Below are 115343 nucleotides of genomic sequence, written 5' to 3'. Positions count from 1 at the left end.
TGCGCGCCGCCGTGCTGGGAGCCAATGACGGGATCGTCTCGACCGCGAGCCTGGTCGTCGGGGTGGCGTCGGCCGCCGCGCCGAATTCGCAGGTTCTGGTCGCCGGCATAGCCGGGCTGGTGGCGGGCGCCATGTCGATGGCGGCCGGCGAGTATGTCTCGGTCAGCTCCCAGTCGGACACCGAGAATACCGACCTCGCCCGCGAACGCGAGGAACGGCGAGCTCACCCGCGGATAATTCAGCTAAGAAGTTGTCCGGTTCCCGTATCAGAGATGAGGACTTTTGCCTCGCGCGATCATCATGTGGTGGTTCTGATGATGCATGCCACGCCCCATGAGCCCGAAGAATCCGAGGCCGCGCAGTTTGGCGGCATCCTTCGCCGGCGGCCACACGGTCAGGGATGCGCCACCGTCGATGTCAGAAGCCTCGAAACGCCAACCGTCGACCCCGTTCATCGCCGCCGCATGGGCCTTCACCATCCGGCGCACCGAATCCTGAACGGCTCCCGAACCTGTGACCAGGAAGCGGGTTCCGCCCGCGACCGGCTCGCTCTTCACATCGGCGGCCAAAGTAACCGCGTTCATGTCGACGAGATGCGCACGCAGGGCGTCGATGTCCACTTTGGACCAGTCTGTATCGGAATCAGCCTCCAGGATGGCTACGATCTCCTGGATCGCCGCGAACGCGCCTTGGCCCGGCTCCGTCGGGACCGAAGCACCGGCGGCTTGCCCACTCATCATCTGCATATGCATTTTGTGGTCCATTCCGCCGGTCTGGGCTTGCTGGGCACAGGCCGCGGAAGGAATCAAGCAGGCGGCGAGTGCGAGGGCGCGTATCATGGCAATTGCTCCATTGGACAGGCATGCTTGCCACAGCCTCAAGCAACGCTACATGATAGAAATCATGTCGCTCCCGCTTATTGCCCTGCTCGACCATTTGGAAGGCCGCGATATCGAGTTCGTGGCGGGAGCACCGGTGTTTCATCTGGGTGATCCCGTCCGGTTTATCCACGTTGTGCGTTCAGGTGTTGTTCATCTGGTCAGGCATCAAGACAACGGGACGGCGCTGATCCTTCAACGCGCGGGTCCAAATTCCATCTTGGCCGAAGCCTCGTTGTATTCAGCCTCTTACCATTGCGCGGCCCAGGCGGAAGTTGCTGCCGTGACCTGGGCCATTCCACGCGGCGGCCTGCTCACCCGGATCGAAGAGGACACGGAGTTGGCGATCGCTTGGGCGCGCCATCTGGCACACGAAGTTCAGCAGGCGCGACTGCAGTCGGAGATCTTGTGCCTCAAGACAGTCGCGGCCCGCCTCGACGCGTGGGTTTCCTGGCATGGGAGCCTTCCCGCCAGAGGACACTGGTCAACGCTGGCCCGTGAAGTAGGTGTCAGTCCCGAGGCGCTTTATCGCGAAATCGCCTGGCGCCGAAAGCGTGACACGATTTGATTTCTGCAGCCGTCGCTGGGTTCGCGCTGCAGGTGTACGGCGGCAGCCGATCGTAAGTTTTGGAAGAGACGGACGTGTCTATCCATCGCCGGGGCAAAGGTCTCAAGCCCGTGATCTGCCGCTCTGTCGGGCGTCTCCGCGCTCTTCGAACGGCGCCCATACGCCGTCAGGCCCACCCCAACCTTCGCGACTTTGTGGCCTTCAAATATTTGGTCGCGCGCTGCTCGAAGAAGTTAGCGCGCGCGACCAGTTCTCGGCGTCGATCACACGGTCGTAGATCGATTACTGCTCCTTCTTGAACAAATCCTGGAAGATCAGCTGGCCCCAAGTGCTGGCGCGTGCGTGCACCAGCGCGCCACCCTCGCTGAGCTTTCCCAGCTTGACGGGTGCGAACCCGAGTTGTTTGGCCAAGGCCGCCACGGGAGCGATCGCGTCCTCGTCGTCGCTCGACAGAAAGACCACCCGGTGGCCGCCCTCGACGATCGGATCGGCAGCCAGGGTGGCCGCAATCAGGTGATTGAAACCTTTCACGAACTTGGCGCCGGTGAACGACTCCGCAACGAAGGCGGAGGACGGGAGGCCGTCCAGCTCTTCAGGGACAGGAAACGCGTTCATCGCGTCGATGACCGTCTTGCCTTTCCAGCTCGGCAGGGCTTTCGCAACCTCGCGATGGTCCCCGAAAGGGACCGCCAAAATGATTGTGTCGGCCTCGAGTGCTTCCCGCAGCGACTTGGCGACGACCCTGGGGCCAATCGCCCGAGCCTGCGGCGCCAACGCCTCGGGCGGCCGGCGGCTCGCGACGGCCACGTCGATGTTTTTACGGGCGAAGGCGTGGGCGAGGGCCTGGCCTATCTTACCGAATCCTACAATCGCGTAGTTCATAATGCTTCTCCGATCCGTGTTGGTTTTGTTTGCCCAGCCTTCAACGGCGCTGGGTTATCCGTTCCGCTGTGTGGCGACCTTTGCGTGGTCGTTCCACCATGGACATGATAGTTCCCGCCGGTCAGCCGCTTCCCGCGACCCGGCGCGATTTCAGATGGCCGAGAAGCCGCCGTCGACAGACAACTCCACCCCATTCACGAAACTCGAATCGTCTGAAGCAAGAAACAGCGCGACCGCCGCAATTTCTTCAGGACGCCCCATCTTTCCCCGCGGGATCAGGGATTCGAACATCTGCTTCGCCTCCTCTGTGAGAACTTGGTCCTGCATCGGTGTGGCGATCGGCCCTGGGTGCAGCACGTTCACCCGGATATTCCTGCCCTTGAGTTCGTTGAGCCACCCGCGTGCGAATGCGAGCAACGTCGCCTTGCTCGCCGCATACACGCTGTAACCTGGAAAACCCTTGATCGAAGCGACTGACCCGGTCATGAAGATCGATCCGCCATCGTTGAACAGCGGCAACGCCTTCTGTACCGTAAACAGCGTGCCGCGCGCATTCAGGTTGAAGGCCGCATCGAAGTGCTGCTCGGTAATCTCGCCCAGTGGGACGGCTTCGCCCGTGCCAGCGCTCGCGTACAGGATGTCGATCTTGCCCTTTTCCCGCTTGACTGTATCGAACAGGCGGTCGAGGTCGTCGAGATTGGACGCGTCGCCGCGAACGCCGGTTACGTTCCGGCCGATCAGCTTGACGGCCTCGTCCAGTGCCTCCTGTCTCCGGCCCGTGATGAAAACATAGGCGCCTTCTTCAACGAACCGCCTGGCGCTCTCCAGCGCCATGCCGCTCGATCCACCCGTGATGACTGCAACCTTACCGTCTAGCTTTCCCATGACTTTTCCCTTCAGGCTCTGCCTTTGGTCGTTCGGGAAGAACCCCGAGAGCCAGGAAATAAGTCTGCCGGGGTCAGGCTTTGAGTGCGGAAATGCGCACATCGGTGGTGCAAAATCGATCCGGCTGGACGACGGACGCCAGCCGCGACGATCGGCGTCCGCCGTTCGGGATTGGACCGTGCTTGTCGGCATGGGCTATGATGACCGCCCGGCGCCACCCACATACGAGATGTTGTTCGATGTGATGGACACGGGCTTTGGAAGGCGCACCTCGCGGTGCGGGATTGCACCATGATCGACTGGGATGACATTCGCTACTTTCTTGCCGTCGCACGCGGAGGCTCGGTGCGGGCTGCTGCCGCGCACCTCGGGGTGAATCATTCAACCGTGCTGCGACGCATCGCCCAGCTCGAGGAACGTCTTGGCGCGCACATGTTCGAAAAGCTGCCTTCGGGCTACCGCCTGACGGCTGCGGGCGAGGAGGTCCTTGAGCTCGCGAACCAGATGGAAGCGTCGTCGCACCAGCTGGAGACGCGCGTCTTCGGGCGCGACCAGAGCGTGCGCGGGCTTCTGCGGGTGACACTGGCACCGACCCTTGCGACACACCTGCTCATGCCGGACTTCGCCGATTTCGCGCTTCTGCATCCGGACATCGAGATGGAAATCTTGTCGTCCGGCGAGCTGGCAAATCTGACCAATCGAGAGGCCGACGTGGCGATCCGCGTCGTCTACGACCGCAAAACCCTGCCGCTCAATCTTCACGGCCTGAAGGGACCGGACCTGTTCGGCGGCGTCTACATGTCCCGGGATCGACTAGCCGCATGGCGTGCGGGCGCGCCTGATCCCATCCGGTGGATCGTCATAAGCATTCATGGAATTCCGGATTGGGCCAGCGAGATTCGCACCACGGGGGTTCCGTTCAGGACCACGGACGGCGAGGCGCAGATCGTTGCCGTACGGCAAGGGCTCGGGATCACGACACTGTCGTGCTTCGTCGGAGATGCCGATCCCCTACTGGTGAGGGTGCCGGGCACCGACCTGCACATGTACGGAACGCTCTGGCTTCTCACGCAGGGTGAGACACGCAAGACGAAGCGCGTGCGGCTCTTCACCGAGTTCATATCCCGCAGGCTCGCCGCGTACGCTCCGCTTCTCGCGGGGCTGTCTGTATCGCGCGACTGATGAGCAGCAGGTAACCGATGACGCTGTCTCGAGCGTACCGCTGTATCAACTACGAAGCCGATGTAAATCTCGCGACGGACCCTGGTTGTAGACAGCCTCGTGACGGTCTTTTTTTGGGAACTGCCGGTACGGCTCGGTCGGCGGCCGTCAGAAAGAAATCGACCGATTGATACCGATAGTCGCTGAAACCGAGCAAATCGTGGAAAGCTTCCACAGTCGTGGAAACACTGGACTCGCGGTCGCGACGTCCAGTCCGAGCACAGCGCGCTCCCGCAAGCGGCATTCGACATGCCGAGAAGGCCTCGGCACTGCTCAGCAAGCAGTTGCATAAGACGACGCGACCAATGTCCCGTCTATCAGGATTTGGGGTTGGCTTGCCGCCAGGCCTCGTACTCCCCGCGGGCATCGTCATGCAGCGGATAGTAGCGCTGCAACGGCGCGCCCTCCATGAGCTTCATTCGCGAGAACTCCTCCCAATCGTGATGCTTCTTCGATTCTTCGATGACCTTCGTGGCCATTGCGACGGGAAGCACCACCACCCCGTCGTCGTCGGCGACGATAATGTCACCGGGGACCACCGTTACACCGCCGCAGGCAATTGGAACGTTGACCGCGTTCGGATAGATGCTGGTTTGCACATGGTAGTTGGGCGTCCAGCCGCGCAGCCATAGGGGCAGGTCGAGCTTTTCAACATTGGGCCGGTCGCGCATGCACCCGTCGATGACGATGCCCGCGCCGCCTCTGCCCTTGAAATACGTCGACATCATATCGCCGAAGACGCCCGAACTCATATCGCCGCGCGCGTCCACCACGACCACATCGCCTTCCTGCGCGTGATACAGCACGTGCCGATGCAGTTGCGTCTCGGGATCGGCATATTCTCCCTCGCTGAACAGGTCCGGCCGCTGCGGCAAGAACTGCAGCGTCAGCGCCGGCCCGACGATCGACTTCCCATGGTTCTGCGCCACCGGACCGACCATGTGGGGATTGCGGAAGCCCATGTGGCCAAGCGTGCCGGCAACCGTCGCGGCGCCGATCTCTCTTAGCGCGTCGATCAAATCTTTCGGCGGCCGCGTGATGTCGGGTGTATGCGTCATTATCGGACTCCGGTTGAAAGGGAACTACCAGTTCGTGACGGAACCGTCGCGGCGTCTCAGGTGAGGCGCTTCCCAGAAACGCAAGCTCTCCGCCTGGATCGCAGCTTCGTTGACCTCGACGCCGAGCCCTGGCAGATCGCGCACCGGATAATCGGGGCCGTCGAGCCGTGGTTGCACGGGGAAGAAGTCGGAATTGTCAAAGCCCAGCTTTCTTTCGGGCTCCCTGGTCTCGAGCCACGCGAAGTTGGGTACCGCGCAGGCGAGATGCACGGTCGCGGCCGTGCACACTGGACCAAGCGGATTGTGCGGCATCAGGTCCACGTAATGCGCCTCGCTCCAGCCAGCGACTTTCATCGCCTCGGTGAGCCCGCCGACATTGCAAACATCGAGCCGGTTGAACTGATGAATGCCACGCTCGATGTAGGGCAGGAACTGCCACTTGCTGGCAAATTCCTCGCCGATGGCAAAGGGGATCTCAGTCATCGTACGCAGGGACTCGTAGGCCTCCGGTGTCTCGTCGCGTATCGGCTCCTCGAGGAAATCGAGCACGCCGCGGCGGAGTTTGTTGCAGAAGCTCGCCGCCTCTGCCACCGATAGTCGGTGATGATAATCGATGCCGAGGACGACGTCGTCGCCGAGCGCCTCGCGCGCCCTGTTTAGCATTCTCGCGGTAGCGCCGATCGACTCGCGCGGCTCGAAGACGTCCCTGCTGCTTTGCCCGACGGGGAAGAAGCGGATCGCCTGCCAACCCTGTGCGCACAGTTCGCGGGCGCGTTCGATGGCGGCATCGCCCTCGGCCTCGTCTCCGGTCGAGGCGAACGTGGGGATGCGGTCGCGCTGCTTTCCACCCAGCAGTTCGTAGACCGGCACTCCCAGCGCCTTGCCCTTGATGTCGTGAAGGGCGATGTCGATAGCGGAAATCGCCGCCTGCAGAACCCGCCCGCCTTCGAAGTACTGGCTGCGATAGACCTCCTGCCAGATCCGCCCGATCTGCATGGGGTCGCGGCCGATGAGAAACTCGCGATAATGCTCGATCGCGCCGACCACGGCCCTCTCGCGGCCGCTCAAGCCGCTCTCGCCCCAGCCGAAGATGCCGTGGTCGGTCTCGACCTTGACCAGCATCTGGTTGCGCGTTCCTACCCATACTGGATAGGGCTTGATATCGGTAATCTTGAGCTTCGTAGTCATTAGCGTCCACGTTCCAAACGCATCCACCCTGTTTCAGGAGGCCTCCAGAGCCATTTCAGTTTCGCCGTCGAACAGGTGCATCCGCTCCTGGTCGAACTCGAGCCAGATCTGCTCATCAGGTTTGACGGCGATGTTGGGGGACACGCTGATGTTGACGATGGCGCCGGAGAGGAACGCCTGCACGAAGGTGACATCTCCGGTTGGTTCCACCGTATAGGCCTTGGCCGGAATGGCACCGGTGACCGCGCTCTTGTGCAGCTTGATCGTCGAGTGGCGCGCACCGAGCACGACCTTCCGGGTGGTCGCTTTCTGGACCTTGCGCGCGTTGAGTTGCGACAGCTCGAGGCTCCAGCCTTCCGCGCTCGTCAGAACGGTGCAGCCGTTTGCCGTCGATGCCTCCAGCGGAATAAGGCTCATCGCCGGGCTGCCTATGAAGCTCGCGACGAACATGTTGACGGGATGGGCGAAAACTTGCGCCGGCGAATCGTATTGCTGCAGATAGCCGCCGTTCATCACGGCCATCCTGTCCGCCATGGTCACGGCCTCGAGCTGGTCGTGCGTCACATAGATGATGGTCGCCTTGAGGTCCTGATGGAACCGTTTGATTTCGGACCGCATCTGCACCCGCAGCTTTGCGTCGAGATTGGAGAGCGGTTCGTCCATCAAGAATACCGCCGGATCTCGAACGAGAGCGCGGCCCAGGGCCACGCGCTGCTGTTGCCCGCCCGAAAGTTCGCGTGGCTTGCGCTCGAGCAGCTGCGTCATGTCGAGCACTCGCGCCGCTTCCCTGACCTTCTTGTCGATCTCGTCCCTGGGCAGTTTGCGCATCTGCAGCGGGAACGCCAGATTCTTGTAAACCGATTTCTGCGGATAGAGAGCGTAGTTCTGGAACACCATCGCGATGTCACGGTCCTTGGGGTCGAGGTCGTTGACCACCCGGTCCCCGATGACGATGTCGCCCGATGTGATCGGGATCAGCCCCGCGACGAGATTGAGCGTGGTTGTCTTTCCGCAGCCTGAAGGGCCGACGAGCGCAACGAATTCGCCGTCATTGACCGTCAGCGAGACGTCGTTGACAGCTTTGAAACTGCCATAGGTCTTGACGAGATCTTTGAGGACCACGTGGGCCATCGGCAACTCCCTAGTGCTTGACCGCGCCTTCTGTAAGGGCGCGTACGAAGTATCGTTGCAGGACAAGGAACAGCACCACGACGGGTACGCTCATCATAAAGCTGGCCGCCATCAGGCCCGGAAAGTCCGTCGTATTTTCCGAGAAGAAACGCTGGATGCCGACCGGCAGGGTCAACTGGTCGTTTTTGGAAAGGAAGGTGTAGGCGTAGATGTACTCGTTCCATGCGCCGATGAAGGAATAGATCGCGGTGGCGATGATCCCCGGCGTCGAAAGCGGCATCACGATCAGGATGAAGGCCTGGAACCGCGTTGCCCCATCGATGCGCGCCGCCTGCTCGAGCTGAACCGGGATGTTGTCATAGAAGCCCTTGAGCAGCCAGATCGCCAGCGGCAGGCCGAAGGTGAGATAGGTGAGAATGAGCGAGCCATGCGTGTTCACCAGCCCGATCGCGCGCATCAGGATGAAGAGCGGCACGAGAAAGATCACCGCCGGGAACATGTTACGCAGCAGCACGGCGAAGAACAGGAAGTTCCGGCCCGGGAAACTGAAGCGCGAAAACGCGTAGGCGGCGGGAACAGCTACGATCACCGAAAGGATTGTCGTGACCGTCGACACGAAAAGGCTGTTCCAGAAGAAGCGGAGGAAGTCCTGGCCGACGCTGTTTTGCGGATCGAGCAACTGCTCGTAGCTGGCAAGGGTAGGCTGGTCAGGCCACCATTGCGGCGGGAATTGCATCGCCGCGAACCCGGACTTGATCGAGGTGATCAGCATCCAGATCATCGGCAATGCGGTGTAAAGCAGCATGAACACGAGGAAGATGCGCCCCGCCCACCGCCATCCGTCGACGCGCATGCTGTGACGGGTCTGGCCTCGAGGGGCTGTCTCGACAGTCATGCTCATGCGCTCCCCTCTTTCCGGTCGTTGCCGGCTAGCGCACGGACGTAGAAGTACCCCAGCACCATCAGCATGAGGAACAGGAGCACCGAATAGGCCGATGCGACGCCCCAGCGCTGCCGGCCGAAGGCGAGCTCATAAATGTGCGTGATCCAGATATGCGAAGCGTTCGATGGCCCGCCGCCGGTCATGATCCAGGGGATGATGAACGAATTGAAGTTGGCGACTGCGAGCAGCAGGATGGTCACCGTCGAGACGTTGCGCAAGTGCGGGAAGGTGACGTGCCAGAAGCGCTGCCATGCATTGGCCCCGTCGACTTCGGCGGCGCGCAGCAACTGGTCGGGGACGGTCTGCAGGCCGGCCATCATCATGATCATGGCGAACGGAAACTCGCGCCAGATATTGACGACGATCAGCGAGGGCAGCACCGTGCTGACATTGTCGATGAAGTTCGGGGGTCGGTCCGCAAATCCGAGGCCGACCAATACCGCGCCAATGATCCCGAAATCCGAATGATAGATCCACTTCCAGATATAGGAAGCGGCAACTGCGCTGATGACCCAAGGGATGATCAGGATAGCGCGCAGGATACCCCGGCCGATAAAGTCGCGGTGGAGCGCCAGCGCGGCGCCAAACCCCAGGACGAAGGAAATGAATGTCGAACCCAGTGTCCAGACCAGCGTGTTCCAGGTGACTTTCCAGAACACCTCGCTGGTGAGGATGGCCGTGTAATTGTCGAAGCCGATGAAGCTCTTGTCGCGGAGCTGCAGGCCAGGCGGAGTCTTGAAGAACGACAGCTCGATCGTGTAGTAGATCGGATAGGCGATGACGATGAGCATCACTGCGATCGCAGGGAGCACGTACGCATAGTCCGCGCGATGCTCCCATATCTTCCGCAGAACCCCGGATCTGCCGGGTTGCAATCTTCGGCGAACCTCGGCCTTGCCGGTCACGATCGTCACTGTGGCGTGCCCTTGTTCTTCGGAACGAACCGGCTGCACGATCGGCGCAGCCGGTCAGGTCGCAGGTCAGGCTCGGACTAGAGTCCGCCCATCAGGTCTTTCACCTTCTTGGCCGCGTCGTCCGCTGCCTGATCGACCGTCATCGCGCCGGTCAGAGCATTCTGCAGCATGTCCGGGACAATGATGTTCATGATCTCGGGGGACTGCGGCAGCGCGGGGAACGGGATGCCGTATGGCAGCATCGATGTCGTGACATCGAGGAACTTGATGTTGTCCAGACGTTCCTTCATCCATTTGGTCTTGAAGCCATTAAGGTTGCCCGGGTTCGAGCCGGCGTAAGCCATCTTCAACGACCATTCCGGGCTGGACCACATGCAGATGATAGCCTTTGCAGCCGGCTCGTCCACCTTGCCGCCCTCGACATATTCGGGCTTCAGGATGTGGATGTTCGAACCGCCGAACACGACCGCGCGCTTGCCGTCGGGGCCGGTCGGAATCAGGCCGTAGCGCATGTTGTCGATAACGGTCTGCGCCTTGTCCTTGTCGGTGCCCGTCGCTTTCTTTTGCAGGTCGAGCATGACGTTGTAGTCGGACGGGTGCGAGATCATCATGCCGAGCTGGCCGGCGACGAACAGAGGCTGGTTATCGGCCTGCTGGTTGGTGAGCGCCGAAACCGGAACCGACTTGTCGCGAACATACATGTCGTACGAGGCCTGCAGCGCCGCCTTGCTCTGCGGGCTGTCGAGTTCGACCTCGCCGTAGGTCGGGTTCGCGGTGGCTTCGTCGAAGACGCCGCCGCCATAGGCCCATAGCTGCGGCATGAAGCGGTACGGCGTGTTGCCGGCATTCTTGCGAGCCACGAGGCCGTAGCCGGCAATGCCGAGCTTGTCGTGGATCTGCTTGGAATACTTGACGACGTCGTCCCAGGTTGCCGGCGCCTTGTCCGGATCGAGCCCCGCACGCTTGAAGATGTCGGCATTCCAGATGAACGCCATCGTCTCGTTGTTGGTCGGAATGCCGTAGGTCACACCCTCCCAGGTCACGGCCTTCATGGCGCCGGGCCAGAAATCCTCGGTTGAATAGCCCACATCCTCGGGCTTGAGCGGCTGCAGATAGCCCTTCGAGGCGAACTCGGTGCCGCCCAGGATTTGCAGCCGGACAGCCATCGGCGCGGCATTGCCCAAGAGTGCCGTGCGGAACTTGTCGAGAAGGTCGTTGTAGGTGAGGGCTTGATCCTCGAGCTGGATGTTCGGATAGGTCTTGCGGAAGGTCTCGAAGAAATCCTTGTAGTATTGGCGCAGGAGGTCGGGATCGCCCTCGAACACCCCCTGATACCAGAAAGTGAGTCGCCCCTTGTAGTCGAGCGGGGTGACTTTGGCACAATCGGCCGCCGTGTCGAAATCCTGTGTGCCCGCGATGGAGCGCACATATTCCGGCGACCACTTGCTCAGGTCGACCGGCGGCGCACCCAGCGCTGATGTAGACATCAGCGAGGCCGTCAAAACTCCAACGACAGTGCCGCGCAGGACCGCACTGCCGAGCGTAATCCTCGTCATAGGTATCCTCCTGGTTCTCCCATGCCGCTCCGCGCCGAGGCAAAGCGGTCCTTGTTTGGTCGACCGCGGGGATGCTTCTCGGTCTATGTACCCGTTCGACCACTTAGTACGTTTTCAGATCGTGAATTGCCTGTCAACGCACCAGATCGTACATTGTCTGCGAATGCCGTGTATGATATCGGAGAAAATGTGTATAATCTTGGGGAGCCGGCGTTGGCCGAAACAAGCGATTTCAAAGCAGAGCCACCCTTGGGGATTGACCCTATCGGTGCCTCCAGCGAGGGCGCCTCGCTTTATGAACTGATCAGGGAAGACATCATTGAGGGACGGCTCGCTGCCAACGAGCGCCTTGTGGTCACCGATCTCGCCCGGCGTCACGGCACCTCGACCAATCCCGTGCGCGAGGCGCTGCAGTTGTTGCGCGGCGAGGGCTTTGTCACCTTTGTCGCCAACCGTGGGGCGCGCGTCCGACCCATAGATCAGGATTTTGTCCGGGATATCTATGAGATCGGTGTTCTGATCGAGCCAGCCCTAACGCGATGGTTTGTGAATATGGCTACCAGCGAGGACATCGCCGAACTCGAACGTATCCAGGGCCTGATCGAAGAGAACAACTTCGCCGACACATTCAGGCATAGTGAACTGGACACCGCCTTCCACACCGTGATGTACCAGCGCCATTATAACCGTCATGCCGCCGAGCTTTGGTGGAAGCATCGCGAAGTGCTGCGAGCCGTGAGCCGGCGTTTCAATTTCACGCTCGCGCGGCGGGCCGCCATCATGCGTGAGCACCGCGAACTCATCGCGCATATAAAGGCGGGAAATGCCGACGAGGCAGGCGAACTCATTTCCCGCCATGTCGAGGGTTCCGGCCGGCACGTTCTTGAACAGATGCGTGCGCGCAACGCCGCTCGGGCCGGATAGAATGTCCGGTCCAGAACCTCGTGGCCTGACCATTCCAGACAAAGGCAATTGAGATGAAAATCACGAGCGTTCGGCCGTGGCTGATCAAGTCCGATGCTTCCTATTGGGGAGAGTTCCTGTTCGTCGAGGTGACGACCGACGCAGGGGTGAGTGGCTGGGGAGAGATCACCACCACCACAAGGCTCGCCAACCGAGCCCTCTGCACGATCCTGCGACAGATCGGTGTCGCCGTGACAGGCGAGGATCCGGCGCGTATCGAGCATCTCTGGCACAAGATTTTCCGCAGCTTCACCTACATGGGCAGCCGCGGCGCCGCTGTTGAATGCGTAAGTGCTATCGATATCGCGCTCTGGGACATCCGGGGCAAGGTCCTCGGCAAGCCGATTTATGAGCTGCTGGGCGGATCCGTGCGCGATGAAATCTCGCTTTACACCCATCCCAACCAAGCCAAATTCACCAGCAAGGAGGCTGTGGTCCGCGAAATTCGCGACATTGTCGAGTCCGGACACACCGCGCTCAAGTTCGACCCTTTCCCCCACCAGGGCCGTGGCGCCGATGGCCTTTCCCGCGAACAGCGGGACGGCTACCTCGATGGCAGCATGACCCGCAAGGACGAGCGCGAAGCCGCCGAACTCACGGCCCTGATCCGCGAAACGGCGGGGCCTGATGTCGACATTCTCATCGATGCGCATGGCCGCTTCGACGTTCCCACCGCCATCCGCCTCTGTCGGAGCCTCGAGGAAGCCGGCCAGATCGACTGGTTTGAGGAGCCATGCCCGCCTGAGAGCCTCAACGCCCTCAAGCAAGTGCGTGAGAAGGTCAGTGCCGCCATCTCGTGGGGCGAGCGTGGCCACACGAAGTGGGATTTCGTGCCGGTCCTTGAGAACAGGCTGGCTGACTACATCATGCCGGATGTCACTTGGACCGGCGGCATTACCGAACTCAAGAAGATTTCCGCTCTATGTGAAGCCTACTACATCCCGGTCTCGCCGCATGACGCCGCGGGGCCGATCAACGTGGTTGCTGGAGCGCAGGTGATGATGACCGTTCCCAATTTCTACAAGCTCGAAACGTCGGAGTGGAACCTGGGCAAATACGATCATCTCATCGACAGGCCACTCGACGTATCGAACGGCAGCCTCAAGCTGACGTCGAAGCCCGGTCTCGGTATCGAGATGGACCGCGACTACCTGCAGGCCCATGAGATTGAATTGGGCTAGCAACGCCCTATGCGGGCAGGCCCGCGCGCAACAAGCCCGCCGACCAGAACGAGGATAAGCCATGCCAAAAATGCGTGGAGCCGACGAGGCGCTCAATCGGGTAAACACCAACTCCAAGCCGTCCGAGCTTCGCATCACCGACATGCGGGTAGCCGAAATCGTTGGCGCCCCGTTCACCTCGGCGCTCATCAAGATCTACACCAACCAGGGCATTGTCGGCCTGGGCGAAGTGCGTGACGGCGCCAGCGCGACCTATGCGCTGATGCTCAAGAGCCGGTTGCTGGGCGAGAACCCCTGCGACATCGATCGGCTGTTTCGCCGCATCAAGCAATTTGGCGGCCATGGGCGGCAGGGTGGTGGTGTCTCGGCAGTCGAGATCGCCCTCTGGGACCTTGCCGGCAAGGCCTATGGCGTGCCGATCTACCAGTTGCTCGGGGGACGGTTCCGCGACAAGGTGCGTGTCTATTGCGATACCGACGCGGAGAAGCCCAGCGGCACCGAGACCGGCAAGCGGCTCAAGGCGCGGATGGCTCTCGGTTTCACGTTCCTCAAGATGGACCTCGGGCTGGCGCAGATCTCCCACATACCAGGCGCGGTGGTCGCGCCGGCTGGCGTGCTCGACGGATTCCTCACGCATGCCGGTCGCGGCCGGGCACGCACGCTGGACGAGCGCCGGGCGCGCAATGCCGCTTATGACGCACAGAACGTGCCGCATCCTTTCACCGGCCTCCACTTCACCGAAAAGGGCATCGACCTGCTTGATCAATATATCCACGAGGTCCGAGAGGTGATCGGTTACGAGATCCCGCTCGCTATCGACCATGTCGGCCACATCTCGCTGCAGGATGGCATCCGTCTCGCCCGGCGGATCGAGAAATACGCCCCAGCCTGGCTCGAGGACGTGATCCCCTGGCAATACACCGAGCAGTATCGGCAGTTGCAGCAGGCAACATCCGTGCCGATCTGCACCGGCGAGGACATCTACCTCAAGGAAGGTTTCGAGCCGCTGCTCAACTCAGGCATCTCGGTCATCCACCCGGACCTGCTTACCACCGGCGGCATCCTCGAGACCAAGAAGATCGGCGACGCGGCGCAAGAACATGGCGTTGCCATGGCCATTCACATGGCGGAGAGCCCGATCGCCGCGATGGCCGCCGCGCATGTCGCCGTGGCCACGGAGAACTTCATGGCGCTCGAATATCACAGCGTGGAAGTGGACTGGTGGGACGATATCGTCACGGGCTTGCCCAAGCCGCTGGTCAAGGACGGGTTCATCACAGTGCCCGACAGACCGGGCCTGGGCATCGACGACGTGGTTGATGAAGTCATCAGTCAGCACCTGCAGGAAGGGGTCAAAGGCATCTGGCAACCGACCGATCACTGGGATGACGAATATTCCTGGGACCGGACCTGGAGCTGACCGCCTCACCTCTTGAGGGAACGCAAGAAGGGGAAAGCATGAAGATCACCGATCTCCGGTGCGCCGTCATCGGCAAACATCCTATCGTCCGCATCGTGACCGACGAAGGCCTTTATGGCCTCGGCGAGGTCGAGTACACCAAGCCTTATCTCAAGCCCTGGGTCCTGCATTTCCGCGACGCCCTAATCGGTGAAGACCCGACCGACGTCGAACGCTGCATGCTGAAGATCCGGCAGCGGGGCTCGTTCAAGCCGTACGGCGCCGCCGTCAGCGTCATCGAGCACGCTCTGTGGGACATCGCGGGCAAGGCGGCCGGCGTTCCGGTCTACAAGTTGCTCGGCGGCAAGGTGCGCGACAAGGTGCGGGTCTATAACGGTTCGATCCGCAAAAAGCGCACCGGGGACAAACCCGAGGACTACGCGGCCGACGTCAAATGGATGATGGAGCGGCCCGAAAACTTCTTCATGGTGAAGCAAGGTATCAGCTTCCACTCCAACATGAAGACGAGCGTGCCTGACTTCCACTACGGTATCCGCCAGCCGCCGACCTATCACGGCGCGATGGACCAGGGGCAGATTAGCGAGCGCGGCATGACGCATATGATCGAATGCGTCATCGCCATGAAGGAGGTGCTCGGCGACAAGGTTTCGCTCGCGCTGGATTGCGGCCCCGGCTGGTTCTTGCCCGACGCTATCCGTTTTGCGCAGTCGGTTGAAAAGTACAATCTCATGTGGCTAGAGGACATGCTGACGGGTGACTACGTGCCATGGGTCAATCCGCAGGCTTACCGCGAACTTACGATATCGACGTCCACCCCCATCCACACAGGAGAGCAGATCTACCTGCGGCACAATTTTAAGGAATTGATCGAGACGCAGGCAGTGCGCGTCATCGGCCCCGATCCTGCCGATATTGGCGGCATCGCCGAGCTCAAATGGGTGGCCGAGCACGCCTATATGCACTCGATCCTGATGGCCCCGCACGGCACCGCGAACGGCCTCCTGGGCCTCGGCGCGCTGATCAACGTATGCGCCACCTTGCCCGCCAATTACGTGGCGTTCGAATATCCCAGCGCCTCGGACCCGTGGTGGAACGACATCGTCATCGGCCTGCCCAAGCAGATCGTGAAGGACAGCATGATGGACCTGCTGGAAGCGCCGGGTCTGGGCGTCGATATCGACGCCGAAGCAGCCAGGAAGTACCTCAGGGAAGAGGATGCGGGCTTCTTTGACTGAAACCATCCTTCTTTAACCACCCTGCACCACGCGGACCGCTTCACGCAAATTGGCATCCGGAATGATCGCTTCGGGTCAGAAACGGAAGCTCGGCAAAATCGCAATGCCCCGCATTCGCCTCGCTGCTAAAGACCTTCTGCGAGGTAGCGCACCTTGTGGCAATTGGCGTCTCAGTGCACCAAGTAAAACCTTTGACCTGTGTACTGCGCACCCTCCACCCACAATGCGAGCGCAATCGCTGGCGAACGTCCCTTAACTTCAAAATTGCGGCCCCGATACCTTCCTGCTGCGATCCATACTGTCTTTGAACGGCGGTAAATCGTGATGCCCCGTTCACTCGCCCAAGCGCACAGTTCTGCGCCATTTCGACCCATTTCCCAAACCTGGGCCGATGCTGTCTCTGTATAAGAAAGCTGCATATCCATATTAGGCTTCCCTAATCTTGATAACCTAGCGCCGTCTCCAACATCACGGAATGAATGATCGGACTACTCCGTTTCGGTTGTGTGTCGACCACAGCACGATCAGGTATCCACCATAGACAAAAAGGCCCTTTGCCTTGTGTCAGATGACGGGAGCGGTCGCGTCTTGGTCTCTTGGTCGGAAATGGCCCTTGGCGCCAGCCGTAACAAGACGACCGGCAAGGCTGCCTGAGAGGGGACACCTTGCCGCCCGTGCCGGCCGCTGCGGCGGGAGCTTGGGGTTCCTCTCCGCGCCACGCAGATTACGCCTATATTAGCACTCACGCAACAAGGTTGGCTCTAGCCGACGGAGGTCAGCAAGCGGCAGAGGGGCTGGGTCTTGTCGAAAACGAATGGCCGGTGCGGCTTACTGCGTTGGACAGCTTTGCTTTGCGCCACACCGGCCATGCGGGTTGGATTGGGTGTCCCCCGCGTCGATCAATTTATAGATATATTAGCCGCATCGCAAATAAGACTGAAGTCCCATGGTTCCCATGGAACGTCCAGTTGCGGGGTTGGTTGGTAGCTCCCCATCAACGAGCCAATAGTGGCTCGGCAAGCGGTCGCAGGGGGGCTCTTCGGACGCGATCTCGGATTCATACAAAGTCGGCATCTATGTCAAATGCAAATGAACGAGCACCGTTGCCGGCAATTTGAGGAGCCGAAGGCCAGAGCATATGCATCGCGATTACGAAGCGATTTTCTATCGGGCGAATGCTCTCGGCGTCTCGATCTATCAACGTTCAAAAACAGTGTGGGTAGCTACGGGGAGTCACCTGGGCCGCCATTTTGAGGTTAAAGCGCGCTCTCCTGCGATCGGACTCGCATTGTGGATGGAAGCCGCTCAGTACACAGGTCAACGGATTTAGCGCCTCGCAATGACAGAGGCCTGAACAGCGATCACATCTCCGGGATGTTGAGAACAACATTGTCAGATGGTTAACAAATGGTTGCATCTGGACTTTGGGATCTGTCAGGCTGATGTCAGGAACGCAATAAACAGTCAGATCGCGTTGGCGATCGAACGCCCGACAATTTTAAATAGATAGATCAGTTTCTACTTGGCCGAAGCGCTCGCTAGACCGCCCACGGTTGCCATTAAGTCAGGCGACTGTTGTCGCCTGCCGCATCGCTTCGCAAGTTCTATGCAGATGTCCAAGAAATTGCTAATGCTCCTGTTTTGAAGGAGATGTGAGTAAATGTTGATAATAAATTGAGTTCACTAATTATAAAACATTCCGACAGCTTCATCATAAAACAAGACTCGATCTTCCGGAAAGATAAGTGACAAGATTCTCAGGAGCTGAACGTCACATTGTTATGGAGGCTTATCACTATAAACGCGTTCCTTCCGCGACTTCTCTAGTTACGTCTGTTGAATCGATCTCGACGACCAGCTTTGCAGAGTCTTTGACCAAAATTAAATCTGTGGAAGCAGGCAAGGCAGGTCGCGCTCCGGAACCCGGCAAAGCCGGCGGTGCTGGCGAAACCGGCAGCAAGGCTGGCGGAGCCGGTGAGTCCGGAGGCAAGTCCGGCGGCGCTGGAGAAGGTGGCAGCAAGGGCAGCAAGGGCAACTGATCGCCCTGTCGATCTTGCCAAATGACTAAGAGCGCACCTTGCCGGCGTGTATGCTGGCGGGTGCGTTTGCCGCGGTCGAGACTCCTACCGCGCACGCGGGAGTCCGTCGCCTTGCAAAGTGCATGCGGTGACTAACGGCCCGCTTCCATTCGCTGACGAAGATCATTCTGGATCGGGATCCTGAGATTGAACTGCCACGCCTGGAAGCGTCCAGCTCGTGCTTTCGACCCACGCGCAGTGATTCAAGTTGGAGATCCACATGCGCTCGTGCGCTCGACGAAATGCTAAGAGCGCCTGCAGTTCCGCCCGGCCTTTCTCGGAATTGGAGTCTGGATTGCCGAGCGTGAGCTTGGCGGCGGCCAATGAGCATAACTTCGCGTGCTGCAATCCCAATCGAAGGAACTGCACGCGCATGGATGCCTCCTGATCGCCGTTTGCAGAGGAGGCTGCTCTGTCGAGCAATGCTTCGGCTGGCGCAAAACTCTCCTCTGGATAGATCGCATGCGCCGCTTTCGCCCAGCTTCGCCAACGCGAAGCCCCAAGAGCCTCAAAGGTGTCATGCAGCCGGGCGCGCCCATCCGACGTATACGTCTCCCAGAAATCAAAGTACTTCCTCACGTCAGCTGCCGCTGGGCCGAAGGCAGAGTAATATTCGGACAGGAGGGAATCGGCAGGCACATCGGGACGGATATGCAAACGCAGCAACAGGTAAAGGTTTGGGCCTTGTGTCGCCCAATGACCTGTCAGCGAATCGAAATCGGTCCCGACCATTCCGTTGTTCGCGGCGCTCTGAAACTCGTCGGCGAACTGGGTCGAAAATATGTGCGGCATACAATACCCGTCCAGAAAATAGTTCGCCCGCATGAAAAGTTTAGCTTGTGTGTCCGCCCAACCGCTCCACTGGGCTTTTATCCAGTCTTGCTCGTCGCCACTTCGGGGATAGAACCAGGATGACGGGCAAAATCCGACCATGATGTTCGGGCTCAATTTTACGCCCGATGTTGGAGCGGCGAAGTAGTTCATATAGGCGTAGCCGACGACAACCGCGTTCGAATTGTATTTCGCAGCGATCTGCTGGATGGCTTGCCATGAACGTGCATATCGGTCGGATACGAAAGGCTTGCTGGCAATCTTTGACTTCGACGGAATGAATTTCCGATAGCTCGGTGGTTCGGGACCATCCAGCGCCTTGCACGCATCGCATTCGCATTGGCCAGGGACGTCATTCTCAACAGCGTTGACGAAGGTTGGAAGATGCCCGGGGCGATCGCCTCCATGCTGACGCCACTGCGAGACAATCTCTTCGTGCAGACCTGGATTGGAAATGCACATCGAGAAGCGCCCACCCAGCCATGAGGGTCCTCGTTTGCCGTTGACCAGCTGAAACCATTCGGGATGCTCAGCACCATACTGCCGCCACCAGTTCACGAAGGCATGGCCGTACCTCGCCGGGATTCGGCGACCCATGCGGTTGCGACGCAGAAATGCAGCCTGGGCGTTCATGTATTCTTCAGCCGCCGCGGCGGTGAAGCCCATCTCGGCATGATCTTTGGCCCTCAAGCCAGCGCCCGTGCGCACGTGACGCTGCATGAATCGAGGCGTTACGACGCAATCTTGAAGAGGAACGACAACGGACTCTGCTTTCGGAACAAACGTTCCCAGTTCGCCTGGCCATAGCCACCGAACCGCGAAGTAGCGATCGAGAAGTTCGTAGACGCCGAACAGCGTTCCCGCAGACGTGTTGACATCAACAGGACTGCCGCTCGTGTCGTGCCCTGCGATACACAGGTGGCGGCCGACGGTGCGAATTGCGCACGACTCCGGCCCTAAGGCGTCGAAATCGACTCCGGCCTTTCGGGCAAACTGGGTATCGCCCAGAAAGATGTGGGTTTTGCCGAGCCTGGCCGACGTCACCTTGCTCTCGGTCACTGTGGCAGGTTGGGAGCCGGTGGCCTTTTCAATGTGCCAGCGAAGTTCCACCGCAGCGTAGTGGACAGAGTCGGTTGGCGTATCGGGGGTGACCAGAGTGACGACGGGTCTGCCTTCCGCCACCAGGGTTACACCATCGCTCGGCTGATGGTACGCGTCAGCCGGCCTGCAAACGCCGAGCCAGTGCGACAGGCCTAACAGAGCTCCCTGCGCAAACGTCCTCCGCGACAGTGCTCGCATAACAAAACCCTACCTACGCGCGATCATCCGACACGGTGGACCATCTTCTGGTGACTGCGCGAAGTGGCTTGTGGAGCGGTGCAGGCATGGGCGCCATCCGAAGAAAATTGCCCGCCGCATGTTGGTCCGGTTGCATCCTAGGCGAAGTGGTTGCCGTTGCACGCAAATCATCAGTGAATGGTATTGCCGTAGCGTATTGATCCCAGATAGGCTTTTGGACGTTTCGGCTAAACCTTTGGGTGGGGGTGAAGGACGTTCTTGTCCCTTGGTGGCTTGCTGTTTTTCGCGCTTTCCACGTTTGGTAGGGTTCGACGCTTACCCCTCGTTCCAGGAGTTTGCTTGCTCCAAGCGGGGGGCGAGATCGACAGGTGTTGGCAAAACCGGCATGGCAGCCGATGGGCAAGTGTTAAAGTCGTCACATTCCGTGCAACTCTGGTCTGGCATTGTCGTTGTCAGGTGCGGTTGCATGGCGACGGGGCTACAATGCATGGGGGTAACAACCAGTGGCGAACTGTCGCCAGCTCTCTGGGCGTCACTGTTTATCAGCGCTCAAAGACAGTGTGGATCGCGGCCGGAAAATACAGAGGTCATGATTTTGAGGTGAAAGCTCGTTCGCCAACGATCGCGCTCGCTTTGTGGAAGGAGGCCGCGCGTTATACTGGTTCGGACTGGTGACAACTGACAGGACGGTATTTGCGCGTGGTTTCGTGCATAGCGCTATCTTACTTGTGCAGCAGTCAGCGGAAATAAGAAGGGGCGGTTCCCGAGGAGCCTCAAATATATCCGGTATATTTCAATTATCGTCCTGTAGAAGGCGCGTTGATGTCGGCGATCTTCAAGAATACGCGCAACAAACGAGGCGCGACGAGTCGCGGTGCCAACGAACGAGTGCGCCTCGGCCATCTCGATCGGTTACCACTTTTGGATGGATTCAGCGCCACCAAGGGCAATTGACAGAAATGGCACCTGCAGATGGCATTGAAGGGTTCCAAACGCGGGGAGGATCAGGAGCATATGCTCCCGATTTGATGTTGGATAGTTCGGCAAACGAGTGATCCAAGACGTGCTCCGCATCTGGCCACGGACGATAACCATCGTCAGTTGAGAGCGGATCCATGCACCCTGACCCCGTCGATCACCTGGAATCAACTGTCAAGATTGTTTCGGCCTTTGTCAGCAGGAACCGAGCGTCGCGTTCTGATCTGGTGGATCTGGTCCGCACTTTGCAGGCCCTTGCGAGCGGTGCGGAAAAACCCAAACCGAAGCTCATTCCCGCCGTGCCAGTCAGCAAATCGGTGACCCCGGATTTCATCATCAGCCTGGAGGATGGGCGCAGGATGAAAATCATTGAAGCGGTATCTGACCACGATTGGAATGACCCCGGCCGATTATCGCAGGAAATGGGGTTTGCCCCGAGACTACCCGTTGGCGGCGCCGAATTTCACCGCGCTGCGTTCGCAAGCGGCAAAGAGGATCAGGCTTGGACAACGGATCGCCAGTGATCAGACCTCACGAACCTGACCGCATCGCTCTGCGGCCATTCAACGTCAGTTCTTCCTTGCGCTGTTCGGGTGATTTTGCCGCGACGGCTGCCTGCTCGCGATCTATGCCGCCATGATGGAGGATTGCAATAGCATTCCCCATGGCACGCGCCTGGAGGCAGATCTGTGCATCGTGGGCGCGGGCGCAGCCGGTTTGGCATTGGCTTCACAGTTTGAAGGAACGCGACATCGTGTATGCATCATCGAGAGCGGCGGGCTGACATACGAACACGGGCGCCAAAGACTGTCGCGCGGCCGTTCTGTAGGCAGACCCTACGAGGCGCTTGATCTTTGCCGTATCCGCCAGTTTGGCGGCAGTACCGGCAGAGCTGGTTGGGGCGGGTGGTGCAAGATGCTGGACCACGTCGATTTCGAGGCTCGGTCCTGGATTCCCATGAGCGGATGGCCTGTCGACCGTAACTCGCTTCTCCCTGACTATGAAACGGCGGCCGGTTTGTTGGGCATCGAGGATTTGCAAGCCGAATGGCCGGGCTCCCCAGTCCTGCCAATGAATGGGCCGGTCTTTTCAGAACGATGCTTTCTCAGTCCCATCCCGGATTTGGGGGCGACACTGCGCGCCAGGCTGCAAGCGGCGAAAAACGTGCAGGTTGTTCTTCACGCCACGGCCTTGCGGCTAGACACCGACGCATCTGGAAGATGTGTTCGCTCCATCGAGGTGGCCAGTACACCAGACAGACGTTTCCGGATCGAAGCACGATCATTTGTGCTGGCCTGCGGCGGGATCGAAAACGCGCGCCTGCTCTTGGTTTCAAACCAACAGATGCCGAATGGGATAGGCAACGAGCATGACCTCGTTGGCCGCTATTTCATGGAGCATCCCCGCGTAAAATGGGGAAGCCTGCAAATCTGCCGTCCTGACACCGCCATAGCCTTTCACGTGCCATCCGCTGAGGCTCGCAGGCCTTATCTGTCACAGGAAAAACACTGTGACGTGACCGCTACATTCGGACTGGCGCTGCGCCCGGAGATTCGGGAAAGTGAACGCCTTCTGGGCTCCCGGACGTGGATCAAGCCGGGACCTTGCGCCAGCGATTTGGATGGTTCCGAAGCGTTGCACTATCTTGCTTTCTGGCTGCGGAAGGGGCGCCTGCATCGCGACCTTATCAGGAGTGGCCGCACCATCCTTCGGCATCCCGCAGGATCGATCGCATCAGCTATCGAGCGCATCGGGCACTCACGCCGGGGCGCGGGGCACTTTCACTTTGACACCATCCTCGAACAGGAGCCGGACCCGGAAAGCCGGGTTACGCTTGATACAAGACTTGACGAATTCAATGTCCCGCGCGTGAAGCTGGAATGGAGGGTGGGACCTCTCGTTCGGCGCACTCTTGAGCGCGTGCAGGCAATCATCACTGACGAGATGCGGCTGCTGGTCCATAGAATCGATGTTCAAGCTCCCACCCACGAGGCCCCAGCCTACGGGGACGATATCCCATACCGATGGGTTAGGCACCACATGGGTACTACGAGGATGAGCAACGATCCACGGACTGGCGTGGTCGACGCCTCATGCCAAGTGCACGGCCTCGCGAACCTTTTCATCGCCGGGAGCTCCGTCTTTCCAACCGGGGGAAATGATATGCCCACCCTGACGATTGTTGCACTCGCCATTAAGTTGAGCAGGCACCTCCAGCAATGGCTTGAGTAAAGATCAATTCCAGATTGGCGGGGCCTAGTTGACGGGGGCCGCGCTTGGAGGCTTCACGCGTCTGGCGGCTTGTTGCTTGAGGATCGGAACGTGGGAGGCTCCAAATATATACTTTAGTTTAATAATGAAAAAATTGCAGATATAAATGATATACTTGCGAACGTCCGCAGATTTATAATTGTCGTCACGTGAATTCCATGGTTGCAATTGGTAATATACAGCATCCGGCACAGAACGACGTCTTTTTCGCTGATGATACACCTTTTGGTGGAGCCGACCTCCACGCCACGACATCTGCCCACGTCGGATCTAATCCTCTCAAAAATATGCAATTATATTCACGCTGTGCGTTTTGTCACACCGCCGCTTCAATCCGCAAGTTATTACTAATGCATTAAGGAGGTCATTAAGGAGGTCATTAAGAGGTGGGTCTTCGAAGGCGGATTCTCCGTTGGGGTGAATTCCGCTCATGTTGAGTTGAACCTTTGGGTTGGGGATAAGCCATGACAATTCTGTCCAATACCGATCAGCCGGTCAAAATCGATCTGGCTCATTATTCACCTGTTGCCGATGTCAATCATATCGGATCTGCCTCCTCCTTGCGGGGGGGGTTGGAGATAGCAATTATCGATGACAGGCCGCTGATGTGCGACTGCTTCGCCAGTAGCCTCGAGCTCATCGAGCCATCATTTCGCATCCAGCGCTATCCGACCGTCGAAGCGTTCGACGCCGCGAGTCCAGAGGAGACTGAACGGGTTTCGACAGTCTTGCTCTGTGTCATGTGGTCGAACTCTCAAGCAGACTTTCATCTTTCGCGGATTGCCCATCTCACGGCAACCAGGCCGTCTCTGGGAATCGTGATGCTGTCGGATATCGAAAGCCTTGATGATGTTCTCAAAGCAGTAGAAAGCGGCAGCCGTGGCTACATCCCCACGAGCGTTAGCTTGCAGGTTGCGGCAAAGGCGATCCAACTTGTCGCGGCCGGCGGGACTTTCATACCGCCCAGTGTTCTCTTTAATTCGGGTCAGGCGATCAAGGACACCCAGCCAGCCAAGCAGCCGCAAGGTGACAATGTTTTCACGTCACGCCAGATGTCGGTGATCGAAGCGTTGCGTCGAGGCAAGGCAAACAAGGTTATCGCTTACGAACTCAACATGTGCGAAAGTACGGTTAAGGTGCACATTCGCAATGTCATGAAGAAGCTTCGCGCCAGAAATCGTACCGAGGTAGCCTATATCCTTAACACGACGCCTTATGACGGTATCACTATGCGGAATTGAGGCATGGCTGCCGCCTCGGTCCAAAAAGTGATGGTTTTTTTTGCTCACGGCAACTGTGGCAGATGGCTTTATCAGGCCCTCAATTTGGAGGGCCTGATGAGCGATCGACATTTTGTAAGGGGCGAAAAATGAAACAGCCGCCCGATCGATATTCTGTTCCGCAGACTGAGAGGGAGTCCAGTTCCGCAGCCGACAGGAACACATCAGCAGCCGACAGGAACACATCACAAGGGCCGGACCTGGGCGATATCGAGCATTTCCACGCCATTCGTCCCTCCACGCTGGCCGAGATGAACCGCCGCTGTCATTGGTTCCATCTCGAAGACGGTGATGTCTTGATCCCGGCCGGCGAAAGGGTCGATCGACTTTTCTTTCTTTTGGCGGGCGAGCTTCGCTTCCCTGTCTATACCCGTACAGGCAAGATAGTGTGGCTCCCATCGGCGCACCAGGGATCACTCGTCAACGGAGTGGCTTTAAGCGGTGACCTTCTTGTAGTGCCCTATTCGATTGAAGCCGCGGGACCATGCACCATCGCCTCCATCGGAAATCGGGCCTTCCTGGATATAATCAAGGACGATCCGGAGGCTCTTCAAGCCGTCGTCCAAATGTTGGTCGAGCGCCAGCACGCGCTTGTCGAGCACATCGTTGAACTCTCGACACTCAGCGTTCGATCGCGCGTGCATAGCGAGCTGCTGCGCTTGTGCGTTGAAAAAATCGACACTGACGGTTCGGCTTTGATTTCTCCCATTCCCACGCATACGGATCTGGCCAATCGCATCGGCACGCATCGCGAAGCCGTGGCCCGCGAACTCAGCTATCTTCAGAGTGTCGGGATCGTGCTGCGCCGCGCAAAGGAGCTTTATGTGCCCGATGTGTCCCGCCTGACGGATCTGCTGTCTAAATCTGACGATTAATCGGCCATGTCTTCACTTCATGGACTGCCGCAACCTGCGTTATCCCCGCAGCCACGCGAATCGCTTGGTCCCTAAACCAAGCCACGACCAAACGGCGTTCTGCTGCGATGTCGAACGGTAGATCTTCTGATGATAGACCAACTCATAGGGCCACAGTTCGAAGGTGCGGTTCGCGAGATGCGTCAGTATCCAGGTGATCGCACCTGCAGCGACAACGAAGGCGCCCATCGAAACGACGACATTGGCGGTGAAGAGGTGCGCGTGCGAAAAGACGGAGCGGGTCAGAAGATAGGTATAGGGATGCACCAGGTACAGGCTGTAGCTGACTGTTCCGAAGTAGCGAAGAAGCCGATTGCCAAGCAACAGCGTCGTTAAGCTGTTTCGCGAAACTGCAAGGCAGAAGTACAGCGCTGTCGAGGCGACCAGCACTGGCACTTCGGCATTCTGGAAATCGGACAAGTGATAGTCGTAGTGGCCGCGGGCGGATAGAAAGACGCAAGTTGCCAGGGCCGCGCTCTCGGCGAGCCGATGGTGACCAAGACGCACCCAATCATATCGATCGTAGGCAAGTCGGATCAGGCCGCCCGCGACGAAATACAAGGCAATTGGGTATCTGGCGATAAAGAACGCTGCAAGCAGACCCAAAACGGCGATGCCGACCTTGCTGGGGCGACGAATAGCGAGGAACACGAAGGCGCCGGTAAACACATAGAACCAGACCTCGAAAGTCAGGCTCCACGCATTCGGTGTCAACTGCTCTGTGTGGGTGAAAAGATTCAGGAACGTCAGTCCCGCGAGAATTGCGGTGAGATTGTTGGTATCGGGATAAAGGTTCGTTGCTGCGTTCAGCGCGACGTACAGCACACTGAGAACGAAGAACAGCGGATAGACGCGCAGGAACCGTCGGGCGGCAAACTCACGCGGACTGTAGTGCAGCGCACTCGGAAGGATAACGAAGCCACTGATGGCGAAGAAAAGGCACACCCCGAAGGTGCCGAAATTCCAGAACGGCCCAATGGCGGCGACATAGGCCGAATTCGAAGCGTAGACGTGCTCCGCCGTGCCCCCTAGGAGATGCGCAAAGAACACCATCAGTGAAGCAATGCCGCGAAGCCCGTGCGCAGCCACGTTGAATGACTTGTCGGAAGTTGGTGTCGCGGTTGCGTCGCGCAGGACATGCGGTGCGTCGGATGAATTCAGAGAATGGGGATGCGCAACAGCCATTTGAGCCTTCAAATTGGTCCCCGCAGACCATTCCAACCTACACCGATCCAGATTTTGCAATGCTCAGGAATTCGAAGGACACCCCTGCCCAAAAGTAGTGGGCTGCCGCGGGAAAACTCCTCCCGATGATCAAGCAGCCGCGTTGCGGGATCGCGGACATTAACGGAGGCCCGCCTTTGCCGCAGGCGAGCGCTGAACCGCAGCGGGGCGGAGCTTGACCTGCACCGGACCAGAATTGGCGGGCTCTTCGGCAGCCAGGACGCCAAAACGGCCGCAAGTTGCCACGTCGAACCGCTCCGATCGGGAAAAGCCCCCGGATCTCCGCGCCTCCCTGTTGTTTCAGAGGCCATTTCGATCATGTTCGCGGGTCCGCGGCGTGGTCCGATTTAGCCGCAGGTTACCTCCTATTGCGGGCGGACAGCGGTGCTATCAGGCTCGTCGGCCCAGCCTCGCTGCCGGCGTGATGTTGGACGGTCGAAAACCCTCTCGTCCAGCATCGCTCCATTCAGCACAGGCGGCTCCAACCTATCGCGCCGACATCGATGGTTTGCGCGCCATCGCCGGCGCGCTTCTCCAGGGCAGGTCGACTCGTAGCGCAGGGACATGACCTGCCTGGCTGCAACGTGTCAGAGCGCGTCTCCCGGGAGCGGCAGCGGATTGCATTTGGCGTTCTGGACAGGCTGGCCCAACATCCGGGGCTCGTTCGCGTTTATCCGACGCAGGCACTTTGTCCGCAGGAACGGTGTGTTGTCATGATGGGCGGAAAACTGCTGTGCTTTGACAGCCACCACCTCGACATCCCGGGTTCCGAGACACTCGTGCCGATGCTTGCAAGAGCTTTGCGACAAGGCGCCTGAAGTTCCAACAAGGCTCCAAAGTGTCGCGTTTGAACGGAAACGCAGAAAGCCGTTTCACACTTTCCTGGAAATCGCTTTAGCGGAGATGTCGGCGGCCCTGAGCGTCAACGATGGTATTGTCTCCGACATTTGCGCTGATATGCGCGCCATTGTGGATCAGGCAGCCGGAGCCGATCTGGACGCCCAGCAGCACCGTTGCGCCCATTCCCACGACAGTCATGGCCCCAACACTCACCGCGCCGGCGAGGATGGCGCCCGGAGTCAGGTGCGCATTGTCCTGCACGATGCTGTCGTGGCAGACGATACTCCCCTGATTGACGATGACGTTGTTGCCGATCGTACAGCGCGGACCGATGCTCGCGCCGGCCAGAATATGGCAGCCATCTCCGATCCTGGTCGCCTTGGAGACGATCGCGGATGGATGGATCACAGGAGGCAGAACGAAGCCCATGGCCAAGGCGCGTTCAAACATTGCCCGCCTCGCCTCGCTGGACTGGGCTCCCCCGATGCCGATGAAGGCGTAGCGCGCGCCTTCGGCGAGCAGACGCTCCAGGCTCTCTTCCGTACCGATCACCGAAATGCCACCGCAGACCTGGTGGCCAGCGGGCAGAGCTTGATCGGTGCAACCGAGGATGTCGTATCCGGACCCATCGAGAGCATCGATCAAACAGGCGGCGTGGCCGCCGCCACCGATGATGACCGCCCGCCGCGTGGATGCGGAAGGAACGACGGACCGCGTCCCGTCCGATCCCGCGGCTATAACCTCGGATCGGCGGCTGGCCGCCGCGCGCACCTCGGCTTCGCCGATCCGGCCGTTGGAGGGACTGACATCCGCAAGATCGACCCCGAGCTCAGACGCGGCCTTCCGGGCCTTGGCCGTTATCGCGATCTCGTTGACCGCGACACTGGCCGGGCTGGCCGTTCCGGATTCGGCATTCGGATTTTCGTCGACGATTTCGCACAGCGTTGAGCCGACAGCGACGAAATCGCCGATCTTGACGTCGAGCCGGCCGATAACCCCTGCCTCGGGGGCCTCAACCTCGACGGCAGCCTTCGTGGTCTCAAGCACAAAGAGGATAGCTCCTTGCTCTACCCTCTCACCCGGCACGACCCTGATCTCGATCAGCTGAAGATTGTCCTCGTTGGCGTTAACCCGCGGGGCTTCGACAAGCACACTCATGAAAGCTTAGCCCTTCTTGAACAGATCGATGCAGGCCGCCTGGATGGCGTCCACGCCTGGCAGCAGATCATCCTCCCATTCGCGGCTCGAGGGAATGGGGTGGTCCGGCCCGGCCAATGCGCTGAAGTGCTTGACCCGACCGATCAGAGCGCGTGCGCATTCAGACGCGAAGCCCCAGCCGGGAGAGCCTTCCTCCACGGCGAGAACGCGGCTGCAGTGGCCGACCTGGCTTAGGACCTCTACGCAAGGAAAGGGCGAGAGCTGTTCAACGGCCACCACGGTGGTTGCAATTTCCTCCTCTTCAGCGAGCTTGTTTGCGGCCGCAACCGCGTGCTCGACGCAACCCCCATATGTCAGGATCACGACGTCCGAATCCGTCGGACGTGGAAGGGCACCCGCACCGAGCACCGGCCTCGAATACATGACCTTGTTTTCGATTATCAGGTGAGGGGACCGAGACGCGAGAGCTCGATGTAGCAGCGCACCCGGATCCGCATACTCATGCGTTGCAAACACGGTGAGACCGGGCACGCCGCAGAAGTGCTTTTCCAGACTTTGCGAGTGCGTCGGCCCGTAGCCGCGCCGTCCACCCATGGGCGCGCGGATAGTGATCGGCACCTCAACCTGATCGTTGTACATCCAGCGGAACTTGGCTGCGTGGTTGATGATCTGGTCGGCAGCAAGGGCGATGAAATCTCCGAACATGAGCTCGACGATCACAGGCCTGCCCTTGAGAGCCATGCCCGCCGCCATGCCTACGATGCCGCCCTCGCTGATCGGCGTGGTCCAGACACGATCCTGATAGGCCGAAGAGAGGCCCTTGGTGACTTTGAATGCGCCGCCGTAGGGATCGAGGATGTCTTCCCCCAGGATCACCAGGCGGAGATCGGCGTCCATAAGATCATGTAGCGCGCGATTGATCGATTCGACGACGCGCATGGGTCAGCCTCTCGCCAGGGCAGCCGCGGCTGCGGATTCGACTGCGCGGTCCACGGCAGATCGACAGAAGGCATCGATCTCCTCGAAATGCGCAACGCGCCGGCGCATCGGGGGGATGGGATCCCGGGCTCGAGCCTGCTCAAGCCGCAAGGCCGGCCGGGTATCATCTCCCTTGCTGTGAGGACCAATCCGTTCTGTCCGTAAATAGAGCCAGCACGGGCGCGATTCGGCGCGGACATAGCCTACCGCCTCTTGGGCAAGCTCACATATTTCGACGGGATCATTGCCGTCATAAGCGAACGTGCGGATGCCGAAGGGTTCAGCCCTGGCGATGATCGATCCGGAAACGGTGAGACTCTTTGGAGTGGTTTGGGCGATTTCGTTATCCTCGACCACAAAAAGCACGGGGGCACCAAAAACCGAAGCGAGGTTCAAGCTCTCGTAAACCGCTCCCTCGCCCATCGTGCCATCGCCCAGGAAAACCACTGCCACGGCGCCCTCATCCTTTCGTGCCAGCGCGCAGCCAACCGCCACGGGTGCTATGCCTCCTTGGATCCCATTCGAGTGGAAGTTGCGGAAACACAGATGCTGACTGCCGCCGCGCCCTCCGCAAATGCCTGTTACACGCCCCATGATCTCGGCGATCAGGCCTTCGACCTCACCCGAATAGGCAATGAAATGACCGTGGCAGCGGTGGTTGCTCCAGACAATGTCGCGATCCCGGTCAAGAGCGTTGACCACCCCCACAGCATTGGCTTCCTGTCCAATGGATGTGTGCGTCGTGCCGAACAGGAGACCCTGGGAAAAAAGCTCGAGCAGGCGCTCCTCCACGAGCCGGATGAGGATCATCTGCTGATAAAGTCGGGCCACAGTCGGCAATTCGAACCCGAGCAGCGTCCTTTCTGCTTGAGGGAAGGTAAGGTTCTGTAGCGCTGAAGACGGCACCAATTTCAGCTCTCCAAAAGAAGACGCTGGAATGTCTCCATCTTTCCTGATCGCAAGCTCGTTCATCAAGCCGCCTCGAGCTGGCGCGAAGCCGCAACAAGGATGGAGCGCGTCGTCGCCGCCGCCGCCGTGGTCTCCTCGATCGTCCAGGACGGGTCGACCAGGAACGCGATGCTCGTTTCACCCAGTTGCCGCGCGACTGGCAGTCGTTCCGCCGGTGCCACGCCAGCATCCGCGAAGGCATGCTCCAGATAAATCTCGGAGCAGCTACCCGAGAAGCATGGAACGCCTGCAGCATTGACGGCTGCAATCAGCTCGTCCCGCGACCATCCCGAAGACAACATTTCCGGCTTGATATAGAAATAGCATCGGTACCAGGCATGCCTGTGCGCCGGATCGAGCCGGGGCGTGCGCAGCATCGGCAAATCGGCAAGCGTCCTTATCCAGATGTTGGCGTTGCGCTCGCGTTGACGAACCCAGTCCGGCAAACGTTCGAGCTGCCGCAAACCAAGCACGGCCTGGATGGACGTCATGCGCCAGTTCGTGCCGACGCTGTCATGCAACCAGCGGAACCCGGTCGGCCGATGCGGGGCAAAGACCACATTGTAGTTCTTGCCGTGGTCCTTCAGGCTCCACGCGGCGAGCCACAATTTCCTGTCGTCCATCGCGACAAGTCCGCCCTCGCCACCTGTCGTGATGATCTTGTCCTGGCAGAACGAAAACGCCGCGATGTCACCGAAGGAGCCGATCGGTCGTCCGGTGTATTCGGCTCCATGCGCCTGTGCGCAATCTTCGATGACCTTGATGCCGCTGCGCTTTGCAAGGTCCATGATTGGCGCCATGTCGCACGGCCATCCGGCGATATGGACGACAATGACCGCCCTGGTTCTCGCCGTTATCTTCGGCGCGATCGTTTCAGCGGAAAGATTGCCCGATGTAGGGTCGACATCCGCGAAGACAGGTGTTGCACCGGCAAACATGACGCAAGCGGCCGATGCGACGAAACTGCGGGGCGTTACGATCACCTCGTCGCCGGCGCCGATATGGAGGATCTTCATTGCAAGGTCGAGCGCGAGGGAGCCATTGGCCAGAGCCACCGCATGGCGTCGGCCGAGGCTGCGCGCATAGGCTCGTTCGAAGGTCTTCACATGGTCGCCGGTCCAGGCGTTCACCCGGCCAGACCGCAGGACATCCACAACGTCGGCTATCTGTTCTTCATCATAAATCGGCCAGCGTTTCATCTTGGAACACTCCAGCTAGAATTCACATGACATTTCTCAGAAGGACAAAGGCCTCGGCCGCCCTCAGATGGACAGCGGTGCCCCTGACAATCGCCAGCGCCCGTAATGTTTCGATCGAACGCTCGTGCGGGAAATTCTTCATCTGCGAACCGAACATCGACGCAGCTTCGAGTTTGCGCTCGAGTGTCGCTTCGATGTCTAGGAAGACATTCGGCACGAAGCTCGGCGTGACATAGGGTGCATTCCAGTTCGTCTCAGACACGGTCTCGTAGGCCATGATCGTCCGTGCGTAGTGGGACTGGGTGGGACGAGCCGCAACCAGCGACGACAGGAAGATCAGCTGATGATCCATATGAACATCGCCGACGAAGGGGATAAGCAACGTGTCCGGCTTGACCTCCTGCAGCAGAGCTTGCAACGTCGCGTTGACGGTCGAGTGTGGTGTCTGGGAAATCTGCGCGGCAGGCAGATCAAGCCAATGCGTCTGTCGCACGCCCAAACAAGCATGGGCCCTCTTTGCCTCGCAGCGAACCCGTTCTGTCATGTCCTCGGTGAAGGCAGGTGGGCAGCCTCGCGTGACCACCGCAACATGGACTTCTCCGCCTTCCGCGGCGACCCGGGCTATCGTGCCGCCACACCCCAGAACCTCATCGTCAGGATGTGGCGCGATCACCAGGAGTCGACCGATGGCTGGGCTCATGACCGAACCGTCCCGGCGGGCATCGCCTTCATAGCGTGATCGACATGGCGGCGGTCAACGCGCTCGCCAAACAGTGCCACCAGGACTGTCAGAATCAGTATCTGCAGATCGAGCCACAGGCTGCGATTGCGCACATACCAGAGGTCAAGCGCCAGCTTTTCGCTGTTGGTGAGGCGGGTATTGCCGTTCACCTGTGCCCAGCCAGACAAGCCTGGACGGACCGTACAGCGAATACGCCCCAGCTCGCCGAATTCGGCGACGGTGGCGGGGAGCAACGGGCGTGGTCCAATGAACGCCATGTCGCCTCTGGCTATGGAGAGAAGTTGAGGCAGCTCATCGATACGGGTGGCGCGCATCAGCCGGGTGGCGGACGTCTCACGCAAAGCGTCAGGGAGCAGTGCGCCATCTGCATCTCGCCTCTCGTGCATCGTACGAAACTTGCAGATCACAAAGGGGCGAGTTCCCAGTCCGCTGCGAATCTGCCGGAAGAATAGTGGACGGCCCACACTCGCCCAGACAACCGTGGCAGCCACGATCCATAGCGGCAGGCTGAGAACCAAAAGCACTACCGAGGCGATCTTGCTGGGCATCGCCCGGCCGATCGGCACTCGTGCAGTCCACTCGGTGGTGCGAGCGATCGGGTTGCTGAGGCCGATCATTGCGACGGTCCGACCTGGACGGAAGGGGGAGCCGCCAAAGGTGCGTCCAGACTGCTTGCCAGGTCCAAGGTATTGTCCAGGCGGTTTATCGACACCAAGATCGTGTCCCCGGCCGCAACCGCATCGTCGAGGGTCGCCACCTTGGTGGCGATCTGGCCGTTCAGCTTGCGGCGGATCTGGTAAGTGAACGCGATGGTGTTGTTGGTCCGTGTCTGCTCCGCGGCAAGTGAGCTCAGCAGCAGGATCTGCTCCTCGGTCGACTCGCGAACTGCGATCAGGCGTTCGATTTCAGAGTTGTGGGCTTGGAGGTCGGTCAGCGCGGTGTGCGTCCAGGTCTGGGTGGCGTCATCGAGGTCGCGCTGCAACTGGCTCAATTCTCGGCGCACCGTTGACGCCTGATTGTAGATTTCAAGCAGGTGCGATTGCTGCGTGGTCGCTTCGCGCTCGGCGTTCGAGAGGTCTGTAAGCGTGACGATCCCTTTTTTGTTGAGGGCCCTGACGCGCTCGAGATCGGCTTGCGATGAAGCGATCACGGTCTTCTGTATCTCCGAAAGCTGTTGAATGTTGGCGAGGGCGACATTCACCTCGTCGATCCCCGCCGAGAGCTGCTTGCGACGTGTGGTCAGAGCGTGTTGATCTGTCTCAAGGATGCGCTGTTCCGTCGGAAGCAGCGTTGCGATCAGATTGGCGTTCATCAGGCCCTTGACCTTGTCAGGCATATCCAGTTCCGAAATCTTGTCGCTGTTTGCCAACTGGGCCTTGATGCGCGCGGCAGCGATTGCTTCCTTGGCGATCTCCACCACGCTTTCGTCAAGCGCTCCGCGCAGCCGGGCGCGCGTCACGACGCGGTCCTCGGCAGTGGCTCCGCCGGTCGATTGGCCGCCGGCGAGCGCCACCGCCTGCTCTACAGTCAGTGCTGGTTGATAAGGAAACGAGCCCGGCGCCTTGACGTCCCCAAGGACGAAAATTGGACGGAAGCTGACCACCGCCAGGGCTATATGCGGGTCATTGAACAACTCGCGATCGATGAACGCCTTACGAATATGGCTCAAGGCGTCCGGCACCGTAAGGCCGCCAACTTCAAAGCTGCCGATCAGCGGAATGTTGACCGCTCCATCACTGGCCACGGTCAGCTGTTCGGCAGGCAGCGAATCGTCAATGAAGTCAAATGACACCACATCGCCGACCGAAAGCCTGTAGCCATCGTTGGCCGCGGCCCAGGCAGCAATCTGGGAAGCCAGGATCGCCGCAATCGCGGGCACCGCAATCCTTGTACGTCCCAACGCTTTCGCAAGGAACGCACTGGTCCAGGTGCCGATCGATCGCCGGCTCCGCGTCGCATTGCAACAAGACACCATGATAGCCCGCCACAGAAATTTCCTGTGAAGACCCTAGCGACACCTGCGCGAGGACAATGAGTCATACCTTTGGTGGAGCAGTGGTAACCTTAGGTCTCGTTCCCACCCAATTTGGCTAACTGGATGTCGGCCTCAACCAACGTATGGTGCGACTGGATACTGTCGGCAGATTGAACGCTTCCTCGCGGTGGGGCGTCGCAGACAGCTGGGAATCTTGCGTGCACACAAGTGTTCTTCACACCATAACCAGTCTCGACGTTGGCGGCGCCCAGGTCATGCTTGCCCGCTTTCTTGGCCAGGTCGACCAAAACCGCTTCTCGTCTTCGGTTCTATCGCTGCTTTCACCCGGGCCGTTGGCCGCACAGGTGGAGTACACAAAATCAGGGCTCGCTTCGCTCGACATGACGGAACGCCCGCGTCCGCGCGATGTCTTTCGGCTGACGCGCTCGATAAGCAGGGCCGCCCCCGATCTGCTTCATGGATGGATGTATCACGGCAACGTCGCGGCAACGTTAGGCTCGGTGCTGGGGCTCAATTTCTCGCCGGTAATCTGGAGCATCCATCACACAGTTCGCGATCTCGCCGACGAGAAGCCGTTGACGCGCCATCTGATCCGGCTCTCTGCCCGTCTGTCGGGTCGCGCTAGCGCGATCTCGTATTGCTCACGCGTGGCCGCCGACGATCACGAGCGTCTGGGCTTTGATCCGCGTCGCAGGGTGGTTATCCCGAATGGCACGGATTGTGATCAATTCTCTCCCTCGGCCGACGCCGGTGCGAAACTGCGCCATCTGTTCGGCTTGCCAGCCGGACGGCTGATCATCGGCCATGTGGCACGGTTTCATCCTATGAAAGACCAGATCAGCCTGGTCCGGGCTATCAGCCGTGTCCTGGCCCAGGGGTACGATGTTCAGGGCGTGTTTATCGGGGAGGGGCATGTCGACGGCCCGGTGCGGGTCGCCGCCCGTGAGCTCGGTATAGACGACCGGATCACAACGCCGGGCATCCGCAGTGACGTTGCCGACCTCATGCCAGGCTTCGATATCTACGCGCTTTGTTCAGCTTGGGGCGAGGCTTTTTCCCTTGCCGTCGGCGAGGCCATGGCATGTGGCGTACCGGCGGTGGTCACGGCAGTCGGTGACTCAGGCTGGCTCGTCGGCAACAGTGGAGTGGTCGTTCCGCCCCGAGACAGTGAAGCACTGGCCGCTGGGCTGATCAGGCTTGTCGGCCTTGAACCGGCCGGGCGACGCGCTTTGGGCCAACAAGCGCGTCGCCGGGTCATGGAGAAGTTCTCACTGTCGCTTTACGTCGATCGGCACCTGGAACTTTATGGAACAGCTCTCGGCTGTCGTCGCCATATCTCGGTCCGATAGGAGCAACTGGTGGTTGTTGCGCATGCGAGTGGAAGAGATCATTTTCCTACTGCCGTGGATGGTGCGATGCGCCGCAAGCGGATCGTCGTCATCGCCAGCCTGACGCGTTCGCTTGTCAATTTTCGCCTCGAATTGTTGAAAGCTATGGTCACCGCCGGGCACGAGGTCATCGCACTCGCCCCCGATAATGACGAACAAGCCATCGCCAAGCTGGGTGCGATTGGCGTGAACTTCCAACAGATTCCAATGGCCAGGACAGGCACCAATCCGCTGGCAGATCTGCAAACGCTCAAGGCGCTCTACGGGCTAATGCGCCGCCTGGCTCCGGACATCGTCCTGCCGTACACGATGAAGCCTATCATCTATGGGGGACTGGCGGCCCGACTTGCAGGAGTACCTCGGCGGTTCGCACTCTTCACAGGGTTTGGCTTCATATTCAGCGGCAGCGTCACCGGACTGCGCGCAACTGTTCTGCGCCGGCTGAGCATTGCTCTTTACCGCTCGGCCCTGATCGGTTGCGAAGCTGTTTTCGCCTACAACGAAGCCGATGCTTCCGACATCCGAGGCCATCGGATGGTTTCTGCGACGACGCCGGTGATAAGGGTTCCAGGTTCCGGGGTCGATCTGACGCTGTTCGCCGCCAGCCGTCCACCGTCGGGGCCTCCCGTCTTCCTTCTGATTGCCCGCTTGCTTCGCGAAAAGGGGATCGCCGAGTTTGCCGCCGCCGCGCGCATCCTGAAGACCAAGCACCGTGCCGCGCGTTTCCAGATTCTCGGGCCATTCGATCCCAGTCCTCTCTCCATCTCGAAAGCCGAAATGGACCAGTGGACCAGGGAAGGAGCCGTGGAGTATCTCGGCGAAACGCACGATGTCAGTCCCTATCTGACCGCATCCACGGTGTTTGTACTGCCTTCTTACTATCGCGAGGGTATTCCTCGCAGCGCGCTGGAGGCCTTGTCGACGGGGCGGCCGATCATTACGACCAACGCTCCTGGCTGCCAAGAAACGGTCATCGACGGCGAGAACGGTTTTCTGGTCGAGTCACGGGATGTGGAGGCTCTGGCCTCGGCGCAGCGAGCCTTTCTTGAAGATGAGGGTCTCGCCGTGAAAATGGGCGCCAACTCAAGAAAGCTGGCGGAAGAACGCTTCGACGTTCACAAGGTAAACCATACCCTGCTCGAGGCGATGGGGCTGTAACCGGTCGGGCGTGATCGGCTATGCGCTCACCGACAGTCAAACGGGGAAATAGCGCCGGATCTGCTGCCGTCTCAGATAGGCTTTCCGGAACGCACCATGAGCCTGTTGGAATGGGTCCACCCGGTTGAACACCCAGCCGATCGATGGGCCGCCGGCGAACCGCAGACGCTCGACAACCTGGGAGAGTGCCTCTTGCGTTGTGCTGTCGCACGCGGCGACGACCACGACAGTGTCCACGGAGGCAGCAATCCGGACTGCGTCCTCCAGAACGAGCATAGGCGGTGCGTCGATGATCACTACGTCGTACTCGAGCCGGAACGCCTCCAGCAACTTAGCAAGCTGGCTGGAGTTGAGGAATTCCGGCGACGTCTGGTCGCCGGCAGGTGGCGCCATCACATCGAGCTGCGGAATTTCAGGCAGCGTCTGGACGATTTCCGCCAGACCGCAATCCCCATGCAAATAGTCATCGAGTGTCTTGCTGGCGGAGCCAAGCCCCATGGCGGTGTGGAGGTTGCGGGTTCGCAAATCCAGATCGATCAGCGCAGTCAAGGCGCCATCCATTCCAGCAGCCATGGCAAGGCCCATGGCTGTCGTTGTCTTGCCCTCCTGGGGTAGGCCGGAGGTGACCAGGACAACATGTTTGCCCCGCCCGCCGTTCATCCTGGTGCAGGCACTGTAAAGCGATCGGAAAGCGTCGGAAAAAGCCGACCGTGGTTTTGACAACAGGGTTTCGAGAGGGGGCAGGGCCGGACGCAGGAACTTCCGGGGCAATCGCGGGATTGACGCCAGCAGAGGGGCACGTATCAGCTTCGATGCCCGTCGCAAATCCCGTATCCGCACATCCATGCTATCGAGCGTCACCACAAGAATCAGAGCCAGGACAAGCGACGCGGCGAAACCGCCAGCAAGCATCAAACGAAACTTGGGAAAGGAAGGGCTGGTTGGAACCTCCGCCACCGAGACGGTGCGCACGCCGGGCTCGACCGCTTCGGAGAACGGATCGAGACTGCCAAGCCTGCCGGACACGAGGTCGTAAAGCTTCTGCTCGGTCGTCAGATCGTTGTTCAGTTCACGCAGCTTGGCTTCCGCGAGGCTTCTCTGCCGCAGTTCCTCGTTGGATGCCTGCAAGCTTTTGGTGAGTTGGTTCACCCGGGCCTCGTCGACGCGCACTTCATTTTCCAGGATTGCGATTGTTCGCAGCATCTCTTGAGAAATCATCGCACGGACAGCAGCCACTTTTGCATCGGCCTCTTGGACCAGAGGGTGATTTCGACCGTAGTTGCCGGCCAGTTGCGCGCGATCCCTCATTGCCGTCGCTTCGTCATTGCGCAGGGAGGTCAGGAAGTCCGATGAGAGGAGAGGATCGACGTTGGCGCCCGCGTCGCCGGTCTTGGCCGCCAGCTTGACCTGGGCGAGGCGCGCCTGCGCTTGCGTGTACTCACCTCTGGCGGTGTTGAGCTGTTCGTTGTTCTGCTGGATTGAGGCGCGCAGCAGATCGTCGCGCGGATCGCTGGAGACGCCGTGTTCATTTGCGTATTTGGCGATCTGGCCTTCGATAGTGGCAATCCGCGATGCAAGCTCGGTCGACTGCTGTCTCAAAAAGCTGACTGCGTCCTTGATATCCTGCCGCTTGTTGTCACGGGCCCATTCCACAAACAGTCTGGCCGTTGCATTGGCTATTCTGGCCGCGGTCGCGGCGTCGTCGTTGAGGAACGAGATCGTCATCGCCGCGCTTTCGCCGGAGCGATCGACCGACAGGCTCGCCAGATACAACGTAATCGCCCGGTCCTGCTGAACGCTCTTGGGCGGGAGCGATGGAGCATGCTGCGGGTCGGCGCCGAAGACCAGCGCGAATAGCTTTTGCGGTATCGCGACGATCAAGCCGACGGTCTGTGACAGCACTCCAGTGCCCGAATCCGAAGTTGAAGTCCCGCCAGGGCCGGCTGGCGGCAGGTAGGTGTTGAAGTCCGGATCGTTGATGAGGTCGAGCCTGTCCACGACCAGGCTGGCAAACACGCGAGAGGTGATCAAATCCGCCTCGGTGTCCATCCGCGACTTGTCGGGCTGCTGGTTCGGCTGCGCCTGCGCGGTGTCGAGAGGATTGGAACCGTCGGTTTCGACAACGATCATCGAACGAGCCGTATAGGTCTTGGGAAGTTCCACGGCGGCGATGAGCGCGAGAACGGTGCCAGCAACGACGATACCGATGATCAAGAGGAGGCGTCTGCGGAAAAGACCATAGAGCTCACGCGCGCCGAACGTCCGTTCCTCCTGGGGCTCGAGTGGCTCTTGAAGGAATGGGCCCAGCCGGTTCCACACACTGTTTTCGTCTACCAAGCTCACGGATCGCGCCCCCTGAGGTTTGTTTCTTGATGGTCTCACCGGGTCTTCAAGCCAAGTTCGAGACCCAACCCAAGCGACAAGTTTTTAACACGGATGCACGGACGCCAGCGCGTTCAAGAGGCTTAGTCGCCGGAAGGGGAATTATCCGAAAGGATAGCGTAGGTGGCCGGGGGCCTATCTTGGCAGATGCACCGAACTGCCTGTCCATGATGGCTGGTAAAAAGAACTCTCGAGTAGATTTCAGGAGTGAGGATGAATCACGCCGGGCTCCCTCGCGGCTACTGGGCAAAGCCCGACCGCAGGCCGGCTGCCGTGTCGTTGCCAAAGGTGACCAACAAGATCGGGCTCTGGCTGGCAATGGCCTCGGTCTTCCTCACTCCGTGCAACATCCTTCGTGTCGACACATTCTACTTCACCGCCAGCGATGCCTTCGCTCTGGCGGCCGTTTTGGCGATGGTCCTGGGGAAATCCTTTCAGCCCGCCCCTTTGGGGGCGGGGACGCTGCTGTGGAACACCGGAGTGGCACTGCTGTGTGGCATGCTGCTGCTCAGCAGCCTGATCAATGGTGATCCCCAACGAGGGTTCATCATCTCGGCTCAATATCTGTATGCCTACTTTCTCCTGGCCTTCATGCTGGCGTCAAGGCCCTGGAGCGAAACGGTTCTGCTTACAAAGGCGCTTATCTGCTCGATCGCCCTGATGTGCCTGCATGGCGTACTGGTCATCGACATCCTCAAGCAGCAAGGCACATACATGACCAGCCCCAGTGGCCGTTTTATCGGCTGGGTCGAACGTGAAAATGAGTGCGCGACGCTGATTGCACTCGCGGTTCCCCTTTTGTTGTGGCTGGTCGCTTCGGGATGTGCACGGCCCCGCTGGGCCTGGATCGGAGTGCCGATCCTTGCGTATGGTATTGTTCTGACCGGCTCCAATACCGGCCTGATTGGCCTGGTCGTTGCGCTCACCGTCTTCGTCGTCATGACGGGCTCGTGGCGCCGTATCATCTTGCTGGCGGCGTCGTCGACCGCCACGTTCTTTGTCGTCGTTACGTGGGGCCAAGATTTCCTGCCGCCCATCTTCCAGCGCCGTGTGCTGAACGCATTGCAGAGTGGCGACATTGACGAGGCTGGTACGTTTGCAGACCGTATGCGGCTTATTCATGAGGCCATCGGCAAAGTGGACAGCAGTTCGCTGCTTGGCATTGGTGCCGACCAGTATCGATCTTTCAGCGCGCTGCATGCTCCGGTCCACAACGTCTATCTTTTGATATGGGTCGAGGCGGGGCTGGCTGGGTTGATCGGCTTTCTGCTCATGCTGGTAGCCGGCATAGTCATTGGCATGCTCGCTGCCCGGCTTCGCGAAGGACGAATATCGGCCATTTGCACGCTGGCCACGGTCCTCCTCTTCGCAGCATTGGCCAATGCGCTGCCGCATCTCTACAGTCGTTTCTTTGTCGTGCCTCTCGTGCTTGGGATAGCACCCAGTGTTGCGATCCTGCGCGACGGCCCAGTTCCGAGAACGGTCGGACGCTTCCTTCGTGACGCTCGCTCCGGGCGGGGTCGTTTGCGGCCTCCCCAACGCAGGCCGATCTAAAGCGCGTCGCGTTTGAACGGATTCAGGCGACGCGCTTGTCTTATGACAATTTTGGCCGAAGGGGCGAGAATGAACCGCTGGGAGAGAGTAGCAGCTCTCTCGTCAGCGGCGAGGGATGGATCGTCGACGCGCTGGCCATTTGAGGGGCCGAGCTAAAGTTTGATCACCCTCGTCTTTTCCCGAAGGCCTGAACGGATACGCGCAGTTTGAGCTGCGCATGACAAGCAGAGGCACGGCAAAAGATGACGGAGATTACCATTGGCGTCGACATCTCGAAGAGGCCCTCGACGCCTGTCGCTTCCCTGACGCCGTGAGCCGCCGCTTCGACAACACGGTCAAGGGCCACAAGGCGCTGATGCGCTGGATCGGCTCCGAGGTCACCCGGATCGTCTACGAGCCGGCAAGTCCCTATCATCGCGGGTTTGAGTGCCATCTCGCCGAGGCCGGACTGCCACTGGTCAAACCCAATGACGAGCAGGCGATGTGCGGAAACTACTTCGCCGATTCTGATGCTTGCGGGGAGATAAAACGAGCGAGAGCGAACACCCCGTCGACAAAGTCCTCTCCCATGACAAACCGGCCCTCGACCCAGCGTCCTTGGGCATCCTGACTGTCGACGAGGTGACGCACCTCGGAGCTCAGTTCGTCAGCGCTCAACTCATCCGCGGCATTGATCCACAGCTGTTGATTGGAAACCGTCAGGCCGCGCCTGGCAAGCTCCAGCCGAGCGAATACCGGCTCGATCTCTGCACCCGTTTTCATGCCGTAGTGTTGCAAGAGGTTCTTGTCCTCGAAGGTCACCTTGCCACGATCATCAATGTAAACCGGCCGGTTGGTGTTGAGTTCATAGAAACGAGCCCATCTGCCGTCGGGCAGGCGCGCCGCCTGCAGCCAGGTGGCCGCGGATGCTGCCGCGTCCAGCAGCCGCGCATCCTTGTTCTGTTCGTTCAACTCGATTAGGTAATCGATATTGCCGGCGGTTTCGCGCGAGACGACGGCTGGCGGCTCAAACTTGCGACCCCATACCGGCTGCATGGAACGATCGTAACCCTGAGCCCAACCCTGTTGCGGGGCGGGCAACTGGGCCGCAAGCAGAAAATCACCGACCTTCTCCGCTGCCTTGAGATATGCGGGATCATGATATGTGCGGTAGGCGTTGAGAAAGAGGCGACCCATATCGCGGGGGAGATTGTCGTTGACGATGAAGTAGGGCGGACGATCAGGCTTCTGCCAGTCGTGAGACCAACTGGCCGGCATACTTGCCTTGGCGGCTGTCTCCACATCCGCACCCGGCGCGGCGCCCTTGAAGAAGACCGGAAAGGCCCCATTTGGATACTGCACGCGCATCAATCGATGAAGTGCTTTGTCAATGCAGAGACGGACGTGGGGATCCGAACCGCTGCTCGCCTGGTCGAACCACATCAGGAAATTCAGCACGCTCTGTGTGTTGTTGTCGTCGAGCACAGTCTCGTTGCGATGCGGGTTGTCCTTGATGTCGTTACAGGTTTTACCGCCCACCATCAGTGCGCGGTAGCACCATGTCGCCGCCTTTTGCGGGTCGGTCTCGATCTTGTAAAACCATCCGCCGGACTCCAGCTGCGTCTTGACGAGAGCCGTCGCCACAAGCTGGGCAGACTGAAGCCATTGCTTGTCGCCGGTAACCTCGAAAATGCGCAGGAAGGCAGCTCCGACGGCCGGCGTGCCAGGCGGCTGTACCCAGCCAACGCTTGTGGGCACGGCGCCGCCTTCGCCCACCCTCCTTTGGCCATCAAGCGAATATTTCCATACATAAGTTCCTGCCACTCCGAGATGATCGCGGAAGTAGACCCCTGCGCGCTCGATCGCGCTCCGTGCCTCGGCCACAGTTGGTTGAGGTGCTCCGGCCAGTGCAGTACCGCACGACAGCGCAACGAACAGAACCGAGGCAATATGTCTTGGCACGGCAGCGCTCCCGCCGGGCATCAGGCCGCCGCCTCGTGTGGAGGCGTGGTGGTCGCCTTGGCCGAACCGAGTATCACATGAGGCACGAATGGCGCCGGAGTGGCCGCCGTGGGTTTTGGTTCCTCTCGACGGTAGCTGGGAAGCAGCTCCGCAACAAGGTTCAACACTCCCGTAGTGTCGCCAGCTCTCGCCAGGCGGCGCAATTGCGAAAATGCCTTGCGCAGCGTGTCAAGGGGCACCGGGTTGGGCACGGCACCCAAGACCCCGGAAATAGGGACGTCGACACGTCTTTCTCTTTCGTCGAAAAGCTCCTCGAACAGCTTTTCTCCAGGCCGGCATCCCACAATCTTGATCTTGATGTCTTCATCCGGCCGAAACCCTGCGAGCTTGATCATGCGGCGCGCCATGTCGATGATCTTGATTGGCGCTCCCATGTCGAGAACGAAGATTTCGCCCTGTCCTAGGCTCTTTTCCAGGCCGTGGGCCGATGCCTGCAAGGTGAGTTCAACCGCCTCCCTTATCGTCATGAAGAAGCGCTTCATCTCCATATCGGTTACGGTCAGCGGGCCGCCGTGGGCAAGTTGGCGCTTGAACAGCGGGATCAGCGATCCACTTGAGCCCAGAACATTGCCGAAACGAACGGTCATGAAGCGGGCGGGTGTGTCACTGGCGACAACAGCGAGGTCCAGGGACTGGCAATAGAGTTCAGCCAGGCGCTTGGTGGCGCCCATGACGTTGGTCGTGTTCACAACCTTGTCCGTGGATATCTGGACCATTGCCTTCGCACCGCAAAGGCGCGCGGCTTCTGCGACATTCATTGTCCCGATGACATTGGTAAGGACGCCCTCGCAGGGATTCAGTTCGACCATTGGCACATGTTTGAGCGCCGCCGCATGGAAGACCAGGTCGACGCCATGCCGTTGGAAGATCTCGCCCAGGCGAACAGGGTCGCGCACGTCACAGATATATGGCTTCCGGCGCACATTCGGGAATTTCTCCGCCAACTCCAGATCGATGGCGTATAAATTGTATTCGCTGTTATCGATCAGGATCACTTCGGCCGGACCAAGCGCGGCAATCTGCTGTGTAAGTTCGCCGCCGATCGAGCCGCCGGCGCCAGTCACAACGATGCGACTGTTTCCGATCATTCGCGACAACGCACCCTTATCAAGCACCGCCTGCGGCCTTTCCAGCAGGTCGGTAAGTTCGATCGGACGCAATTCGAAGCGACTCTCGTGTTTGGGATTGCGCAGTTCCAGGACGGGGGCAGGGCGAGAGACAGCGATGCCCAGACGTTCGGCCCGGTCGATCAGCGCTTCGAGCGCTGGGTCGACGAGACCAGGCACTCGTTCAGTGAAGATCACGTGCCGGGGTTTGATGCCGCGGCCCTCCAGATCGCTAATCACCGCGTCGAAATCAGCGATGTCGCCCAAGATCGGCACGCCACGCAGAAAATAGCCCTCGGTGGCCGCACCTCTTTCCAGCAGGCCGACCGGCCAATGGCGTGCATCCGGGTCCCGCTGCAGCGCGCGAATATAAAGATCAGCCGCATCGCCTGCACCGATCAGCAGGACAGGGACCATGTCGCATCCATTCTTTGCCCTGCTCGCGGCCGGGCCAAAGCGGCTTACTTCAAGGAGCTTGGAGCGGATTCGAACTGAGATGAGCAGCGGCACGAGCAACAGAACCTCGATCGCCATCACCGAGCGCGGGATCGAATCGAGCCGTGTCGCCACAAACATCACAAAAACGAAGGCGAGCGATGCGACTATTACCGCGCGAAGGATACCGAGCATGTCGTCGACGGATGCATATCGCCAGTTGCGGGTGTAGAGGCAAGTCACCGGGAAGACCACGGCGCATGTGAGCAGGAAACAGGGGAGTGCGAAAAGCAGCGAATGGTAGCTTTCCGGACTGGTGACATCTCCGTCAAGGCCCAGTCGCATGAATGAAGCAAACGACAGGGCCGCGAGCGCCATCGCCAGATCGAAGACGTAGAGATGAAGATTCTTGCCAACGGCCTTGGCGCGCCCGATCACCCGTCGACGCAAGTACGACAGAACATGAACAATTGTGCGCGGTTTGCTGACAAGACGGCCGAGAGCGATTGCAGTGGCCATTAAAAGGGATTGGCCTCCAAGTGGACCGACTGCCTCAAACGGCTGATCTGACTGGCTCATCCTAGGACCTCGACAAAGCTAAGCCGCCGCGCTCCAGAGGGCGCGTTAATATGTGCAGCTGATTGAACTCGCAGACATCGATCCGCGACGGCCATTCCCTTGTTCAATCAAGAACAGGTTGACCTGCTGTCGTTCGGATCCGAGGCTACGATTTTATGTTGCTATGGAGCGCTCTGCCTGCTTTCGACGCAACACATGCTTTTGTGCATGGAGTACATACCGGATCCACAGGCGGGACTTTGCCAATGTTAATCCAAAGAGGTACTTCCGCCAGTCTGGACCAGCCAGCCAGACACGACCCGTTGCACCAGCGTGCCAAGCTGATCGACTTTAGCCCAAATTGCAGAGATTTCTTGCAAACAGGAGGATGCTATTACCTGGGAGAACGGCTTGCACACACATCGCCCGTAATGTCTTGAATGATGACGCAGTGGCTTACAATGACGCTACAACCCACCGGAGATCAAAATGGGTCGCTTGAGTTTCGATCCGGCGATCCCGCTCTTCGGCACCTTCGTTATCGACCACGCTAATGCGCCAGGCTCATGCTAGCAAAGGAAGCTTTCTATGCTCGGACGGTTGAAGAACAATCTTCGCGACGGTTCCTTTTTCCTTGGCGAAGCCATTGTCCCAAAGAAAATACGCTACTCGGGTCCCCTGGGAGCGTTGCGCCGCCAAATGATCTTTTGGTCGCGGGACTCCTTTGTGCTTTCATACCCGAAATGCGGTCGAACATGGCTACGCACTATGGTTGGCCGCGTCATCGATAAACACTACGGCCTTAACTTGCAGAATCCAATGGAAATCCAGCACTTCTGGAAGATCTCGTCGAAGATCCCTTGCATTGGTTTTTCTCACGACGACAGCCCAAACCTTAAGCGCCCTGGCGAGATCCAGATCGACAAGTCAAAATATTCAGGAAAAAAAATCCTATTTCTGGTTCGGGATCCGAGAGACGTGCTTGTTTCATATTATTTCGACGCAACGCATCGAATGAAGGTGTTTGACGGAACGATCAGTGAATTTCTGGTCCAAGATGTTGGCAGCATTGATTCCATCATAGCGTTCTATAACGCTTGGGCACACAACCGCGACAGGGTGAAAGCATTTCAAATTCTATCCTACGAACATATGCACCAATCTCCAAAATCGGCGCTTCGCACGGCGTTGGATTTTCTGGGCATTCAGGGCGTGCCGGAAATGATTCTCGACGAAGCGACAAGCTTTGGCTCTTTCGAGAATTTGCGAAAGATCGAAATGGCAGACGCTTTCGGCCACGAAAGAATGCGCCCGACGGATCAGTCGAACCCCGACAGTTTTAAGGTACGGCGTGGTAAAATTGGTGGTTATGTTGACTATTTCGACAGAGACGAGATCGCCTACCTGGATGAGAAAATTGCCAACTCTTTGGACCCGTATTTCGAAATATACCACCGCAAGGCATAGCGTCGAGCACTACTGCAAGGGCCGCCTTGTCGCTTCCGTGCTGAGACGTCGCATAAGGTCTCACCCGTCGAAAGGTCCACGCTTCTTCCTTCGCCTGTCATCCGTCATTTCCCCCACCGTTCTTTGATGGCGTCCATGATCAAAGTATTGAGCTTGGACGCGCCCGTTTCGCTGAGGTGGTTGTCGTCCCGATAAAAAACCTGAGAGCCTTGGTTAGCGAAACAGCGCTGTTGATCGCAGAAGACCTTCTCCGGATACACACGCACGAGATTTGGATCGGATACTACATGATCGTATAGTGCGTATGTCCGTTGCGTTCGCCTGCGGAAATCCTCGTAGGAAACCGAAATCGGTTCCGCCTGCATATAAGCTGCAGGATCGTTCTGGCGTCTGGCCCGCATGAGAAGCACCTGCGGGACGTTCCAACCCATCTCCGGGATAGGATAGACTAAGACAACCTTCACCCCGCGTTCCAGAAGTGTGCCCACAGTGTGGGAAATGGCCGTGGCGACTGCAGCCGGATCGGCGGGCCCGGTTTCACCCAGCTTGGCCAAATGCGGATGATCGTCGCCCGGCTCGATGCCCCCCTCGCCATTGTCATAACGACTCTGCTCCACGAGAATAGGGAGACGCCACAAGAGCACGGCGATCGGTCGCTTCAGCCTGCTTACATAGTCGAGCCTCTTGTCATTGTAGTCGCCTGGACACCCCGGTTGGTCCACGTCAACCCTTTGCAAACCGAGGAGAAATACGCAGCCGCCGCGATTGAGCGGTGTGAACGAGGCGATATCTCGGTAGCTGTCGAGGCTGACCCGCATTGGACCAAGCAGAGTACGAGCGTGAGAGTCACCCAAACTAACGAGGGCATAGCCCTCGGGATTCGAGCCATGAAAGGTACAAGGGCCTTGTTCAGGCACAAAGTTGAGACAGCTCTTCCCGTTCTGAAAGATCTCCGCCTCGCTTACATTGGATGCAGCGGCAATCGGGGCAAGACCGTCTGCAAAACGGCTTGGCATGCCATTTTGGACATACCAGTAGTATCCGCCCCCGCTGAGTAAGACGGCCCCGAGGGAGGCAATCAGCCATATAACGCTTTTGCTGGTTCGCTTTCTGCTGCGGGTCGGAATCTCAACGAAACGGTAGGTCGCAATAGCAAGTATAATTGACACTAAAATCCAAAAAAGCACCATCGCATCATCGACGGAAGCGGTGGCGGTCATTCTTCCGAAAGCAAATATCGGCTGATGCCAAAGATAGAGAGAATAGGATATCAGGCCGACAAATACGAACGGTCGGGAGGAAAGCGCTCGGGTAATGGGATCGCCGTGCCCTGTATACCAGATAAGCAACGCCGTTCCTGCAATCGGGATCAGCGTTACAAGTCCTGGGTGGTGCCACTGCGGTCGCATGAGCGGCACCGCGACGATCAGGAGCGCCAAACCAACCGCAGGCGCGACTCGTGAAGAGCGCATCGACACAAGCCGGCCGCCAGCCAATTCGCGTCTTGCCAGAAACACCCCCAACCCTAGTTCCCAAATTCGAGGCGGCAGTAGAAAAAAAGATGCGTCCGGCAAATGCCGTGTCATCCACTCCGCAAGAATGAATGAAACGACGAGCCCAAAGCATAGGATGACAGTTAGAAACTTTCGAGAATATTTCCAAGTCAATAGGAGAAAGCAAGGAAAGATCACGTAGAATTGCTCTTCGATGCCCAAGCTCCAGGTATGAATTAGAGGTCGAAAAAGATTGTCGGCGGCGTCATAGCTCGCGACATGCCAGAAGTATATGTTGGAGGCTGAAAAAACGGTTGCCAAAAGGCTCGCTGAATAGTCTCGAAAGGCACCAGGCAGCAGATATAGCCAAGCGAGGGGGATCGTTACTGCTAGGACGGTATACAGTGCAGGTAAGATCCGTCTCGCCCGACGCTCGTAGAAGCTGGCGAACGAGAAAGTCCCATTCATGACTTCCCGCTGTACAATCGAGCCAATCAGATAGCCGCTAATAACAAAAAAAATGTCAACACCAATAAAGCCACCCGCAAAAGGGTCATGGCCTGCGACGCGAAACCCTGAATGATAGAGAATCACCAGAACGACGGCGATCGCCCTCAGGCCGTCAATTTCGCGGCGATATCCAACTTGACCGGCCTGGGTCGTAGTAACGATCCCACTCTGGGCAGCTTCCTTGTCTTGGTTCGCATCGCGAGCAGCAACATGGCCTTCGTGAGGCAGACGTCGATCAATGCCGGGGGAGCTATATGTCAATAGCGCAGCTGACTTTTCGCGAAATTCACTCATGGCAATGGAGGCCCTTCCCTCGGGTGTCGCCACGGTCATAGAAGCGACTGAGATAGTGCAGCTCGGGATCCGGCGTGCTGAAGCCCGGATCGGCTTGAAGCTGCTGCTGCTGCCAGGTCGTCGCGCTTTTTGCGGCTCCGATGACAAGGAAGTCGAGGTCCTCTGCCCGCATTGCCAAATCCCTTTAACCGCCGATTTCGCTTGTTAGATCGAAAGCCAAGCCGGCTTTGCGAGAGCAAAGCGCCCCGTCATAGATCTTCATGACATTTTCGACATGGCGGTGCGTGCTGTAGGAGAAGAAGGCGTGGTCACGGGCTGCGTCGCTGATCCGGGCCCAGAGCCGCGGATTGGACAGCAACCGCGATAGCGGCTCCATGAAAGCCCCCGCGTCTTCCGGTGTGACCAGAAATCCGGTCCGCTCATTCTCGATGGCTTCCGGGTTGCCGCCATGATCGGTCGCAACCACCGGCGTCCCGAGGAACATCGCCTCGATAAGGGTCCGGCCGAAGGGCTCTCCCATGGCGGGAACGACCAGAACGTCCGTTGCCGCGAGGAAAGGTTCGATCGGGTTGCGAAAACCCATGAAGCGCACCGCTTGGCCGAGCCCGCGCTCGGAGCAGCGTATGCGGGCGGCCGATTCAAGATCTTGCGAGCCCGCAGGTGAATTCCCGAACACGCAGCCGACGACCGGGATTTGCGGATGCTCCCGCACGAAACGGTCAAGTATGTCGATGAAGAGGAGCGGCCGCTTTCGTTCGATCAGCCCACCGATGAAGCTCAGGACGCGTGTGCCTGGTGCTAGGCCGAGCTCTTTCAGAAGCGTGGCCTTGGCTGCGGCCCTATCAGGAACGACCGATGGCTGGTCGAAGGGACTGTGGATGACGCTGAGGCGCCCATTGAAGGATCTGATCGGATGCTTCGGCCGCGAGAATCGCGACACGGTCACCATGCGATCCGCAATTAACGGCCCAAGAATATTGGCGCCCTTTGCATCGGGATCGCCGCGATGATGCCAAACCAGTCGGGCGCCCGCAAACCGTGCCGCAATGCCCCAGTTGATGTGCGTTCTCCCATCATTGGTATGAATGATGTCGAACCTCTGCTCTCTGATAAAACGGCTTAACTGCGGTAGCGTGCTGGTCAAATAGGTGGCGACACCGCCCAAGGTTGTTCCTTTCGCGGGCAATGTTGTCAAAGGAGGCAAACCCATGAAGGGTTGGCTCTCCCGTGTCAGAAACGCTGCGAGCGGCCCCATGGTTTCTTGCAGCACCAAAACCGGAATGACCCTTGAGGTGTCGAGATTCTGGACGAGCTTAAGTGCCGAGATGTGACTTCCGCCGACATCGTCACCAACAAATGGAAAGCAAACCCGTATCGGCTCTCGGCCAGTCCCATCACTCATCGCCGACTTACCCGGTTACGTTTCCAAGATAGCTGCCGCGGTCGAGATAGCTGACGATCAGTTCCGCAGCCTCCTCGGCGCTCAGATCTGGAGTGATCGTGATGTGAGGAGCCTCGGGGCGCTCATAGGGACTGCCAATGCCAGTGAAATTCTGGATCAGTCCATTTCGGGCGCGTTGATACAGTCCCTTCGGATCACGACCTTCTGCCACCTCCAGCGGCGTATCGACAAAGATCTCGATAAACTGCCCGTCGGCAAAGAGGTCGCGCGCCATCCGGCGTTCCGCCTGGAATGGCGAAATGAAGGAAGCCAGCGCTATCAGCCCCGCATCGACCATCAGCTTGGCGGCTTCAGCCACCCGCCGAATGTTCTCGACGCGATCTGCGTCGGTAAAGCCAAGGTCCCTGTTCAGGCCGTGGCGAACATTGTCGCCATCCAGAAGATAGGTGTGTTTGCCGTTTGCATGAAGGCGCTTCTCCACGAGATTTGCGATCGTTGACTTGCCGGCACCCGAGAGGCCTGTGAACCACAGCACCGCTGGCCTTTGCCCCTTGGCGATCGCTCGCGCGTTCATGTCCACGTCCAGTGCCTGCCAGTGGATGTTGCTCGCCCTGCGCAGACTGAAGTCGATCATTCCAGCGCCAACCGTATGATTGGTCATCCGGTCGATGATGATGAACGCGCCGGTTTCATGCACCCGGCTGAAAGGGTCGAAAGCAAGCGGCGCCTGCGTCATCAGATTGATGAAGCCAACTTCGTTCTTTTCAAGAGTTTTCGTGGCGAGCTTTGCAAAATTGTTGATATCCAGTCTGTGTTTTATGTCGGTGACGCTTGCACCTACTACGCTGGTGGCAAGCTTGATCACGTAGGGGCGGCCGGGGATCAATGGATCGTCATGCATCCACAGCACGTGCGCCGCAAACTGATCGGAGACTTCGGGGCGCTCGGCTGCAGCTGCCAGAACGTCGCCGCGGGAGACGTCGATCTCATCTTCAAGCGTCAGCGTGACTGCCTCGCCGGCACCCGCCTCCGACAGGTCCCCATCCTGGGTGACGATACGCTTCACCAAGGTCGTGACGCCTGAGCGCGCCACCGCCACGCGGTCTCCTGGTCTCACCACTCCGGCTACGATGGTGCCGGCAAATCCGCGAAAGTCGAGGTTGGGACGATTGACCCATTGCACCGGCATGCGGAACGGAGCGGCACGGCGGTCACTGTCCACCTCGACAGTTTCCAGATGCTCGATGAGTGTCGGGCCCTGATACCAGGGGAGGTTCGCACTTCTGGAAAGAATATTGTCGCCATAGCGAGCCGACAGTGGGATTGCCTGTAGCGAAACGAAGCCGAGCGGCTCCGCAAAACTTCGATAGGCGGCCTCGATCTCGTCGAACACAGCTTGCGAGTAGCCAACCAGGTCGATCTTGTTGATCGCCAGAACAACGTGCCGGATGCCAAGCAGGGAAACGATGTAGGAATGCCGGCGGGTCTGGGTGAGGATTCCCTGCCGGGCATCGACAAGGATGACCGCGAGGTCGGCGTTGGACGCGCCAGTGGCCATGTTGCGGGTGTATTGCTCATGGCCGGGTGTGTCGGCGACGATGAACTTGCGCTGCTCGGTGGCGAAGAAACGATAGGCCACATCGATCGTGATGCCTTGTTCGCGCTCACTGGCGAGGCCGTCGACCAGAAGGGCGAAGTCGAGATCGTCGCCAGTCGTGCCGTGTCGCCGTGAATCAACCGCAAGGGCCGCGAGTTGATCTTCCATCAGCCGTTGGGTGTCGTAAAGCAACCTGCCGATCAGTGTCGACTTGCCGTCGTCCACGCTGCCGCAAGTGAGAAACCGCAACAGGCTTTTCCGCTCATGGGCATGAAGGTACTGCGAAGTGGTCTCGCGCTCCAAGGAAGCTTCGAGGTCCGCGGCTTGAGCAAAACCCAGCATCAGAAGTACCCCTCACGCTTTTTCTTTTCCATCGACGCCGCCTCGTCATGATCAATCAGGCGGCCCGATCGCTCGGAAGTCCTCGAGGCAAGCATTTCCTGGAGCACTTCGGGAACCGTCGCGGCTGTGCTCTCGGTGGCCGCGGTGAGTGGATAGCAACCGAGGGTGCGGAAGCGGACCGAGCGCATCTCAGGCACTTCCCCGGGGCGCAGCGGCAGACGGTCGTCGTCCACCATGATCCACTGTCCGTCGCGCTCCACCACCGGGCGCTTTGCTGCAAAGTAGAGCGACACGAGCGGGATGCGCTCCCTCATGATGTATTGCCAGATATCGGTTTCGGTCCAGTTCGAGAGGGGAAAGACGCGAACAGACTCCCCAGGCTTCAGCCGGCCGTTGTAGAGATTCCATAGTTCCGGACGCTGGTTCTTTGGATCCCAGCCATGACTGTCGCTGCGCAGCGAAAACACCCGCTCCTTGGCGCGGCTTTTTTCCTCATCTCGCCGCGCCCCGCCGAACGCGGCATCGAAGCCGAACGAGGACAGCGCCGATTTCAACGCTTCGGTCTTCATGATCTGCGTGTAGATCGACGAGTCGTGGGTAAACGGTGTGATGCCCTCGGCGAGACCGGCTTCGTTGCGCCGCACCAGCAGATTCAAACCAAGCCGGGCAACGGTTTCATCGCGGAAGCGGATCATCTCCCTGAACTTCCAGGTCGTGTCGATGTGGAGCAGGGGAAACGGCAGCGGCGACGGGTGAAAGGCCTTCATCGCGAGATGCAACATCACCGCGGAATCCTTGCCCACGGAATACAACATCACGGGGTTGCGCAATTCGGCTGCCACCTCCCGCATGATATGGATCGATTCAGCCTCGAGCCGCTGCAGGTGGGTGAGGGACGGCGACGAAGGAGCAGGGCGTCGCTGTACCGTGGGCAAGGTTGTTGAGGCTTGGGGTTCAACGGTCATCTAAATCGCCTTTGAAGGGGCAAGACTTGCTTGGTTGAGAGCGTCTGCCGGCGGGACCTGCCGGTCGGGGTGATGAACGGTCTTGAGCGCCTTTCGCAACGAAAGCCCCAGGCCGAGGGTCCACAGAATGCCCAGGATGATATGGGCAATGTTGCCGCCCATCGCGCCGATCCGCGGGATGAGCAGGAGGGCCGTCATGTGGAAGGCGGCTGTCGCAACGACAACAATGCGCAACACCTCACGTTGCCGTCCCATGGCAAGCAGCGCCGTGCGGGCGGCTGAGCCCGAAAGCACGAACGTGACCGCCACCATCTGCACGACGACGAGGCTGGCTGCGCCTATGAACTCCGGTCCCGCGGTCCAGGTGAGCAGCGGCCGGATGATCGCCGCCACGACCAGGATGCAAATGACACCAAAGCCGAGCAGCATGGCCTCGGCCTGAAAGATCACCCGCTTGAATTCCTCGATGCTGCCTTTCGCCCAAAGGCGGGCAACATCGGGATAGAGAACGTTCTGCACCTGCGGGCCTACTTGCTGGCCGACGCGGCCTATGCGCTTGGCGATCTGGTACAAGCCAGCCGAGGCCGGGTCGGCTAGCCATCCGACCAGCAGCGTATCGAGCTCTTGCGCGCTAGCGCGCAAAGTGAGCGAAATGTTGGACGACCACGCGAAATTCCAAATGCCGGGGAAGCGGCGTGTGATGCCGGCCAAAGGCGCGCCCAGGACATTGTGGACACCCTGCTTGTGTAGCGCGCGCATGGTCAGCGTCAGGAGCGTCAGGGAGCCGAGGATCTGCGTTCCGGCCCAAACCGCTGTGAAATAAACGAGATCGGCGTTGAGCAGCACGCCGAGGAGACACAGCAACACGCGCAGAACGGCGTTGAGCAGCTGCCCGTAGGCGAGGAGGCGGAAGTTTCCGGCCATGCGTTGGACAGCCACGGGGACGCCGGAAATCTGAAACAGCAGAACGCTGGAGTAGAGAACAAGAAGATGCACGATCTGCGCCGACCAACCGAAAACTGGCGCAATGAGAAGGGCAGCGCCAATGGCGACGACCCAGGCGCAGACAGCGGCGCCGACATCGATAAGCAGGCCAAACTTCATGAGGACGCGCAAATTCTCGTGGCCCTCGGATGCGTCCAGGCCGGCTGCGTATTTGATAATGGGCTGCCACGACTGGAAGCTGACAACGCGCTCGACGACCCTTGTGAACGCAATAATCAATGCAAGCTCACCATAGTTCGTCACGCCAAGCGCTCGTGCTGAAAGCGTAAAGGCTACAAGTGCCAGCAATGAGCCAAGAAAGTTGCCGGTCAGAAGGTGTGCGATATTGGCCATGCGCGTGCGGCCCGCACTCTTGCGCCTGGCAGCTTGCAGAACCCGTTGAGCCAGTCTTCCGATCATCGCAACCGTAGCCAAAGTCGCCCCGCTCATTCTTGATCGGCAATAAACTTCCCTTGGTCGTTCTCAGGGACTGTTTCTGCCGATGGCTTCCATCATCGGCAGAAACCAGAAAGCCGCCACGACCAAGTTTGGTCCTGTCGCAACCCCAATAAGCTAGGACCTGATCGCTGATACGACTGACGGCCTACTCCATTAGCGGTAAGCAGCTTCACGGTGAGTTCATCGCCGAATATATACGGCGCGAAAAATTAGAATGATAAATTACATTCAACAGATAGGGCAAGAATATCTTAAGTATTTGGCTCTCTCATCTTAAAGAAAATCAGATACTTCCATATTTTAGCAATCTCCTCGGGATGAAGCGCAACATATATGACGCGCCTCTTTCGCTGTTGGTCGAGGACTGATCCAAGGTTGGATCCGGTAAGAGATACGCCGAAATCCGACGGACCCGAATAGGCCTCGCCGAGCATGCGATCCAGCATCAACTCTCCCAAAGCCGGGGTATAGCGCGCAGAGTTCCAGTACCATCGCATCGCCTGATGACGATCGCCCGGATCCGGAATGTCTTCCATTGTAATGGAGTTATAGCCGCTAAAATCCCACAGTTTCACTTCAGACGTGGCTGTCTTGAATGCATTGACCTGATCTACAGCATATGTGAGGTCCATACGCCAGCGGTCGTAAACCGGGAGAAGCCCCATGGCCCTGAGTGCTTCCATCTGACGAGCATGTATCGGTGAAATGAAGAGCGTGACGTCCACGCCAGCGGCGGTGAGGCGGTCCAGCAGGTCACGCAACAGGCCGATTCTGGTCAGGTCATAGTCGAAGCTGCCGGGGGACGAAAACTCCGCCATCAACCGATTCAGCTTCTGGTCGGATACCTGTCTGTAGCTGTAATTGTGCGCTAGCGTGATCTGGTGAAAACCGTCTTCCTTGTCGGTCTCTCGAAATCCAATGCTGTTGGCGTGCACCGTCCGCAAAGCGTCGATAAAGCTTTCAGGGGAGAACAAGGAGCGCGCATAAACGATAGGCATTGGAACCCCGGCAAAGCCGGATTCCGGAAAATCTTGCGTTTCCTTTTGGTCGGCCTCAAACATGGAAAAATCGAGATTGACGATCACCCGGCGGGGCGTGTCATGAGCCAAGGCGAACATGCCAATGTCATAGAGTTCGACCATGCTCGCGCGGGGAACTGCCGCATTGTAGGCCTTTAGCCTGTTGAGGCTCGGTCCTGCTGGGTCAAGACCGACGCGAGCCCGCGAGCCGCCGAGGATCAAGGTATCGTAGTCGGTAAGCCATAGACGTAGCGAGTGCTCTGCACTCGCGCCTATCGAGAGGCGATGTGTCTTTTCGGCATTGAAATCGCGAATCTCCGGAAGATGACTAATCCCATACGGATCCACAACGAAAACGAAGCCCGCAATCCCGAGCTCTAGCAACCCCCCCAAGACTGCAACCCTCAAAGCCAGCCGTGGCAGGCGCGATCCGGATATCATTAATGGCGGGCTTGGCGCAGGAGCCTGCGAGCCCCTGAATTTGGGCATGGTCATGTGTCCTGCGGGGTTGATGCCCTCGCGGATGAACACCTTGTAAAAGGTCAGGCAGAGGATTCTTATGTCGAGCCAGAATGTCCGGTGATCAACATACCAAACGTCCAGAGCGAAGCGGTCCTCCCAATCAAGTGCGTTGCGGCCTTTCACCTGCGCCAAGCCCGTGATGCCAGGAGTGACTTCGTGACGACGCGCCTGCTCAGGGCTATAGCGCGGCAGATATTCTACCAAAAGAGGCCGAGGCCCGACGAGGCTCATCTCGCCCCGCAATACGTTGATCAGTTCGGGCAGCTCATCAAGGCTGCTTGCCCGCAGGAAGTTACCGAAGCCAGTCAGCCTGTAAGCATCGGGCAGCAGCCGGCCATGACGATCCCGACGATCGGTCATCGTTCTGAACTTGATTATCTTGAAGGTTTTTCCGTGCAGTCCGGGACGTTCCTGGCGGAAAAAAACTGGACGCCCAAGAAGCAGCGCGACTGCAATTGAAAGTACCATGATGAAGGGCGACATCAGCAGCAGAAGGCAGGCGGCAACGAGCAGGTCGAACGTGCGTTTCATGAGCGATGCTCCTTTCGTCGGCATGCCTGCCGCGGCTCGCTGATACGCCCTCCGGCCAACCGCGACGCTCCGTAATAATCAAAAGCTAAACCACGTCACGGGAGATGTTGTGAAACATAATTTCGAAAGGCAGAACAAGGACTCGACCTGCGCCGAACAGCGCCTGAGAACGCTTGAGATGTTCTTGTCCAACACCGGATATTTCGATTGCAGATCGAGAACCTGAATGGCTGAGTTCGGTGTCGATTGCTTTCAATTTCAGAATTTCGTCAAAGCGGTGTTCCATTTTTCCGCGATCTCCTGCATTGAGAACCGGGCGCTCGTTTCGCGAGCTAATCGCCCCATTTTCTGGCGAAGAGCGTTGTCTCGCATCAGGCATGCCATTGCGGATGCCAACTCGGCAACATCGTCAACCGGCACGAGCAAACCCGAAACGCCTGACTCGATGATCTCGGATGGACCGAAATCGCAGTCCGTTGCGACGACCGGCCGGCCGGCCGCCATAGCCTCGATCAGCACGTTGGGAAAGCCTTCATACCGTGACGTTAGGACAAACAGGGAGGCGTCGCGTGCCCATTCACCCGGACGCTCCGTAATGCCGTCAAGCTTTACCCTGTCCCTCAGATCAAGTGCATCGATCTGACTTTGAAGAAGACCCCTATCCGGTCCCTCGCCGAAAATCGTCAATGTCCATGCCGGAAATTCCGTAGCGATCTTGGCAAACGCCTTGATCAGCGTATCGAAGCCCTTCTGTTCCACCAGACGTCCGACGGCGACCAGACGAAACGTCTCGGTGCCTTGGTTCTTGTGGGCATCGGTTGCTTGGCACGGATTCCCGATAACGAAGGCCTTTCTTCTGAGCGTATCCGGCAGTGTCGTGAGAATCGCATCGGTCTGCATGACAAGCCGATCCGCCCATCGAAGTATAACCCCGGAAACGAGGCGCCATGCGAAGTGCTTTTTTTGCGCGTTTGGATTGTTTCGTTCCGAGATAATGACCCGGATGCCGAGGTTTTTTGCCGCCAGCAGGCAGAGAATATTGATTTTTGTTAGAAATGAAACGACCAGGGTAGGCTGAAGATTTTTGAATTCTGCACGCAAAATGAACACGCGCCGCAGGCTGCGGACAAATCCGAATTTCGAAAGCCGTGAAGCTTCATCCTCTACAAGCTTGTGAACCGTGACATTCGGGTGCAGGGCAAAGTAGCTCTTTTCTTCTTCTCTCACGAAAGCAAACAGATGGACTTCATCGCCGCGCCGGCATCGATCCGCGGCAAGCAGACTGACCACACGCTCCGTCCCTCCTGCACCCAAACCCGCCTGCACAAGCGCAAGTCGCATTTACGCCTCTCTTAATTCCAAACCGTCGATCATCTCGCCCTGGCGTTTTTATCGATGAGTCAGCAATGAAGTTCATACGAGCCGCATACGAGCCGCGTTCCGCCACGGCGAAGCAGCTCCACCGCCGCTGGAGTTAGCCAGTCCATGCAGGTCTGCTCGATGAGTTCGGCCTGCACATCACTAAGATAGTCCGCAAAGCCGCCGACCTTACCGCAACGTGTCTGATGGCTTTCATCATCATGCGCCGCCGGGCTGCCCGCCATATCAAGCTCACGCATCGCATCGTAACGCGAAGCGTCGATGGAAGCCTGTAGCTCGCGCGCGGACGTCGTGTGGCCAAGGAATCTCAGGATCCGCGTACAGGTCCCCGCAGGGTCTTCGGTCAATTCCTCATAGCTCAACACCGCATTCTCGTGATGCTTAAGGCCTCGGCCCCACTCATTCAGGTAGACGATCAGAGCCGGCAAGCCTTGTTTACGATCGGCAATGAACGCGTCCATGTTTCCTTCGAAGCAGTGTTTGTGACGCGTAGCATGGAAATAAGCTGATACAATTATGCTGCGTGGATCTCGCACCATGAAGATGACGGGCCGGTTGAGAAAGAGCGAGCGCCTGTAGCCCAGGTGCGAAACCAGGACGAGTGGCACGCTGGGGCGCTCTTCTGTGTAACGGAAGGCCGGGATGCCCCTCGCTGGATCGAGATCGAAATCCGGAAGAACCTCGAACATCGGGGAAAGACCGGCATTTCCGCAACGGGCGTGGCGATTGAAGTAGTCCGAAAGGATCTGTCTAAGCCAGGTTCCTCCGCATTTCGGGTAGGAGACAAGAAACGCATCGGCGCCCGACGCAGCCCAGCTCATCCTGATACGGGTGTCGATCTTCTGGAATGCGCGAAGGGTGGTCGTCAGCATGGCGACAGGCCTTCGGTGTCAGGAGGCTGTTTCGAAACACGCTCTGGCGAACCATATGATGGTGGTTCCGAGAACCGGGGCGCATCCCAACGGTTGGCGAGACCATGCATGGCATGTCCCGTGCCCCCCGCACCAGGTCCGGGAATCACGACCGCCACGCGTAGCCGGTGCGATCCCCAGTTCCCAGCAGGAGTGGTGGCGCTGCGATACCGAAATGCCGGGTCGGCGAAGCTCTCCATTGCGTATTCCAGTCCCACTGTCCCAGTCTCTAGATATCCAGCTTTCCTCGACTGGAGGAGATGCAAATATGGCTACGTCAATGCTGCCGTTTACCTCTAAAGGTGAACTTGGGCGTAGAATCGAAGCGGCCATAGAAAAGGTCCGCGTCTCGCTGTCGCTTGCGGCACTTAAGCTGGAGTTCGAATTTGATGCGCATAGCCTTTGTCGGTGCGGTGGAAGGGTCCCGTGTTGCTTTCGACGCCCTCGTTGAAGCGGGTATGACGCCATCGCTGCTTGTCACCCTTGCGGCCGACGCCTCCACACGCCATTCAGATTTTGTGGATTTGTCGGGTCCGGCGCGCGCCGCCGGAGCCTCGGTCCATCTGACCAAGAACATCAACGCGTTTGATACAGTCGCTTGGCTCGAACAAGGTCGCCCCGATTTGACGCTGGTGATCGGTTGGTCGCAGATCTGCCGGGCCGAATTTCGTTCGGTCGCCCGCCTTGGGTCGGTAGGCTTTCATCCGGCGCCCTTGCCGCGCTTTCGAGGCAGGGGGGTGATCCCTTGGACGATCATCGCGAACGAGAGGGAGACTGGATCGACATTCTTTCGGCTCGATGAAGGCGTCGACAGTGGCCCGGTTATCCTGCAGAAGCTTTTTGCCGTGGCGCAGGACGAGACCGCGCGTTCGCTCTACGAAAAGCACAAGCAGGCCCTGCGGGAAATGACACCCCTCGTTGTGTCAGCGATCGCCCGCGACAACGGCGTGGGCGTTGCGCAGGACGATTCCCTCGCCAGCTACTGCGCCAAGCGCTCGGCGGATGACGGATCGATAGACTGGACGCAGACGGCTGAGGCCATTCTTCGTTTTGTCCGCGCTGTCGGCGATCCCTATCCAGGTGCCTTCACTGTAGGCGAGGGCAGCAAAATCGTCGTCGACAAGGCACGCATGTTTGCGGAACGAGGGCGTTACATAGGGCTGACTGGCCAGGTCCAGGCGCATACTGACGGTGGTTTTGCCGTGCTTTGCGGCGACGGAGCAACCATTGAGGTGACATCCTGGCGCGGCGCCAGGCCCAAGATACATGCCAAGCTGGTGTCGGCCTGAGAGGGCCATGCTGGCCCGCTCTGTGCCACGGTCCGCTTGGAAGGGATCTGCCGCTTCAGCTGTTTGTTTGGTGTATTTGAACGAAGGAATGTTCAGGCGGCGATTGTCGGCCGCGATGAGGGTCGTTCTTGCAGATACCAGCGTACGAAGGCAGCCACCCCGTCCTGTATGCTGGTCTTGGGGCGAAAGCCTGTAAGGGTCTGCAGGAGGCGCGGATCAGCATAAGTCGCCGGCATGTCGCCTGATTGCATCGGCAAAATCTTGCGGATGGCACGTTTGCCGAGGCAATTCTCGATTGTCTCGATGAAGGACAACAGCTCCACCGGCTGGCCGACGCCTATATTGACAACACGCCAAGGCGCCACGGGTGACAGCGTATCGACGACATCCGGTCCAGACACCGGCCGGCCGGCCACGGGCACGCATCCGATGAGCCGAACGATGGCTTCAACAAGATCATCAACATAGGTGAAATCGCGTTTCATCAAGCCTTCGCCATAGACTTCAATCGGACGCTCGTTCTGAATGGCGTCGACGAACTTGAAGAGCGCCATGTCGGGTCGGCCCCAGGGGCCGTACACGGTGAAGAACCGGAAGGATGTCGTTGGAATCTGGAAAAGATGCGAATACGAGTGTGACATCGCCTCCACCGCCTTCTTGGTGGCCGCGTAGAACGTTAGTGGCCAATCGGCCTTGTCGGTCTCAACGAACGGGATTGTTTCATTCGCGCCGTAGACCGAACTGGTGGAAGCAAGCAGCAGATGTCCTGGCTTCAGGTCACGGGCAAGTTCAAGGACGTTGAAGGAACCGACCAGATTGCTGTCGGTGTAGCTTCGCGGATTGTCGATCGAGTACCGCACACCGGCCTGTGCGGCCAGATGGACAATCACATCGGGCATGGCCGAGTCTGCCGCCCGCCGGAGCGCGTCCATGTTTTCCAACTGTCCGACGTGGAAGCGAAAGGCGTCATATCGCTGAAGCAAGGCATTTCGGGATTGCTTCAAGGCAACGTCGTAGTACGGCGTCATGCCGTCGAAGCCGGTTACGGAGTGACCGTCATCCAGTAGGCGTCGCGCCAGATGAAATCCGATAAATCCGGCGGTTCCGGTGATGAAATACCTCATTCGGCGGCCGCGGCAAAAGCAGAATTCTCCGCTGTCACCCCCTCGCCGATGTTCACGTACTCAAAACCATGCTTGCAGACCTCTTCGCGCCTGTAGATGTTACGAAGGTCGACTACTACCTGCTTCGACATGCAGCGCGACAGCCGTTCAAAATCGAGAGCGCGAAACTGGTTCCACTCGGTGATAATCACCAGGGCATCGGCGCCCTTGGCGCATTCGTACACTCCCCTCGCATAGTCGACGCTGGCGCCAAGCATGAGCTTGGCCTGTTCCATGCCCTCAGGGTCATACACCCGAACAAACGCCCCGAAATCGATCAAAGCCTGGATGATCGAGAGGGAAGGCGCGTCACGGACATCATCCGTGTGGGGTTTAAATGTGAGACCCAGTACGGCTATCGTTTTTGCTCGCACATTGCCGCCACAGGCGAGCACGATCCTGCGGGCCATGGTGCGTTTTCGCTGGTCGTTCACGGCGACCGTCGTTTCGACCAGCCGTAGCGGCGCGCCGCTATCTTGCGCCGTCTTGACGAGAGCCAGCGTATCCTTCGGGAAACAGGATCCCCCATAGCCTGGGCCCGCATGCAGGAATTTAGAACCGATGCGGTTGTCTAGCCCGATGCCTCGCGCCACCTCCTGCACGTTCGCACCTACGTTCTCGCAAAGATCCGCAATCTCGTTGATGAATGTGATCTTGAGCGCCAGGAAGGCATTGGCCGCATACTTTATCAGTTCTGACGTGCGACGTCCGGTGAACATGATCGGCGCTTGGTTGAGATAGAGTGGCCGGTAGACTTCCGCCATCACTTCGCGGCTGCGTTCGTCCGACGGTAGACCGATAACGATCCTGTCGGGACGTTTGAAGTCGTCGATAGCTGCCCCTTCGCGAAGGAATTCCGGGTTCGACACAACTGCTACATCTGCCGTCGGGTTGCAGCTGCGAATAATCCGCTCGACTTCATCTCCTGTCCCCACTGGCACTGTGGATTTGACAGAGACCACGGTGAAACCGCGAAGCGCAGCCGCAATTTCCCGCGCCGCCTCGTAAATATAGGAAAGGTCGGCATGACCGTCGCCTCGCCTCGAAGGCGTTCCGACAGCGATGAACACCACATCCGCATCTGCGACTGCTGGCGCAAGCTCGGTGCTAAAGACGAGCTGCCCAGTCGCAGAATTCTTGCAGACAAGGTCTTCGAGACCTGGCTCATAAATCGGCATTCTTCCAGCTTGAAGATCGACAATTTTTGCCTCTGCCTTGTCGATACAGACGACTTTGTGACCAAAGTCAGCCAAGCATGCCCCAGACACGAGACCGACGTAACCTGAGCCAACAACCGCGATGCGCATGAACTCGCCACTCTGATGATGATTTTGTTCGATTAAGCCAGCAGCGATCAAGAAAATGGAGCGCGAAATCGGATATGGCTTTACCTCTTCCGAGACCCGCCGCGATCTGGAAACCTCCGCCGGCGCCATTTGACTACTCTAAATGTTGATAGCCTTCCCACGGGATTAGACCCGAGCGATACCTCCTCGCCAAAACGCGGGCGAAGGATCGGTTGCCTGCGGCGCCCGTTGGCAAACGCTGTTGGAATGGGTTCACTGTCGTCCGTTTCCGACCAGTGCCTTTACGAGAGTGCATTGAGACGAGCGGAACTTCGCGGTTGAAGTGGCGGCAAACGCCTGGTCTACGGCTGCTTTCCGGCTCAGGCCATTGTGCAGGAATATCTACCCTTTCCTTCGAAACAGACCTCGCTGCTCGCAAAAGACGGCGGCTGACCACCCTGGGCCGCTACGATCGACGGAATTGGACACGTACGAACAATCGTCGGGCCGAGACGACTTCTTCTGGCATCCCGCCAAAGCCTTTTTGGCAGCTTCTACCCCAGAGCGATGTCCCCAAACCGCGATCCAGGTTCCGTCTATTGATCCGGAGATCGCTTCCAAGCGTGTTTGCCAGGATCAAACCGCATCAGCTGATCGAACTCTTTCTTCGTCAATTCTCCGGCCTGCGGTCGCTTCGTTTGTCGCTGCCAGGCTCTCAAAGCGTCCAATGTCCGCTGACTAATCCTGCCATCGGGAATACGAGTCAGGAAATTACTCTCGAATAGCCTCGCCTGGGCTTGATAAATTTCTGTTTGACTCATCTGGGACTGCGCAGCGGAGTGTTCCTACCCTCATGTCTGGTGGCCGCAATGGAGACCTGCCGTCAGGCACGGCTCAGGCAACGAATCAATGCGCGTGGTTGGGCGCCCGGTTTGTCTTCGGACCACGACCTGCGGTGACTGGCTTTGCGAAGAGGAAAGCTCCATCCTGGGAGAACAGATCCGCCGGCATCATTTGGAATTCGCGCTGCGAATGCGGCACGTCCAATTCCCTATCGATGATACGCCAGAGGTTGTCGAAGAACGACCCGTCGGCAAGCCGTACACTTCCCCCCTTTAGCGGCTTCGTAGAACAGAAAACTGTTGCGGGATTGGCCCACATGTCGGCAATCGCCACGTCGTAGTAACCAGGATGGGCGGTGTTGGGCTTGATGATGGCAAAGGGCGTGTTCTTTTCAGGCCAGCCTATCCTTCCCACTGTCAGGCATTCGCCTGGCTCGGGCAATCTTGCCTTCACCAGATAGGCCAGTGCCGCATCAATGCCCCCAATTTGCGAAACGACGTGGGCCGTCAATCCCGCGCGAGCCAAGTGCATCAATTCTTGAGCCTGTCGCTCATAGATATCAGCCAATGTCAGGAAAGCCCGCCATTGCTGATGTGGGCAGTCATTCTTGGCCTGACAGAGAAGCCGACCCGCCTCCAAGGCGGATTCGATCCTCCTTTTATCCGCTTCTGCGAACGCTTCGCGCGCCGGACGGATGTGTTCGGCCAGTTTCATCAACTCCTTTGAAATGGTCTCCATTTCTTCTACTCCCCGATCGATATCCAGCCAGCATCTTATTGTTACGTTGGTTTAGCCCTACGCAGAACTCCTCCAAGGGTATTGCACGAGATGCTATTGAGACTCATCACACCTATTCTGTTGGGGATGGCTCTACTTTCGGCTGCATCTGCCTGTTGGCTTTCACGCTGACATTCGACAGCGGAGCGCCGCATATCGAGCATGTTGAGGTCCACGGCAGGACGTTTCTCGGGACATCGCACCTGCATATGCAGGCACCTGTTCCAGCGGCGGAGTATTAGCCGATTGAAAATGGGGCGACCTTATCATTTCGGGGAGGGTGCCTATCCGACCTGATCCAATGTCCGCCCTCTAAGTGGTAGCTGCACGACCGCGGAATTCCCGAGTGGCGACGGAGGACGAAATTCCACTGAGCGAATAGACGTAGTGGGAGGGATCGTTCAACCAACTTGCGCACTCAGACCTCTTCGCGCCATAGCGGTGGCAAGCTTGGTTGAGTGGGAGGGACTCCCCTGAACGCGATGACCGCAACATCCGCGACCACAGCATCCGCGCAGGCGGGGTGGCGGTTCAGACAGCCGAGTGTCATTCCTGGTTTCGGATTGACGCTCGGCTTCTCGCTTGCCTATCTCACCCTCATCATCCTCATCCCGCTGTCGGGGCTGATCTGGCGCTCGGCCGCCCTTGGCTGGCCCGAGTTCTGGGCGATCGCAACCGACCGTCGCACCATCAACGCGCTTGAAATCAGCTTCGGCACCGCCTTCATCGCGGCTGGCGTCAACGTCGTCTTCGGCACGCTGGTCGCCTGGGTGCTGGTGCGCTACCGCTTTCCCGGCCGCCGCATCGTCGATGCCATGGTCGACCTGCCCTTCGCGCTGCCGACGGCGGTGGCCGGCATCGCGCTGACCACGCTCTACGCGCCGAACGGCTGGATCGGCAAATTGCTGATGCCGCTTGGCGTCAAGGTCGCCTATACGCCGCTCGGCATCGTCATCGCGCTGATCTTCATCGGCCTGCCTTTTGTCGTGCGCACCGTGCAGCCGATCATGGAGGAGATCGACAAGGAGGTGGAGGAAGCCGCCGCCACGCTTGGCGCCAGCCGCTTCCAGATCATCACCCGCATCCTGTTTCCAGGCCTGGCGCCGGCCATCGTCACCGGCTTTGCGCTGGCCTTCGCGCGCGGCGTCGGCGAATACGGCTCGGTCATCTTCATCGCCGGCAATTTGCCCTACAAATCCGAGATCGCGCCGCTTCTGATCGTCATCCGGCTGGAGGAGTACAATTATCCGGCGGCGACCGCGATCGCGGCGATCATGCTGTTTTTGTCGTTCCTGATGCTTCTGATCGTCAATCTCGCACAGTCATGGAGCCGCAAGCGCTATGGCTGATCCCGAGATCAAATCCTACGCACCGCATCACGAGAGCCGCTCGGCGGCGGTGACCGAGAGCCGGCCGGCGCAAGCCGTCCTGATGGCCGTCGCCTTCGCTTTCCTCGGCATTTTCCTGCTCTTGCCGCTGATCATCGTCTTCAACGAAGCCTTCGCCAAGGGCATCGGTGCCTACACCGAGGCGCTCGGCAATCCCGACACGCGCTCGGCGATCCGGCTGACGCTGCTGGTGGCGGCGATCTCGGTGCCGCTCAACATCGTCTTCGGCATCTCCGCCGCCTGGGCGATCGCCAAGTTCGAGTTCAAGGGCAAGGCCTTCCTGACCACGCTGATCGACCTGCCTTTCTCGGTCTCGCCGGTCATATCGGGCCTCGTCTATGTGCTTTTGTTCGGCGCCCAGGGGCTGCTCGGCGGCTGGCTGAAGGCGCATGGCATCGTCATCCTGTTTGCCGTGCCGGGCATCGTGCTGGCCACCGTCTTCGTCACCTTCCCCTTCGTCGCCCGCGAGTTGATCCCGCTGATGCAGGAGCAGGGCAATGGCGACGAGGAGGCGGCCCTCTCGCTTGGCGCCAATGGCTGGCAGACCTTCTGGTTCGTGACCTTGCCCAACGTCAAATGGGGGCTGCTCTATGGCGTGCTGCTGTGCAATGCGCGGGCCATGGGCGAGTTCGGCGCGGTCTCGGTGGTGTCGGGCCACATACGCGGCCTGACCAACACCATGCCGCTGCATGTCGAGATCCTCTACAACGAGTACAACGCCGTCGGCGCCTTTGCCGTGGCTTCATTGCTTGCGGGCCTGGCGCTCGTCACACTGGTCTTGAAAACACTTCTCGAGATGCGCTACGGCGCCGAGATCGCCGCCACGCGCGGGCACTGATGCATGTCGTCCAAAAGTGGGATCCGGTTTTGGGGCAACGACATGCATGAAACAAAGAAGTGCATGTCGCCCAAAAGTGGGATCCGATTTTGGGGCAACGACATGCATGAAACAAAGAAGTGCATGTCGCCCAAAAGTGCCTAGCGGTTTGGGACAACGACACGCCTCGAATGAAAAGGTTCTGTCGATGGAAGTTCGCGTTGCCAACGTGCGCAAGGAGTTCGACCGGTTTCCGGCTCTCCACGACGTGTCGCTCGACATCAAGTCGGGCGAGCTGATCGCGTTGCTGGGGCCGTCCGGCTCCGGCAAGACGACGCTGCTCAGGCTGATCGCCGGACTGGAGCGGCCGACGCGGGGAAACATCTTCTTCGGCGACGAGGACGCCTCGCACAAGTCGATCCAGGATCGCAATGTCGGCTTTGTCTTCCAGCACTATGCGCTGTTCCGGCACATGACGGTGGCCGACAATATCGGCTTCGGCCTGAAGGTCCGGCACGGGCCGTCGCGCCCGCCGGCGCAGGAGATCCGCCGCCGCGCCTCCGAGCTTCTCGACCTCGTCCAGCTGTCGGGGCTGGAGAAGCGCTATCCGGCGCAGCTCTCCGGCGGCCAGCGGCAGCGCGTGGCGCTGGCGCGCGCCATGGCCATCGAACCCAAGGTGCTGCTGCTCGACGAGCCGTTCGGCGCGCTTGACGCGCAGGTGCGCCGGGAATTGCGCCGCTGGCTGCGCGAAATCCATGACGCCACCGGCCACACCACCGTCTTCGTCACCCACGACCAGGAAGAGGCGCTGGAGCTTGCTGACCGCGTCGTTGTCATGAGCCAGGGCCGCATCGAGCAGGTCGGCACCGCCGACGACATCTACGACACGCCGAACTCGCCCTTCGTCTACGGTTTCATCGGTGAATCGAGCTCACTTTCCGTCAAGGTCGAGAATGGCGAGATCTGGCTCGCCGACCGTCCGATCGGGCTTGCCGCGCCYAACGAGCCCGCGGGCGATGCGACGCTCTACTTCCGCCCGCACCATGTCGAATTGCTGGACGGCTGCAGCGGCTGCATCGCCGGCACGGTCGCCGCCAGCCGCCGCGTCGCCGGCACGCGCCGGGTCGAGCTTGAGATCGGCGGCGAGCGCCAGCGGGTCGAAATCGAACTGCCGGTCGACCACCCCGCGGCCCAGAAAAGCCGGGTGGCGTTCCGCCCCGGACGCTGGAAGCTGTTTCCGGCGNGAGCGCCAGCGGGTCGAAATCGAACTGCCGGTCGACCACCCCGCGGCCCAGAAAAGCCGGGTGGCGTTCCGCCCCGGACGCTGGAAGCTGTTTCCGGCGTCGTCGATTGCAATCCAGAATCGCATGTTTGCGCTTGCGAACTGCAAGAAACGGGTTTCGGAAAAGCCTGAGCGGCTAAAGCCCACCACGCGCGCCGCCTGAATTGGGCCTATTATCTTGCGTCGGCTTCAAGGCCGACGCTTCTTCGTATCTGGAGCCGGGGCCAGCATCGTGAAAGCACGCCCAATCTCATGATCGCCTTCAGCCACGATAGTTGCCGAGATCAGTACGTGTTCTTTTTGCAGCAGGACTGAATGGGTCATTGTCCCAGCGGCCATCATTGTCGTCGAATAGCCCACGATGGACCAGCCTGAGGAAAGAAGGCGACTAAGCTTGTCGTCCTGTTGTTGTTCTCCAGCCATACGGTTTCTCCCGCGAGACCGAGAAGTTTGGAGGTGTGCAGACGCTGGCACTCTCTCGCTCTCGGTCCGGGGCCGATCCCACGTTATAATCGGGTCACCATTATGTTGATTCAGCCGACAGCACGGGCATCGGGGGGAGAAGCTATTTGGAAGATTCTCCTGTCCCCTTATTGAGGCTTGTAGATCTGGTCGAATATACCACCGTCGCCGAAATGATAAGGCTGGGCTTTCTTCCAGCCACCGAACTGCGGATCGTCGATGGTCACAAGCTTGATCGGTGGCAGCTTGGCGAGGTCTTCGGCCGGCACCAGATCGGGCTTGGCCGGACGATAATGGTTCCTGGCGATGATCGTCTGCGCTTCCTTGGAATAGAGCCAGCCCAGATAGGCTTCGGCGACCTTGCGTGTGCCCTTGGCGTCGACATTGGCGTCGACCACYGCCACCGGCGGCTCGGCCAGGATCGATGTCGGCGGGTAGACGATGTCGAAATTGTCGGCACCGAACTCGTCGAGCGCCAGATAGGCCTCGTTTTCCCAGCCAATCAGCACATCGCCGAGGCCCTTTTGCGCGAAGGTCACGGTCGAGCCGCGCGCGCCGGTGTCGAGCACCGGGGCATTGGCGTAGAGCTTGCCGACGAATTCCTTGGTCTTGGCCTCGTCGCCGCCATCGTTGGCGTTGGCGTAGGCCCAGGCGGCGAGATAGTTCCAGCGTGCACCGCCGGAGGTCTTCGGGTTCGGCGTGATCACCTGGACGCCGTCCTTGACGAGRTCGCTCCAGTCATGAATCCCCTTGGGATTGCCCTTGCGGACGAGGAAGATGATGGTCGAGGTGTAAGGYGCTGAATTGTTTTCGAATTTGGTGCGCCAGTCGGGATTGATCTTTTTCGATTTCGAGACAATGGCATTGATGTCGCCTTCGAGCGCCAGCGTCACCACATCGGCATCGAGGCCATCGATCACGGCGCGGGCCTGGGCGCCCGATCCGCCATGCGACTGCTGAACGGTGACCGTCTCGCCGGTCTCGGCCCTCCAATGGGCGACGAAAGCCTCGTCATAGGCCTTGTAGAGCTCGCGTGTTGGATCGTAGGACACGTTGAGGATGGTGGTGTCGGCAAACGCGAAACCGAGCGTGCCGAACTGGACAGATGTGGCGACCAGTGCGCCGAGCAGTTTCCTGAAATGAGGTTTGGTCATTTCTGCCTCCGTTGAACNCAAACGCGAAACCGAGCGTGCCGAACTGGACAGATGTGGCGACCAGTGCGCCGAGCAGTTTCCTGAAATGAGGTTTGGTCATTTCTGCCTCCGTTGAACYCGCGCTAAATCTACCGAATTGATAGAAATTAGATGCATTCATCCGAAAGGGCAGACGTGCCGCGGCAGGTAGTCCAAAGGAGAGTCTTGGCCTGAGACCTGCCAAAAGTGCTGCCGCACGCGACGTTGGGTGTCCGCTGGCGTGTGATGGAAGCAGCCCGGTGTCACAGGATCTGAATACCGCCCATCGCCGTCAAAGGCCCGTCGCTCGGGCCGCAGGCTTTTGTCGGGAAGAACTGCGCCACTACAATCGTTGGCAGGGTTGATGGGAAACGGGGCTGGAGAAATGTCTTACAATGACGCGGACCTGTGCGCTCGGGCGCGCGCACGGGGCATCACGATCTACCAGCGTTCAAAGACGGTGTGGATTGCGGCAGGAAGCTATAGGGGGCAAGATTTTGAAGTGAAGGGGCGGTCTCCAGCAATGGCGCTCGCATACTGGATGGAAGCCGCCCGGTATAGAGGGCCAGGCATATAGGCAGAACCGGGCTCGGAAGCGCGCCGCACGGCAGCGGATCCGTCGATAGGCCGCGGCGCATTTGTCGATACGCATCGGTTGGACCGAAGTTGTACCGAAAGCTCAAGAACTGATCCGCACCATTTCCCGTTGGCGGATTGCGACTGTCGGGCAAAATAATGGTACGAGGTGTGTGACCAGTCCCGGATGAACACTGCCACGGTTATCCAGGATCAAGCGTCCCTTTCCGGTTCGAACCGTAAGCACCGCGCCGCCTCGGCTTTCTCGGTATGACGCCTGACGCGTCATCGATAATCGGCGGTCAAGCGTGGACGATACGGCAGCCTGCCATCTATTAGCTGATCGTGGTGGAGCTTTTGCAGAGGTACTGTTAGAGTTCCTGGTATGATGGGCGACATCGGCGCGGCGCAACTGCCAGGAAGATTCTTCCAGCAAAGCGGCGAAATATTCAGGAGCGGGTAGTCGCCCGTGCTGGGGCAAAAGGGACTGGGGCTCGAACATGGCTGAACGGAACTACACCCGTCAGCTGGCGACAATCATGTCTATCGATGCCGTGGGATTCTCGCGGCTGATGGGTCTTGACGATGAATCGGCTGTCGCTGCCTTCGAGGAACGGCGCGACATCATCGCCGAGAGTTGCAGCAGGTTCGGCGGCCGTACTTTCGGCGATGCCGGCGACAGCATCATGGCCGAATTCGGCAGTCCGATCGAGGCGCTGCGCGCGGCGTTCGATTTTCAGGGCCGCATTGTCGCGCTCAATTCATCGATCGACCACGCCATGCGCATGCCCTTTCGCGCCGGCATCAACACCGGTGACGTCATCGTCCGGGACGGCCGGCTCTACGGTGACGACGTCAACATCGCTGCCAGAATCCAGGAGTTCGCGCCGCACGATGGTCTCGCCGTCTCGGAAACGACCTGGCACCATGTGAAGGACCAGACGGCGGCCGAGTTCACCGATCTTGGCGAATTCAGGCTGAAGAACATCGCGCTGCCGGCGCGCGTTCTGATCGCGGGGCGCATTGGCAGCGGGTCGTCGCCCGCAACGTTGGTCTCGGCCATACCTCCCGTCAATGGTCAGCAGAAGCTGTCGTCCAAAGGTCCGCCCGCGATCGCCGTGCTACCGTTCCAGGCCGATGGAAGCGAGGCCGACGTCGGCTACATGGCCGACGGCATTGCCGAAGACATCATCTACGGTCTTTCCAACAGCAGATGGCTCTCGGTGATCGCCAAGAGCTCAAGCTTTCAGTTTCGCGATGACACCTTGGGAACGCGGGTGATCGGCAATGCACTTGGTGCGCGCTATATCGTCAGCGGCACACTGATGCGCAATGGCGGGCAGATCCGTCTGAGCACCTCGCTTGCCGACGTCTCAAATGGGCGACTGGTGTGGTCGCAGCGCTTCGATCGCAACCTCGTCGACATCTTCAGTCTGCGCGACCAGATCGGTGCCGAGATCGTTTCGATCCTCGACAAGGAGGTCGACCGCGCCGAACAAGCCCGGACCTTCCAAGTGCCGTGGGAAAGTCTGGAAACGTGGCAATTGGTGCGGCGCGGACGCTGGCATATGAACCGGCGCACCCGCGGCGACACGGAAATCGCGCTGGAGTTCTTCGAAAAGGCCTACCGGGACGATCCAAATTCGAGCGCAGTGCTGAACGAACTGGCATGGTGGTATTTCTGGCGGGCCTGGCTGCGGTTCGGTGACAGCGACGATCTGGACAAGGTCCAGCAATATGCGCGCAAGGCCTTGCTGATGGACAGCCTGGATGCTCGCCCGCACGCTCATCTCGGCGTTACCGACATCATGAGGGGACGGCCCGGATCGGCGGTCGACCATCTCGAGGAAGCGCTTCATATCAATCCAAGTTTCGCCTTTGCGCGCTCGGCGATGGGCAGTGCGCGCCTGCTGCTCGGCGAAGCCGCTGGTGCGATACCGTTCTTTGTCGATACTGAGCGACTGAGCCCCTTCGACCTCTATCGGTTCCACAATCTGGGGGAATTGGCCGCCGCCTACAGCTTCGTCGAGGATTGGCCATCCGCGATCTCCACTGCGGACCGATCGCTCGATCTGTCGCCCGGCTATTTCTATTCCCGGTTCCTGAAGATCGGCGCCTTGACGAGAAGCGGGCGCAAGGAAGAGGCCAGGCGGGAACTGGCCATATTCATGACCAGACATCCGGATTTTTCGGAGCAAAGGGTGCGCTGGATACCGTTCGCCGACAAGGCGGCAAACGAATTTCTCATCGCCAATTTCGAACTGGCCAAATGACGCGCAGCGAGCGGTGCGTAATCGAGGTGGCGGAACACCGACAACTGTGAAAACATTCACATACGCGAGACGGCTGCAAACCTAGGCCTTGGGTAGCCGGCATCGCAATGACGTGGACAGCCGGGGGGCCAGACCGCGCATGATCAGGATAAAGTATTTCGATGCCATCCGGGCAGGACAGAAAAGCCAGCGTCCGCTGTCTGAAATGCCGCCATTCGACCTGGGACGCCTCCGCTCCAAGGGCGTTGCGTCGCGCATAGCTGCCTTTCTCTTCAATGATCCGCGCTGGGCGCTGGCGCTGCTACGCCGGTTCTGGCCCAATCTCGCCATAGGCAACTTCCTGCTCGTGACCAGGAACGCCGACGTTCGCGACATATTGGAGCGCGGGGATGAATTCGAGACGCCATACGGGCCGGAGATGACCGAACTGGCGCGCGGATCGAACTTCATTCTCGGCATGCAGGACGGCGCCGACTACCGGCGCATGAAATCGTCGGTGCTGAGCGCTTTCCCCCCGGCAGAAATCGAGGCCTTGGTCAGGCCGATCGCCGCGCGGCATTCACAAGAAATAATGACACGCGCCAGCCCCGGCTTCGACGCGGTCGCGGATCTTATGAAGATCGTTCCGGTGCGCATCTGCCGCGATTATTTCGGCCTTGAGATCGACGACGAATCCGAGTTTGCCGATTGGGCCATGGCGTTGAGCGCGCTGTTCTTTTCGGATCCAACGGCGAGCCCGGTCACGCGCCAGCTTGCGGTGGTGGCCGGCGATCGGCTGATCAAAGTCATCGACCGCTCGATCGACGCGATCCGGGAGAGGGGGGCCAAGGATGAGCAGCCGCTGGCAAGGCTGGTCCGCCTGCTGGATCAGGATCGCCTGTCGCAGCCCGACATTCATTCGATCATGCTTGGCATGATCGCCGGCTTTGTTCCAACCAATGTGCTCGCCGGCAGCAACTGCCTCGACGTGATCCTGTCCCGCGGTGATGCGCGGCAGGCTATCGATGCAGCCTTGGCCAGCAATGACACCGGCGGACTGGACAAAGCCATTCTGGAAGCCATGCGCTTCAAGCCGATCTGGATTGGCCCCTGGCGCTACACCGCGCGCGACGCAACCATCGCCAGGGGCACGCGCCGCGAGCGTCTGGTGAAGGCCAGAACGGTGGTCATGCCGGCAACGCTGTCGGCGATGTTCGACCCTGAGGCGGTGCAAAGGCCCAATCACTTCGACACGTCGCGCCCGCATCGCGATTACCTGGTCTTCGGCTACGGCATTCATCAATGCATTGGCGCCGAAATCGCCAGGATCCAGATTGGCGAGAGTCTTCGCGCCCTGTTTCAGAAGGACAATGTCCGACGTGCGCGCGGCAAAGCCGGCAGGATGACGCGTGTCGGCGCGTACCCGGACGGCCTCAAGGTCGATTTCGAGCGGCCCGCTCTTTGCCGCACGGTCACCCATTCTATGGTCACGGTGGTGTGCCCGATCACCCGGCCCGCGTCACTGGACGCCATCCGTGACAAGGTCGCCGGATTTGGCAACCCTGCCAGCGACGAGATCCGTGCCGCGCTCAATACCGCCGGAACCATCCATTTCGCGAGCCTGGCTGTTGTCCCAACTGGTGAGGCGAATAATGCCTCCGGTGATGAGCAAGGGGCGCTTGTTCTCGAAATCTCCGGTGACGGCAGCGCAGAGGACGTCATCAACGCCATTTCGCATGCCATCGGAGATAGGCTGCGGCCCATCTTCAAGGACGTGTGCGATCTTCGTGACGACCACACGCTGGACAATTTCCTGCGCAAGCACAATGTCGAGATATCACCGTCCTTCGGCAGCAACGCGGGACTGGTCTTTTCCGGTACGCCGGGCCACTCGGTGCAGCGCATCCTCGCAGAAGCCCAGCTTGCCGACGCAGTTCGGCCCGTGGTCGAGCAGCCGCGCGCCACCAATGGCGGGGCGGCCGGCGTGCTTGACGAAGCCCGCCGGCATGTCCGGTCCCTGGGAAAATTCGACTGGGCATTCGAGCCTGCCGAAAGCCTGCTCGAACGGCCGCCTGGAAAATGGTGGCAAGCCATAACGACGACGCTGCTGGCGCCGGCCGCGCTAGCTACTGTTGCCGTAGTGGTGCTTGCCTGCTGGCGGATGACCTACGTTCTGGTGTTCGGCGATCCGCCCGGTGTCACCTTTGGCAGCATTGTCATAGCCGGCACGGCGCTTCTGCTGACCGTGCTTGGAATTCTGGCGCTGGCCGCCCTGATCCTCGGCCTGTGCTTTCTCGTCTTGCGGCGCCTCGAAGACATTGATCGCCCGCACAGCACGCCGGTCGACCTCGGCGCTCTCGACAAGATTCTGGTCCACGAAGACCAGCCTGGACAAGCCCAAAACCATCTGACGGCGATCTCGACGATGAAGGTTGGAACGTTGCGCAGGCTGGCGCTTAGGCTGTCGTTCTACCTGATCTCGATCTCGGCACAAAAGGTCTTCAAGCCGGGTTTCCTTGCCACCATCAACACCATCCACTTCGCCCGCTGGGTGCTGTTGCCCGGCACCAACAGGCTGATGTTCTTCTCCAACTATGGTGGCAGCTGGGAAAGCTATCTCGAGGATTTCATCGCCAAGGCCGCTGCCGGTCTGACAGGCGTGTGGAGCAACACCGAAGGTTATCCGCGCACACGCTGGCTCTTCCTCGATGGCGCGCGCGACGGCGACCGTTTCAAGCGCTGGGCCCGCCGGCAGCAGGTACCGACCCTGTTCTGGTATTCGGCCTACCCTGGCCTCAACACGACGCGCATCCGCGCCAATTCCAGGATCAGGCGCGGCATCGCCGCTGCAACGAGCAGTGAGGCCCGTGACTGGCTGAGCCTGTTCGGCTCCCTGCCGCGCCCGCAAACAAGGAAGGCAGAGGCCGGCGGCCCCGCTGCGTCCGCCCCCTTGCCCATCGAGCAATTGGAAACGGGCGAGATACAGTCCTTGTTCTTCGGCCCGTTCGGATCGCTGGGTCATGCCCATATGCTGGCGATTGCCGTGCCCGAGAACCTTTCCAGGGCCAGGCGCAAGGCCTGGCTTGAGTTCATCGTCGAGAAGACCAGCTTCGGCGACGGCGTGCCGCCGGCGCGGGCGATGACTGTTGCGTTCGGTCCCGATGGTCTTCGCCGTCTCGGACTGGATGGCGGCGTCGACGACAAGCCGCTGGACACATTCCCTGTCGCCTTTCGCCACGGCATGGGCAATCCCGAGCGCAGCCGCATTCTGGACGATGTCGGCGAAAGCGTGCCCGACAAGTGGCAGTGGGGTTCGCCGCAAAAGCCCGTTGACGTGGTGGTGGTTTGCTATGCCGAAAGTTCGGAGAAGCTGAAGACGGAGATCGGTGCCGCAAAGAGAAAGATGACGGCCGCAGGCATGAACCTCGTTTCGGACCTGCCGCTCGTGGTAAAGCGCGACGGCAAACGCGCGATCGAGCATTTTGGCTTCGTCGACGGTGTCTCACAACCGATCGTCAGGGGAACCGCTCGCGCCAAAATCAGTGCGGCACCCATGCATCTTGTCGCGCCGGGTGAGTTTCTGTTCGGCTATCGCGACGAGCACGGTTTCTATCCGGCGTCCCCCTCTGTCGAGGCGTCGCAAGATCGGACGGGCATCCTGTCGGCGGTTCGCCGCAACCGGCAGATACCCGGCCTGCCGCCGCCGCGGCGCGACTTCGGCCGCAACGGCACCTTCCTAGTCATGCGCCAGTTCGAGCAGCACGTCGACACCTTCAACGACTATTGCAAGGCTGCGGCTATTCAGGCGGCCAGCGAAACCGACAACCCGGCGATTACCCCGCGCTGGGTCGCCGCCAAGATGCTCGGCCGCTGGCCCGACGGCACCTCGCTGGTGCGCAATCCGGACGGCCGCCCGGGTCGCAGTGCCGATAATGATTTTGCCTTTGGCGTCGAGGATCCCCAGGGGCACCGCTGCCCGCTTGGCGCTCATGTCCGGCGGTCTAATCCCCGCGATTCGCTGGGCGAGGACCGTGAAACACAGATCAGGATCGGCAAGCGCCATCGGATCATCCGGGTGGGCCGCAGCTACGAGAAGCAGGACAAGAAGGGCGGCAAGGTCGAAAAGGGGCTGCTCTTCATGTGCCTCAACGCCGATATCGAGCGGCAGTACGAATTCATCCAGCAGACCTGGGTGTCGTCGACTTCATTCCAGGGGCTTGTTGCCGAAAAAGACCCGACGATTGGGTCGCGCGACAATGCCGGCAGGTTCACTATACCATCCTGGGAAAAGGTCACGGTGCTGAAAGGCATCCCTCAATTCGTTACCACCCGGGGAGGCGGATATTTCTTCATGCCGAGCCGGTCGGCACTACGCTTTCTGATTTCGCGTCTCTGAGTCTTAGGCGCCTCAACTGCTGGCGCCGTCAGTCGTCGTCCTGCGATTCGGCGATATGGCGAAGTGCGCCGGCGTCGACTATGCGCAGGCCGCCGCGCTTGATGGAGATGATCTGCCGGCTGCGCCAGTCGTTGAGCGTCTTGTTGACCGACTCGCGCGTGGCGCCGAGGAACTCACCCAGTTCAGACTGCGAGATCGGTATCCAGCCTGCGCCGTCGGCCAAGACGCTGCCTAGAAAGACCAGTCGTTTTGCCAGCCTCGCTTCGATGCCAAAAAAGGCCTGATCTCCGAGCTCACCGCTGACCCAACGCAGCCGCGCGCACAAAAGTTCGATCATGGCGCGCGCCAGGGATAGGTTTTTCTCAATTCGATCAAACAGTTGTGTTCGGCTGAGCGAAACCAGCTCGCATGCAGTAAGACAGATCGCGGTGGCCGTGCGTGGGTGTCCGTCAAGTGCTCCGATCTCTCCGACCAAGCTGCGCGACAGCTCAATATTGGCCACCAGCTTCTGGCCGCCAGGCGAATAGATCGAGATCTCCACCGTGCCGCTCATCACACCATAGATGCGGTCGGCGGCATCTTCCTGGACGAACAAATGCTGGCCGGCGGCGTAGCGCTCGAGTTTGCAACCAGTGAAAAGGAGGTCAAACTGTCGAGGATCGATCCGCGCCAGCCGTGGCAGATCATGTCTGGTGTTCGCGCTGGCGGTTGGCATGACGGCTTTTCCGATGTTGTCGTGACAGGATGACTGTACGGCAACAGCGGGATCGATCAAAGCTAATGTGATTTTGAGCGCTGCCGCTTGTCAAAAGAGAGGGGTGGCCGGAAAAACCGATCCCACCATTCGGTCTCGGCGGAAAAGCAGAACGGGTGGGTACCAGTGCGCCCGGCCGCAACTGCTGCAATGCTTGATCAGGAAGCGGCCTTCGCGCGCGGCCTGCCAGAAGGGCAGCGTGTCAGGTGCCGCTCTATGTCATCGCCGACGTTCGGCAGTTTCGAGGGCTTGAACTGATACTGGGACACGGCAGGGAGATTACGCGCATTTCGTCGATGATCAGGGAGGCGGCGATCGAGCAATTGCCAGTCGCCCATCCCGAGTATCCCGGCGTCGGCATCGCGGTCTTGCAGCTTTCCGGGCCAACGGAGGATCCGAACGCCGATTGGAAAAAGTGGTGACCATGTCCTCGGGTACGTTCTCCTGGACGATCCGGCCACCTGGACCGGGTCGATCAATCGTTGCCCCTGCGGCACTGGCACCTACTCCAAGATGGCCGTCCTGCATGCAAAAGGCGAATTGCCGCTCAATCAGGATTTCCGCCATCAGGGAATCGTTGGCACCATATATACAGGCCGCCTCATCGGAGCGGCGCATATCGGAGACAGGCCCGCCGTTGTTCCCACCCTCTCGGGGACCAGTTGGATCTTTGGGCTGAATACGATCGTGTTGGACAACGATGGTCCTTTCCCAGAAGGTTTCACCGTGGGCGACATCTGGGCCTGAATTTCGGATTTTCGCTGCTCGTTTTGCCGCGAAAGCTTGCAATCGACAAGGAACAACAATGCGTACGAAAGCCTCTATTCGTGTCGTCGGCTGTCATGCCGAAGGTGAAGTCGGTGATGTCATCGTCGGCGGCGTCCTGCCGCCGGCGGGCCACACGATGATGGAAAAGATGATCACGATGGAACGTGATCACGATCATATTAGGCGGATGCTGATCTGCGAGCCACGCGGCAGCGTTGCGCGGCACGTCAATCTGCTGGTTCCATCGACGCGCGAGGATTGCGTCGCCGGCGCCATCATCATGGAGCCGACGGAATATCCTCCGATGTCCGGTTCCAACACGATCTGCGTTGCCACCGTGCTGCTCGAGACCGGCATGGTGCCGATGCAGGAGCCCGAGACACGCTTCAAGCTCGACATGCCGGGTGGCGTCATCGAGGTGCGCGCCGAATGCCGCGACGGCAGATGCCTGTCGATCACCTTCCGCAACGCGCCCGCGTTTGTCGATCGCCTGGATGCCAATATAGACGTCGAAGGGCTCGGCACGCTTACGGTCGATATCGCCTATGGCGGCATGTTCTATGCGATCGTCGACGCCAAGGCGCTCGGCTTTTCGGTCGTTCCCGACGAGGCTCGCGAACTGGCCGTGGTCGGCGAGAAGGTCCGCCGGGCGGCGCGCGAACAGCTCGATGTCGTCCATCCGGAATTCGACCATGTGCGCGGCGTTTCGATCGTGCAGTTCGCCATGCCATTCCAGGGCCCCGGCAACGTCACCCGCAACACCTGCATCGTCTCGCCGGGCCGCTCGGACCGCAGCCCTACCGGAACCGGCACATCGGCTCGCATGGCTGTGTTAAAAGCACGCGGCTTGATGGAAGTGGGCGACGTGTTGATCCATGAATCGATCATCGGCTCGCGCTTCACCGGCAGGATCGTGGAGCTGACGGAAATCGGCGATCGCAAGGCAATCGTTCCGGAGATTACCGGCCGGGCCTGGATCACAGGCGAGCATAGCTACTATCTCGATCCAACCGATCCATACCCGCAAGGCTATGTGCTGTCGGATACCTGGGGCACCTCCACCTCGGTGAAGCAGTAGGTGCGTCGACGGCAGGGCTGTGCGGCGTTCAAAATACCAAGGATTCCGGATTGACCGAGGCAGACGCGCGCCAAAAAGCTCGAGGCATTCCAGACTTGTCCGCGGGCCCCTCGCTCACGCCTGTCGCCTCTCCGCCAGACCTCGAAGTCGGGCATTTCCATGGTGAAGACAGGTGTATTCAGCGCACCCGTCGGCGGATTGAAGCCTGGCGGGTGCGTCGGATCCGGACAGCTGCGCCGGTACAGTATGACTCTCATTGCGGATGGTTCGGCTCTGGGGTAATTTAGACCTCGATCGGATGAGAAAGTGCCCGCTGTCGCGACGGCTTTCACTCTGTTCCTGTCTCGGCAGATTGTGAACTCTTTAACAGACCTTGATACCGCAAGCTGTGCTTGTGGTTGTCAGGTAGTGACGGTTAAGGCAGTTGCCATGTTCCGACTTTGCGGATTGATCGCAGTGTTCCTCGTAGCGGCTTTTACGAGCTTCGATGCGTCGGCCGATCGAAGGGTCGCCTTGGTGATCGGCAATTCCGACTACCGGCAATTCCCGGCACTGAAGAACCCGGTCAAGGATGCGGAGGACGTCTCCAAAACGTTTCGACTGGCTGGGTTCGAGGTCTTCGTTGCAAGCAATCTCACCAAGCTGCAGTTCGAAGAGCAGTTCCGCAACTATCTTTCCGCCATCGACGGTGCCGACCTGGCCGTCGTCTACTATTCCGGTCACGGTTTCCAGATCGGCGGCGAAAATTTCCTGATTCCGGTCGATGCCTCGTTGAAGCAGGCGGCGGACATCGAGGTCCAGGCCATCAAGCTCAACGATGTGCTGGAACAGATGCGTTCGAAATCGAAGATCCAGGTGATCGTCCTCGATGCCTGCCGCAACAATCCGTTCCCGCGCAAGAATTACTGGCTGAGAGACCAGCTTATCACCGCCGGCAATGCCGGGCTCGCGCAGGTCAGAAGCTCGCTGAACACCCTCATTGCCTTTGCGACCGAGCCTGGGGCGGCGGCCTATGACGGCAACGGCGACCTCAGCCCGTTTTCGGCGGCGTTTTCCCGTCGCGCGCTGGCCCCGAACCAGGAGATCCGCACGGTCATGGCGGCGGTGCGCCGGGATGTGGTGGAGGCAACAAACGGCCTGCAGGTTCCCTGGGAGAACTCGTCGCTGATCGACGAAGTCGTGCTGATGCGCCGCAGCAACCGCCCCTCGCTGCCGCCGGTGCTGGAGAAGGTCGTATTGTCGGGAGTGGGCCCAGTCGATCTCGGCCTGCCGGAACCGGTGGATGTCGACGGCGGAACGATCACCGTGAGCATCGAGAGAGCGCCTGCTCTCGGGCACCTGATGCTGGACGGGAAGCCTGTCGAGATTGGCGAACCGATCCAGGGCAAGGACCTGCCGCGTTTGCAGATGGATGTGCCCAAGGGGATCGCCGCGCAGGACGAGGTGGATATGCTGGCCTACGCCACGCATGACAATTGGGGCGGCCAAACCCAGGGCATCCTGGTGTTTCGTGTCAAGAGCGGCGAAGGCGCCCATGGCGAACAGATCATGGCTTCGCTCGAGGCCGAGCAGAAGCAACAGGTCCTGGAGCGCGGTATTCACATCACCGGCGCAGCCGAGGCGATCGAAAACCGCGACATCCGTGTTCCCATTGGGGTGGGACCGGTTGCGCTGAACCTGGATTTCCCGACTTACGATCCCGCGGTCAGCCTGAAGGTCTCGGGATATCCGGCGACGGGAACCCTCTCGTTGCCGGATCGAACCCTGTCGCCGGAATCGAGCCTGATGGCCGGCGAGGTCGACCGGCTGCGCTACGAACCCCAGATCGGAGTCGCCGCGCCGGTCGAGGTCGGCTTCGAAATCCGTGCGGACAGCAGTTCGTCCAAGCCCGCCACGATGAAACTGTCGCCAAGCGTCGATCCTTGCGACCAGGCTGCTGGCGAACCTCTCGATCTGCAAGGCGTGGTTCCCGGCCTGCTGCCCAATGAAATCGGCGCTGAGGCCGTGAAGGCCTGCGAGGCAGCGGTGAAGGCCTATCCCGATGTCGCCCGCTTCCGCTACGAACTGGGCCGAGCGTTGCTGGCCGCCGGCAAGGTCGATCAGGCGAAGAAAGCCATTCAGGAGGCGGCCGACAGGGGCCACGTCCGCGCCGTGTTCGAACTCGGCTACCTCAACGCGACGGGAACGGGAACGCCCGTCGACCGCAAGCAAGCCAACGCCTTTTACGCGGCGGCATCCGACAAGGGCGATCCCTACGGGATGACGTCATGGGGCCGTGCCTTATTCAATGGTTACGGGGTCGAACGCGACACCGGCAAGGGCCTGGACCTGCTGCTCAAGGGGGCGGCGATGGGACATACTTATGCCATGAACGATCTCGCCGCGATCTTCACGGAAGGCCGCAACGGCGTGCCCGCCGATCCGGCCCGCGCCGTTGCCTTTTTGAAGGCAGGCGTGGAGCGGCAGGACATGTATTCGATGAACCTGCTCGGCCGTAACTACCTGGCCGGTGTGGGCGTCAAGAAGAATCCCGGGCAGGCGCAAGGGCTTTTCCAGAAGGCTATGGATCTGGGCCAGCCCTATGCTCCGGCCAGCCTTGCACGCATGTATCGGGACGGCGTTGGTGTCGAGCAAAACCTCGACGAAGCGCAAAGACTGTTCGAGCTGGCCACGGCACGCGGCGATCAGTCCGGCGCCTATGATCGCGCAGCACTCGAAATGCAGAAGGGCGACAAGGCCGACCAGGCGATAGCGGTGCGCTATCTGGCCTTCGCGGTCGCGCTTGATCTTCGCAAGGAATTGCAGGGTGCCCAGACAACGCTGACGAAATTCGCAGTGAAGACGAAAACGGCGGCGCTCAAGCAAATGCGCGGCGAACTCAAGTCGAAGATCCCGGCGAAGGGCTCGCTTGACGACCAACTGGTCGACGCGGCCAAAGCGGTCTGGGAGCAAGCCAATCCGCGTCGGGACTTGTTTTGATCAGGAGGAGGCGATCGTGGGCAGGGCAGTGAAGCAGGCATTGATCGCCACAGTTCTATCCGGCGCTCTGGCGGCACTAACGGGCTGCATGTCCGTTGCACCCAAGGCCGAAGCCACGGTGACGACGACAAAGCACAGGCCGAAGCTCGTTCGCACGACGACCACGCCAAGGATCACCAAGCAGAAGAAGGTCATCGCCAAGAAACTCGTCGAACCGACCGAGGAAATCGCACCTGTCGTCGTTCCACCTTTGGGCGGCGGCAATGGCGGCGCAGGTGGTGGCGGCGGCGGTTGGGGATAGCGCTAACAGCAGCTCAGGGTTTCGCGGCACCGCTCGCCGTGGCCGCCTGCCACCATTTGGCACGCCAACTCCGCAGCTCGGACCTTGACCGGAAACCCGGCTGTAACTGCTCGCCAACCAGTCGCAAGTGCTCTATGCTCCCGCCAGGTGTCGTGTCGATACGGTTGTGCTGGGCAGGGGCGTTCCATGTACGAAGTCGTCGCATTCTGGTGGAAGACAACGTCGAAGGGCGCTGCTGCAAGGGCTCTAGGCCTGATCGTCGCGCTTTCCGGCTTGCTGCTGCTCGGATCGCAAGCCGCCAACGCCGCGCCGAACTGGACGCTTGATCCCACAGCTTCGGTGATCACCTATCAGTCGGTGAAGAAGAACACGATCGTCGAGACAAACAAGATCAGGAACATCACCGGCACGCTCAGCTCGGCGGGTGATGCCAAGGTCACCTTCGACCTCAATTCGGTCGATACCGGCGTCGACCTGCGCAATGTCCGCATGCGCTTCCTGTTCTTTGAGACATTCAAGTACCCGACGGCCGAGCTGACGGCCAAGGTGGACCCCGCCGCATTCGCCGATCTCGCGACAAAGCGCAGGGTGAAGTCGACGCTGCCTTTCCGTCTCAATCTGCACGGCGTCGACAAGGACCTCGAGGCCAGCATCGTCGTCACCATGATCAGCGACACCATGGTGTCGGTCGCTTCGGAGGCTCCGGTCGCTGTCCATGTGGAGGATTTTGGCTTGCTGCCGAACGTCGACAAACTCCAGCAGGCGGCCAATGTGACCAACATCGTGCCCACCGCCTCGGTGTCGTTCGATTTCGTCTTCACCGCCGACGGCAGCAAGCCAGCCGCCACCCAAACCGCCGCGGCGAGTTCCGCCGATGTAGGGCCTGTCGCCACCGACGCCGCCAAGGCGAACTTCAGCGATGAGGAATGCCTGAACAGGTTTGCCGTGCTCTCACGCACCGGCGCCATCTACTTCCGGCCGGCCAGCGCGCGGCTCGATGCGAAGAGCCGCCCGTTGCTGACGGAGGTCGAAGGTGTCGTCGGTAAATGCCCAAGCCTGAAGGTCGAGGTCTCCGGCTATACCGATTCCGATGGATCGCCGGAGGCGAACAAGCAGCTGTCGGAGCGGCGGGCCCAGGCGGTTGCCGACGCGCTGATTGCCGCGGGTATTCCGCGCAACCAGATCAGTGCCGCCGGCTATGGCGAGGAGCGGCCGGTTGCCGCCAACGATACGCCCAAGAACAAGGCGCTCAACCGGCGGATCGAGTTTTCCGCCACCAAGCTCTGAGGTTCCGGTGGGGTGCGATCTGATTGCCCGTTGCGGTGGCCTCTTTCGCGCTGCTGGGTTTGCGGTGCTCGCCTTGCTTTTGACGTTGACGGCCGCCAGTGCCGAGCGCCGCGTCGCGCTGGTTCTCGGCAACTCCCAGTACCAGCACGCGGCGCCGCTCGCCAATCCGGTGCGCGACGCCCGAGCCATGGCCGAACGCTTGAAGAAGCTCGACTTCGAGGTGGTTTCCGGCTTCGACCTGACCAAGCCGCAGACGCAGGCGACGATCGCCCAGTTCGCAAAACAGGTGCGCGGTGCCGACATCGCGCTGTTCTTCTACGCCGGCCACGGCTTGCAGGTTTCGGGCAAGAACTATCTGCTTCCGGTCGACGCGGCGCTTGAGGACGAGACCTCCCTCGACTTCGAGGCCGTGTCGGTTGATTTCGTTTTGCGCCAGATGTCGCGCGAGACCAGCATCAGGCTGGTGTTTCTCGACGCTTGCCGCGACAATCCACTCGCCGAGGTGTTGGCCAAGACCGCGGGTGTCAACGGCGCAGGCAGCGGCCTTGCCGAGATCCCGATAGAGAATGGTGGCGCCGGCACGCTCGTCGCTTTTGCCGCCAGTCCCAATCAACTCGCCTATGACGGGTCGGGCGAACATTCGCCTTTCACCTCGGCGCTCCTCACGCGTATCGGCGAATCCAACGTCTCCATCACCGAGGCCATGAACAAGGTCACCAGCGACGTCTTCAAGGCAACCGCCGGCAAGCAGCGTCCCTGGATCAACGTTTCGCTGACCACGGAGGTCGTTCTGCACAAGGTCGATCTCAACGCACCATTGATCGTGGGCGAGACCAGCGCACCTCAGATCGAAGGCGGTTCAGACGCGCGCAACACCGGGGTTGCAAGCGCATCGGGCCAAAGTGACGATCAGCTTGCGCTCGATGTGCTGCGCCAGAAGATCCCTAGGCTGGAATCGGACGCCCCGATCTTTTTCAACCATCCGATCGATTTTGGCGATCCGGCAATCGACGGCAAGAGCATCGCCCAGCTGATCAAGGGCAAGCCCCTGTTCAGCCCTGTGGAGGGATTGGACAAGTCGGTGTGGGAGGGCAAGCACTGCGACGGCTGCCATGAATGGGATGAGGCACGGCTGTGCGAACAGGCGAAAAATTTCGCGGCCAACGATGTCTCTGTTTTGCGCCTGCAACATCCGCTTGGAACCCGCTTCAAGGTGGCGCTAGCCAAATGGGCTCAAGGTGGCTGCAAGTAAGGCAGGACGATAATGGCATACGCACGGTTTCTGTCGGGGTGGATGCTCTAGTAAGTATCCGCCGATTGGCGCGGCGCCTCGATCTCGGCCATCTGGATGCCCATTTCGACAAACGCGGAAAGAACGGCAAAGCGGTCCGCGAGTGCGACGCGCGCCAGCCCGGCCAGAATCCCGGCATTGACTGCATGGGCGGCAGGATACGGCTGCAAGGCCGATCGTGCTTCCGTGCCGGCAACAGATCCGCCAGCAACAGAACCATTGCCACGCCATCCCGCCGCCAGGGCAATCCAGGCGCCCGGCGTTGTCGGCGGCGGTGCCTCCGCCTGGCCCACCGCGGCGCGATGGTGAGGGCTGTCCGGTTCACCGACCCAGTCGCGAACATAGGCGAGCAACTCGTGATCCGTCCCATCGAGCAGCTCGCTCAGATGGCTCAGGCATTCATGCGCCCACCAGACCGCGGCCCGATCGGGAAGCAGGTAGGCACAGAACGTGATCGCCTCCTCGGGAACGCGCCCGGCGAGGAGGTCGCGGCAAAACTCGATCGACTGCTGTTCGGTTGGAGGGGTGCTCATGTCCCAGGCAATAGCGGGACAAGCCATGAAGAGATCCCGTGCCGTCTTGAATCGAAGCCCATTGGCCATGACCGCCACGCTTTCATCGAGGAGCCTTAACCACTCAAGCCCCAGGCGCGGCGCGGGTCAAGTCTCAACCGGTGACGCTGCAACAACTGCCGGCGCCACCGTATCCCCTGGTGTTTATCGACAGACAATTGCCCCGGAGTTTGGTATGATCGCATTCATCGAAATCGGATGCTCAAGCAGGAGTAACCGCTATGCAGTGGGGCAGTTCAGCCTTTGTGTTGGCGGTCGTGTTTTTCTCGACCCACGCTTCCGCCGACCCTGTTCAGAAATCAGAAGACATCGTGAAGTTTTTTACCGGCGCGGCCGATCTCGGCAAGTCGCGAGGAATTTGTGTCGGGACCGAGGAGGAGTGCAAAAGCAAGAGCAAGGCGAAAGACGCGCCGGGCGAAAAATCCAGCCTCGATATGCTGATCAATTTCGGGTTGGATTCGGCCGAACTCGACACCACCGCGCGCGCTGAACTCGGCGAGTTCGCCAAGGCGCTGAAGGACAGCCGGCTGAGCACGTTCAACTTCGTCGTCGAAGGTTTCACCGACGCCACCGGCACGGTGCACTACAACGAAGGCCTGTCGCAACGGCGGGCGCAATCGGTGGCAGCCTTCCTGACGGCCAGCGGTGTCGAGCCTGCGCGCATCAACGCGATCGGCATGGGCGAAAAGAACCCGCGCAGCCCCAACCCTTACGATCCCGTCAACCGCCGGGTCGAAATGCGGGTAAAGACGCAATAGCGCGCTGCTGCGTGCTATTGCTCCAGGAACGCCGGCGGTCAGTTCTTGAGCACGCCGCCTACTGCCACACCGGTGCCGAAGATCAGCGCCTTGGTGAGGAAGTCGTTATTGTCCCGGGGCGGCGGAAGATCATCATCCCGCCGCACCACGGTCTCCCGGTTGCGCCGCTTCTGAACGACCTGTTTTTGTTTGCGGGGTTTCTGCGCCACCGGTCTCTGCGTGCGGACCTTCTCTACCACTTGCTTTTTCGGCTGCGTCGCACGGGCCTGATCGGCAGCATATCTGGCGCGCACGGCTTCCATCATCGGATCTGTCTGGATCACGAGGAATGCAAGTTGCTCGCGTGTCAGATAGGTGGTCTGCGGCAGGCCGTTCTTCGCTTGCCAGATGCCGATCGCCTGACGGGTCTGTGGGCCGATGTTTCCGTCGACGCGGCCAAGCTCGTTGCCCAACGCTTCGATGCGCAATTGTAGGTCGATGCGACCCTGGCGGTCGAGGCCAATGGCACTTTCGGTCAATTCGGTGCCCGGTGTCTGCTTGACCTGGTCCGGGACGCCGACCGAGGTGCGCACCGCGGAGCCGGAACTGGCGTTCGCCTGGTCCGTATCGAGTGCCGCGACCTGCCGGTTTTGGGCTTTCGGGTCGTTCAATTCATCAATGTTCAGCCGCGCCACTGTGGCGAAGCGGCCGTTTGGGAACTGCTCGAGATAAGCCTCGTAGAACGGCACCGAGTTGCGTTTGGATGCTTCGTCCCAGAGCCGCTGCTCGACTTCCCAGGAAGGCGCGTCACCAGCAACTGGAGCCGGAGCGGTGGCCGCGGCGGCATCGGCAGGCTTTGCCGCAGGCGCGGCGATCGCAACGGGTCCCATGAAGACCTCGCGCCCCAGCGACGCGTTGTGCCAGGGCCTCTGGCGACCTTGTGTCGTCTCGGTCACTTCGCCGCGCACGCGCGTCAGCGCGCTTTGGATCTCAATGCCGGGTTCGGTCAGGTGCCTGGCGAGCGCCGTGGAGTACGGGCTGTTGACGCCGTTGCCGTCGAAAGCGATGGCGCCCGGATCGGTTGCATAGGCGATCAGGATGCCGCCTGTGCCTACGCCTTCCGATTTTGCTTCGATCGGCGCCAGACCGGAGCCCAACGAGCGCGACTTCGGCAGCGAGGCGGCCAGCGTCCTGGCCAGTGGATTGTCGCGGCAGGCATCGAGGATGATGACGCCGACCGCCGGATCGGGCGGCAGCGCCGCCAGGAAGTCGTCGACCTGAATGGTGCGGGTCTTGAGATAGGCCGGCGACGTCAGCTCGGCATCGACCGGTATCAGAAAATTCTTGCCATCGACCTGCATGCCGTGCCCGGCATAAAAGATGACGGCGAGGTCGGCGTCGTAGGATTGCTCTGTGAACCGGCTGATGAGGCTGTGCATGCCGGCATTGTCCTGATCCATCCCCTCGATCACCTCGAAGCCGGCATTGCGCAGCGTGGATGCGATAAGGTGCGCGTCGTTGGCGGGGTTGGGCAAGGCGACAGCATGAACATATTTGCTGTTGCCGATGACCAGTGCGACGCGCTTGGCGAGGGGCGCGGCTGCCCCAGTGCTGAACGCGGCAAGGATAAAAAGGAGAAATCCGCTCAGAAATACGGTGAACGCTTTCATGGACCAGCCCTCCGCCCATCAGGGCGCACTGTTGATGTCTGCGCATGCTAAATTTCGTCAGCGACACGGTCGCTTATGCCAAAAATGGCTCTTGGACGTATGTGATCTCGACCACAGTCTTGGTTCACAAAGGGCCCGAAAAAAGTCGCATATAATAACACTTTGCAGGGGGGGCACCAATGGTCCGATGGCAGCTCATAAACCACAAGGGCAGGTTCAAAGCGTATTCTGAATCGAGCTTATGACGGCCGTGACGGCTTGCTTGTATTTTTCGAACTCCGGCGATGTCTGGCGGATTTCCGTCGTGCTGGTTGTCTGCTGGCCGGCGTCGGTCGCCACCCGAGCAACCTTCTGACCCATTTTCCTTTCTGCCCAATCCACGACATAGCCAGCCGTCTTGCCCGTGAGAAAGGGATTGGCTTGAATGACGGCGGACCCGAGCACGGCGCTCAGTTGCGCCGAACTCGACGCGGACAGCACCTGATGCGCGCCTTCCATGCCCAGGAAATGGCAGAGATAGAGCCGGCCGGCTGTGATTTGATGGCCGCGTGCCCGAAGATAGGCTTCGCCTTCCCGCGCCAGATTTCGCACCATCTCGCGCGAGATCGTGGCGTCGTAGCGCAGAGCGAGCAGATCGGCGGTCGACAGCGTTCGTGCTAGCTCAGGGCGGTAGGTGTTCATCATCCGGATCCAGGTCTTCGTTATGAACTGGCCTGCGCCGGTTGCTGAAGAATTTGGGTTCTTGGCGCGAGCGCTGCCACCACTTTCGACATGAACGATACGGTCGGTCAGCGTCTCGACAGCAGGATCATTCGTTGCCACCGCGGCGGTCACCGTGCCCAGCGGATCGATCGCCTCGCCATTCTGATAGAGTTCGAAATGCAGATGCGGTCCGGTAGACAGGCCGGTGGTGCCGATATAGCCAATGATGTCGCCGGCCTTCACCTTTGTGCCGACACCGCTTGCAATTGCGAATTTCTGCATATGCGCGTAGCGCGTCTCGCTTCCATTGGCATCAGCAATTTTCACCAGGTTGCCGTAACCGCCGCCGTCGCCCTGGAAGGTGATCTCGCCGTCGAAGGCTGCTGCGATCGGCGTACCCACGGGGGCCGCCCAATCGACGCCCTTGTGGATGCGAACCACGCCCAGAATTGGGTGCTTGCGTGGACCGAAGGTGGACGTCATGACCCCGTTGACCGGCGTGACCATGCCGTTGGTGACCGTCAGCGAGCGAACCTGATCATCGCCGGTGACGCATGCAAACTGACCGTCGCTTTGCTGGAAGACGAAGCATTCGAGGCTCTTTTCACTACCCTGCACACCGACATACAACACGCGCCCGTCCGTGTCGCCCTTGCCGCGCGGCGTTTGCGAATAGATCAGGACAAGGCGCTGGTCCTCGCTGGCGAAGGCGTCCAGATCCTGTCCTCTCGACAGGTACATGATCGCTTCGCCGATCACGCTGGTCGGAACTTTGTTGCGCGCCGCCGTTGAATAGATCGCGTCGAGCAGGCGATACTGCCGCTTGTGCGTGCCTTCCTCCGGTGCGCCCGAATAGTTGAACAGATCTTCGCGGACCCAGGGATCGACACCCGATACGAATGCGCCCGCGGCGTTGCGCGTCAGCGTGCCGACAAAGACGTTCTTGGCGTAGATCGACACCTGCATGAGCGACATTGTTGTCGTCTCGCGCGTCGGCCTGAAACCGCGCATGGCGACGACATAACCCGGTTCCAGGCCTTCCCGGTTGAAAAGCGCCTTTAGAGCTTCGCCCGCCAGCTTGGCGTCCTCGGCGGAGAAATGAGCATCGAGCGCAACGCTGTCCAGGCTGCGGTCGTTGAGGATTTTCACGAACGTGTCTTCGGTCGCCGCGAACCGCTGATACTCATTCGTGACGGTTGCGACACTCGTGTTGTTTTCGATCTGCGTCTTCTGGAATGCGGGCAGGGCTGCCTCGCCTGCATCGATTGTTTCACCCCAGCCGGCTTCGGGATCATCGGTGCCCACCTGCTGTCCCGCAGCCGCCGGAGCCTCGTTGGGAGCAGGCGAGGGCTGAAGATCGTTCTGCAGGTCCCCCGCCGGTGGCTGAAGATCGTCCTGCAGATCGTTGGACGGCGGCGGGGCTGTCTGCCGTTGCGCCTGGAAGAATGCGAAATCCTCCTGCGTCGACGGTATCGTCGTCATGAATTTTTCGCTGGCGCTGAGCATCACATCCGACAGGATTTCGATCTGCGGAGAAACCCCGGCCTGATCGAGATCCGACGGCCTTGCGATCGAATGGCCCTTCGACGAGGTGTCGGCATCGGGGGCAAGGGTAATCCACATCGGATCCCCGGCAAGGTCGATGATGGCAGGCACATAGACCGATGCATCGGCCGGCACGTCGTCCACCCCTTCGACCGCGTGGAGTTCTTCGTCTTCGTCGCCGAACGACCAATAGTCCGCGGTGAGGTAGAAGCCCACGGCGATCGACAGCATGACAATCGCGGCAAGACCGGCAAGCAGCCGGCGCCAGAGCTTGCGTCTGCGAAGCGCAAGGCGCGCCTGCTTTTTCTGCCTGAAGCTCATGTCTATACTGTGCGTCACTGGCTGCTTCCGGTCAGGAAGAACGTCCACCGCACCTGTTCGAGCGTATCGACTTCGAGAAATTGCGCCGCGATATGGCCGCGCTGCCAGCATTCGTCGATGCCGCGGATCGAGAAACGTCGTCGCTCGATACACATTTCGGTCGATCCGGTGAGGATCGCATGGCCAAACACGTCCGTGGCATAGATGTAGATATAGCGGTTCGTCAGTTCCTCGCGGATGACGTTCACGCATTGATTTGCGCCGATCGTCCACCAGCCGTCGGTCTGGTCCGCATTGTCGATCTTCTGGCCCACCGCGAGATTGACGACGTCGAGTGTCTGATTGCAGACCGTGAACTCGGCTCGCGCTTCGCCCGATGACAGCACGGCCAGCAGCGCCGCGCCCGAGATGACCGCAAGCTTCATGCGGCCCGTCAGCGCAAGCAGGGCTCGAACCGGATCACGCTGCTTTATGGGCAGGTCGGCGGACGAGTGAGGCAAACACGGGCAGCGTTCCATCGGGCGCGCCCATGCTATCCGCCGAGCCGGAAATACTTGGCAGTGGCTGAGAACTGAGATCCGTCGATCTCGATTTCTTCGAGAATCTTGGGGAGCAGCACCGAGGCTGGCGTGGGCGTGGAGAACGCAGCCGCCTGAATATCCTGCGGGCCCGTGATCACCATTATGATCTGCGGCACAGCCTTTCCGGCAGCCTTGTCGGCGGCTCCGAGCCCAATCGGAATGCTGAAGGTAGCCTTGTCCGATTGTGCGACGATGCGGTCGTCGAGATTGAACACCATGCCCTTATGATCGATCAGCAGCACGCTGGAAATGAGCCCGCCACGCGTCACCAGCGTGCCGCGGATCGGCGTACCGTTCGGCACCGATGTCCGGTCGAGAACAAGCTGCGGCTTGTCGGCCGCGGTCTGCCCCAGAAAGCGCAGAAAATTGGTGACTTCGCATTGGCTCGGCTCAATGAGGCGGACGCTGATGTCGGGCTCGACATGGAATTTTGCCTGGAAATCGCCCAGCATCCGTTCGAATGGCTGGACCGCCGTTCCAAATCCTTCGATCGCGGCGGCCGTGTCGGTTGATGAATTCATGGTCGCATAGAAACAGTCGCCGCCGCCGAAGTCGCGAACCCAGGCGACTCGTTGCGCGATGTCGTCGACGACCGGGGGAACCGCCGGTTTGGGTACGTTCAATGCGACGACAGGTTGGTCCGGCTGTTTGGCTGCCGGTGGTACGGTCTTTTGGCTCTCGGCGTTCGCGACATCTCTCTGGCTTGCGGTGGGTTTGGGCGCCGGCGCGGCCACCTTGGGCGCTGCCGGCTGGCTGGGCTGTGGTTCGGGTTCGGGCTTTGGGCTCTCCACAACCTCTGGCTGGGCCGGCGGGGTCTTTTCGGTCGGCTGCTGCGCGTCCGTTGCCGATGACTTCGGGGGTTCCTCGGTTTGCGCGGGGACAGCGGGCTTCGCCGGCTCCGGCGTTTGCACTGCCTTGGCATCTGCCTGGCTTCCAGCCGGCGGGGCGCTCGCCTCTGTTTGCGGTTGCGCTTCCATTGCCGGCGGCTTCGCGGATTCCTCGGTCTGCGAAGGGAGTTCGGCGGGCTTGGCCGGCTGCGGCTTTTGAGTTGCCGCGCCATCTGGATGGTTTTCAGCCGGCGGTACGCTGGGCTGAGGCTGCGCGGGCGGAACTGGCTTTGCCGGTTCGGGCGCGTTCGCGACTTTGTCCGTCGAAGTCGGCTTTGACGTTTCCGGTGCAGGCTTTGATGGTTCGGGCGCGGAAAGCGATGTCTTGCCGGCAGTCGGCGTCGCCGGCGTCATGAAGCCGCTCAGATACAGGCCCGTGCCTGAGGCGACGGCCAGCGTCGCCAAGGCAGCGATCGCGATGGTTCGGGTCTTTGTGGGTCTTCCAGCCACATCCGCCGTGACCGCGCGCGGAGGGCCGGCGACCGGCGAAGGCTGCGGTTCGGACAAATGCGCGGGCCGGACATGCGGGACGAAGCGCTGCTCGCCCGGACCGGTTGCCGTCGGCGAGTTGTGTCCCGCGACATTGGATGGCTGGGGCTGGCCCTTGGGATCAGGAGCAAGGGTATACCCGGCCGGTGGCAAAGCCGGCCGGTTGCGGGGTGTGATGGACGTCGGCGGCGTTGTTCCTTCGTCTTCGCCACGCGTCATCCTGGCGATATCAGCCATGCTGACCGGCCGGTCTCGCGGATCCGGTTGCAGCATGGCTTCAACAATGCCCCGAATATCGTCGTCGATGTCGGAGAGATCGGGCACGGCACGGCGCTTTTCGATGATCTCGAACTGCGATCCGCTCATGTCGATCGGTTTCCCGCGCAGAGCGGCGGCCAGCACAAGCCCAAGGCTGTAGATGTCGGACTGTTCACTGACGTCGCCGCTGTACAGCCCGAGCTGTTCGGGCGAAACGTAGTTGTACTTTCCCGCAAACTTTCCACCGATCAGCGTCTCCCCGCCTACGGTCGCTGATCGCGCGATGCCGAAATCGATGATCTTTGCGCGGTCGACCCGGCCCCCTGGCAGGATGATATTGTCCGGCGAGAGGTCGCGATGGATTGCTCCCGCTTGATGCACGGCGCTCAGGCCGGATGCGAGGCGATGGCAGAGCTTGCGCACCTCTTCCGTCGGCATCGGGCCACGTCGCATGATGTCGTACAGCGACTCGCCGTCGACGAACTCCATGGCAAGGTAGGGACGGCCGATCCCGGGATCTATGGTGAAGACGTGGTATCGCACGACCGCATCATGCGACAGGTGGTTGAGGATCGAGGCCTCCTTGCGAAACAAGGACAGGATCGTCTGGTCACGGGCAAACTCGGGCAGGACGATCTTGATCGCGACGTGGTCTCCGGTCTGAATGTTGTGGCCACGGTAGACCTCGCCCATGCCGCCGAACGCGATCCGCTCATCAAGTTCGTAGATGCCGCTGAGTTGCGTGCCTACGGCGGTATTGGCCACCTGCGGCGATATTCGCGTCTTGTCGTCGGCGCTCATCAGCCTCGGCCCTCCGCTCCGGACAGATCAGGGTGGAGCGATTGTCCGTTGCGCCCATTTCGGATCTTCACCAGCACGATGGTGACATTGTCTGTTCCGCCCCGCATCAGCACCGTTTCCAGCAGATTTTCGCACGCCGCCTGAGGTGTCGCCGATACGACTGCGGCCTCGATCTCCGCGTCGGTGACATGCGCCGTCAGCCCATCGGTGCTCAACACAAAAATGTCCCCCGGCATCAGTTCGCCTTGTTGGAAATCGATGACGAATTCGTCGCTGACGCCGACCGCATGCGTGATGACATTGCGGCGTGGCCAGGTGAGCGCCTCGGCTGCACTGATCATGCCTCGATCGAGGAGTTCCTGCACTTCGGTGTGGTCTTTCGAAATCTGCGAGATCGAGGCGTTGCGGATCAGATAAATCCGGCTGTCGCCCGCCCACAGGCAGGCAAACCGTCCGTCCATCGCCAATAGGGCGGCGACCGTGGAACCGATGGTTATGCCGCGAGATTCCGATATGCCGCGGATCTCGGCATTGGCTCGGCTCAGCCTGTCCTCGAAGCGCGCCCGCAGATCCGGTGCGGAGCTTGCGATGCCGATCGTGGCCAGATGGTCGACGATGCTGGCCGAGGCGACCTCTCCGGCATCATGCCCGCCCATTCCGTCGGCCACCACCCAGAGGCCGGTTCGTGGCTCGAGCAGATAGCTGTCCTCATTGAGTTCGCGGACACAGCCTTTATGGCTCACGCCGAAGCTCTCGAAGGGAAGGGCGACATCGTTCAATTTGCCACCAAGCGCTTCTCAAGCGCCCTCTGCGGCACACCGCCAGGCGCCCGCTCAAGCCACTTTGCCACAGGCTCGAACATTAGAGTATCTAAATTAAGGTCCGGGCGCCGGAGGCTCATGCAAGGTGTCACCGCATTGAAAAGCTCGAAGTCCATCTCAAAACGCCTTCGGACAGTTGAATCCGGAAAGTGCGGAAAGGAAGAAGGGGCCGGGGCCTGAACCAGTCTGGATCGTATAGGTGACGTCGCGCCCGCCGATCACGAAGCGCGCTTCGACGTTGCTGCCGTTGCTGGTGACGGTCGCCTTGTCCAGCAGCCGCTTCAGCGCCCACGGCCCTTCGAACTTGATGGCGGATTCGCGGCCTGGCATTTCCGGCGTCAGGCTCAGGCTGGCGGAGCCGAAGGCCGTGCCGCTCGGCCAACTCACGGTGCTTGGCGCGTTGCTCGCCTGGTTGCTCTGGACGGTCTGGCCGTCGACATCGAGCACCGCCGCATCGGCATCGCCATGCAGGGAGAACGGCGTGAAGGTCACGCTGACCGAGGGCACCGAGCCGCCCTGGGGAAAAAAGGCGTTGCGGATTTCGGCCGCCAACTGGAAGTCTTTCAGCGTCGACTTCGACAGGTCGCGCCCGAAGCGCGCGTCCTGTTTCCAGCTCCAGTCCTGACCGGTCATGTCGATCAGCGATGCGAGGTTCTGTGCGAAGAACCGGTCCATCAGCCCGCCCGGAGCGAACAATTTCGCGAAATCCGCCATCGCGATGTCCTCGGTACCATTGCCGGCGAAAGGATAACGGCCGTTGACTGCCGCCTCGCAGGGCTGTGTGACCGTCTGGTCGAGCATCTGGTTCAAATTTGCCACCGAGGTCTCGGTGACGTTGCCTTCAAACTCGTCCGCCGTCGCATTGACCATCCGGCCGAGTTGCTTGGGCAGTCGCGAGACATTGGCGCGAAGGGTGGCGATCTGGAGCTGCAGGTTTGCGTTGACGCGTTCAGTCTGGGAAGGCACGTCGGCCGCCATTTGCAGGCTCTGGTAGATATCGCGAAAATTCTGGGTCAAGGCATCGATCGGGCGGTGTCCGGCAGGACCGCTCACCAGCGCCTGGAACGACCTGAATTGCGCTTCGATGTTGGCCCCGGGATTCTGGTTTTGCGCGCTTACGGATCCTGTGCCGGCACGGCTTTGCGATTTTCCGGTGGCGATTTGTATGCCGATGCGAGCCAGACCCTTGGCCATGCTTGCGGCGTCCTGTGACTGGCCCGTGCCGCCTTCAACCCCGGTGCCTGAGCCCTTGCCTGAAGCAGCGTCCCGCGCCAGAGCTGTTTCGTCGGCGATCGCCGTAAACAGCTGTTCGATCGGCGAGGTTGGCGAGGCGGCGGCGGAAAGCGCGATATAGTGCGGCTTGTCCTTCAGCATCGCTTTGAACTTCAAGCCGTCGAGAACACTGTTCCACGCCGTGGCGAACTCCTTCCCATAGCGATCGAGAAGTTCGGGGCCGAGCTTGGGCAACTCCTGATCGATACCGCCTTGCTCGCCGCCGCCACCGAGCACCCACTGGTCGTCGACGAGCGTCTGGGCAATGCGCGAGAGTTGCCCGAGATAGAAGGTGTTGAAGCCGGCATGGGTATAGAGGCCGGGAACACGAAGGCCTGACAGATCGCCGCCATCGACACGCTCGAACAGCAGCTGCGCTTCCGGGCCGCTTTTCAGGGAAACAGAAAAATCATCCAGCGCTGCCGAGTATACCGCGGATTTGACCAAAGCGGAGGCACGGTCGGCAAGGCTCATGCGCCCGAGCGACCGTTGAGCGGCTTCGACGAGCGGTTGGTTGAGATCGAAAACCGGATCATAGGCATCGTCCAACGCAAGCATGGCGTGCAGGTGCTTTTCGAGCTGCTCGCGTCCTTCGCGGTTGTTTTCACCTGGATACCGGTTCTGCTCCCAATCCTGCTTCATCCAGGAAAGGATCAACGCGTCGTCGACCTTCGGCGCCTTGCCGCCAAGCATCAGATAGATTTTCAACGGCTCGTAGAGCGCGGCGGGATCAGCCATCCTGGCCTGGATCGTCCGCTCGGCCTGGATCAGCAGGCGCGATCGGAACATTCGTTCCAGCGCTTGCCGGTAAGCGGTCTTGGACGCCGAAAGAAGTCTCTCCCGTTGGCTGAGGCCGAACGTCTCCTCGATCGGTGTCGGCACGTTACTGGTCTCGAATCCAGCCGGTAGATTGCGCAACTGGTCGAGCGGACCAATGACGTTTTCGAGGTCGACATCGGTGACCTCGGTGCTTTTGAGCAGCGCGTCCGCCGTCTGGCGATACTGGCTCATGGCCTGCGTGGTGGAAGCGATCAGTGACCTGTTGGCTGTGAAGCTCAGGGCCAGGGTGCCGAGGGCGGCCGCCGCGATCAACGCGATGGCGCCAAGGCCGGCGAATCTGGCGATCGCCGCACGTCTTACGGCTATTTTGTCATACGAAACCCATCCGGATTCGGCAAAAATGACGTCCGTCAGCAGATCGTGCAAGAAGAAGCTTTTGCCGGTTCCGGAAAGATGGGCGCGGGGGTTACTGCCGAAATTGCGGCCGATCGCGCCTAACACCTGATCGATTGGCGTTCCCTCTTGCGTGCCTGAAGAAAAATAGAGTCCACGCAGGCTGACATTCACCTGGCTGCGGGTCGGATCGAACAAGCTGGCGATGAAATTCGTAATTCGCTCCTTCAGCGCGCCAAACTGCGCCGGAAAGCCAAAGACGGATATGCGCGCGACCGGATCGGCCTCTTCCTGAAGGCGGTCAGGCATCTCCTCTGCCAGGCGTCTTGCCAGTGCATCGAATTCGGCCGGAGCCTCGGCGGCCATATTCTTGTTGCGATCCGTCGTCTGGAACGTCGCGCCCCAGACCTTGCGCCGGCGTGACTCGTCGAAGCCGCCGAAGTAATCCATGAACCCGGAAACCAGGTCGGCCTTGGTGAACAGCAGATACACCGGAAACTGGATTTTCAGCGTCTCATAGATTTCCCGCAGACGACTGCGTATCTCCACGACGTGAGCGTCAAGCTGCTGATCGTCGAGGCTGATGAGATCGGCAAGGCTGATGGACAGGATAACGCCGTTTATCGGTTGCCGTGTGCGGGCTCTCTTGAGCAGCGACAAGAAGGCGAGCCAGCTCTTCTTGTCGCTCTCGGCATTGGAATCCTGCGTTGTGTAGCGTCCGGCGGTGTCGATCAGGACGGCCTGGTCGGTAAACCACCAGTCGCAGGAGCGTGTTCCGCCAACGCCCGCAACTGGCTGGGCATCACCCGAACCGGCCAGCGGAAAATTCAGACCCGAATTGACCAGCGCCGTTGTCTTGCCGGCGCCGGGCGGGCCTATGACCACGTACCAGGGGATCTCATAGAGGAAATTGCGCTTGCCGCTCGACCGCTTGAGCGCCGCCACGGCCTCATTCATGCGGGCTTCGAGCACCCGAGAGTCGTCATCGCGGTGGTCATTGTGTACGACCACGGTTTCGAGCTCTTTTTGCGCTTTTCTTGCTTGCCAGAAACGCAGGCCATAGAAAAGCGCGAGCGCTGCCACGATCGCACCGATGATAGTCGCGCGCAGCCAGGCAGGTCCAAGAGGACGGGTGTCGGCGAAGCGGATCAAGGGTCCGGCAAACCACACTGCCGCCGCAAAGCCGGCCAGCGCGATCATGCTGAATATCCGCAGCAGCCAACGCGTCATCGGCGCTTCCAACCAGCCGTGCTCACAATGTTTCCTCCTTGGCGATCATCACATCGACACGGCGGTTCTTGGCGCGGCCTTCCGGCGTCGCATTGTCGGCGATTGGCTCGTCCTCGCCCTTGCCGTCGACCGTCAGTCGCGAAGGATCGCTGAACTTCGGTGCCATCATTGTTTCGACAGCCTTCGCCCTGGCGACGGAAAGATCGAAGTTGGACTTGAACGGGCTCGATTTCCGCGGCTTCACATTGTCCGTATGGCCGACAATCCTGATTGGTCCGCGCTCGGGTTCCAGGGCCGCGGCGATATCGGCGGCAATGGGCTGGAACTCCGGCTTCGCCTCGGCCCTGCCGGACTGGAACAGCAGGAGATTGTTGATTTCGACCACGATGAAGTCGCCCTTCGTGCCGATGGTCAGCCCGCCGCCTTCGACTTCCTTGGCCAGTGCCGAACGGATGCGGTCGATCTGCGTGGTTGTGGCGGCGGGTGGGACGACTTTCGCCGGCTCCGCCAATGGGGCCACGCTGGCCCGTTCGATGGCGATCGGCGTCGATGGGTTGAGCGCCAGCAATTCACCGGCGGCGGCGTCTCCTTCGTTGGTGATGAAGACCCGAAGTGCGAAGAATGCAGCAGTCAGCAGCGCCGACGCGGCTGCCGCAACGACCCAGAGCGGCACGCGTGTCGACGACTGCATCATGGTCGACGCCAGGCCCTGCCAGCGGGGCGAGATGTCCGCGTCCGCGCGTGCCCTGAAATAGCGAAGCGTTTCGTAGACGTCGCGCCGAACACGTTCGAGATTGGTATCTTCGCGTGTCAGGCCTCGATATTGGCCCTCGAACCCCAGCGACAGGCAGACATGCATCAGTTCGAGCAGATCGTAATGTGCCTCGGGACTGGCCAGGACCTTGTTCAGCGCTTCGAAGAAGCCTGTGCCGCTGGGCTCGACGTGAAAGAACTGCGACAGCATGCTGTGCCGCGCCCAAGCGTCTTTCCGTGGCCAAGGCAGGTTGCCGATCAGATCGTCAGCGGTTTCGCAGAGGACATATTTCGCAATCCGCGCATCCTCTTCGGCAACACCTGATTTCTCCAGGGCCCTGTCGAACCTATCAATCGCCTCGGCGACATGTTCGGCCAACGGCTCGGCCTGTCTCTCGACGGCGATAAGCCTGAGTTGGCCCAACAGCATCAGCAACGGTGCGGCCGCGGCAAGGATCGGGTTTGTCGCGGAATATCTGACACTGTCCGTGGCATTGAGCAGGGTCTGCTGCCGCAGAGCTGACGCCGGCGCCGCCGCGGAAGCGCCGCCTCCTACAGCAACGGAAGGAGCTCCTTGATAAATCACGGTCCCGGATGTCCAGCCCGGCGGTGTATGCCGGCCGACGCCGGGATCGAACACTGTCGAATCCTTGATCTGCGAGGTCTGCCCGCCATCCGCGACGGGCTCCTGAGCGACTGGCGCCGGTTTTCGCTCGCGCCGTGGAGGAGCGCGAATGACGGTCTTGCCCGCCGGGCCGAAAGGATCGTCTTTCGAGCTCATGGCCGATCGTCCGTGCAGGCGGTGTGCCCGCTACTGGGCGACGCAGACGCAAAACGGTTTCTCGTCGGGTGGAGGAAATGCAATCTCTGCCGACCCTGGCAATGCCCGGAGGAAGGTCGGCTATATCTTACTATCCCGCCGAAAGATGACATTTGCCGCAGACCCCCAGGTCGATCAGCCTTACCCGCTTAGCGAAGTGTCGTATGTGATCGTAATCGCAGAAACTCTCGATTGGAACCGGATGCCGCGCACCGAAGAGGTTTTCTTCGTCGACTTCAGCACCGCATCCCCTTTGGACCGGTCTATTTTTGCTTGTCTGCCTTGGCATAGGCTTCGCTGAAATAGGCCAGGAATATGTCCAGCATGCCGTTCTCGTGGGCTTCCTCCATGGTTCGCCAAGTCGAAACAAAAGCGTCCCAGGCCTGACTTTTCTTCGACGAGAACGACGTCGGCGGGAGTTTCCTTCCGATCGCTTCGGGAGACAGGTCGTCAAGCAGCCGCGACAGCGCGGCTTGCATGGCGGCATAGGTGGCGAATTCGTGCGTCTTGAGATCGCGGAATGCATCTTCGATGCTGCGCCTGGCATCAAGATAGCCGGCCCTGCGACGGGCGAACATGATTTCCAGGATGTCGTCGGTTCCCGGAACGAACTTCAGGGGATTGTTGTCGGCGGCGCTGATCATCGTTCGTTGTGTGCTCTTGGCCAGCATTTTCGCGGCCGCGCGCGCTTTCAAAAGCATGGCCAGCTCCTCGACCACTGTGCGCAGGACCGCGCCGATTTCGGCGGCAACTTCATGCAGGTCGCGCGATTGAAGCAATTCCGGCGAGATGCCGGCCGCGATCGCGATTTCCCGCAGCACCTCGTCTCTGGTAGAGGGGAGAGGCAGTTGCGACGAGAACGCCCGAGCTGGAACCCGCTGCTCGGACTGTTGCTCCGATGGAGTGAAGAACGGCTCGGCGGCGAATTCCAGCGGTCGGCCTGTCGCGGCCGGCATTTCTCGTTGTGTCGAACCGTGGCTGGGATGACCTGTCGAGGCGCGCTCGTCGTCGATCGATACGAAGAGGACATAGCGGCCGATCAGGACGCGGTCGCCATGGCTCAACCGATGCGGGACGGTCATGCGCTGGCTCGATCCGTTGATGTAGGTTCCGTTGCGCGAGACATCGTGCAACCAGAACGCGCCTGCCTCGTATCGAACCTCGCAGTGCCGGCCGGAGATGAACTTGTCCGGGTCCGGCAAGGTCCAGTCACAAGCCTCGCGTCCGATTTCGAAGCCGCGATCTCGCGCCGCGTAGCCGGTCGGGACATCCGCGGGCAAGGCGTCGATATTGTTGATTTGCAGATTGATGTACATCCAGGATCGCCGTCGAGCGCTGACCGATACCTCACCATACTAGCAGTTTGCGGGTGCGACAGGACAGCAGCGTTTCGAGCTGATGCATTGACAGGACGAGGTTCGGTGACTGTGTGTCCTCTCTGGTCAGCAGGACAATATGTGGTAGGCTCAATATGATCCGGTGTGGCGCATCCGAAAAGCTCCCGAGCGTGATTTAGTTAATATAGCGGGAACTTCAAATCCACCACGCTGGCGGCCGCGTCCAGGAGGGGCACGACCCATGCCGAACGAACGTGCCACGATCGTGCAGACGCCGATTGGTGCCGAGCTGTTGACCTTCACGCATCTTGTCGGTCGCGATGAGATCAGCCGTTGTTTGGCCTATACGGTCGGGTTCGTCAGCCCCAGCCCCGATATCGATCCGCTGAAGATGCTGGGGGGCATCGTTTCGGTCGAAGGTGAATCCGATCCGAAACGTTGGTTCAGCGGCCTTGTGTCCGAGTTTCGCTTGACCCGCATCGAGGATCGACTGGCCTACTACGAGGCGGTCGTCAGGCCATGGCTCTGGTTTCTCGGCAACACCACCGATTGCCGTATTTTCCAGAACAAGAGCGTCGTCGACATCGTCAAGGACGTTTTCAAGAAATACAGCACGGCGGAATTCGATCTGCGTCTGCAGGGATCCTACCCTCCGCGCGAATACTGCGTGCAATATGACGAGACCGATCTGGATTTCGTACAGCGGCTGCTCGAGCATGAAGGCATCCTGTATTTTTTCGAGCATGACGAGGGCAAACACACGCTTGTCCTGACCGATGCGATGAGCAAGCTGAAGCCGGCGCCGGGCTACGAGAAAGTACCCTATCACTTTGAAGGGCAGGGCTCCCGGCGCGATGTCGAATACATCACCGAATGGATCCCAGGCAGTTCGGTGCGCCCGGGCGCCTATGCCCACACCGATTATGATTTCAAGAAGCCGGGCGCCGACCTTATGGCCAGGTCGGCGCAGCCTTTCGGTCACAAGTTGGCTGCAGGCGAGAACTACCGCCAGCCCGGCGCGCATCTCGAAGTCGGCCGGGGCGACAACCTTGCCGCGATCCGGCGCGAGGAAATCCAGGCTGTCCACCAGCGCATAGCTGCGGTCGGTACCGTGCGCGGGCTGTATTCGGGCTGCACGTTCAAGTTGGATGGCTTTCCGCGCGAAGACCAGAACCAGGAGTATCTGGTGGTCAGTGCCGAATACAGGCTGTTCGATCCGGGATACAGAAGCCATGCCGACGTCGACAGCGAGAACTTCAAGGTGATCCTCGGCGTGGCGCCGACCGCCTTGCCCTATCGTCCGCCGCGGATCACACCACGACCGATCATGCGTGGGCCCCAGACGGCAACGGTGGTCGGCCCAACCGGGCAGGAAATATTCACCGACAAATACGCACGGGTGAAGGTGCAGTTCCACTGGGATCGCCTGGGCAAGAAGGACGAGAACAGCTCCTGTTTCGTGCGGGTCTCACAGACCTGGGCCGGCAGCGGCTGGGGCTTCATCCAGATACCGCGCATCGGCCAGGAGGTGATCGTCGACTTCATTGAAGGCGACCCTGACCTGCCGATTATCACCGGCCGGGTCTACAATGCCTCGCAGATGCCGCCCTATGGGCTGCCGGCCAGTGCCACGCAATCCGGCTGGAAGTCGAACTCCTCGCTCGGTGGCGGCGGCTACAACGAGCTGATGTTCGAGGACAAGGCCGGCTCCGAACTGGTCAATTTCCAGGCGCAGAAGGATCACCACCTTCTGATCAAGCATGACCGCACCAAGCTGGTGCAGCACGATCAGTCGGATCGCATCGATCACGACGCCAAGCATTCCGTCGGCCACAACCTCGACGAGGACGTCGGCAACAACAAGACGGTCAAGGTCGGCGTCGACCAGACCACCAATATCGGCAACAACGACACCGAGACGGTGGGCGTCGATCGCTCGCTGACGGTGGGGTCGAACGAGACGATCAATATCGGGTCGAACTCCACCGAGACAATCGGCGCCAATCACACCCAGACCGTCGCGATCGTCCAGACGGTGAGCGTTGGCGCGGCCCGGGTCGATTCGGTCGGAGCATCCGAAACCCGAACCGTGGGTGCGGTGCAGACCAACACCATTGGCGCCTCGCGCTCCGTTACTGTAGGCGCCGCGCAGTCCCACAGCATCGGCGCGGCCGACAGCTGGACAATCGGCGCCGGTCAAACCGTCAACATCGCCGCCGATCAGAGCGTCACCACCGGCAGCAGCCAGACTTTCAGCGTAGGCGCCGGGCGCAGCGCCAGCATCGCGGACGACGATGCCACAAGTGTCGGCGGTGCTCATTCGCTCAGCGTCGCAAAGGATAGTGGGATCAGCATTAGCCAGGATAGCTCGATCAAGGTAGGCAAGAAGCTGGTGATAGACGCAGGCGACGAAATCCTGATCCAGTGCGGCTCGGCCAAGATCATGATGAAGAAAGACGGCACAATCGGCATCGAGGGCAAGGATATTTCGGTTAAGGCGTCGGGCAAGATCAGCATCAAGGCTTCCAGCGACATTACCATGAAGGGTTCGAAGATCAGCGAGAATTGAGGTGTAGCGATGAGCGACGTTCGCGAACGCATTGACGGTGTGGTGATCGGCATCTTTCTCGGTTTCGACGATGCCGTGTCGCCGCTGGTGGTGTTTCCCGGCAATCCGGAAGAGACAGCCTTGCCGGCGCGCAGCCTGGCCGAACTGACGGCCGATATGATCGGCTCGGAGGTGGCTTTGCTGTTTCAGGAGGGCGACGCCATGAAGCCGCTGATCGTCGGCCGCATTGTCGAGCCGGCGCGCAAGACCGCCGCGCCGCAAATCATGCGCGACGGCGAGCGCGTTCGCATCATAGGCGAAGAGCGCATCGAATTGCGTTGCGGCAAGGCGACGATCCTCATGGAAAAAGATGGCCGCATCACCATTCGCGGCACATATGTCACCAGCCAGGCGAGCGCCGCCAATCGCATCCGCGGCGGCTCGATCGATCTCAATTGATGGCGGCCGAAACCCGCAATCAAAAATTGGAAGGCGCGCCGGAACGGCCAATCGTTCCAGACGTCGTCAGACAGCACGCGGAGCAGGCGGCATTCTTCTGGGCGCAGCGCAACACGCTGATGGTGGACGATCCGCCGGACCTTCATGTGGTGGCCGGCGTCGACCGCCGTCTGGAGGCCAACCTCGACGGCCTGCGTATCGCCGGGCCGGCAGCCTGGCCGTTCGTCGTTGCGGCATATGAGAACTTTCCCGAAAAGGGCGAGCTGTTCCTCTACGCATGGATGGCGATCGAGCAGAGCAACGGCCGCCGGATGGAAGAGGCGGTCGAGTTCGGCCGTCAAAGCAAGGACGACGCCCGTGGCTTGGTCGGCGCGCTGGCATGGCACAAGCCGGAAACGATCGCTCCGCTGGTGCGGGACTGGATCGGTGCCCAGGATGCGTTCAAGCGATTTCTCGGCGTGTCGGCCTGCCTCGGGCATGGCGTCGATCCAAAACAGATGCTGGCGCGGCTTGTCCGTGACCCGGATGCGCGCGTTCGTGCCGCCAGTCTGCGTCTCGCCGGAAAGCTGAAACGCGCCGATCTCGCCAAGGAAATGCCGGCGGCGCTGGAGGATGATGAGGAGCAACCGCGGTTCTGGGCTGCCTGGGCGTTGACTGAACTCGGCTCGGGCGACCTAGCCAGCTCCGAGCTGCGCAATGTGGCGGTTAGCGGCGGCCCCGATGCAATGACGGCGCTGCGCGCGGCGGTCAAGGCGGCGCCCGACAGGGATGTTCGCGCCTGGATGGGTAGTTTGCTGAAATCGCCTGAAACCGCACCGCTGGCCGTACGCGGCGCGGGTATGCTGGGCGACCGCACCCTGCTGCACTGGCTGATCCACCAGATGCGGACACCGGCCCTGGCGCCTGCCGCTGGCGGCGCACTGTTGGAACTGTTTCCGGAATCGCGCGAGGCGGATCTGTTCACCACCGATCCGAGCCAACTTGGGCAGACTTTCGAGGATCATTTCGGGGATGATGTCGCGAAAGTGCCGTTCGCTGACAAGGTCAAGGCATGGGCCAGTGCCGGCGGCTGGCTGGCGGCAGCGCCTTGACGCGGACTGCCCCAAGATCGTTGCTGCCTAGGGCAGGGAATTGTCAGTCGTAAACCTGTGTAGCCACTGCGTCGAATTCTCATCAGTCCACCGATTTCCGCCAAACGAGCCATGCTTGACGATCTGTGCCGGCAGAAGCGCTTCGGCGAGCCTTGCCTCCGGCTGGAAATCCTCACGCCGGTTGAGGTCGATGAGGGCCGCACGAGGCCGGGTCTGATACATCGCGCCTGTTGCAAACTCCTTGTAGGCATGCGCGGCCCCGCTTGCTGCGGCGTGAAGTTCTGGGAATTCCTGCAGGATCGAGGTGCCGAGCAGCGTAAGCCAGGATATGCATTTGAAACGGTTGGCGAGCCAGTTGACGGTTACGTCCTGGTTCCAGGCCTCGACGCCCCAATATCGTTGGCAGACGGAATACATGTGGTCGAAGGCTTCGACATCATCGGGCCAAGGTTGCAGCACATAGCCGCACGTTCCGCTGGTGAAAGGTGCGAGCGCCGCAACCTCCAGCACAAAGGCCTGGATTTCGTCCTGATCGTAGTCGTGTGGGAATTCGAAGCGGCAGAAGCTCGACTTGTTGGGCTCGCTTACCGGTTTGTAGCTGTGGAAGACGAACAGAAATGCGCCGAGCAATTTGTCATCGTCGAAGGCGTAGCCCCATTCCAGCGTCCGATACAAATCCGGGATGTACTCGTCGAGAAACCTGCGATGCACGCGTTCATCGAAGTCGTCGATGAACGAATCCGACCAGGTTGACAGGTACCGGCGCATTCTTTTGCCGAAGCGCGACATATAGAGGTCGTAGATGCGTCTGACGTAGACGATTTCAATCGGACGATTGAAATACAGGATGCAGATCAACTTGAGTTCCCAGCGCGGGATTTTCTCGTCAAAACGTGTTTCAGTCTTGAAGAAAGTTCCCGACGATTGCAGGCTTTGGCTCATCGCGTCAGACCCTTTCGGTCTGCCTTGTGACGGGCGATGTCTTTCTCGAGTTCGGCCTTTCGCGACTGGAGATAGGCCACGAAATCCGGATGCCTCTGGCGGATGCCGCCGGAATCGAAGTCGATGACGTCGATGTCCCCTTTCCTACCGGCCCTGAAGGCAACCGAATGCGCATCGTTGTCGGCCTGGCAGAAGATAAAGATTTCACCTTCGCGGAACATCTCCGCATCGACAAAGAGCTCGTCCATTTCGGGGTTATCGAGAATGTATCTCGTCGACAGCAGGAAAACGTTCGGCGCATCGAAATTGTCGATACCGTTATGGGTGCTCAGCAGGTTCAGGTAGTCATCTGGCAAAGGGTGGCTCCAAAGCTTTTTCAGCTTGCCGATGTCTTGCTCGCCTGCGCCCGGTTTGAAGACGGGCTTTCGGTCGATCCGGAAAAACGATCGGTGTTCGATGGCCAAGGCGGCTATCTGTTTTACGAGCGAAAGTACGTCAGTGGACATGGAGCGTCTCCTTGCTAGAGATCATGGATCCGGAGGGCCGTCCGGACACTGGCAACTCGGATGCGCGCGTATCGGCAAGCCATCGTGGTCACCCGAGTTGTCGCGATTGTACCTGCCCATGGCGGCACCGATCGTCGTGTTCACCCGCGTATTCAGCATCTTGAAATTGCGCATGCTAGCGAGTGGGCCGCCGAGTGCCGCATCATGCAGGTGGTCGGCGTTGAATGGAGCGCTTGACCCACCCTCTGTAGGGTTTGCGGGCCTCGGGTTCATGGCGTTCCATTCCTTGGCTGCGCATGGATGCGCGAACTGGCTCTCCATCTTGTTTTTCTTGTCGGCGGCGCGCGCGGTGAAACGCTCGGTATACGTCGCTTTGTAGGAATCGTAGTCGGATTGGCTGTAGTCCACCCGTCGCAGGGATTTTCCCTTCGAGGTGCTTTTGCCGCGGTTCAGCCGTGCGCGATCAAGGGACGCCACCTTTGCGCAAAGCTGTTTGCACATGCATGGCGTCCATTTTTTCTTGCCGCGCTTCTTCATTTTCTTGTCGCACCGGATGTTCAGCATAAAGCAGTCGGCTTGCTTAAGCGGGTCGACATCTCCGGCCAGGTTCACTGTGTTCTTGTCGTTGTGGAACTTCTTGTCGGTGTGGCGGCAGGTGTTGCCGCCATCCATTTTCACGTCGAAGGAATAGGTGATCCAGTCGGTCGCTTTCTTGAAGACATTCGACTTGACGCCGCCAACCGTGCCCGGCTCGTCGCCGGAACTCATCGCGTATTGCGAGCCCTTGATGGCGATCATCTTGCCGCCCTTGGCAAAGACCGTCGTGGTGCCATCCTTAAGCGTGCTCTGATTGGCGATGTTGGGGTAGGGCAAGGGGATCGGGCCGCCGGGGCTCGGGGTCTTGCAGACATCGGGTATGGTGGCGATCGACAGGCCGATTGTGCCCTTGTAGGTCAAGCCCAGATTGTTGACGACGATATGAGTGGTCATCAGCCGGCCCTACTCGGTCCGCCAAGCAGCACGCCGGCTCGTGCGCCGTTTTCGGAGCTCGCCCAGATCAGCGACAGTGGCCCAGGCTGGTAGCCGCGCGCTTCCGCTTCTGTGATCAGGCTGACGAACAACGGACCCGAAGCCGCGCCGACATCCCCCCAGCAATCGGCGGGAGTCTCAAAATCGGCGGCATCCTTGAAACGGCCGGGATTGCGGATGACGGCGAAACCATACTCGTTGCCGCGGTAACGCTCGCCATTCATGTCACAGATGATGCGATCGACCTTGTCAATCGGCGCATCCTGGAAAAGCAGGCGGAAAGTGGCGCCCAGGCCTTCACCCAGCACCACCGTCTCCGTCTTGATTCTGTTTTCCTCACTCGCAATTGAAGTGCCGACGATTTCGAGCAGCGGAAGTAGCCCGAGGGCGCGCGCCACGCCAAGCGTTGTCAGCAAGGAAAAACCCGCCGCTTCACCCGGGCAGAAACCATAGGTGGTCGTCTCCGAATGAAGCTGCTCGTTTTGGTCGAGCCATTCCAGCGTCTCCGGCTCGAGATAGCTGTCGACGCCGCCCGCCAGGCAGAATTTGGCTCTGCCGTCGCGCAACGATTTGCAGGCGTGATGAATCGCAAGCAGCCCCCCGGCGTGGCCGCCCGCGGTTGAGCCGCCGCCGTCCAGACCGACATGCTGCCCGATCTGTTTGCGCAGCCGCTTGTCGACCTCTGCCGCAAAGCCATCCGGCTGGCCCGGCCGGGGCTCTCCGGTGGACAGGATCAGCGTCACTGCGGCATTAGCGTTCGATTGCAAGAGAGGTCGCAGCGCGTCGAGCGCCGGCGATACCGCTATCTCCACGGCCCTGTCGACGCCACGCAGATCGACATCGATGCTGGTATCGCGGGTCACCTTCATCCGTTCGCCGAAGCGGTCGATCATGTAGGGATGTTCCTGGATGGCCGAGATTCCGGCGCGGACCGCCGCAGCACTTGAGGCCGCGTCGAAACCTAGCGGGGTACGCGCGCCCACGCCGACAACGGCAATCGTGTCTGCCTTGGCCATCATTCGTCTTCATCCGCCAGCCAGACGCCGCTTGCCGCGATCATTGGCGAAATGCCGGTACGCTCACGGACACTGAGCGTCGTCATTTTCAGGCGCTCCTCGTCGTAAGGTACCGGCAGGGTCGACATCCATGTTATCGAAAACTGCCTGAGATCGGGCTTGATGCGCAGCGTGTGGATGGTGGCTTCGCCGTTCTTGCGATCCGGGCGGTTGTAGAACTCGGTGGTTATGTCGAAGGTGATGCGCGGCAAGAGAAACTGCAGGAAGCCATCCGCGGTGAAATTGCCGAGCCGCACATCTTCATAGCCGATGAGCGGCGTCTGGGTTTGCTGGTCCTCAGGCGCACACTGGTAGTACATTCGGCTGAAATCGAGGGGCAAAAGCGGATCGCGCGTCTTCTCCCATTGTGCGCCATAGGTGCCAGCATGTTTCATGCGCGGCTGCCAGTGCCGCGCCACCGGACCGAAGCCGGCCGGCTTGCCGCTTCTGTGGTCGCGGTAGGGTGCGTCGGGATATTCGAAGTTGGGTCCCGTCCGACTAATCAGCCGCTGCGGATCGACTGCAAATCCGGTACCGACCGGATTGCGCTGGTCCCAGTCCGGCTTCGAGGCCTCCATATCCGTGCCGCCGTAGGTCCGGCGCCAGCTGATGGGCATTTTCGTGAAGGGTTCGGCCCGGCTCATCCGCACCGACACCGCGCCGGGCATGAACACACGGTCGCCCACCACATTGACGGTCTTGTCCACGTTGCCGACTTTCATGCGCGCGGCGCTCTCGATGCCCGGACGCCCGCCGGGCGCATAGACATGTCCTTCGACCAGAATGTCGGTATGCTTCTTCTCCAGGTTGAGGTCCGTCTCGTCGAGAAGCTCATTCGGGTCGGAGCCATAGACGGGCGCCAGATTGACCGGTGTCTGGTCCTTCAACAGCCGCTGCTTGCCGTCGGCATCGATCTCGAACGACGCCTTGATTGCAATTAGCCAGACCTCGTGCCCGCGCTCGTCACGCGTCCAGCTTTCCTGGGCGGCGAATGGCGTCTCGTTGGACAATATCCACATTCGAAACCACGCATCCTTTACGCGATGATGAAACAGCGGGCCTTGACTGCCCTGGAAATAACTATCGATCGGGTCTGTGTCTGTGCCGGGTTTTACGCGTCGTCGAATTCGCCCCCATCAGCTGGTCTCCCAACTGCCGGCGAGTATCTGTTCCAGCGTCGTTTGAGGCGATTGCGGATCGATGTCGAAAATGTCCGAACGGGCGGTCCACATCACCATGCCGCCGATGATCTCGCCGTCCGGCTCGACGGGCGGCACCGGCAGTGCGGCCAGCGCGGCATCGAATTCGTCGGGCGTCAGTTCGCCGTGCTGGGCGGCGATGGCCGCTTCTTCGATCCCGGCAAACCACGCCTCGGCGTCAGCCAGCCGAACCGGGGCTTCAGCAAGCTGTGCGACGACGCTCAAGGGGAATTGCCTGCCGACCCTGTCGGCGCTCTGCAGTATGATGCCCGCCGATGCGCCGAAGCAAGCCGGGCCAGCCAGAAAGCGCAGTGCGGTTGTGCCTGGCCAGAATTCCGAGCCGAACAGCGGGACGAGATGCTGCGCCAGCCAGCGGTCCCAGCCGCGAACAAAGTCACCCGACAGCCGCCGTGTCACGAAATCGCCGGTGGCGGGCATTTTTCCGTAAAAGCCGGGCAGGTTCATATCTGCGGTGGACATGAGAATTTCTTGAACATTTGCAGATTGTAGGGATTTTCGACGCTGGCGGCCTTGAGCTCGAAATCGGCGTACATGCCTTTCGTCCCCAGGCGCAGGCTGTAGACATCGGACAGCGAAGTCCCGGTGAATCGGCCGCTGCGCAGCATCCTCAGCCACGCCCAGCTGCCGGTCTCGTTCAGCATGATTTCGGGTGAGCCGTCGATGGGCTGGAAGGCGAGGGAGATGACCCCGGTGCCGTCCTTGCCGGGCCAGGTCATCGGTTGCGGCCGCGTCGCGTTGTTGAAATAGACGAGGGTCTGGCCATCGAGATTGAGCGTCACACGCGTGACGTTCGGAGACAGGTCTTTCGGTTCGAGCGTGAAGCTCATCACCGGTCCGGTACCACCGGGAAAGAGATCATCGCGTATCCGCCTGGCCTGCTCGAACGCCGCCAGCGCCGAAGGGTCGAGGCCAAAGTCGGCACGCCATTTCCACGGCTGGCTGGCGGTGTCTACATAGCTGATCAAATGGTCGTTGATGAAGGCATCGATCAGGCCCGCCGGTCCGAACAGGCGGGCGAAGTCGCGGACATTGACGTCCACCGCACTTTCCGGACTGAATGGATAGCGGTCGTTCAGCGCTGCCTGGCAGAAAGGCAGTATGTCCGCCCGCCAGATGGCGTTGAGCTCCGAAGTGACCGCCTTCTGAGTCAAATTGCTGGTGTCACCGGCAATCCCGCCCAGCCAGCTGTTGATAGGGTCCGGCAGGATCTGTGCCTGCCTGGCAACCGCACCCGTCAGTTCGGCAAGGCCGCCTTGCTTCTTAATGGCATCCTGGGGGTCGGGATTGGCCGTGACCGTCTGCAACACGTTGGACAGCGCCGTCAGAGCCACCACCGCGGCGTCGAGTGCTGGCGGCTGGCCGTCGACCTCGGCAATAGCACCTTTGAGCGGCTTGAAGTGTTCGGCCACCAGGTTCCCGGTAAGATCCACCTCGTCAGCTGAGCCCGCGCGTGGAAGCAGCTTTGCCCCCGTTTTGACGATCTTGCCGAGCTTGCCGAGTTTGCCGAGCAGTTTCGAGCCGGCCTTGGCCGCCGCCTTGTCGTCGGCCGGCGCTTCATCGGACCGGGTAAGCTCGGTCTCCTGAACGACTGCCGTGAGCAGGCGTTTCAGCGCTGAATCGGCGCTGGAAAGATCCTTCAGATTCTCACTGGCGACATTGAGGTCGCTCAACGGCGCCAGCCTCATATCGCGCAGGAAGCTGTCCCACTGTGCGATATAGTCGTCGTAATAGAGCTTCAGGATATCCTCGGACAGCGCCGACACGGACGTTTCGGAGTTCTCGGAGCAGCCTCCGGCGAAGACCGCCCGATCCAGCGCCGCTTGTGCTGCCACATCCTCGATGCGGTCGAGAATGGCGTCGTGGAAGCCGGAATAGGTGAATGCTCCGGAAATGCCGACGCGAAGCGTCTTGTCGGAACGCCGCGCAAACACCTTGCCACCGTTGGGGCCGGCGAAATTGGCCGGGATCCAGTCTTTTAGACCGGCCACCGCCGGATCGGCCAGCAACTGCTTGTAGGCACGCGCCGGCAACGAGATCGTGCACACCGTTTTCAACGCTTCGGCAACCAGGGCCTGGTCGGGTGCGACATAGCTTTCGTCGACCGTCATGCGGCGGATGGCGGCAAGCTGATGCTCTTCGGCATCGGCGGTTGGAAATGGTGCCGCGGCCGCGAATTCGGGCAGGCTGTTCACCCACCAGTTCTGGGCGTAGTCGGGATCCATCTGCGACAGACCGGTCATCATGCGATACGTCTTGAGCGCGCCGAGCATGAAATCCGGATCGCGGATCTGCCGCCACATGGTGGCCTCGAGAAGGGCCACCATGTGCGGCTCAAGCACGTTGCGCAGGGCGTGATCGTAGGTGTCGGTCTGAGCCCGCACCAGTTCCGCCGAGGCCGATGGCCCCAGCAGATCCTGCGCTGCTGCTGGTGGAGCGGTGCGGGCATTCGCTACCGCGTCCATCGCCTCGAGCGCGCCGTCGATGGCAGGCTGCTGCACCGATGCCGAATTTGCGGCAGCCGAGGTCAGCGGCGTCTGCAGCGCTTCGAACTGGCTTGCCTGGGCCGAGATCGCATTGCGGTTGTCGTAGTAGGACCAGGCAAACACCGCACTGGCCAACAAGCCTGCAGCGGCACAGGCAGCCGCGGCACCGCGCCAAATCCAGGCGCGGCGGCGTTGAGCCAGCGGGTCGAACGTACCGAGGCCTGCTTCCTTGAAGATGACTTCGGTGAGCAGGTTCTTCAAGAAGAAGCTGCGTTTCTCGACCCTTGGTGCGGGCAGGGCCCGCCGTGGCGGAAGACCGAAGGACGACGACAGCGCCGCGGTCAGCCGGTCGATGGGTGCCCCTTCCTGGGTCGCCGATGTCAGATAGAGGCCGCGCAGCCATGCAGCCTCTTCATACCGGCTTTCGCCGAACATTGCCTCGACCAGCACCTGGATCGGTTCGGACAGGCTTGCCAGTTGGGCGGGAAACCGGAAGATCTCGGCGCGGGCGGCGAGTTTTTCCTCATCCTCCAGGCGCGGCACCAGCCGCCGCTCGAGTTCCGTCGCCAGCGTTGAAATCTCGCGTTCGATGATCTTGGCATCCACGCGCGCATCCAGCGCGAAGGTCGTTCCCCATACCTGCTCGCGCGAGGCGGTGGACAGACCGCCAAAGAAGGCCTCGAAACCCTTGATCAGATCGGCCTTGGTCAGCATCAGATAGACCGGAAGGCGGATTTCGAGCCGGTCGTTGAGCTCGGCCAACCGGCGGCGGATCTTGCGGCCATGCGCCTTGATGGCTTCGTCGCCCTCCGAAAGCACATCGATCGAAAGCGCGACGATCACGCCGTTGAGCGCGCGGCGGCCGCGATGCTTCTTCAAAAGGTCGAGGAAGCCCAGCCATTCCGCCGCGTCGACATCGGGCTGGCTCTCCTGCTGGACATAGCGGCCGGCGGTATCGATCAGAACCGCGTTTTCGGAAAAGAACCAGTCGCAGTTGCGCGTGCCGCCGACCCCTTGCAGGTCGTCCGTGAGGTCGATCGGAAAATTCAGTCCGGACTGCCTCAGAGCCGTGGTCTTGCCGGTGGCTGGCGGCCCGACGATCACATACCAGGGCATCTCGCGCAGAAACTTGCGTCCGCCCAGCTTGCGGCGCTTCAGTTCGGCCATCACCTCGGCGAACTTGGCACCCACGGCCGCGACGTTCTCTTCGCCGGGGCTCAGCGGCTTTTCCACCGCAGGCGCGGCGATCTCCGCGACGAACAGCCGGTTGGCGCGGATCGCCCGGCGCTGGGCGACGATCAGCCAGATCAGCCAGAAGATGACCAGCAGCGCGATGATGACGATGCGCACATTTTCAGAGGCGAACGGTTCGTAGGGACCGATCCTGACGATCGGACCGAACACCCAGATGACCAGGGAAAGCAGCGTGATGCCGATCAGCGTCCACAGCCAGCGCGATGTCAGAACCGCCCAGAGGAAGCGCAGGATAAACATCTCACAGCCTCTTTTCGACAAGCACCTCGACGCGGCGGTTCAACGCCCGCCCCTGGCGCGTGCTGTCGCTGGCCACTGGATCGGTGGCCGCGCGGCCCTCGGAATGGACGCGGTCCTGAGGCACGCCGTTCTGGACCAGCATGTCGGCAATCGTCTGGGCGCGAGCCTCGGACAGTCGTTGGTTGGTCGACAGCGGATTGGTCTTCTGCAGAGGAACGCTGTCCGTATGGCCGATCACCGTGATGTTCCCGATCAGCTCCTGATTGGCAAGGATCACCTTGGCGATCGAACCGATCAGGGGCTCGAAGCCTTCGGTCAGTTGTGGCCGCGACGACTGGAACAGTTCGGGGTTGGAGGCCTGGACGATCAGCTTGGCCAGCGAAACGCTCTCGGTGCCGCTGAGGGCGGATCGGAGGTCGGCCGGTGCCCCGGCCTGAAATTCCGGCAACAGCGCAAAATCCACTTTCTCTGGTGGCGGGGCCTCGACCTTGGGTGACGTCCGGCTGATGTCGCCGCGTGCAGGCGGCGGCAACGTGCGCACAAGTGCGGAAAGCTCGACCGCCTGGCTGCTCAGTCCCATCGAGAGTCCGATATGGATGGCAGTGGCAACAACCGCCGCACCGAGCGCCATGACCCAGATCGGAACGATGAAGCGCTGCGGCTCGTCGGATGCGATCACGCCCTTCCAGTTTGGCGACAGCGGCGCGCCTTCGGCGTCGGCATCGCGCAGGAAGCGTGCCGCCGCCACGCGAACGGCATTGAGCGAGCGGTCGCCTGACCGCCCAGGCACGCGATATTTGCCGCGAAAGCCGAGCGCCATGCAGTCATACTGCAGTTCCAGCAATTCGCGATCGCGGTTGGGATGGCGTTCCAGTTCGTCCAGACGCGTGAAGAACTGCGTTCCGGCATCCACATCGCCGCGCAGCATGACCACAAGCGGCTGCCGCGGCCAGGCGCTGGCCCCGCCCCATGGCGTATTCAAAGCCAGATCGTCGAGCAACGCAGCCACGACCCAGGCTGCCTGGTCGGCCCTCTCCATCGAGGACCCTGTCGACATTGCTAGGTCGCGTGCCCGAACCAGTTCTTCGAGCAATCGGGTGCGCAACGCTTCCGGATTCTCCGGCGGCAACGCACTTTCAAGCTCGGGAGCGAACTCGAGCAAGGGCGCG

Annotated in this window: 87 protein-coding genes and 5 pseudogenes (2 of these 92 running past the window's edge); 37 read left to right on the top strand and 55 right to left on the bottom strand. The window is 60.2% G+C overall.

Annotated elements, in window-relative coordinates; all coding sequences use genetic code 11:
• A pseudogene (locus tag ASD99_RS32195) lies at positions 1-230 on the top strand (VIT1/CCC1 transporter family protein); its annotated part reaches 49 nt to the left of the window's first position; the annotation flags it as partial.
• A gap of 36 nt (positions 231-266) precedes the next feature.
• On the opposite strand, the gene ASD99_RS33905 reads toward ASD99_RS32195, so the two are convergent.
• Positions 267-839, bottom strand: a complete 573-nt coding sequence (locus tag ASD99_RS33905; RefSeq protein ID WP_057144082.1) for a hypothetical protein — start codon at positions 837-839, stop codon at positions 267-269.
• Between ASD99_RS33905 and ASD99_RS33900 the strand changes: the two genes are divergently transcribed.
• On the top strand, positions 838-1446 hold the full coding sequence (locus ASD99_RS33900; protein ID WP_057144081.1) for a Crp/Fnr family transcriptional regulator: 609 nt from the start codon (positions 838-840) through the stop codon (positions 1444-1446). The genes ASD99_RS33905 and ASD99_RS33900 overlap by 2 nt on opposite strands.
• A 282-nt stretch (positions 1447-1728) precedes the next feature.
• Here the strand turns inward: ASD99_RS33900 and ASD99_RS14820 are convergent, their stop codons facing one another.
• Positions 1729-2328, bottom strand: a complete 600-nt coding sequence (locus tag ASD99_RS14820; protein ID WP_057144080.1) for an NADPH-dependent F420 reductase — start codon at positions 2326-2328, stop codon at positions 1729-1731.
• A 150-nt stretch (positions 2329-2478) separates the two neighbouring features.
• Positions 2479-3213 carry an SDR family NAD(P)-dependent oxidoreductase gene (locus ASD99_RS14815; protein WP_056581866.1) on the bottom strand — a complete coding sequence of 245 codons (735 nt, stop codon included), beginning with the start codon at positions 3211-3213 and terminating at the stop codon, positions 2479-2481.
• A gap of 291 nt (positions 3214-3504) precedes the next feature.
• Here ASD99_RS14815 and ASD99_RS14805 point away from each other — a divergent pair, with 291 nt between their 5' ends.
• On the top strand, positions 3505-4395 hold the full coding sequence (locus tag ASD99_RS14805) for a LysR family transcriptional regulator (protein WP_057144078.1): 891 nt from the start codon (positions 3505-3507) through the stop codon (positions 4393-4395).
• Positions 4396-4751: 356 nt separating this feature from the next.
• Here the strand turns inward: ASD99_RS14805 and ASD99_RS14800 are convergent, their stop codons facing one another.
• From ASD99_RS14800 to ASD99_RS14775, 6 genes are all read right to left on the bottom strand, one after another.
• Positions 4752-5492 carry a ribonuclease activity regulator RraA gene (locus ASD99_RS14800; protein ID WP_056581863.1) on the bottom strand — a complete coding sequence of 247 codons (741 nt, stop codon included), beginning with the start codon at positions 5490-5492 and terminating at the stop codon, positions 4752-4754.
• A gap of 24 nt (positions 5493-5516) precedes the next feature.
• A complete protein-coding gene (locus tag ASD99_RS14795; RefSeq protein ID WP_056581862.1) occupies positions 5517-6680 on the bottom strand; it encodes a mandelate racemase/muconate lactonizing enzyme family protein in 1164 nt (387 codons plus the stop codon).
• A gap of 33 nt (positions 6681-6713) precedes the next feature.
• Positions 6714-7811 carry an ABC transporter ATP-binding protein gene (locus ASD99_RS14790; RefSeq protein ID WP_056581861.1) on the bottom strand — a complete coding sequence of 366 codons (1098 nt, stop codon included), beginning with the start codon at positions 7809-7811 and terminating at the stop codon, positions 6714-6716.
• A gap of 10 nt (positions 7812-7821) precedes the next feature.
• A complete protein-coding gene (locus tag ASD99_RS14785; RefSeq protein ID WP_057144077.1) occupies positions 7822-8712 on the bottom strand; it encodes a carbohydrate ABC transporter permease in 891 nt (296 codons plus the stop codon).
• Entirely contained in the window at positions 8709-9668 is a 960-nt protein-coding gene (locus ASD99_RS14780; RefSeq protein WP_082583276.1) for a carbohydrate ABC transporter permease, read from the bottom strand. Before ASD99_RS14780 ends, ASD99_RS14785 begins: the two co-directional genes overlap by 4 nt.
• A gap of 77 nt (positions 9669-9745) precedes the next feature.
• Positions 9746-11224, bottom strand: a complete 1479-nt coding sequence (locus ASD99_RS14775; protein ID WP_056581858.1) for an ABC transporter substrate-binding protein — start codon at positions 11222-11224, stop codon at positions 9746-9748.
• A 213-nt stretch (positions 11225-11437) separates the two neighbouring features.
• Between ASD99_RS14775 and ASD99_RS14770 the strand changes: the two genes are divergently transcribed.
• The 5 genes from ASD99_RS14770 to ASD99_RS33315 all read left to right on the top strand — a co-directional run bounded on the left by ASD99_RS14770 (position 11438) and on the right by ASD99_RS33315 (position 18062).
• Entirely contained in the window at positions 11438-12148 is a 711-nt protein-coding gene (locus ASD99_RS14770; RefSeq protein WP_056581857.1) for a GntR family transcriptional regulator, read from the top strand.
• 53 nt (positions 12149-12201) lie between these two features.
• Positions 12202-13368: a mandelate racemase/muconate lactonizing enzyme family protein gene (locus ASD99_RS14765; RefSeq protein ID WP_057144076.1), complete on the top strand. Its 1167-nt coding sequence runs from the start codon at positions 12202-12204 to the stop codon at positions 13366-13368.
• Positions 13369-13429: 61 nt separating this feature from the next.
• Complete coding sequence (locus ASD99_RS14760) at positions 13430-14788, top strand: mandelate racemase/muconate lactonizing enzyme family protein (protein WP_057144075.1); 1359 nt, start codon at positions 13430-13432, stop codon at positions 14786-14788.
• Between the two features lie 38 nt (positions 14789-14826).
• The gene (locus tag ASD99_RS14755) at positions 14827-16023 is read left to right on the top strand and encodes a mandelate racemase/muconate lactonizing enzyme family protein (RefSeq protein WP_057144074.1); all 1197 of its coding nucleotides are present in this window, start codon (positions 14827-14829) and stop codon (positions 16021-16023) included.
• Positions 16024-17768: 1745 nt separating this feature from the next.
• A complete protein-coding gene (locus ASD99_RS33315; RefSeq protein WP_156388984.1) occupies positions 17769-18062 on the top strand; it encodes a hypothetical protein in 294 nt (97 codons plus the stop codon).
• Positions 18063-18224: 162 nt separating this feature from the next.
• Here ASD99_RS33315 and ASD99_RS14750 read toward each other — a convergent pair whose 3' ends face one another.
• On the bottom strand, positions 18225-20231 hold the full coding sequence (locus tag ASD99_RS14750) for a DUF4838 domain-containing protein (protein ID WP_057144073.1): 2007 nt from the start codon (positions 20229-20231) through the stop codon (positions 18225-18227).
• Between the two features lie 822 nt (positions 20232-21053).
• Between ASD99_RS14750 and ASD99_RS35130 the strand changes: the two genes are divergently transcribed.
• The 6 genes and pseudogenes from ASD99_RS35130 to ASD99_RS32185 all read left to right on the top strand — a co-directional run bounded on the left by ASD99_RS35130 (position 21054) and on the right by ASD99_RS32185 (position 25635).
• Entirely contained in the window at positions 21054-21185 is a 132-nt protein-coding gene (locus tag ASD99_RS35130; RefSeq protein WP_274533696.1) for a hypothetical protein, read from the top strand.
• A 161-nt stretch (positions 21186-21346) separates the two neighbouring features.
• Positions 21347-21752 (top strand): annotated as a pseudogene (locus ASD99_RS35450) (MucR family transcriptional regulator).
• Positions 21753-22124: 372 nt separating this feature from the next.
• Positions 22125-23441, top strand: a complete 1317-nt coding sequence (locus tag ASD99_RS14740; protein ID WP_162256697.1) for a GMC oxidoreductase — start codon at positions 22125-22127, stop codon at positions 23439-23441.
• Between the two features lie 503 nt (positions 23442-23944).
• Positions 23945-24721: a LuxR C-terminal-related transcriptional regulator gene (locus ASD99_RS14735; RefSeq protein WP_056581851.1), complete on the top strand. Its 777-nt coding sequence runs from the start codon at positions 23945-23947 to the stop codon at positions 24719-24721.
• 3 nt (positions 24722-24724) lie between these two features.
• On the top strand, positions 24725-24853 hold the full coding sequence (locus ASD99_RS35125) for a hypothetical protein (protein ID WP_274533695.1): 129 nt from the start codon (positions 24725-24727) through the stop codon (positions 24851-24853).
• Positions 24850-25635: a Crp/Fnr family transcriptional regulator gene (locus tag ASD99_RS32185; RefSeq protein WP_162256696.1), complete on the top strand. Its 786-nt coding sequence runs from the start codon at positions 24850-24852 to the stop codon at positions 25633-25635. The genes ASD99_RS35125 and ASD99_RS32185 overlap by 4 nt, the downstream gene beginning before the upstream one ends.
• A 39-nt stretch (positions 25636-25674) precedes the next feature.
• Here ASD99_RS32185 and ASD99_RS14720 read toward each other — a convergent pair whose 3' ends face one another.
• Positions 25675-26859, bottom strand: a complete 1185-nt coding sequence (locus tag ASD99_RS14720) for an acyltransferase family protein (protein WP_057144070.1) — start codon at positions 26857-26859, stop codon at positions 25675-25677.
• A 542-nt stretch (positions 26860-27401) separates the two neighbouring features.
• Here ASD99_RS14720 and ASD99_RS35445 point away from each other — a divergent pair.
• Positions 27402-27716, top strand: coding sequence for an SGNH hydrolase domain-containing protein (locus tag ASD99_RS35445; RefSeq protein ID WP_413813933.1), 315 nt, complete (start codon positions 27402-27404; stop codon positions 27714-27716).
• A 76-nt stretch (positions 27717-27792) separates the two neighbouring features.
• Here the strand turns inward: ASD99_RS35445 and ASD99_RS14715 are convergent, their stop codons facing one another.
• From ASD99_RS14715 to ASD99_RS14685, 7 genes are read right to left on the bottom strand one after another with little or no spacing between them, the layout of a single operon-like run.
• Entirely contained in the window at positions 27793-28890 is a 1098-nt protein-coding gene (locus ASD99_RS14715) for a NeuD/PglB/VioB family sugar acetyltransferase (RefSeq protein WP_162256695.1), read from the bottom strand.
• Positions 28891-28902: 12 nt separating this feature from the next.
• Entirely contained in the window at positions 28903-29835 is a 933-nt protein-coding gene (locus ASD99_RS14710) for an alpha-ketoacid dehydrogenase subunit beta (protein WP_057144068.1), read from the bottom strand.
• 3 nt (positions 29836-29838) lie between these two features.
• Complete coding sequence (locus ASD99_RS14705; RefSeq protein ID WP_156388983.1) at positions 29839-30846, bottom strand: thiamine pyrophosphate-dependent dehydrogenase E1 component subunit alpha; 1008 nt, start codon at positions 30844-30846, stop codon at positions 29839-29841.
• Positions 30846-32021, bottom strand: coding sequence for a DegT/DnrJ/EryC1/StrS family aminotransferase (locus tag ASD99_RS14700; RefSeq protein WP_056581845.1), 1176 nt, complete (start codon positions 32019-32021; stop codon positions 30846-30848). Before ASD99_RS14700 ends, ASD99_RS14705 begins: the two co-directional genes overlap by 1 nt.
• A gap of 22 nt (positions 32022-32043) precedes the next feature.
• Positions 32044-32721 carry a PIG-L deacetylase family protein gene (locus ASD99_RS14695; RefSeq protein WP_057144067.1) on the bottom strand — a complete coding sequence of 226 codons (678 nt, stop codon included), beginning with the start codon at positions 32719-32721 and terminating at the stop codon, positions 32044-32046.
• Complete coding sequence (locus ASD99_RS14690; protein ID WP_057144066.1) at positions 32718-33380, bottom strand: sugar transferase; 663 nt, start codon at positions 33378-33380, stop codon at positions 32718-32720. The genes ASD99_RS14695 and ASD99_RS14690 overlap by 4 nt, the downstream gene beginning before the upstream one ends.
• Entirely contained in the window at positions 33377-34642 is a 1266-nt protein-coding gene (locus ASD99_RS14685; RefSeq protein ID WP_056581842.1) for a polysaccharide biosynthesis/export family protein, read from the bottom strand. The genes ASD99_RS14690 and ASD99_RS14685 overlap by 4 nt, the downstream gene beginning before the upstream one ends.
• A gap of 314 nt (positions 34643-34956) precedes the next feature.
• On the opposite strand from ASD99_RS14685, the gene ASD99_RS14680 reads away from it, so the two are divergent.
• Together ASD99_RS14680 and ASD99_RS14675 are read left to right on the top strand one after the other, a co-directional pair.
• Positions 34957-36108 (top strand): glycosyltransferase, encoded by a 1152-nt coding sequence (locus tag ASD99_RS14680; protein ID WP_200950995.1) that lies wholly within the window; start codon positions 34957-34959, stop codon positions 36106-36108.
• Positions 36109-36174: 66 nt separating this feature from the next.
• The gene (locus ASD99_RS14675; protein ID WP_082525209.1) at positions 36175-37305 is read left to right on the top strand and encodes a glycosyltransferase family 4 protein; all 1131 of its coding nucleotides are present in this window, start codon (positions 36175-36177) and stop codon (positions 37303-37305) included.
• 36 nt (positions 37306-37341) lie between these two features.
• Here ASD99_RS14675 and ASD99_RS14670 read toward each other — a convergent pair whose 3' ends face one another.
• Positions 37342-39624: a GumC family protein gene (locus tag ASD99_RS14670; RefSeq protein WP_056581839.1), complete on the bottom strand. Its 2283-nt coding sequence runs from the start codon at positions 39622-39624 to the stop codon at positions 37342-37344.
• Between the two features lie 276 nt (positions 39625-39900).
• Between ASD99_RS14670 and ASD99_RS14665 the strand changes: the two genes are divergently transcribed.
• On the top strand, positions 39901-41241 hold the full coding sequence (locus tag ASD99_RS14665; protein WP_056581838.1) for an O-antigen ligase family protein: 1341 nt from the start codon (positions 39901-39903) through the stop codon (positions 41239-41241).
• 492 nt (positions 41242-41733) lie between these two features.
• Here the strand turns inward: ASD99_RS14665 and ASD99_RS14655 are convergent, their stop codons facing one another.
• A complete protein-coding gene (locus tag ASD99_RS14655; protein ID WP_162256693.1) occupies positions 41734-43182 on the bottom strand; it encodes a pectate lyase in 1449 nt (482 codons plus the stop codon).
• A 20-nt stretch (positions 43183-43202) separates the two neighbouring features.
• Positions 43203-45302: a nucleoside-diphosphate sugar epimerase/dehydratase gene (locus ASD99_RS14650; protein WP_244497747.1), complete on the bottom strand. Its 2100-nt coding sequence runs from the start codon at positions 45300-45302 to the stop codon at positions 43203-43205.
• Positions 45303-45929: 627 nt separating this feature from the next.
• On the opposite strand from ASD99_RS14650, the gene ASD99_RS14645 reads away from it, so the two are divergent.
• Complete coding sequence (locus tag ASD99_RS14645) at positions 45930-46808, top strand: sulfotransferase domain-containing protein (protein WP_082583273.1); 879 nt, start codon at positions 45930-45932, stop codon at positions 46806-46808.
• Positions 46809-46912: 104 nt separating this feature from the next.
• Here the strand turns inward: ASD99_RS14645 and ASD99_RS14640 are convergent, their stop codons facing one another.
• The 10 genes and pseudogenes from ASD99_RS14640 to ASD99_RS14600 form a co-directional block, all read right to left on the bottom strand.
• Entirely contained in the window at positions 46913-49105 is a 2193-nt protein-coding gene (locus ASD99_RS14640; RefSeq protein ID WP_162256692.1) for an acyltransferase family protein, read from the bottom strand.
• 25 nt (positions 49106-49130) lie between these two features.
• A pseudogene (locus ASD99_RS14635) lies at positions 49131-49277 on the bottom strand (sulfotransferase); the annotation flags it as partial.
• A gap of 12 nt (positions 49278-49289) precedes the next feature.
• Entirely contained in the window at positions 49290-50507 is a 1218-nt protein-coding gene (locus ASD99_RS32180; RefSeq protein WP_082583271.1) for a glycosyltransferase family 4 protein, read from the bottom strand.
• 7 nt (positions 50508-50514) lie between these two features.
• Entirely contained in the window at positions 50515-52446 is a 1932-nt protein-coding gene (cysN, locus tag ASD99_RS14625) for a sulfate adenylyltransferase subunit CysN (RefSeq protein ID WP_057144055.1), read from the bottom strand.
• Positions 52446-53411: a sulfate adenylyltransferase subunit CysD gene (gene cysD / locus ASD99_RS14620; protein WP_244482719.1), complete on the bottom strand. Its 966-nt coding sequence runs from the start codon at positions 53409-53411 to the stop codon at positions 52446-52448. The genes cysN and cysD overlap by 1 nt, the downstream gene beginning before the upstream one ends.
• Complete coding sequence (locus ASD99_RS14615; protein ID WP_244497745.1) at positions 53412-54749, bottom strand: lipopolysaccharide biosynthesis protein; 1338 nt, start codon at positions 54747-54749, stop codon at positions 53412-53414.
• 356 nt (positions 54750-55105) lie between these two features.
• Positions 55106-56926 carry a sugar transferase gene (locus ASD99_RS35275; RefSeq protein ID WP_082525204.1) on the bottom strand — a complete coding sequence of 607 codons (1821 nt, stop codon included), beginning with the start codon at positions 56924-56926 and terminating at the stop codon, positions 55106-55108.
• An 85-nt stretch (positions 56927-57011) separates the two neighbouring features.
• A complete protein-coding gene (locus tag ASD99_RS33310; protein ID WP_156388982.1) occupies positions 57012-57212 on the bottom strand; it encodes a hypothetical protein in 201 nt (66 codons plus the stop codon).
• The gene (locus ASD99_RS14605) at positions 57185-58267 is read right to left on the bottom strand and encodes a glycosyltransferase family 4 protein (RefSeq protein WP_057144053.1); all 1083 of its coding nucleotides are present in this window, start codon (positions 58265-58267) and stop codon (positions 57185-57187) included. Before ASD99_RS14605 ends, ASD99_RS33310 begins: the two co-directional genes overlap by 28 nt.
• 59 nt (positions 58268-58326) lie before the next feature.
• Entirely contained in the window at positions 58327-59178 is an 852-nt protein-coding gene (locus ASD99_RS14600) for a sulfotransferase domain-containing protein (RefSeq protein WP_244482717.1), read from the bottom strand.
• Between the two features lie 428 nt (positions 59179-59606).
• On the opposite strand from ASD99_RS14600, the gene ASD99_RS14595 reads away from it, so the two are divergent.
• Positions 59607-60506: a formyltransferase family protein gene (locus ASD99_RS14595; protein WP_056581827.1), complete on the top strand. Its 900-nt coding sequence runs from the start codon at positions 59607-59609 to the stop codon at positions 60504-60506.
• Between the two features lie 92 nt (positions 60507-60598).
• Here ASD99_RS14595 and ASD99_RS14590 read toward each other — a convergent pair whose 3' ends face one another.
• The 3 genes from ASD99_RS14590 to ASD99_RS14575 all read right to left on the bottom strand — a co-directional run bounded on the left by ASD99_RS14590 (position 60599) and on the right by ASD99_RS14575 (position 64536).
• Positions 60599-61630, bottom strand: a complete 1032-nt coding sequence (locus ASD99_RS14590; protein ID WP_057144052.1) for an NAD-dependent epimerase/dehydratase family protein — start codon at positions 61628-61630, stop codon at positions 60599-60601.
• On the bottom strand, positions 61627-62976 hold the full coding sequence (locus ASD99_RS14585) for a UDP-glucose dehydrogenase family protein (protein ID WP_057144128.1): 1350 nt from the start codon (positions 62974-62976) through the stop codon (positions 61627-61629). Before ASD99_RS14585 ends, ASD99_RS14590 begins: the two co-directional genes overlap by 4 nt.
• An 885-nt stretch (positions 62977-63861) precedes the next feature.
• Entirely contained in the window at positions 63862-64536 is a 675-nt protein-coding gene (locus ASD99_RS14575) for a hypothetical protein (protein WP_056581825.1), read from the bottom strand.
• 521 nt (positions 64537-65057) lie between these two features.
• Between ASD99_RS14575 and cysT the strand changes: the two genes are divergently transcribed.
• From cysT to ASD99_RS34430, 4 genes and pseudogenes are all read left to right on the top strand, one after another.
• Positions 65058-65924, top strand: coding sequence for a sulfate ABC transporter permease subunit CysT (gene cysT / locus ASD99_RS14570; RefSeq protein ID WP_057144050.1), 867 nt, complete (start codon positions 65058-65060; stop codon positions 65922-65924).
• On the top strand, positions 65917-66801 hold the full coding sequence (gene cysW / locus ASD99_RS14565; protein WP_056581823.1) for a sulfate ABC transporter permease subunit CysW: 885 nt from the start codon (positions 65917-65919) through the stop codon (positions 66799-66801). The genes cysT and cysW overlap by 8 nt, the downstream gene beginning before the upstream one ends.
• A gap of 187 nt (positions 66802-66988) precedes the next feature.
• Positions 66989-68023: pseudogene (locus ASD99_RS14560) on the top strand (sulfate/molybdate ABC transporter ATP-binding protein); the annotation flags it as partial.
• Between the two features lies 1 nt (position 68024).
• Positions 68025-68225, top strand: a pseudogene (locus ASD99_RS34430) (sulfate ABC transporter ATP-binding protein); the annotation flags it as partial.
• A gap of 26 nt (positions 68226-68251) precedes the next feature.
• Here the strand turns inward: ASD99_RS34430 and ASD99_RS14555 are convergent.
• Positions 68252-68485 (bottom strand): hypothetical protein, encoded by a 234-nt coding sequence (locus ASD99_RS14555; RefSeq protein WP_056581822.1) that lies wholly within the window; start codon positions 68483-68485, stop codon positions 68252-68254.
• 167 nt (positions 68486-68652) lie between these two features.
• Complete coding sequence (locus ASD99_RS14550; protein WP_056581821.1) at positions 68653-69678, bottom strand: sulfate ABC transporter substrate-binding protein; 1026 nt, start codon at positions 69676-69678, stop codon at positions 68653-68655.
• A 1094-nt stretch (positions 69679-70772) separates the two neighbouring features.
• On the opposite strand from ASD99_RS14550, the gene ASD99_RS14545 reads away from it, so the two are divergent.
• Both ASD99_RS14545 and ASD99_RS14540 read left to right on the top strand, forming a co-directional pair.
• Complete coding sequence (locus ASD99_RS14545) at positions 70773-72545, top strand: adenylate/guanylate cyclase domain-containing protein (RefSeq protein ID WP_057144049.1); 1773 nt, start codon at positions 70773-70775, stop codon at positions 72543-72545.
• 139 nt (positions 72546-72684) lie between these two features.
• Positions 72685-76920 carry a cytochrome P450 gene (locus tag ASD99_RS14540; RefSeq protein WP_057144048.1) on the top strand — a complete coding sequence of 1412 codons (4236 nt, stop codon included), beginning with the start codon at positions 72685-72687 and terminating at the stop codon, positions 76918-76920.
• 28 nt (positions 76921-76948) lie between these two features.
• Here ASD99_RS14540 and ASD99_RS14535 read toward each other — a convergent pair whose 3' ends face one another.
• The gene (locus tag ASD99_RS14535; RefSeq protein WP_057144126.1) at positions 76949-77635 is read right to left on the bottom strand and encodes a Crp/Fnr family transcriptional regulator; all 687 of its coding nucleotides are present in this window, start codon (positions 77633-77635) and stop codon (positions 76949-76951) included.
• Between the two features lie 90 nt (positions 77636-77725).
• Positions 77726-77833, bottom strand: coding sequence for a hypothetical protein (locus ASD99_RS34685; RefSeq protein WP_244497756.1), 108 nt, complete (start codon positions 77831-77833; stop codon positions 77726-77728).
• Positions 77834-77880: 47 nt separating this feature from the next.
• Between ASD99_RS34685 and ASD99_RS34680 the strand changes: the two genes are divergently transcribed.
• The 7 genes from ASD99_RS34680 (at position 77881) to ASD99_RS14505 (ending at position 85339) form a co-directional block, all read left to right on the top strand.
• Entirely contained in the window at positions 77881-78096 is a 216-nt protein-coding gene (locus tag ASD99_RS34680) for a hypothetical protein (RefSeq protein WP_244497743.1), read from the top strand.
• Positions 78097-78187: 91 nt separating this feature from the next.
• The gene (locus tag ASD99_RS34675) at positions 78188-78421 is read left to right on the top strand and encodes a proline racemase family protein (RefSeq protein WP_244497742.1); all 234 of its coding nucleotides are present in this window, start codon (positions 78188-78190) and stop codon (positions 78419-78421) included.
• Between the two features lie 58 nt (positions 78422-78479).
• Positions 78480-79520, top strand: coding sequence for a proline racemase family protein (locus ASD99_RS14525; RefSeq protein WP_056581817.1), 1041 nt, complete (start codon positions 78480-78482; stop codon positions 79518-79520).
• 429 nt (positions 79521-79949) lie between these two features.
• Complete coding sequence (locus ASD99_RS14520) at positions 79950-82499, top strand: caspase family protein (protein WP_057144047.1); 2550 nt, start codon at positions 79950-79952, stop codon at positions 82497-82499.
• A 16-nt stretch (positions 82500-82515) separates the two neighbouring features.
• Positions 82516-82800, top strand: coding sequence for a hypothetical protein (locus ASD99_RS14515; protein ID WP_244497740.1), 285 nt, complete (start codon positions 82516-82518; stop codon positions 82798-82800).
• A 186-nt stretch (positions 82801-82986) separates the two neighbouring features.
• Positions 82987-84087, top strand: coding sequence for an OmpA family protein (locus ASD99_RS14510; protein ID WP_056581815.1), 1101 nt, complete (start codon positions 82987-82989; stop codon positions 84085-84087).
• A 64-nt stretch (positions 84088-84151) separates the two neighbouring features.
• Positions 84152-85339 carry a caspase family protein gene (locus tag ASD99_RS14505; protein WP_413813932.1) on the top strand — a complete coding sequence of 396 codons (1188 nt, stop codon included), beginning with the start codon at positions 84152-84154 and terminating at the stop codon, positions 85337-85339.
• 47 nt (positions 85340-85386) lie between these two features.
• Here the strand turns inward: ASD99_RS14505 and ASD99_RS14500 are convergent, their stop codons facing one another.
• Positions 85387-85980 (bottom strand): DUF6931 family protein, encoded by a 594-nt coding sequence (locus ASD99_RS14500; protein WP_200950999.1) that lies wholly within the window; start codon positions 85978-85980, stop codon positions 85387-85389.
• Positions 85981-86171: 191 nt separating this feature from the next.
• Between ASD99_RS14500 and ASD99_RS14495 the strand changes: the two genes are divergently transcribed.
• Entirely contained in the window at positions 86172-86708 is a 537-nt protein-coding gene (locus tag ASD99_RS14495) for an OmpA family protein (protein ID WP_056581813.1), read from the top strand.
• Between the two features lie 38 nt (positions 86709-86746).
• On the opposite strand, the gene ASD99_RS14490 is transcribed toward ASD99_RS14495, so the two are convergent.
• The 8 genes from ASD99_RS14490 to tagH form a co-directional block, all read right to left on the bottom strand.
• A complete protein-coding gene (locus ASD99_RS14490; RefSeq protein ID WP_057144045.1) occupies positions 86747-88357 on the bottom strand; it encodes a caspase family protein in 1611 nt (536 codons plus the stop codon).
• A gap of 216 nt (positions 88358-88573) precedes the next feature.
• Positions 88574-90943 (bottom strand): M23 family metallopeptidase, encoded by a 2370-nt coding sequence (locus ASD99_RS14485; protein ID WP_057144044.1) that lies wholly within the window; start codon positions 90941-90943, stop codon positions 88574-88576.
• Positions 90940-91350, bottom strand: a complete 411-nt coding sequence (locus ASD99_RS14480; RefSeq protein ID WP_162256701.1) for a DUF1036 domain-containing protein — start codon at positions 91348-91350, stop codon at positions 90940-90942. Before ASD99_RS14480 ends, ASD99_RS14485 begins: the two co-directional genes overlap by 4 nt.
• 107 nt (positions 91351-91457) lie before the next feature.
• Entirely contained in the window at positions 91458-93941 is a 2484-nt protein-coding gene (locus tag ASD99_RS14475) for a serine/threonine-protein kinase (RefSeq protein WP_057144043.1), read from the bottom strand.
• Positions 93941-94720, bottom strand: a complete 780-nt coding sequence (locus tag ASD99_RS14470; protein WP_057144042.1) for a PP2C family protein-serine/threonine phosphatase — start codon at positions 94718-94720, stop codon at positions 93941-93943. Before ASD99_RS14470 ends, ASD99_RS14475 begins: the two co-directional genes overlap by 1 nt.
• Positions 94721-94879: 159 nt before the next feature.
• On the bottom strand, positions 94880-98437 hold the full coding sequence (tssM, locus tag ASD99_RS14465; protein WP_057144122.1) for a type VI secretion system membrane subunit TssM: 3558 nt from the start codon (positions 98435-98437) through the stop codon (positions 94880-94882).
• 22 nt (positions 98438-98459) lie between these two features.
• Positions 98460-99971, bottom strand: coding sequence for a type VI secretion system protein TssL, long form (gene tssL, locus ASD99_RS14460; protein WP_057144041.1), 1512 nt, complete (start codon positions 99969-99971; stop codon positions 98460-98462).
• 302 nt (positions 99972-100273) lie between these two features.
• Positions 100274-101326, bottom strand: a complete 1053-nt coding sequence (gene tagH, locus ASD99_RS14455) for a type VI secretion system-associated FHA domain protein TagH (RefSeq protein WP_057144040.1) — start codon at positions 101324-101326, stop codon at positions 100274-100276.
• A 262-nt stretch (positions 101327-101588) separates the two neighbouring features.
• On the opposite strand from tagH, the gene ASD99_RS14450 reads away from it, so the two are divergent.
• From ASD99_RS14450 to ASD99_RS14440, 3 genes are read left to right on the top strand one after another with little or no spacing between them, the layout of a single operon-like run.
• Entirely contained in the window at positions 101589-103916 is a 2328-nt protein-coding gene (locus ASD99_RS14450; protein WP_057144039.1) for a type VI secretion system Vgr family protein, read from the top strand.
• A 9-nt stretch (positions 103917-103925) separates the two neighbouring features.
• Positions 103926-104354, top strand: coding sequence for a DUF6484 domain-containing protein (locus tag ASD99_RS14445; RefSeq protein WP_057144038.1), 429 nt, complete (start codon positions 103926-103928; stop codon positions 104352-104354).
• A complete protein-coding gene (locus tag ASD99_RS14440; protein ID WP_057144037.1) occupies positions 104354-105445 on the top strand; it encodes a HEAT repeat domain-containing protein in 1092 nt (363 codons plus the stop codon). Before ASD99_RS14445 ends, ASD99_RS14440 begins: the two co-directional genes overlap by 1 nt.
• A gap of 27 nt (positions 105446-105472) precedes the next feature.
• On the opposite strand, the gene ASD99_RS14435 is transcribed toward ASD99_RS14440, so the two are convergent.
• From ASD99_RS14435 to icmH, 8 genes are all read right to left on the bottom strand, one after another.
• Positions 105473-106387 (bottom strand): type VI immunity family protein, encoded by a 915-nt coding sequence (locus ASD99_RS14435; protein ID WP_057144036.1) that lies wholly within the window; start codon positions 106385-106387, stop codon positions 105473-105475.
• On the bottom strand, positions 106384-106893 hold the full coding sequence (locus tag ASD99_RS14430) for an SMI1/KNR4 family protein (RefSeq protein WP_156388981.1): 510 nt from the start codon (positions 106891-106893) through the stop codon (positions 106384-106386). The genes ASD99_RS14435 and ASD99_RS14430 overlap by 4 nt, the downstream gene beginning before the upstream one ends.
• A 21-nt stretch (positions 106894-106914) precedes the next feature.
• Positions 106915-107883: a DUF4150 domain-containing protein gene (locus ASD99_RS32165; RefSeq protein WP_082583268.1), complete on the bottom strand. Its 969-nt coding sequence runs from the start codon at positions 107881-107883 to the stop codon at positions 106915-106917.
• The gene (locus tag ASD99_RS14420; protein ID WP_244497736.1) at positions 107883-108941 is read right to left on the bottom strand and encodes a beta-ketoacyl synthase N-terminal-like domain-containing protein; all 1059 of its coding nucleotides are present in this window, start codon (positions 108939-108941) and stop codon (positions 107883-107885) included. The genes ASD99_RS32165 and ASD99_RS14420 overlap by 1 nt, the downstream gene beginning before the upstream one ends.
• Positions 108938-109996 (bottom strand): DUF2169 domain-containing protein, encoded by a 1059-nt coding sequence (locus tag ASD99_RS14415; RefSeq protein WP_057144033.1) that lies wholly within the window; start codon positions 109994-109996, stop codon positions 108938-108940. Before ASD99_RS14415 ends, ASD99_RS14420 begins: the two co-directional genes overlap by 4 nt.
• Positions 109997-110113: 117 nt before the next feature.
• Positions 110114-110656 carry a type VI secretion system-associated protein TagF gene (gene tagF, locus ASD99_RS14410; RefSeq protein WP_244497735.1) on the bottom strand — a complete coding sequence of 181 codons (543 nt, stop codon included), beginning with the start codon at positions 110654-110656 and terminating at the stop codon, positions 110114-110116.
• A complete protein-coding gene (gene tssM, locus ASD99_RS14405) occupies positions 110638-114174 on the bottom strand; it encodes a type VI secretion system membrane subunit TssM (protein WP_057144031.1) in 3537 nt (1178 codons plus the stop codon). The genes tagF and tssM (ASD99_RS14405) overlap by 19 nt, the downstream gene beginning before the upstream one ends.
• Before the next feature lies 1 nt (position 114175).
• Positions 114176-115343, bottom strand: the 3' portion of a protein-coding gene (icmH, locus tag ASD99_RS14400; RefSeq protein ID WP_056581796.1) for a type IVB secretion system protein IcmH/DotU. It continues 155 nt past the right edge of the window; only the last 1168 of its 1323 coding nucleotides appear in the window; the start codon falls outside the window, past its right edge; the stop codon is at positions 114176-114178.

This window comes from Mesorhizobium sp. Root695 (assembly GCF_001428185.1).
In the GTDB taxonomy this organism is placed as follows: domain Bacteria; phylum Pseudomonadota; class Alphaproteobacteria; order Rhizobiales; family Rhizobiaceae; genus Mesorhizobium.
The sequence above is the reverse complement of the archived record's forward strand: the minus strand, read 5'-3'. Positions and strand labels throughout refer to the sequence as shown.

Coding starts and splice junctions, on each gene's coding strand:
- ASD99_RS33900 (WP_057144081.1), top strand. CDS start 838: ATGGCAATTGCTCCATTGGACAGGCATGCTTGCCACAGCCTCAAGCAA.
- ASD99_RS33905 (WP_057144082.1), bottom strand. CDS start 839: ATGATACGCGCCCTCGCACTCGCCGCCTGCTTGATTCCTTCCGCGGCC.
- ASD99_RS14820 (WP_057144080.1), bottom strand. CDS start 2,328: ATGAACTACGCGATTGTAGGATTCGGTAAGATAGGCCAGGCCCTCGCC.
- ASD99_RS14815 (WP_056581866.1), bottom strand. CDS start 3,213: ATGGGAAAGCTAGACGGTAAGGTTGCAGTCATCACGGGTGGATCGAGC.
- ASD99_RS14805 (WP_057144078.1), top strand. CDS start 3,505: ATGATCGACTGGGATGACATTCGCTACTTTCTTGCCGTCGCACGCGGA.
- ASD99_RS14800 (WP_056581863.1), bottom strand. CDS start 5,492: ATGACGCATACACCCGACATCACGCGGCCGCCGAAAGATTTGATCGAC.
- ASD99_RS14795 (WP_056581862.1), bottom strand. CDS start 6,680: ATGACTACGAAGCTCAAGATTACCGATATCAAGCCCTATCCAGTATGG.
- ASD99_RS14790 (WP_056581861.1), bottom strand. CDS start 7,811: ATGGCCCACGTGGTCCTCAAAGATCTCGTCAAGACCTATGGCAGTTTC.
- ASD99_RS14785 (WP_057144077.1), bottom strand. CDS start 8,712: ATGAGCATGACTGTCGAGACAGCCCCTCGAGGCCAGACCCGTCACAGC.
- ASD99_RS14775 (WP_056581858.1), bottom strand. CDS start 11,224: ATGACGAGGATTACGCTCGGCAGTGCGGTCCTGCGCGGCACTGTCGTT.
- ASD99_RS14765 (WP_057144076.1), top strand. CDS start 12,202: ATGAAAATCACGAGCGTTCGGCCGTGGCTGATCAAGTCCGATGCTTCC.
- ASD99_RS14760 (WP_057144075.1), top strand. CDS start 13,430: ATGCCAAAAATGCGTGGAGCCGACGAGGCGCTCAATCGGGTAAACACC.
- ASD99_RS14755 (WP_057144074.1), top strand. CDS start 14,827: ATGAAGATCACCGATCTCCGGTGCGCCGTCATCGGCAAACATCCTATC.
- ASD99_RS14750 (WP_057144073.1), bottom strand. CDS start 20,231: ATGCGAGCACTGTCGCGGAGGACGTTTGCGCAGGGAGCTCTGTTAGGC.
- ASD99_RS35130 (WP_274533696.1), top strand. CDS start 21,054: ATGTCGGCGATCTTCAAGAATACGCGCAACAAACGAGGCGCGACGAGT.
- ASD99_RS14740 (WP_162256697.1), top strand. CDS start 22,125: ATGCTGGACCACGTCGATTTCGAGGCTCGGTCCTGGATTCCCATGAGC.
- ASD99_RS14735 (WP_056581851.1), top strand. CDS start 23,945: ATGACAATTCTGTCCAATACCGATCAGCCGGTCAAAATCGATCTGGCT.
- ASD99_RS35125 (WP_274533695.1), top strand. CDS start 24,725: ATGGCTGCCGCCTCGGTCCAAAAAGTGATGGTTTTTTTTGCTCACGGC.
- ASD99_RS32185 (WP_162256696.1), top strand. CDS start 24,850: ATGAAACAGCCGCCCGATCGATATTCTGTTCCGCAGACTGAGAGGGAG.
- ASD99_RS14720 (WP_057144070.1), bottom strand. CDS start 26,859: ATGGCTGTTGCGCATCCCCATTCTCTGAATTCATCCGACGCACCGCAT.
- ASD99_RS35445 (WP_413813933.1), top strand. CDS start 27,402: ATGGTTTGCGCGCCATCGCCGGCGCGCTTCTCCAGGGCAGGTCGACTC.
- ASD99_RS14710 (WP_057144068.1), bottom strand. CDS start 29,835: ATGCGCGTCGTCGAATCGATCAATCGCGCGCTACATGATCTTATGGAC.
- ASD99_RS14705 (WP_156388983.1), bottom strand. CDS start 30,846: ATGAACGAGCTTGCGATCAGGAAAGATGGAGACATTCCAGCGTCTTCT.
- ASD99_RS14700 (WP_056581845.1), bottom strand. CDS start 32,021: ATGAAACGCTGGCCGATTTATGATGAAGAACAGATAGCCGACGTTGTG.
- ASD99_RS14695 (WP_057144067.1), bottom strand. CDS start 32,721: ATGAGCCCAGCCATCGGTCGACTCCTGGTGATCGCGCCACATCCTGAC.
- ASD99_RS14690 (WP_057144066.1), bottom strand. CDS start 33,380: ATGATCGGCCTCAGCAACCCGATCGCTCGCACCACCGAGTGGACTGCA.
- ASD99_RS14675 (WP_082525209.1), top strand. CDS start 36,175: ATGCGCCGCAAGCGGATCGTCGTCATCGCCAGCCTGACGCGTTCGCTT.
- ASD99_RS14665 (WP_056581838.1), top strand. CDS start 39,901: ATGAATCACGCCGGGCTCCCTCGCGGCTACTGGGCAAAGCCCGACCGC.
- ASD99_RS14650 (WP_244497747.1), bottom strand. CDS start 45,302: ATGGCCACTGCAATCGCTCTCGGCCGTCTTGTCAGCAAACCGCGCACA.
- ASD99_RS14645 (WP_082583273.1), top strand. CDS start 45,930: ATGCTCGGACGGTTGAAGAACAATCTTCGCGACGGTTCCTTTTTCCTT.
- ASD99_RS14640 (WP_162256692.1), bottom strand. CDS start 49,105: ATGAGTGAATTTCGCGAAAAGTCAGCTGCGCTATTGACATATAGCTCC.
- ASD99_RS32180 (WP_082583271.1), bottom strand. CDS start 50,507: ATGAGTGATGGGACTGGCCGAGAGCCGATACGGGTTTGCTTTCCATTT.
- cysN (WP_057144055.1), bottom strand. CDS start 52,446: ATGCTGGGTTTTGCTCAAGCCGCGGACCTCGAAGCTTCCTTGGAGCGC.
- cysD (WP_244482719.1), bottom strand. CDS start 53,411: ATGACCGTTGAACCCCAAGCCTCAACAACCTTGCCCACGGTACAGCGA.
- ASD99_RS14615 (WP_244497745.1), bottom strand. CDS start 54,749: ATGGCCAATATCGCACACCTTCTGACCGGCAACTTTCTTGGCTCATTG.
- ASD99_RS35275 (WP_082525204.1), bottom strand. CDS start 56,926: ATGAAACGCACGTTCGACCTGCTCGTTGCCGCCTGCCTTCTGCTGCTG.
- ASD99_RS33310 (WP_156388982.1), bottom strand. CDS start 57,212: ATGGAACACCGCTTTGACGAAATTCTGAAATTGAAAGCAATCGACACC.
- ASD99_RS14605 (WP_057144053.1), bottom strand. CDS start 58,267: ATGCGACTTGCGCTTGTGCAGGCGGGTTTGGGTGCAGGAGGGACGGAG.
- ASD99_RS14600 (WP_244482717.1), bottom strand. CDS start 59,178: ATGCTGACGACCACCCTTCGCGCATTCCAGAAGATCGACACCCGTATC.
- ASD99_RS14595 (WP_056581827.1), top strand. CDS start 59,607: ATGCGCATAGCCTTTGTCGGTGCGGTGGAAGGGTCCCGTGTTGCTTTC.
- ASD99_RS14590 (WP_057144052.1), bottom strand. CDS start 61,630: ATGAGGTATTTCATCACCGGAACCGCCGGATTTATCGGATTTCATCTG.
- ASD99_RS14585 (WP_057144128.1), bottom strand. CDS start 62,976: ATGCGCATCGCGGTTGTTGGCTCAGGTTACGTCGGTCTCGTGTCTGGG.
- ASD99_RS14575 (WP_056581825.1), bottom strand. CDS start 64,536: ATGGAGACCATTTCAAAGGAGTTGATGAAACTGGCCGAACACATCCGT.
- cysT (WP_057144050.1), top strand. CDS start 65,058: ATGACCGCAACATCCGCGACCACAGCATCCGCGCAGGCGGGGTGGCGG.
- cysW (WP_056581823.1), top strand. CDS start 65,917: ATGGCTGATCCCGAGATCAAATCCTACGCACCGCATCACGAGAGCCGC.
- ASD99_RS14555 (WP_056581822.1), bottom strand. CDS start 68,485: ATGGCTGGAGAACAACAACAGGACGACAAGCTTAGTCGCCTTCTTTCC.
- ASD99_RS14545 (WP_057144049.1), top strand. CDS start 70,773: ATGGCTGAACGGAACTACACCCGTCAGCTGGCGACAATCATGTCTATC.
- ASD99_RS14540 (WP_057144048.1), top strand. CDS start 72,685: ATGATCAGGATAAAGTATTTCGATGCCATCCGGGCAGGACAGAAAAGC.
- ASD99_RS14535 (WP_057144126.1), bottom strand. CDS start 77,635: ATGCCAACCGCCAGCGCGAACACCAGACATGATCTGCCACGGCTGGCG.
- ASD99_RS34675 (WP_244497742.1), top strand. CDS start 78,188: ATGGCCGTCCTGCATGCAAAAGGCGAATTGCCGCTCAATCAGGATTTC.
- ASD99_RS14525 (WP_056581817.1), top strand. CDS start 78,480: ATGCGTACGAAAGCCTCTATTCGTGTCGTCGGCTGTCATGCCGAAGGT.
- ASD99_RS14520 (WP_057144047.1), top strand. CDS start 79,950: ATGTTCCGACTTTGCGGATTGATCGCAGTGTTCCTCGTAGCGGCTTTT.
- ASD99_RS14510 (WP_056581815.1), top strand. CDS start 82,987: ATGTACGAAGTCGTCGCATTCTGGTGGAAGACAACGTCGAAGGGCGCT.
- ASD99_RS14500 (WP_200950999.1), bottom strand. CDS start 85,980: ATGGCCAATGGGCTTCGATTCAAGACGGCACGGGATCTCTTCATGGCT.
- ASD99_RS14495 (WP_056581813.1), top strand. CDS start 86,172: ATGCAGTGGGGCAGTTCAGCCTTTGTGTTGGCGGTCGTGTTTTTCTCG.
- ASD99_RS14490 (WP_057144045.1), bottom strand. CDS start 88,357: ATGAAAGCGTTCACCGTATTTCTGAGCGGATTTCTCCTTTTTATCCTT.
- ASD99_RS14480 (WP_162256701.1), bottom strand. CDS start 91,350: ATGAAGCTTGCGGTCATCTCGGGCGCGGCGCTGCTGGCCGTGCTGTCA.
- ASD99_RS14475 (WP_057144043.1), bottom strand. CDS start 93,941: ATGAGCGCCGACGACAAGACGCGAATATCGCCGCAGGTGGCCAATACC.
- tssM (WP_057144122.1), bottom strand. CDS start 98,437: ATGACGCGTTGGCTGCTGCGGATATTCAGCATGATCGCGCTGGCCGGC.
- tssL (WP_057144041.1), bottom strand. CDS start 99,971: ATGAGCTCGAAAGACGATCCTTTCGGCCCGGCGGGCAAGACCGTCATT.
- tagH (WP_057144040.1), bottom strand. CDS start 101,326: ATGTACATCAATCTGCAAATCAACAATATCGACGCCTTGCCCGCGGAT.
- ASD99_RS14450 (WP_057144039.1), top strand. CDS start 101,589: ATGCCGAACGAACGTGCCACGATCGTGCAGACGCCGATTGGTGCCGAG.
- ASD99_RS14445 (WP_057144038.1), top strand. CDS start 103,926: ATGAGCGACGTTCGCGAACGCATTGACGGTGTGGTGATCGGCATCTTT.
- ASD99_RS14440 (WP_057144037.1), top strand. CDS start 104,354: ATGGCGGCCGAAACCCGCAATCAAAAATTGGAAGGCGCGCCGGAACGG.
- ASD99_RS14435 (WP_057144036.1), bottom strand. CDS start 106,387: ATGAGCCAAAGCCTGCAATCGTCGGGAACTTTCTTCAAGACTGAAACA.
- ASD99_RS14430 (WP_156388981.1), bottom strand. CDS start 106,893: ATGTCCACTGACGTACTTTCGCTCGTAAAACAGATAGCCGCCTTGGCC.
- ASD99_RS32165 (WP_082583268.1), bottom strand. CDS start 107,883: ATGACCACTCATATCGTCGTCAACAATCTGGGCTTGACCTACAAGGGC.
- ASD99_RS14420 (WP_244497736.1), bottom strand. CDS start 108,941: ATGATGGCCAAGGCAGACACGATTGCCGTTGTCGGCGTGGGCGCGCGT.
- ASD99_RS14415 (WP_057144033.1), bottom strand. CDS start 109,996: ATGTGGATATTGTCCAACGAGACGCCATTCGCCGCCCAGGAAAGCTGG.
- tagF (WP_244497735.1), bottom strand. CDS start 110,656: ATGTCCACCGCAGATATGAACCTGCCCGGCTTTTACGGAAAAATGCCC.
- tssM (WP_057144031.1), bottom strand. CDS start 114,174: ATGTTTATCCTGCGCTTCCTCTGGGCGGTTCTGACATCGCGCTGGCTG.